Origin of the sequence: Paenibacillus sp. RC73, from assembly GCF_044908085.1 — a bacterium.
Classification (GTDB): Bacteria; Bacillota; Bacilli; order Paenibacillales; family Paenibacillaceae; genus Paenibacillus; species Paenibacillus terrae_A.
Genome location: NZ_JBIYCV010000004.1, coordinates 1 through 115,343, shown reverse-complemented (window position 1 = coordinate 115,343; position 115,343 = coordinate 1). Strand labels below are relative to the sequence as shown.

Below are 115,343 nucleotides of genomic sequence, written 5' to 3'. Positions count from 1 at the left end.
CACGCAGCTTATCATCAAAACCATCTGTTTTAATTGTGTAGTTCTTTTCTCCTTTTTGGATCGTTATTGATGTAATAACGCTTTTTTCAGAGCCTGGTACATTTTTCAGCTCCGTTTTTTTCGCCGTTACCGTAATATTCTTTTCTTTCCAAATCGCTTGGCCTTGGCTCTCGCTCTTTTTAAATTTTGTTATCGACTGATATACTGATGGATTTTGGGTTCCTGCATTAGCCATAGAAAGGCCACTCAAGCTGCCCACAAGCACTATACTCGACAGGAAAGCAGTAGCATATTTTGCTCTTAAATTCTTCATTTGAATAGCTCCTTTATAAAATGTATTGACCTACAGATATTTAGTACCACAATTTTGTTCCAAGCCTTTCCTAAAATGATATCTATATACATAGACGATCAAATCGAAATTTTGTTGCTTTTCTCAAGAATTTTACAGATAAATTTTAGATGAGCATAAAGAAGCGTCCTACCAGAAAGACCGACAGAGCCGACTGCTGTGACAAATTTCTCTGACAAAACCTGTTATTTTTGAAATAGTGTAGATACACGAAACAGCGCAAAGAATGGAGAACCTATGGCAACGACAAGGAAAAACAAGCAATCTTCGCTGGAGCGATCAGCCTCAGTCTGTACCTGCATCAATCTGCGCCGTTCCTCAATGGCTGTTACGGGACTGTATGATCGGTATCTGGCCCCAAGCGGACTCAATATTAGCCAATTCTCACTGCTCAAGCACTTAACTGTGCTGGGACCGGCAAGTGTAAGTGAATTGGCGCTGGAGATGCGGCTCGACCGAACCACGATTGTGCGCAATTTGAAGGCGCTGGAGCATAGCGGATATGTGGAGGATACATCTGCTGAGGGCAGTCGCAACCGCTGCCTTACTCTGACGGAGAGTGGAAGAACGACATACAACGACGCAGCAGAGCTTTGGGAGGAGGCGCAGCGTTTTTTGCAGGAGTCATTGGGAAACGGGGAGCTGCAGATACTGACCGCACTCTTATCCAAAATTGAAGATTTGGGTTTGTGATTAGTCACCTTCTTACATGGGCATGGGGTGATGATCAATTCGTGTATATACACGAAAAAGATTGAAATGTTTATCGCGGTATTAAGGAAAGAATGCTTTGCTGTGAACAATAACCACGGAGAGGGATGTGGATAGGATGGTTGAATCCGTACCGGATATGAGAGAAATCATCGCAGCCGAGATGAAGACCTATGTGAGCGAAGACAAAGGCAATGTTTGTGAAGAACTGCAGAGTCCTTATTACGAGGAGCCGATTATTCAATTTGCCGAGGCCAATGATCCTTTGTTTGAGGAGTACAAAAGAGTGGTGGGACCCGACCACGCCACGCCGCAGGAAGCATTTGAACGTTCCTTTGGAATGGGGAGTTTTGATGGAGGCACCGTTATCAGCGTTGTGCTGCCGATCAGCGAGACGATCCGCAAGGCTAATCGTGCCCAAAAAGATAGAGCCTCCAGGGAATGGGCGCTGCTGCGAACCTTCGGCGATGAATATTTTGTACAGTCTGCAAGGCGGCATTTGACGGGATATTTAACAGGCCTTGGTTACCGTGCGGTTGCGCCGCTGGATGCGGATTGGTACAGCATCCATGGCGCCGCAGGGGGGCCGGTCTCCAACTGGTCGGAGCGCCACATTGCATATGCTGCGGGTCTTGGCACCTTCAGTATCAATGACGGCTTCATCACCGAAAAAGGAATTGCCATCCGCCTGCTGTCCGTGGTGACCAATCTCAAAGTGTCGCCTGATGCCAGAACATCTTCAGCAACAGGCCATACCGGAAACTGCCTGCTGTGCAGCAAGGGCATCTGCGGTGTGTGCATAACCCGCTGCCCTGTGCAGGCCATCAGCAAGGACGGCGGACATGACAAAATTGCCTGCATGGAATTTGTGTACGGTCAGGCATCGCGGGACTTTGCGGTGCTCAACGGCGGCGAGGCCAAAGCGGGTTCCGGCTGCGGACTGTGCCAGACCAAGGTGCCCTGTGAGAGCAGGAATCCGATGCGGACCGCCCGGTGAATATGAAAACCTTGAGAACCGCCATTCTCAAGGTTTTTTTAGTACAAAAGGATCATGCTAGTTTTAACTTTTTAACTTAGTTTTCATTAACCGAGGTTGAGGGGGTCCCTGGCTCTTGCTTCAATTGGGCTTCATGTGGAGTCCCGGACTTACGGTCGAATGTAATCGGGCCTTTACGGTTCACGAGCCGTTTCAGATCCACGGTCATTTCATTTTTCAGCTTATCAATGAGCTGTTCCTCTTTGATACCTTTACTTTTGGCGATATCGACCAACGATTTGCCTTGTCCCAGCTCATTCTCTAACCGGGCAGGAGTGATACCCAGAAGCTTGGCGATCTTCTCGTTCAAATGGTAATTCCAGCCGCCTGGCCCTTTACCATGTCCGTGTCCATGTCTATGAACATGTCCTTGCCCGTGATGATCCTGTGGTGCAACCTTCCACTGATGAGCTTCCCCTTGCGTTGATGCGTTGGGAGCAGGAGCTTGCAATGGGTTGCCCGGTTCGGTACCGGAAGCTCCGGCAGCCCCCGCAGTCCCATACATCATCACCCCTCCATATAGAATAGCAGCGGTCAATTTCCATTGATTTTTCATGATGCAGACCCTTCTTTCGTCCTTTTCATACTATATTTTCTCTTTCTGCTTTTTTTATTCACTCTACAGATTTTCGTAAAATCCTTAATGTAAAAATAACAAAATGTTGAAAATTGCAATCTGTTTTATAATGGCGGGTAACAACTAGATATCGCTATAAAATTATCTATAAGAGATGCAGGTGATAGCGATGGAGTGGTATTTTGCATACAAAGATGAATTGGAAATTGTTTTCCGTCAAGCGGAAGAACGGACAGCCGCGTTTCCTGCTCCATTTCAGAGTCAGGGCTTGGACTATCTGGCCCGTTTTAATCCGTTAAGGGAAGACAGCACGCGAAACTACATATGCTATTTGCTTCCGTTCTGGCTGCAGGAACTCACCGGGCTGGCTCCCGAAATTTGTCGTAAGCTGTCACTCGGCAACGTGTTCGTCATGGCTCATTATTTGATTCAGGACGATGTGATGGATACAGCAGCAGACAACCGCAAAATGCAACTCGCTTTAAGCCAATTGTTCTATACCGAATGTTTGGACCTATACCGGGACCTTTTTCCGGCGTCCTCTCCTTTTTGGACGTATGCCCGAACGTATATCGGTGAATGGGCGGTTAGTGTGACATCTGAGGGAACAAAGGACTTTTTTCAGGGGGAACGACATCAGGTGGCGCTGAAAGCCAGTCCGTTAAAAATGGCTGGCACGGGTGCTTTGCTGCTCTCTGGGCGGGCCGATCTGATCCAGGCCATTACAGACATGACAGATACAGCGCTGGTTGTACTTCAAATGTCGGATGACTGGGCCGACTGGTCGGAGGACTTGGAGGAAAATAGCTACAACTGCCTATTGTCCCACATCAGCGCCGAGCAGAAGACAGCTTATCGCGAAGGACTGGGACCAGAGCAAATTCGGGAGGCGATTTATGTACGCGGGGCGCTTGCCAGTTACGTGAGCATTGCTGATCAAGCGGTCCAGCAGTTGGAAAATCTGGAGCCTGACATCCCTGGACTGCGTATGTTCACACGTTCGATCGCAGAAGAACTGGGTGAAGAGGCGGCAGAAATTGAAACCGGACGTTCACATTTGCGAAGAGGCGGACTGGATTTTTGGCTCTCCAAAAATATGAAATAATGCTAGATTTTTACGAGACTTTCGTGGTATACTCACTAGGTAAATATAACCAATTGAATGAGAGGGTGATTTTTGATGGCTACTGAAGTTCTTCAAACACAAGTCATTCAAAAAGCGTGGGAGGATGCCAGTTTTAGAGAAAAACTGATGACAGATCCCAAGTCTGCAATCCGTGATGTGTTAGGAGTCGTTATCCCCGATCATATCCAAATCAAAACACTAGAGGAAACACCAGATCAATTTTATCTGGTCATCCCTCCAGACCCTTCAGGTGTGCTCGCTTCATCTCAAAAACCACGCTCCATGTGGTAAATTTGTTTTTGTAGCTTACTGGTTTTATAATCCTTAAACACCATGCGGGTGGGTTCAGCAAGCTTCCTTCCGTTTTCCCTAGCACAAAAAGCCGGATATTATCCGGCTACGGGGAAGCGGATGGTCGCTTCTGTTCCCACTCCTTTTGCACTTGTAAAAGATATTTTGCCGTTCATCGTTTCAATAATCCGAAAGGTCACCATCATGCCCAAACCTGTGCCTTTGGTCTTATTGGAAAAGTAAGGCTCACCCAGTCTGGATAAGGTCTGCGCGTCCATTCCTTCTCCATTATCCCGAATATGAATAACAGCTTCCCCGTTCTCCACATAAGCCCATATATGAATATGACCCTGATCTCGCAACGCTTCAATGCTGTTTTTAATAATATTGATGAACGCCTGCTTGAACTTGGAGGAATTCCCACGCACTTTGATTTCCTGGGGAATATCCAAAGAAATTTTGCCGCCTTGCAAATTAGCCATCGGACTGATGATTCCTTCAATATGCTTAAATTCATCCAGGATGGACAACGTTTTGGTCTGCTCAAATTCAGGCTTGGCAAATGTCAGAAAATCGGTGATAATCCCGGAAGCACGATCCAGCTCTTCCAGCGCGATATGCAGATAGTCTTTGTTTTTTCCATCCTCCTGCTTGCTCATCAACTGGAGAAATCCACGGGTAACCTGAAGCGGATTACGTACCTCATGAGCTACAGATGCAGCCAGATCGCTAATAATCTCCATTTTCTCCGAACGCTGAAGCTCATTATTGAACATCTCTAGCTCTCTGGAATATCGAACCACCTGCTTATGCTTTTCTGCCAGCCTTCTGCCCAAAATCGCAATCAGCGCCAGCACAAAACCGAACACGCCCCATTTCCACAGAAACATATTGTAGTGTCCGTCCCTAATAAAGAACCAGGTCAGCTCACCGATGGAAATGACTGCGAAAAAAGCAAATCCTATCGATAAAATGATCGCTTCGTGGTCTCCCTTAAGCGCCATGCGAACCGAAGCAAATACCAGCAACACAAGTAATGCCACGAGTAAAACACACAGGATGATTACACTGAAAAAATAATATATATCGTTTAACCGCTCCTGTACCCCTAAATTCACAATCATCATTGTAAAGCAGAACAAGGAGTAGGCGGTTAGTAATTTTCGAAACTTGCGGATTAGTATGATCGAGTTGATATTTTGTTCAAAAAAGTAAGCTAATGAGGGGAGCAGAATAAACAACCCTACATCAAAAAGCTGTAAATAGAGCTTGCCGTAGCTACGATAGAACGTATACAGGAAGGGTGAATACGTCACGATCATCAGACCAATAGACAGCACGATTGCGCTTAAGGACAGCCACATTGCTATGCTTGGACGGAACAGAAAAAATGAGCAGATCAGCAACACCAGAGCTATAAATATAAAGGTACTGCCCAGTACGATATCCAGAACATCCATTCTGACCAAGGTTCCCAGCAAATCACGATAATCACCAGTCATCACATTTCCGATAATGCCCAGTCTGTTCTTGCTGCTTTCCGTCCATATGTATAATGTTTTACCGCTGTCTTCCGGTTTAAGCGGGATCAGAATACGATTATTTTCATAGTTGTATCCGCGATAGGACTCATAAAAATTGATGCCGTCCTTATACAGCGTAATATGTCTGCCATAAATATTTTCAAAAAGCACCGCTGGCGTTTCATCATTCAGCGTTGGAAGCTGAAGACGAATCCAGGCAGAGCCGGTATTCGCGGGCTGCTTGAACAACTCTGAATCATCATTAATATGCATCCAAACTTTGCTTGGGTCCCGCACCTCATCAAGTGATCCATCCTCCCCTTCCACTCCCCATCTCATATCCCAGGAGGATATCCGGTATTCCATTTCAGGGGTCGTTTTGGCCGCATAGGCGGGTAGGCCTATCGACAACAGTATTACAATGACCGCCAGCAGGGCGGCGACAGCTTTGGGCACAAGCCTCATGTTAAGCACCTCAAAGTTACATAGTAGGATTTACAAAATTGTATACGTTTTATCATTTTTCAACGTCTGGAATAATATTATTCTATACGATGATGTTCATACCTTCTTCATAAGAAGGGTATCATGTTCTTTTTAATCATTTTTTGTCAAATCTTCATATTGATTGATGATGATTTCCTGTCCTCTTTATCATATCACAGCAGTTACCGAAAAAAACGTTCATTGGGAATGGCAACATCCCGATTTCGCATGATTTTAACCTCGTACAGACACACTAACCCAAGGTTTAATCGTTCTGCCGTTTGGGTAAGGTCGGAATAAGCAATAAACTAACAAAGGAGCTGGAGTACGATGGCAAACCGGGATCATATAAATGATGAGCTTCATGACAACGATTTTGAGCCTTCCCTGCAAAATGCAGAAACGAATTGGGAAAACCTGACCGAAGGACCGGATACTCCACTGGAAAACGTTCCTGATGCCGATGATTTATCCCCGGACAGCCCTATTGACCCTTCCGCACCAGCGGAATTTCTACATGGTACGGATTTACTGAATGGTGCCGATGGGAATGAAAATGACGAAAGGAGTTGAGGTCCGTTATGTATAAAGATCCCATGTCTCAGGCGGATATGGCATATAAACGCTACAAAGCCTTGAATCCTGTGGAAGAGGACGACCGCAGATCTGCGGACAAGTCCAATACAGATGATACCGAGCAATATCTTGTCGAAGACATTCCGCGAGGTGTCGCATCGGCAAAGCCCGTGCCCAACGACCAGGCATGATCAGGGAACACATATGGAAGTAAAAAGGGTGTCTCCGCAAGCCACACAGATGATGAATGGCTGGCTTGGGGCACCCTTTTTCTATACGTATTTTTACAAAGGCAGCAGCGCGATCGTTGATTGGGCTTCCAATCCCTCGACCATTTCATTCCATGCCGCAGGCTTGTTCGGCAACACCGTGTAGTAGCGGCGCAGAAAGGCGGCCACTAACGCTGCGCTCACCTCGTTTGCGCTGTTATCCTCGGGCATAAAACCCAAATTCAGCCCTTCTACAGCGACACCATCGTTATTCCAGGATGGATGTACATAGTCCAGATCCAGTCGTTTGTAGCCCAGATGAGACAGTACCTCACGCCGTACATACGGGTCCATCGGCTTGACGCCGCCAAAGGTATGATCATTGCCACGATAAGGATCATAAATTTCCGCAAACATCCCCTGCAACCGCTGTCCGCTGGCCTGAGCAAGCGAATGCAAATCAGCCTGACGACGCTTCCAAAGGAAACGACCAATACCGAGTCCCGGCTGTCCAATGATCGTAAAGTCCGTCATGGCTACATTAAAATCCTCGTAGTAGCGATATTCGGTTGCACCGACCACCTTTTGGTCCTGTACGGCGACAAAGACACGGATGCCCGGGTCTTCCAACGGTTCTTTCCACAGACTATACTCCAGCACTTCCTCCGGTGGGAATACCTCCTGCATTAACTGATGCATGCTCGAAAATAGCGGATCTTCTATATGGGTAATGCGATGATATTCCATATGGGCATACTCCTTTTAATTTAGTGATGTAGTGATTCAGTAATCGGTATGAAACGGATTTCGCCATTCCATCAAGGCCGCATAATTACGCGATTGTTCATCATCCAGATAATCAGGCATGATACCAACAGGCACCCGCCCGCAACGAAGCAGGAACGTTAACACCGGGTCCTTGAGCTCGCCGGATACTACTGCATCTACATACGCTTCTGCGCTTAACTGGTCGGCATGATGCTGATAACCGGGCATACGTCCCGCACCCAGCAAACGATCCACTCCACGTTCAATGACAAGATGATATAAGGAGAAAATCAACCACTTGCCCAGCCCCAGTCTACGATAAGCGGGACGAACGGCCAAGTCGATCACATACAGCGCGTTACCGTCCTCACGATGGGTACGAATATAACCGTCGTCCGCGACTTCCTCCCATGTATGCTGGGGATGCTCGGGATCATAATGCATCAGCAGGCTGGTCACCGAACCCGCCAGTTCCCCCTCAATTTCCACGCACAGCGCTCCGTCTGCAAAATGCTCAACCTGACTGGCAATCTGCTCCCGGCTCCACAATAGCTCCTGCGGATAGGGCGGCGGAAAGCTCTCCTGCTGAATACGCAGCAGCCCCTCATAATCGGCTATGGAATAATTACGGATGACCGCCCGCAGCGGGCGATCTCCGTCAAAGACAAACCATTCTTTGCGATACATGACGACCTTCCTTTCGTTAGCTCCAGTCTGTGTACAAATCCGTACGGCGGTCACGCCATGTGGTCACTGAGCCGCGCTCGCGTACATCATACAATAGCTGCAAATCCAGATCGGCGGTGACGATCATATCGTTGTTTAGTTCACCTTCCACCATAATGCCGCGTGGCGGAAATGGAATATCATTCGGTGTAATGACTGCCGCCTGTCCATAGTTGGCCCGCATAAAATCAACCGTAGGCAAAGCGCCTACCGTGCCTGTCAAAACCACATACACCTGATTTTCAACCGCTCGGGCGTGGCTTGTATACCGTACCCGGTAAAAGCCGTGGCGATCATCCGTACAGGATGGACAGAAAATGATATCTGCTCCCTTCGCCTTCGCCATGCGTACGATTTCGGGAAATTCAATATCATAGCAGGTCAGCATCGCTATTTTCCCCTTGGACGTCTCAAACACATTGAGTCCCTCACCGGGAGCCATATTCCATTCATGCACCTCAGTCGGTGTGATGTGAATTTTGTCCTGTGTGACTACGCGTCCGTCCGGGTAAAACAAGTGCGCCGTATTATATAAACGTTCGTTTCGTTGCACCACATGGGTACCGCCGATGATATGCATCCCGGTCCGGCGGGCGAATGAAGTGAATAATTCAAGATAGCGATCTGTAAAATCCGGCAGGTCGTTAATGGTCAGGGCCTTGCCTTGACTGTCACCAATCGACATGAGCTGGGTCGTAAAAAACTCGGGAAACAGAACAAATTCCGCACCAAATTCCTCGGCTGTTTTGATATAATGCTCCGATTGAAGGGCAAATTCCTCAAACGAATCAATCGTATGCAGATGGTATTGAACCGCCGATACTCTGATTTTGCTCATAATTCCTCCTTGTACATAACGTCTTTTAGATGGCAAGGGATTCCCGTTGCTGTTCACATTATAACCGATTCAAAACCGGGCGAGAACCGAACCTGACAAACAGGTCTTGCCTTCTGCACCTACTTTGTTTAAAATAAGGTCAACTCTTTTGAATCACATGAACAAAGACATGGACGGAGACAAGTAAACGTCTACCCGGATTTCCACAGAAAGGTACGAATTGCTGAGAGCGTACCGAAATCCCGCGTTGAAATTCACTCCCGAGTCGAGCCTTGAACCAGCATAAGGATTCATTTCTTATCTGCACTAGAGGTTTCCGGAAGCCCCCGTTACGGGCATCAAGCTCAGAAGTAGCTACTGTCGGCTGGAATGACGTTGACGACTTGTATGTATACTTCTGTAATTAGGGTGGTACCACGGCATTCGTCCCTTGCGGCGAGGGCCTTTTTGTGTTATTTTCTGAAAAAAGATCTATGGATTGACAGAAAAAACAATTTTTATTCGTGAAAGGATGTTATGTATGTCGACAAATGAAAATTCTTTGGAGCTGCTGCGGGAACAGCTCGATGCTACCAACCTGCAATTGCTGGAGCTGCTGTCGCAGCGTGCTGAACTGGCCGGACAACTTGGTAAATTAAAAGAAGCTCAAGGGGTGCCTGACTTTGATCCGGTGCGCGAGCAACAAATGCTGGACAAACTGATCGCGGCTAACCGCGGACCGTTCGACGACGCTACGATCCGCCAGTTGTTCAAAAATATTTTCAAGGCTTCCCTGAACTATCAAAAAGAAGAACACAAAAAGCATCTGATCGTCAGCCGCAAAAATCAGCCGGATAGCACAGTCATCAAGGTTAAGGACACGCTCGTTGGTGGCAAAGCCTCCGTTATGGTTGCAGGTCCCTGCTCGGTGGAAAGCTACCAGCAAACTCGTGAAGTCGGTGAAGCTCTGAAAGAGGCAGGCGTTCCGATTCTTCGTGGTGGCGCGTTCAAGCCGCGTACGTCTCCGTATGATTTCCAGGGACTGGGCATCGAGGGTCTGCAAATTCTCAAACGCGTAGGCGATGAGCTGGGACTGGCTACAATCAGTGAAATCGTCGACCCAAGACATTTGGAGGAAGCGATCCAATACATCGACATCATTCAAATTGGTGCGCGTAACATGCATAACTTCGAGCTGCTCAAAGCTGCCGGCGAAACAAGAACTCCGATCCTGCTCAAACGCGGACTTGCTGCTACAATGGAAGAATTCCTTCACGCAGCGGAATACATCGTTTCCCGTGGCAATACGCAAGTCATGCTGATTGAACGCGGTATTCGTACGTATGAGAAATGGACTCGCAACACGCTGGACATTTCCGCCGTGCCGATTTTGAAAAAGGAAAGCCATCTGCCTGTTCTGGTCGACGTGACCCACTCCACAGGACGTAAGGACATCCTCGCTCCTTGTGCCAAGGCCGCACTTGCTGCTGGAGCTGACGGTATCATGGTGGAAGTCCATCCGAACCCGGCAGTCGCTTTGTCTGATGCCCAGCAACAGCTGAATATTCCTGAATTCCACAACTTCCTGTCCGAAGTAAAAGAATCGGGTTTGTTCAAAGTGAAATAAAATAAATCGCTTTCATTTTCTCGGATTATGATGTAATATCAAATCAGGATTGTGACTGATTATGCAGGCAAAACCTAGATACATGTATGCTCAATTTCTTTTTGACGCATAATGTATTTAGGTTTTTTTTATACCTAAAACTAGATATAAAACCATCAATGTATATACAGTCTTAATCCTAAAAAAACACCATGTGTACGTTCAGGAAGGGGAAAAGAAAATGAGAGAAAGAAAATGGTTAAACGTTTTTCTATTAGGTATGATATGTATTTTGATTATCAGTGGTTGCAGCGGCGGAAAAGCTCCTGCTGTTGCAAAGGATGAAAAAGCTACTCCAGCAAAAGAACAAGTGGACAATAAAGTAGAAGCTAAAGCGACGAAGGCTAGAACCGTTATTACGACCGATGGAGAAGTCGATGATATGAATTCGGTTATTCGCTTCCTCCTCTATTCTAATGAAATGGACTTGTCCGGTATCGTACTGACCAGTTCCGTGTACCATTATGCAGGTGATGAAAAAACAGGCATAAAGCCATTCAGATGGACTGGAACTCAATGGGTAACAGATATGATCGATGCTTATGGAGAAATTTACCCTAATCTAACTAAACAAGCCGAAGGATATCCAAAGCCTGAATATATTAAAAGCGTTACCAAGATAGGCAATATTTCATACAAAGGTGAGATGGACAAAGAAACAGAAGGATCTAATTTCCTTAAAAATCTCTTCCTGGATGATGACAAAAGAGATTTATATGTACAAACCTGGGGTGGCACAAATACTACAGCCAGAGCTTTAAAATCCATTGAGGACGAATATAAAAATACAGCTCAATGGGCTGACATCCAAAAAAAGGTGAGCGATAAGCTCGTTCTTTATATCATTTTGGATCAGGATGACAGCTACAATAAGTACATCGCAAAAAATTGGCCGGACATCAGAATTATCAATGATCAATCTAACTTCTGGCATTTTGCATACGCTTGGAAAATGCACACAGAAGAAGTCAACAGCAAGTTACACGGGGATTGGAACTTCAAGAATATCCAAAATGGTCACGGCAAATTGCTCGATATGTACGCTTTGATGGGTGATGGAAAAATGATTCCAGGTGAATTGGCTGAAGAACAAAGAGGCAGTGACACTTATTTAAAGAAAAATCCACAATATGATAAATATGATTTTATCTCTGAAGGAGACTCTCCATCATTCTTCTATCTGATTGATAACGGTCTGCGGAGTATGGAAAACCCAACCTATGGTGGCTGGGGAGGTCGTTTCGGTGTGGTTAACGATAAATTATTTAGAAATACTGTGTTAGACTATGATGTGTATACGAAAAAATTTGAAGCGGAATATTCTCTGATGAGATGGTTTGATGATATTCAAAATGACTTTGCAGCTCGTGCAGATTGGGCGATTGCATCCGACTATAAAGATGCCAATCATAATCCAACTTTAAGCATTAAAGAAGGAGTAGATGTAGCAGCTAGTCCCGGAGAGAAAATAACACTGCATGCAGAAGGATCAGACCCGGACGGCGATCAATTAACCTATAAATGGTGGAGATATTTTGAAGCCGATACGTATGAAGATTCTAAAGTAAAACCCGCGGAAGTGAAGCCTGAATTGCTGGGTAACATGCAGCTTGGACTTCATAGAGAAGTCGCCAAGGGCGAGAAATTAAATACGATTGACCTGCAAGGCAACGATACAAATACGGTAAGCTTTACAGTTCCCGCAGATGCCAAGTCTGGAAATACGATTCATATTATCGCAGAAGTACAAGACAATGGAAAGCATCAGCTAAAACATTACCAACGTGTGATTGTAACTGTAAAATAACGGACGGAACGTCCAATGAAAAAGGCTCATGGAATTAACACTCCATGGGCCTTTATTTATGCATTTTGGACCAGCGCATACTCGTCTAAGCCTTCTTTTCAGGTAAAGGGACATAATATCCTTTGCCATTCGGACCCATCGCGAATTTATTGCGAAGATGGATAAGATTAGGGCCGAATTTGGCTTCCAACTCTTCACGAAACTCATACATGATTTCCATAATATAAACATCATGAATAATCACTTCCGTAATCGGCATCACAAGCCCCGGATGCATCGTCCATGCAGCACGGCTATCATCCCCGAGTGAAAGTATACCGGCCACAACCTCCCGGTCATCTACGCTGAGTACAATCCACCGCCCACCAATTTCGGACGTAATCTCTTCACTCATATCATGGTGGTAAATGGTGGCGAATTCAAAGTTAAGATCTCCGTACGCTACAATGAAAATCTCAACTCCTTCCCGCGAAACTTGCTCTAAAGCAGCTCTGAACACCTCGGCATCCTCTTGCCAAATTTCCATCAAGATACGGTGCTTGGCTCCCTTAATTCCTTCACTTATGCGACTTATAATGGCTTCATAACCCGATATATTCCAAATATTCTCTCTGTTTTGGGACGATGCTGTATACTGCTCCAATGTCTCTTGCGCTACATTAAAAATCTGCTCTGCTTTGCGTTTTCTCTGGGCAATCAATTCATGGGGCGGGAGTGGCACATATAGCGGTGTATTATCCTGACTGACCATAATGTCCCCACGGTTAACCATCCCTGATAATACCTCATAAATTTTGGATCTTGGCACTCCGGAATTCAATGACACGGCGTATCCCGAAAGTGGAGAGCTTTCCAACAAGGTTACATAAGCTTTAGCTTCATATTCCGTAAAATTCAAATCCCGCAGAATTTCTAACACATTTGGTTTCATGACGCATTCTCCTCAAATTCATGTTCAACCTTACTATATCACTTCCCCTTGACAAAAACTGATATACGCACTATCTTTTTATGAGTAGTTACTAAAGTAGCTACTCAAGTAACTACTAATATTTCATTTGATATGAGATCATGTCAGGGAGGATTTCACTTGAACAAAGTCATAGCTATCAACAGCAACAGCAACCGTATCTATTATAGTGCTACGATTTTGGCCCTGCTGATTTGGAGCACATCGTTTATCGCCACAAAAGCAGCATACATCACGTTCCCCCCTCTTACGTTGGGATTATCCAGATTTATGATAGCCTCTGTTGTGTTGGGGATTGTTTTGCTTATAAGAAAGGAATTTGTCAAAATTAAGCCAAAGGACTTAGCTATTATTGCATTTAGCGGTGTTTTGGGAATCACTATTTATTTTTCGATGGAGAATATAGGAGTAAGCCTGACTACAGCTTCCAATGCAGCATTGATTGTCGCCTCCTATCCCGCGATCACATCGTTGCTTGAACTCATGATATATAAAGTGAAACTGTCCAAATATAAAATCATCGGCATTGCACTCGCTATGATTGGGGTATATTTTTTAACCTCGGTAGGCGGAAGCTCGAATGGAAAGAATGAACTGATCGGAAATTTAATATTGATTGGAACTGGTTTTGCGTGGGCATTTTATACTTTCATGACGCGCAAGGTTGTGGACAAATACCCGCCCGTGACTTTATCTTTTTATCAAACCGTAGCAGGCAGTATCTTCTTTATACCTCTGGCACTCATTGAAAAAGATAGCTGGCAAGCTCCGACAACGGGATCGTTTATGTTGTTAGTATATCTGGGCGTATTCTGTTCCGTTATCGCATTTTTGCTTTACAATTACGGATTAATCAAGCTGTCACCGAGCAGTTCCGTTTCTTTAATGAATTTGGTACCGATATTCGGGGTATTATTTTCGGTTCTATTGTTGCAGGAAACCATTTCGTGGGGACAAATTATTGGCGGTTTGGTCGTTATCCTAGGTGTCCTACTCAGTGCACATCAACCAAGCAGCAAATAGAACGGAGAAGTATTATTATGTATCATGTGCTACAATAAAGGGGCGAGTGACCTCACCAAAAGTTTCTCGCCCAGTCGGTTGCATTTATGCAGTCGGCTTTTTTTCTTTTACATAAAAAAGGCGGTTATATTGATTAATGAGCTTGTCCAGAATCATAGATTGTCTGAGCACGCTGGCGTGACTGAAACCATGTTTTGCTTGCAAAGCATAAAGCTTTTGTCGAGCTTTCTCCAACCGTTGACGCAAAATGTCGTCCCTTACCATGATATAACCCTCCTTGTTGTATCCTTAGTTTAGAGGGTTATGAATAAGTTTACTAAAAGTAAAGGTTTGGGATAATTATCTATAATCCAACAAAAAAGACCTGCTACGAAAGCGGGTCTACAAGGCTAAAGCTAATTACTATAAGGGTCAAAAAATTTCTGGATTAAATATGCTCTATTATGAATTGGATTAGGCTTAGAGCATATTTTAATATCAAGAATGATCAGAAACCACCATGATGTCCTGTGGGTTCGAAAGTATATCCTTTCTCTTGATATGGGTAAGGAATAATTACTACCATCAATAACGCAAAGCTAGTCACCAATAAGGTTAAAACCATTTTATTCTTCATCTTCGTCCACCTCGTTAATCAAATTACGATAAACTGCCTTTACCTCAGAGGATGCTTTTTCTCTAAAAGACTCAAACAGTCTCATACATTTGATTATATATGCTTTATTATTAATCACAGTAGATTTTTCCAAACAGCTTAACAAAAATGTAAAACCATTCAAAAACATACCTTTACGCAAATAGTAGATGGACAATTCAAATGCAAAATGAGTAAAGCGTTCTGAAATGAATTGTTGATTGTACACGCCTACCCCATTTTGTTGCTCCAGAAGAGATAGAATCTGCACTTCAAATCGCTTGAGCAGATCATCTACGTTCATATTATAACGATTAGCCGCCTCAATGATGTTATCTAATGCGGGGAGAACTTCGTCTTCCTTTGTAGAAAAATAAGCTACATAATCAGAGAGTACGCTTACATCGCCTGACATAAGCCTGTTTACATACGTATTGACCTCCGACCACTCCTTAAACCGATTCTTCCACTTCAGGGTCGTTTCATCCGTTTCCTTTACCCAACTTACATCAGCGTAAGTGTTAATATGTAGGAGTGCCTGCTCATAGTCTTTCCTTGCGTCACAAACTTCTGCACGAAGTAAATATGAAACTCCCCAGTATACAAATAGAGGGTAAAACGGCTTTTTTGTATTTTCTTTCTGTGCATTTTGTTGCTTACGATCCAGCTTATATTGGATTTCAGCTAAATTCCCCAAAATTTTAGCGAATTTGTTTACTTTGTCCCACTTACGCAATGAGCGATATGTATTCACTAAATCTCTTAATGCATCCAGCTGGTCAATTTCATCAAGACGATCAACGTAAGTCTCAAACTGGACAGCAGCCTCATAATTTTTCTCTGAGTCATCCCCTTGCCTCGTTACGAATAAACGGTACTGACAAATAGCCAAACGTTCAGAATACTGCTTTTTCTCAGTTAGGGCCACATTCTCATAAAGTATTGCTGCTGCTTCATTCATGCCTTCCTCGAAAAACTCCTCGGCAAGTTCAAATAAGGGATCGGAATATCCCAACTTATCCAATAACATATCCACAACTTGCTGAATACAGTCCAGCTTGTTCAATTTTGCGCAATTATACAAAAAAGGACTCATTCTACGCCAGTTCGGGTTGGAATCGGCCAAATATTCGTCAATATACCGTTCGTAATAATAGCCGACGGGGTGTCCCATCACTTCTGTTATTCGATCCAACTGGTAGACTGAAAACTTACGGTTTCCATTGACGATACTACTCACTGTGCCGGGATTCATCTTGGATTCTCTGGCTAAATCGCTAATGTTCAAACCATTTTCATTCATGTACTTCATCATCTCTGCGAGTATCGTGGTTGTATTGGACAAAATAAACCACCCCTTTAAAGTTAACTTTTTAGGATATCGAACAATTTAAGTGAAAACTATGACAAACAAATAATAATATAGTTTTCCGCAAGTAATCATACCATCTTCTGGAATGTTTTCATATACCTTCAATAGAGTTGCTTTGCGACCTAAACTATTGAAAAAGGCTCATGGAGGTCAAGCTCCACGGGCCCTTTGTAATGCACATCGAACAGTTAACTATACTCCACCTATCCGGCAGGATGAACATCCCGATCCGTTGCGTTATTTTTGGCAGAGGCATGGAAAATCTCTCTTCCCTTCGCCCATAACAGCAATGCCGCCACCAGCAACATTCCACCGTTCAACACAAAGATCCAGCGGATCGGCATCCAGCTACACCGTAATTAGCGGCTCCAAGATCATGACGGAAAAGGTACTTAATCCTGCCAGTATGAGCAAAAAGTACAACGGCCGATTAGCAATAGCCTCCTTGATATCGTCACGGACATGCGAACGGGTACTGGTTCCCTTGAAGTTATCCTCTCTAGCGGCAAAGGTCGCAATTAGCGCAGAGACCAGCACAAGCCCCGCAGAGAACAGAAAGGCATTCCGGTTGCCGTAATAATGACTTACCACTCCGCCAATCAACGGACCTATGATGCTGCCCGTCGCCCCGGAGGTTGCCATAATGCCGAGTGCATAACCCGTTTTATCCTCAGGCGAACCCGTTCCGACCAATGCGATGGCAGCAGGAATAAACCCGGAGAGCAGACCCTGAAACAGTCGTACCCCTACGAACACATACGGATCAGTTACAAAGGCACATATCAAATACAATACCGCCAGACTAAAGCCTGAACGAATCAGCATCGGCTTCCGTCCGTACTTATCTGCGAGCGAACCCCAAAACGGAGCAATCAGAGCGCTGGCTAAAAAGGTAACCCCAAAGGCAATCCCCGCCCACAGCTCCAGATGATCGGTCACACCCATTTCCGTATTCAAAAAAATAGGTAAAAACGGAATGGAAACGGAATAGGCCATGCTGCAAAAAAATACACCGATCCACAAAACGACCAGGTTTCGCTTCCAATAAAGATGCATGATGCTACACGTCCCTTCTCCTTATTCCATTATTAACCTCTAAATTAGAAAAGTCCACAGCAAACCTCACCCTTCAGCCGTGGAACAACCATGCAGAAGCTGATATAATCGAATGGAATGGAGTTGATGACATGGCTAAAAAAAGAAATTCGTCTTCCCCCGCTCCTGCGGCTCAGGACAAACCTGCAACGTTAAAGGATCTGTTGAGTCAGGACGTGCTGAATAAGCTCAAAGCTCAGGCCAATGAAGCCCAGGCAGAGCAAGATAAACGTAAGGAAGACGAACGGCAGCGTGCCCTCGAAGCAAGAAAAGCAGAACAGAAGAAGCTGGACAACAACTTCGAGCATCTGCTGAATAACAGCAATTTGGACTGGCACAAATATAAATAAGCCAAAACCATCCCGGTTTTGGCTTATCTCCACGCTTGATTATTTTATAGCCAGTCACGGATGTGTTGTACCGAGTACAGCACCCCTACCCAAACCGGCAGACTGAACGCCATCCCCCATATGAGACCTTTAGCCAGCTTTTTGTCTACCTCCACCATGATCCTGCCCCTTTCCTTGGGAATAGCAGCAGTATGGGTCAAGAATACGGTATTCAAACCCGTATTTCCTAATCCCAACAAAAAAAGGTATGATAGAAAACGGAAAAGTGCTCTGCGCTGCCCCAAACTATAATTTAGGATTTTACACATCTAATCTTTCAGGAGGAATACAAATGATCCGAAAAAAGATACGTCCCTGGTATATGCTTTGCCTGCTGGCTACCATGCTCGTGCTGGTTGCCGGATGTGGCACAAAAGCGACAGATGTAGAAGCCGCAAGCCGGACAAGCAGTACAACCCCTGCCGCGACTAAAGACAAAAGTAAACCTGTTTCCCATCCTGTCGTCACGATTGTCATGAACGACGGTAAAAAGATCAAACTTGAGCTGTACCCGGAAGTAGCACCGAACACCGTTAACAATTTCATTTCCCTGGTGCAAAAGGGCGCTTACAACGGTACGATCTTCCATCGTGTCATCCCCGGCTTCATGATTCAGGGCGGTGACCCGCAGGGTAACGGTACAGGCGGCCCCGGCTACAGCATCAAAGGCGAGTTCAAGAGCAACGGTGTCAACAATACGCTCAAGCACACGCGCGGCGTACTATCCATGGCCCGCTCAGCAGATCTGAATTCAGCCGGATCGCAATTTTTCATCATGGTTGCCGATGCGGATTACCTTGACGGTCAATACGCTGCTTTCGGCAAAGTAACGTCTGGATTAGACGTGGTAGATGCCATCGTGAACTCCAAGCGTGACAGCAATGATAAACCCATCAAACCAGCTACGATGAAAAAAGTAACCGTGGACACGCTGGGTAAGAAATATCCGGCTCCAGTCAAAGTGAAGTAAGATTATATCGGCCCTGTGCGTATGCATGGGGTCGTTTTGCATGTTCTACAAAGATGTTTATCGTGTTCCACAGTAATGTTTACTTGGCTGCTGCCTCTGTGATGTAGTAAGAGTATATACACAAAAGGAAGCGTTTTCAATCATTATTTTTAAGGCTTTTTCACCAATAAGGGCCTGTCAGCGTTCGACAAAAAAAGCACTGAAAGAGATACTGTATGAGCAGTATAAGCCGTCTAATTGGGTTTGGTTTCTACCGAACGAATACCTTCCATCTCCTGAAGTAGTGACAGCAGTTCCTCCGTTCCCTCTGACCGAGACAGCTTTAAAACCATATGAATAATCAACTGCTCGCCGTTATTGATACGCTCGGTGTGAAAGCTGTGAATAGTCAGCTTCTTGTGCTCCAGCAGTTCTTTAATCCGATTCAGTACGCCCGGCTCATTTTCGACCTGGACAATCACTTGCCGCGTAGACGGAGTAGCAAGCTGATAGAACCGGCTATGGAACAAGGACTGTGCTGCCAAAATAAAAAGGGTTACCCCTGCGCCAAGCCCGTACATACCAGCACCCACGGCAATACCAATCCCGGCGGTAGTCCAAATGCCTGCGGCAGTGGTCAGTCCTTTGATTCTATTTTTTTGTGTGAAAATCATCCCTGCGCCGATAAATCCGACTCCGCTAATGACCTGTGCTGCTATTCGGGAAGGGTCCAGCGACAGGTTAGACCAAGCTGTTTGATCCTGAAAACCGTATTTGGATACCACCATCATGAGCGACGCGCCGATACCGACAATGAAATGCGTGCGAATGCCCGCCTCCTTCATCCGACTTTTGCGTTCATAGCCGATTAACGCGCCGCACAAGCCGGCGAACATGACCCGAATCAGATAATCCCAATCCCACATACTCTTTTCACTCCACTACATTTTATTTCTCGAACAGATGTCGTACCTTGTTATTACCCCAATTTTAAGGAACTGGCACTTCATGCTCCGGCAGATTGCGGTGTGCCTTCCTTCCCTTGAGCAGCCATAGCTTCGGTGTATCCTGTACCCCTTCAAGTCTCAAACTGAACGCCCTCGGCGGCAAATTACGTATACGTAGCAGCAGACGGTTACCGTCTGCCGCTGCGTCCACAAGCTCTAATGGCCTCAGTGAATCGTTCCTGCCTGTGCGAATCAGATCGCCCGTGGCATCAGCCGCACTCTCCCGGCTCCAGACACGCAGCTCATTCACAGACGGCGTGGCAATCCGCTTGCTGAAAGAAACGACCACCTCATCATCTGCGGTCGATCTTTCCGCACAAAGCGGGATGGGCGGCTCATCGTACATATAGCCGCCCAGATGGTATTCGTAGGCGGTCCAGGCGTCATAACCGCCCTCCAGGGCGGTAGCCCCGAACTGCCGGGTCCATTCGCGGTCCCGAACCATACTCGCGAGTGAACCGATATCCGCCTGCACCCCGAGGGGCAGATTCGGATAAGCGGCGCGTATCCCCTGCGCTATGCGGGCGTAGCCGCCAATATAATGCGGCGGCAGGCGACGACGCATCCAGTCCGGCCAATGGGTCTGGAGCACATGCATATCCGGGGCTACGCACCCGATCATCGCTACTGCGTCCAGCCCCTGCCATTCCCGTAGCTGGCCGGGCACATCGCCGCGCCCGTTCACGGCCAGCGACCACGTCGCTACGCAGATGTCCGGCCGGACATCACGCACGCCGCCTGCGCCGTTCACCAGCTCGCCGATCAGCGCGTTCACGGCGTCCACGCGCAGATCGACCCACTGCGCGTACAGCTCCGGGACCTTCCGGTAGTAATTCCGCGTATGCTTGTCGCGGAAATCCGGAATGTCCTCACCGCTGCGCTCGCGGAAGGCCCGCCGGGCATGCGGGCCAATATCCCCGTACACTCCACTGCGCAGCCCGTTCCATTCGGGAAAATAAGGCTCTGCCACCTCGAACCCGTCAAACGGAATGTCGGTGACCAGCCGGGCAGCGGCTTTCTTTTTCCACTCTACGTATTCCTGTGCAAAATGCGAAAGCCGCTGAAACCCGTCATTCGGTTCGCGCAGCAGTTCCATGCGCCATCCCTTCCACTCTGGCGGCAGCTGTGACACACCGAAGGAACCATTGCCAAGCACCATCGCCCATACCGCGATTTCCCTGCGTTGAAAGGCCGCAACGAGCGCTCCATCTACTTCATTTTCACGCACAACAAAATAATGAACGGTCCGGTAGCCTGCAAGGGCGATTTCATCGGCTATACTGTCCAGCGAACGGTTGGCGTAATAGGGAAACAACGGATCTATTTGAATACTGGGGCCGCTCAGCGCCCATGGCTTTATTTTTCCGGTCAAAGTTATAGATCCTGTTGATTGTGTCCCGTCATTACCGTTATAGCTCAATTGGTTCCACCTCCGTTACCCGTCTCTTCGCTATATGCTCCTGCTGGTTCGCCTATGCTACCATACTTCGCAAATTTGTGAAATGCAGACTTACAGACGGAAATGCAGCACATACTGCTTCACCGTCAGCAATCAGGATATTGGAATAAAGAGTCAGATTAGCTTATGAGCGGATGAGGAGGAAATTACTGATCCCTCAGCGCAGTGTTTTCTCTGTGCTATGGTCTTCCCCAAGACGTTCAGCTCTGTGCACAGCTCCTTTGCGAAAGCGGGCATATAGCCTGCCTCCAGGCAGCACCTCGAACAGTAACATCGTAAGAGAAAAGAATAAGAGCGCAATGACCTCTTCTGCCAAAATATACAGCGGATATGGTCCCAAAACATCCAATATCGACGGTGTTGACGGCTTTCCGGCAAGAAACATATAGTTTGCTCCGAGTACATTATCTACGAGCCAAACGATCAGCGCCAAGCCATTGAGGAAAAGCATTGCTCCCCCAACGCCCTTCCACGTCGGTTTCAGTCCTTCGATCCATGTCATGTACAAGGCAGCCCATATAATGGCACTATGAGCCACAAAAAAATGAATAAAACGATAGTGCGGAAAAACGTATGCCAAATTAGGCGTGAGTACCGCTTGAAGCGCTCCTCCAATTCCGGCAAAAAGTATGATCGGATACAGCCAGCGGCTACGGAAAATCAGCATCAGAATCGACAGCAGCAGCGTCACACTGCACAGCTCCAGCGGCAATGATGTCTGAGCATCCCAAATGTGCTGCGTCACATACCATATATTCAGAGTTACCTCTGACAGAATGAGTATGGTAACCAGGAGCCAGCGAATCCCCTCACTTAACAGCTTATGCGACTGAATCAGGCCCCGAGTCAGCCAAAGCAGTAAAGCACATAAAATAAGCCCTAGTACAGCCAGCCAATGTGACGAAGTAAAAGCCTCGAATCCTTCCGGTGCAGCAGCATCGAACCAGAACCAGGACCATGACCACGGCTTGTCCATCAAAAGCCCCCTTCTATCTTTTTTCTCTTTCTTGCTTGTTCGACACCTTAGCCTTTATGATAAAAGATATCATATTCAAAGGAGACCTCTCATGCCCATTAATCGCCGTTTGATCACAGATCAGGACTTCACCGAGGCGTTGGAACGACATCTTCGTGTCCGCATTTTTCAGAATGACCAGTTGATTGGTTCGGGCGGAGTCATTATCCGTTTTGACGATCAAACTATAGTCGTGCAATCCAGTGTCAGTGATCTGGCCTACCATCCCAGAAAGCAATGTGAGTTTTTTGAAATAAAAAAATAATCGCTACACACCGGAGAACCATCTTGCTTCGTTTTCCGGTATATAGCGGTTACATTTGCATGTTCTGACACGTTACGTTCTACAGCTGCATTCCACGAGTTTTCATCATGAGCTTGTTCGTAAGCACTTTCAAGTCCTCGGAAGAAGACGAAATTTCCTGCATAATAGCTGTTTCCTCATGAGCGGCTGTATAAATCTTGTGCGCACCTTCCGAGAAGGCTCCTGACATTTGCTGAATACGATTGATCTGCTCGAAGGTTTGATCTACCCGATTCGTTTGCTCTGTCACAGCTTCTTCCATTAAGCGAATACCTTCAACAAATTCACGCACAATCGAGTTCAAACGACTCAACGTCTGATCCACCGAGCTTGTCCGTTCCGCTTCAGCACTGACCAGTGATGTTTGCTGGTGCATTAATTGTACCGTTTCCACAATTTGCGACTGCACACGGCTAACGATGGCATTGATTTGCTGCACCGATTCCGTGCTTTGTGAAGCCAACGCGCGAATCTGGTGAGCGACTACGGCAAACCCGTTACCTTCTTCTCCGGCACGTGCGGCTTCAATGGAGGCGTTCAGCGCCAGCAAATGAGTTTGTTCCGCGATATCCTTGACGGTGCTTGTAATCGCTTCAATTTGTGAAGCTTCCTTTTCCAGTCGTGCAATGACCTGCTGCGAACGACTATGCGAAGCAGTCAGCTCCCCCATTCCCTCCATCAGGGATGAAAAAACCGTCTGCGTCGAATCGACCGAATGCTCCATGTGGCCTGACAGTTCCAGCATATGGCCCGATTTGCTGCGCATCATTTTAAAATCGCCCAACATTCGATCCGCTGTTTCAATAGATTGGACAGACGCATCCTTTTGCTGCTCTACGCCTTCCAATATATCCTCCACCACCGAAGTCATGGATTCAATCTGTGCCGTAGCCTGTACAATAGCCGAACTAAGGTTTTCCGCATTTTGTGAAGTCGCTCTTGAGCTATACGATATCTCGTTAAACATATCCTTGATGTTTAGCATCATACGCCGGAATGCATCATAGAGCACCTTGATTTCATCATCTGAACGACGCTCAGGAATGACTACGGACAGATTCCCTGTCGAGGCTTCCTCTGCCGCCTTTGCCAGTCTAACAATCGGACGTGTGAGGAGTTTGGAGATCAACCACCCCAAAATGCCACTCCACAGAACGCCCATTAACAGAATGATTGAGATATACAACCATTCCTGCGTACCTTGAGCAAGCCAGTCCTTGAGTACAAAAATAAAAAAAGCGCTTGTTCCATAGGTGATTGCAGAAATAGCGACAAATGCAGCAACCATTTTCGTACCTAGTGACATTTTCATGTAATGTAGCCCACCCCAAAAAACTCAAATTTGATTCCATTTTACCATATAATTGCTACATTTCTAGTGGTGTTTTTCACAGACAACCTTATTTATGAGCATAAAGATAGAGAGACTTTAGGCCCTCCACCTTAACAGCCAAAAATAACATGTAACAGGCATCAGCGTACATTAAAAAATGGACGGACCGCACTTCTGCTTGCTTTTCAGGCCATTCGTCACCTATTAAACCATTGATTTCAGGCACTCAACCATTCCACCATTCGGAATTATTGTCATTTTCCTGTTCACCAGCTGTTTTTTTGACTGCTTCAATTGTGTCTATTTGGTGACTGTTTTTTTCCAGTACGGTAAACTCCCATGAGCCTATGGTCATACTCTCTCCCTGTCGGATATCAAAATGCTCTGAAAGCATCCATCCGCCAATCGTATATACGTCTCTGGCCTCAATATCCGTCTCCAAACGCCGATTGACTTCATGAATGAGCGCTTGCGATTTGAGTATGTAACGATGATCGTCTGTTTTTGTAATGAGAGGAGTTAGTGCCGCAGGCGTTTCGGTATCGGTATAGGAAGGAATGTCCCCTACAATCTCCTCCATAATATCCTCCAGTGTGACCAATCCGGATGTGCCGCCATATTCGTCCACCAGCACCGCTACGGGAATACGCCGCTTTTGCATCTGAATCAGCAGGTCCCGGGCCTGAATGGTTTCAATCACCTGAAGCACCGGATGAATATAGGAAGCCATCGTGGTATTCCCTGTGCTGTGCCCTCGGGCCAAATCATGCAGCGCTTCCTTCACTCGGATCATCCCGATAATACGATCCCGATCCCCGTTTTCGGCTACAGGCAGAAAGTTATAGACCTTGTCCTCAATCAGCTCCATAAACTCTGCTACCGTTGCCAGATGAGAAATGGAGCGGATGTGAATACGTGGTACCATAATCTCTTGCGCCGCGCGGTCGTCAAAATCAAATACATTGTTCAGGTAGCGATATTCTGTCGGAGTAATTTCACCACTGCGGTATCCTTCGGATAATGCCAAACGCAGCTCTGCCTCACTGAGAGCCGCATCTTCCTCGGAAACCTTTTTCAGCCCGAACAGTCCCGTAATAACACGCGAGGAACGGCTGAGTACCCAGTTCAGCGGATACGTCATTTTATAGAAGATCGTAATGGGACGGGCAAAAAACAAAGCCATCGGCTCCGCAATCTGTATAGCGAATGTTTTGGGCACCAGTTCCCCGATAACCACCTCGAAATACGTCAAAATCAGAAAAGCCAGCAAAAAGGATAATACTCCCGTGAGTCCGGCAGGAATATGTGCCAGCACAAACAGCGGATGCAGCAGCTTTTCAACCGTAGATTCCCCGAGCCAGCCTAACGCCATCGAGGTTAACGTGGTCCCTAGCTGACAAGCAGATAAATACTCGTCCAGCCGGGACAAAATATTTTTGACAGCTTTGGCATTTTTATTCCCTTCGGATGCAAGCTGATTGATACGGGATACCCGTACGCGAATAATGGAATACTCGGATGCAACGAAAAAAGCAGTTAACGTAATCAGTAAAATGACCAGGATAATATTCACAGTTTCCACAGCCCTCTCTTGCCCCGCCATACGAAGCAAGAAGCCCCCTTATGGCGTTCATTTTTGGATGGACAGATCCTTATAAGTCATTATGTCCATAATCGTGTATTACCCAAAAATGATAAGGAGTAGACTATGGTTGACCAAGTTAGCGAATCGCCAGCGGACTCTTTTGTACGATATCTATCCATTGATCAGCTATCAACTGGTGCCCAACCGCTGTCGGATGAACTCCGTCATGCAGCCAATAGGAGGCGTCCGCCTTGGTAGCTGCCTCGTTCAGCACGCTTTGGAGCGGCACAAATACGGCCCCAAATTCGTCCGCAAGCTGACGCACAAGACGCTGGTAGCCCGTTATTTTTTCCTGCCAAATGTCCCATCGTGCCTCGGTAGCTCCTGTTTTCAAAATAAACGGCTCACACAGCACCAGCCCGGTATCAGGCAGTACTTCACGCGTTTCCTCCAAAATGTGGCGATAGGCTCGCTCAAATCGGTCCGTCACCCCGGACGGCTCCTGCTCCACGATCCGCCAGGCATCGTTCACTCCGATCAGAATACTGAGCAGGTCCGGCTTCAGGCTAAACGTGTCCTCATTCCAGCGTGCATACAAATCCGAAACCCGATCCCCCGAAATCCCCCGGTTCACAAATTCTGGCTGCGTAGCAGTCAAACGGCTCCCCAGTGCACCTGCGATCAGATACACATAGCTCTGACCCAGCCAATGGTTCGCGTCCTCATTCCGTCCTCTTCCTCCATCTGTTATGGAATCACCCTGAAAAAGAATACGTGTGCGTCCTGTATTAGTGCTGCTAGTCATATTCCACATTCCCTCCTTAACCTTTTCCAATAATATCCTTATCATACCTCGTATTCCCCAAATTAGAAAGCGGTTTCAAAACTTGAGAGAATTGTAGATTTGCCATACACTCTTAGGCTGGCTTGTCGTAATGATACGGGCTAGATTGTATAAGCGTACCTATATGTTTTGGAGCCGATGATTAATCAGAAGCAGTAGCCACTCTTGCTCACCAGGAATCCCCTCTCGTAACCTGGCAGCCGCTACAGGTAATATCCAGCTATTCATGCTATCAGCTTTTATATTGGAGCTTCTGCAATATTCATTCAGGTAAGCTCTGTTTAGTATTCTTTTAAATAGACACAATAAAGGCTCCATCGTTCTTGGTGTCCCTGGTGGATTAAACGGAGAAAGCAACATTAATGAGGTTCTTGCTACATCGCACATCGGGTCTCCTATACTTGCGTTTGTCCAATCAATTGCGATTGATTGATGATTCGTCATTAAGATATTGTCGGGGTGAAAATCACCATGACAAACCCAATTACCAGTTGGTAAAGTGTCCATAAATTCACAAATCAGCTTTGTTTTCTCTCCCAATAATTCTTTGGAGTCATTTATTGCTTGCTCCAATCTGTCTTTTTGGCGAGGAAGCTTGGTCGTTGAACAGCGATGAATGCTCCAATGAAGCCAAGCCATTTCTCTTGCATATCTCAAAATTCTATACGGAGAGCTTTGTATCATAGCAAGCATAGATACTCCCGGAATTCGTTCGTAAAGCAGTCCATGTCGCCCCCCTTCTTCCAACATCTCGTAGACACTTGGCGCAGGTACCCCGGCTTCCTTTACGGCTGCGCTAATCTCGGCTTCAAATCGTACCCATTCAGGTTGATAGTTATCGTAATAGAGCTTTAAAACCTGCTGATCGCCCCATTCATAAACCTCAGCACTCATGCCTTTTCCTATCATGGCGCCTTTGTTCAATGTGATCCCTCCATCCGCATTGGTTGCACCTGTCACAATCCCATCCTATACCGCGCGGTACTTGCACACCTCCCGAAAATTACAGCCTCCACACGCTCTGCGGGATGGCATCGGCGTGAAGAAGGACTCGGGCTTCGGCCGATTATAATAATCATCATCGAGACAGGACTTCATTTCCTCGATGTATCGCCCGACATTGCCAACCACCTTGTCGATATCCTCCTGCGCAGGATGGTACACTTCATGCTCTCCGGTCATCAAATATTCCACACGTACCTCGATCTTCTCCAAGGGAAGCTGGTAATGCTCCTGAACATAGGAAGCATACAAAAATAACTGGTCGGAGAAGTCGCCTTCCTTGCCTGTCTTCCAATCTACGATAACCATGTCTCCATTACCTCTGCGGTAGAGCAAATCCATTTTGACATACACCTTGGTCTCATGAAGCAACATCGTATCCCACTTTTCCACCTCGACGATTCGCGCCTCACCCTGCTGCAATTCACGCCAAACCGCAGTCCGGTACAGATTGTGTACCACCGCATGCTGTCGCTCCTTAATCCGGGCAATTCGTTCCGGCAGCACTTCGTCATCATAATAAATTTCAGCGAGCATGATGCGATTTTTGGGGTCTTGCAGCCATAGCTCACGTTGTTGCAGCGATTCCTTGTAACTGTCATTCAGCATGTTCTTCATCGTTGTCTCCAGATACGCCGGACGTGGAACAGCGCCTTTTTCCACCCAACCACGTATGACCGATTCACACATTTGATGCGTAATATTCCCAAATAAAATATATAAGTTGCTCAGCTGCTTGAGCCGATACAACGTAACCTGCTCTTCACTGCCCTGTGCAGGGTTCCAGCCGTTATGCGAGCCGTAATAATGGTAATAGTATTTGCGTAGGCATTCATCGAACGTTTGGGCCCTCGATTGCGAATAGGACCAGGACGGGTACATAGCCATGAATAGGCCCTCCTTCGTTAAAACTTCCATGCTCTATTATACCGCAAGCCTGGACTGCATCGTCCAAAAAGAACGAAGACTTTAACCCAGAGGTTAAAGCCTTCAACGGTCTAGTATAGTCAATTCGCAATAACTCCTGAGATCCGTCCAACTCTGGCTTCATTTTCAATCCTTCGTTGCCGCATGAATCAAATCACTTACATTAACGGCACCCTGCTCACGGACGTTGACAACGAGTACCGGAGTTCCCAGCATTCCGCTGATCCACGTCTTATAATCGTCAACACAATCATTGGGAAGAATCGTCAAGATGACTCCAGCAAATCCACCACCATGTACCCTGCATGCGCTGTCATCTATTGATTGCAAAAACATTTCCGTTAATGCAAGCGCGACAGATACGTCCTGTTCCCGGTCAATCCCACTTCTATATACGTTTTGAAGCCATTTCCATGAAGAATTACCGGATTCGGTGACGAGCCTCAAGAAATCAGAAAAACGTCCCTCCTCCAGCGATTTCACCTGTTCATCGACACGTCTATTTTCTTCAAAAAAATGCAACGCACGCAGCACTGCACGATCTCCTGCTTTTTCCCTGACCATTTTGAGGTTGGCATACAGATCCTCCGGCGATAAGTCACGGCAAACAGAAGCACCTAAGGACTGAGCCACTGCACGCATTTCGTTGGGCACCGCCGCGTAATCGTCCGTTAAATCAGCATGATCTCCGCCTGTATTGACGATAACCAGGGAATATCCGTTTTCTTGAAAATTCCAATGAACTGGATTTATGATCGGTTCCTTGGGGTTTACAAAATCAATGGCAACCAATCCTCCATATGCGCAAGCCATTTGGTCAAGCAGTCCCGACGGCTTGTTCCAGTAGCCATTTTCGGCGTACTGGCCGATTTTGGATTTGGCGACAGCATCCAACGCTCCCTCATTATAAAAATGACTGATTATCGTACATATCAACATTTCAAATGAAGCAGAAGAGCTTAGTCCTGAAGCAGAGAACACATTGCTTGATATATAAGCCCGGAATCCTCCGATGCGATAGCCGAATTTGAGCAAGCCGGCCGCAATACCGCGGACCAGAAGCATCGTACCGTCATCCTCTGGTCGTGGTGACAAGTCATTTAAATCAATGACATATTTCGTTTTGTAGCCTTCGGAAAAGAACGTAATTACAGACTCCTCCACTTTAGCAGCTACAGCGATGGTATCAAGTGTAATACTGCCTGCCAGCACCTTCCCGTGATTGTGGTCTGTATGATTCCCCCCAATTTCGCATCTTCCCGGAGCACTAAACCATTCAATATCCCCGACGCCAAAGTGCTCCCGGTACGCCTGTAGAAGTGATTGATATCGCGTCGTTTGCTCTGCAACCTGCTGTTGACCGTACATTCGAGCAAGTACAATTTGTCCCTCACTAGAATTCAACAGTTCCATATCTTTCATCGTTATTTCCCCCTAGTAGGTAATTTCCACCGTGGCGCCTGGCCGCAAATATATATATGGCGCAACAACAATATAATTATCTCAATTTTCCCTGTGCAAAAATAGGGTACTATTTTAATCTGTAATCGCTTATTTAAATCGTTTCTGTGAGAATGCTTCCTTATTTTACGATAGATTAGATTCGTAAGGATATGCAAAAAAAAGAACCGACCCTTGAACGGGCCGGTTCCTGTGTCTATACCTGCATATTCCATGCACCAGCGGTGCAGTTGGACACAGATATGTAGAATGTCTTTTTAGTCACGTTTCAATACATACTCACCATTACTGTTACGGGTTACTGTAGCACCCAATGCTTCGGCAACCGATTTGAAAGGAACATACAGCGTACCATATTCATCCGTATATGGAGCTTGTGGCAGCGTTAATGTGCTTCCTTCCAGTTCAGCCTGTTTGGAGCCGCTTTTCAGCTTGATGGTCTTACCTGTAATATCATCCACAACTGTAATTTGCTTGGCAGCTGCATCCCATTTTAATTCGGAACCCAGTTCGTACGTCAGCTCACGCAGTGGAATGAAGGCCGTACCTTTACGATTCACCAGCACATAGTAATCGTCTTTAGGATCGAAAGTGGTTTCAACTTTTGTAATTTCCAAATCATTTTTTAAAATATTGTAGATCGGAGAGTTCGCATCAAAATTGCGAAGTGTCGCTCCTGGTGTTAATTCAGCTTGTTTATTCAGGTCGATTACACCATTGGAGATATCTACCTTGTCGGCTGTTACACTACCGTTTACGTTCCAGGATTGAGTTTCCGTAACAATCGAGAAGGACTTCACTGGAAGACTATCTACTTCTGGCAAAGCAACCGTCAGGTCTGACACTGATTTGCGAACATTTCCTTTTTCATCAAAATACATATCGGTTTTCAGAACCGAATTGGAACTCAGAACCGTTTTAATTTCAGGAGACTGTGCATATAAAGTGCTTACGCCTACATCATATTGAGCAACGGCCAGATCCAAATACTTTTTAACCTCGGTATAAGCCTCATTGACCAGTTTTTCCTTGTTCGTGTTCAGTTGGCTTGTGACTTGATCAGCACCATCAACATTCATGCTGGAAGCGATATTTTTAGTAAAATCAATCGCTTGCCCGATCAGTTCTTTCAAGCCTGCCTCGTCCTTGGCCAGATTGGTCAGGAACGGTTTTACCAATGTTACCAGCTCATCCCCACGAAGCTCCGCATGCAAGCGGGTCAGCTTCACTTTATCCTTCTCACCGTATACTTCCTCGGTTACAGACGTTGCAGAGATGGTCGAAGGGTTAGGAGCATGCTTGAGTACAAGTGCTGCGGCTGTTTTCGTCAGATCTCTTACATCTTTGGAGTATACATAAGGATCAAATCCGGCAGGCAGACCGCTCAAACTCTCCTGTGAGTTCAAAGATATGTAATAAGGTTTTTTGGCACCTTCCAGTTGAATAGCCACACCTTGACGGTCCAAAGCAATTTCAAACGGCAAATTATACTTGTCGATGTGCAATGTGCCCTTGGCGGAAGCGAGTTCCTCCGATTGTACCTTGGCCTCATCCACTGTTACGGAAATGGAATTGATTAAATCAACAATTTCCTGATCTCCTTGTGTAATGCCTGCTTTTGGAGTCAATTTAAGAGATATCTTCTCCGTTGACTGCTGGGATTTCACATCAAGTGTGCCCAAAAGATTTTTACTTACATCAAATCCGCCTACTGCCTGGCAACCCGTCAAAGCTACCATTAGCAGAATAAGAGGGACGGCAATCCATTTTTTTATATTCATATTAATCCCCTTTCAAAGATATTTCCGTTATCTCTTCTATTATCTCAGTGTTGACACGCATTGTAAATGAGTAGATTGAAAAATAGAAGTAGTCATTTAGGATCATTTTTCGGCCTGTAGCATCCGGTGAGCCAGCAATGCCATCTCCAGACAACGACGTTTATCCGGGTCTGCCAGATTTCCTCCTATGATCTCGTTAATTTTGTCCAGCCGATTGTAGAGAGTTTGCCTGTGAATGTACAGGATTCCGGCAGTATCGCGCTTGGAGCCATAGCATCGAAAATAAGCATCCAGCGTATCCAGAAGCTGCATATGGTGCTCACGGTCATGCGAAATCAGCCCGCCCAAATGATCCTGTACAAACTCTTGTAAAAAAGGAGTGCGGGGCACGGCCTTCAACAACTGATAGATTCCGATACTGTCGTAAAAAAATCGATCTCTCATGGCCGGAACGCTTCGCGCCACTTCAATAACCTGATAAGCCTCTTCAAAGCTACGGCCTGCTCCGGTCATCTGGTACCTCACTTTGCCGAAACCTGCATGAATGCGCACCTTGTCAAGCTGCCCAGCAGCATAGTTCTGAATATATTGCACGGTATGGGCAAGCACTTTCTTCATTTGTGCCCCGGAACGCAGAGTCAATTCCTCCTTGGCGCAAAGAATGTAGCACTGGTTACCCTTCATCATGAGCAGATTGTGCAGCGTCTCCTTTTTCAGCAAAGAACGGAGCAATACCAATATATCCTGGTTAATGGACTCCTTGCGCACCTGACTGGCTTCCTTATCCTGATGCTCCACCTCAATAACCCCGGCCCAAAATAAATACTGTCCCTTGGACAGCAGACGCAGCCCCATCCGGGTCTGAGCCTGTTCCTCGCTGGGAAGCTGTCCGTTCAGCACATCCTGAATCAGTTCATTCTGGTTGCGTAGCAAGCGGTCTTCGAGGAACTGGGTTCTCAGCACCAGCGTAGCGGCTGCCTTGGCTGTGTAGTCAAGCAGCAGTGACAGTTCTTCCGTCGGCGTTTCGCCATGCAGCACCAGACCTACTGCGGAAAACACCTGCCCGAAGCAGACAACCGGCTGAAACAAGACGGCGGTGGATTCATTGAGATGAAACAGCAAGTGACCCTCCCGGTCAGACGTCATGCTGGATTCTACCTCATTGGCATAGAAATTCGCAATGCGGTCAGCCACATCAGGCTGGATAGAAGGCACGAACCGATTGGTATCAATGGAAGACATGTAGATGACCTGTCGGGCGGCATAATCATGAAGTACCCGTAAAAGGGCACTCATATCCGTGCTGCGCAGCGTCTCCTGCTGAAGCTGGCGCGAGAAGCGCTCCAGATCTTTCAGCAGTTCATGGTGGCGGTTAATAAGCAGGGAATGAATATCTTGCGTGATTTCAACAAAGCGTACCGGCTGTTCAAATACGATGACCGGAAAATGATGCCGTTCCGCCAGCTCCAGGATTTCCGGCGGAATCTCATGGATGCTCGTACCCAGCTCCACGCACAGTCCTGCGGCTTCGGAACGGATCAGCTGCTCCATATACTCAGCGCGTTCCTCCCCTTCCCGGGTCAGCCACAGGCCAGTCGTCAAAATCAGGTCATGACGGCTCACAAAGGGGGTTACGTTTGTGATTTCCAGCACATGGACCCAGCCGACCCGGTGACTCGTGCCCTGCTCCCCGGCCGCCAGCTTGGCCCGCCGGAATACCGGACGTTCCAGCACATCCGCAATGGTAAAGGTTTTTTTACCGTTCATCGGGATTCTCCTTATGTATATGTCTTTATGTCATTTTATATGACACCTATTCATCAAAAAGTCGAGCCTTGAAGTCAGATAATCCGACAAAATGTATGATGTCAAGGAGCTTTCCCACTTGTAAACTGTACCTAATCTAACATGAATTGCATTTGTCGGCTTGAGTCCATTTAACTAATTGGCAGGCTGCACAAAAATGATAATGCAATTTTTGAATCCGTTTGGTGCAGAAACATTGCAACACAGAAACACAGCAGCACTGCAACAAAGCAGCGCAGCTGCCCTGAAGAACAATTATTTGCCGTTGGATAACAATTATTTTCAGGAGAGGTGAACAAAGTGAACATTGGAATTCCGAAAGAGATTAAAAACAATGAAAATCGTGTCTCCTTGACACCTGCTGGTGCAGCTCAGATGATCCAGCACGGACATCACGTGTTTGTGGAAAGTCATGCAGGGGTTGAAAGTGGCTTTACAGATGGAGATTATGCCACGGCGGGTGCAACGATTGTACAGCACGCAGCGGATGTGTGGTCTCAGGCGGATCTGATTATCAAGGTGAAGGAGCCGTTGTCCTCAGAATACGGATATTTCCGAAAAGGGCTGATTTTGTTCACCTATCTTCATCTGGCTGCTGAGCCGGCACTGGCCCGGGCGCTGACGGACAATGGCGTAACTGCTATCTCCTATGAAACATTAGATGTCGGGGGAAGCCTTCCACTGCTCACCCCCATGAGCGAGGTCGCAGGCCGAATGGCTGTGCAAATCGGGGCACAATTGCTGGAAAAACCGAAGGGCGGCAAAGGCATTCTGCTGGCAGGCGTGCCGGGAGTCAAGCGCGGCAAAGTGACTATTATTGGCGGCGGGGTCGTCGGCACGAACGCTGCGAAGGTCGCCATCGGCCTCGGCGCGGACGTGACGCTGATCGATCTGAGCCTGCATCGGCTGCGCCAGCTGGACGATATTTTCGGCAACCAGCTTCATACGCTGGTGTCCACACCATCCAACATTGCCGAAGCCGTAGCGCAGAGCGATTTGCTGATCGGTGCTGTCCTGATCACTGGAGCCAAAGCCCCTCGTCTCGTAACGGAGGCTATGGTGCAGACGATGCAGCCCGGTTCTGTGATTGTGGATGTCGCTATCGACCAGGGAGGTATTGTCGAGACGATTGACCACATCACGACACATGATCAGCCAACCTATGTGAAGCATGGCGTCATTCACTATGCCGTAGCGAACATGCCGGGCGCAGTGCCGCAAACCTCGACGCTTGCTTTGACGAATGCGACGCTTCCCTTCGCCCTCCAGCTTGCAGATCAGGGGGTTCAGGAAGCCCTTCGCAGAAGCAAGCCATTGCTCAGCGGCACGAATGTCCTGAACGGTCATATCACCTACGAGGCGGTAGCCCGTGATCTGGGTTATCCTTACGTTCCGGTGGATCAGGCGTGGCAGACAAAAGCCTTAAAATAGAGTCGCGGTAGCTCAAAGAACCACACGTTCTTCCCCTCGGGGCATGACCATGTGGTTCTTTTTCTTCTAGCTGAATCCATTATTCTCGCTGCATATCAGACGATTTCTGCTGTCAGAAACGTCTGGAGACGGCGGTAAATATCTGTGATCTCTTCCAGTGACATGCGAACCAGTCCGCTGGACGAAGGGGCTACAAACTCATACATCTCGGGGATCAGCGGCTCGGGCTGGAATCCCCAATCTGCTTTGGATTTTTTACTGTATTCGGTATATACACCTTTGCCAACAAAGCAGGCAATCTTGGGACGGTATTCCTTTAGCTTGGCATACAGCTTCAGACGTCCTTCGGCGTATTCCTCGCGTGCAATGTCCTCCACTCCCCTCGTGGGCCTGGAAACAATGTTCGTAAACCCGTAGCCAAGCTTGAGCAGCTCCCGATCCTCTGATGGATCGTACAGGCGAGGGGTCAAACCCGCTCCCTCCAGTATGCGCCAAAAACGGTTGCGCGGGTTCGCATAATGATGCCCCACTTCTCCTGACTTCAAGCTGGGATTGAAGCCGATGAATACGACAGATAATCCGTAATCCAAATGATCATCTACCTCATGCAGCTCTGTCTTGGTTCCTGTTTCTCTCTCTTCCATGGCGCCCCTCCCTCAAACGATATCCAGCGGCTGCTTCTGCGTAGGCGGCGGAAAAGCTTCATCTATTTGTTGCAGTTGTTCAGGAGTGAGCCGGATATTCGCTGCCGCTGCATTTTCCCGTACATGTGATTCCTGTACCGCCTTCGGGATTGCCCAGATATCGCCATCTCGTATGACCCATGCGAGTGCAATCTGGGATGGCGTTACCCGGTGACTGGCAGCGATGTCCTCCATGACGGGATGTTCCAACAGCCCCCGCCGTAGACGTCCGCCTTGTGCAATCGGGCAATACGCCATCACAGGCACACCATGTGTACGGCTCCAAGGAAGCAGATCATATTCAATCCCCCGCGAAGCCGCATGATATAGCACTTGGTTAACCGCGCAGGTATCGCCTCCAGTCAGGCTCCACAGCTCCTCCATGTCGGACTTGTCCAGATTGGACACGCCCCAGTTGCGGATTTTGCCCTGCTCACGCAGTTTTTCCATGCCTTGTATCGTCTCTTCCAGCGGGATATTCCCTCGCCAATGCAACAAATACATGTCCATGTACTCCATTCCCATGCGGGTCAGGCTCGCTTCGCACGCTTGAGCCAGCCCTTGGCGGTCTGCATGATGAGGGTAAGCCTTGCTGACGAGATACACCTCGTCCCGACGGCCCCGAATGGCCTCCCCGACGATCTCTTCTGCACCGCCCTCAGCATACATTTCAGCCGTATCGACCAACGTCATGCCCAGATCCAAGCCAAGTTGAAGCGCACGCACTTCCTCTTGCCGAAACGAAGCTTTTTCACCCATATGCCATGTACCCTGTCCGATCAGTGGCACCTCACGGCCATCAGCCCATGTGATTGCACTTTTCTTCTGTTGGCTCATGTGTTCTCCCTCCTTACTATATCTGCTCAGGACTTATCTGCTAAGGACTACATCTGCTCAGGAACCTGATGCCGCAGGCTTGTCAAAGACATGGCTCTGGGTCCAATGCTGTCCACCATCCGAGGTGGTATACATAACCGGAGCCTTCTCTGAATCCGAGAAAATAGCCCAGCCCTCCTTGGCATTGGCCATTCCGATTTGCTGGCTACCATAGCCGTCAAAGCTTTGTTTGCCATTGTTCCACGTCTTGCCTCCGTCATTCGTCCAGCCGATGGTATTAGGCTTGTCGCACGGTGCGCAGTAGCCACCCATCAACGCGGTACTGCTGTTTACCGCATAGAGCATCCCCGGTGCCGCCCCTTCGTTCTTGGGAACCTGATGGTCTTGCTGGCTAATGCCGGGCGCCGGACCGCCGCCAGCGGTCGCATTGGCCAGCACAGCACGCCAGCTTTGGCCACTATCGGCGGTATGCCAAAGCGAATATGAGGTCTGATTCATACCCGTATCCCCAACCAGCTCAATCCAAGCGTTTCCGCGTTCTACCGAACGAATGATTACACCGTTCAGAGGCGCTTCGGTTGTCCGAGACAGAACGGTGGTCCACTTCTGACCGCCATTCATTGTATGTAAGATACGGAACGAGCCCTCTTTGCTTTGCGTTACTGCCCAACCGTTTTGCTGATCATGATAGTATGGTTCCCCAACGGTATGATCAGGTACGGGAAGCGCGGACCAGGTTTGACCACCGTCCTTCGTATATTGATTTCCGCTGAATCCTTCCTTGGACGATACAAAGTGCAAAAAGCCCGCTTGTCCTTGCTTCGGCACCGTCCCGGTACTTTCCCAGCGTTGGCCTCCATCCTGAGTCGCCAGCAGCGTACCGCTGTCTGCCACGACGGCCCATGCCTGCTGCCCATTCAAGGCAAAAATTTGCTGCACTGTCCCTTGGCCCTGATATTGTACATCCCATGCCGCTCCGGCTGAACCGGATGTACCTGCGTCTGTCCGGGCAATCCAGCCCTTCCCGCCGATCCAGCCGGATTTACCGTCGATCAGGCGCAGCGCGGTAACATCGTCCATGCGAACCTTCGCCGCATTCGCATCTGTGGATGCTTGTCCACCTGCCCCCGAAGCACCCGGTTGCGCGGAAGCAGAGCCCTTTTGCCCATCCTGAACGGTTTGACCGTTCTGCTCTTGCTGTCCGGTTTGTCCTGCTTGTGTTGCACCTGCTCCACAACCTGCTGTCATGATGGATACGGCGAGCAAAAGCGCCCAGGCCGGTAATTTTTTCTTCATTTTCATTCATCCCCTTACTGTGTTAGTACAATGCTGCTTGGGTATGTAATCGCAGCAAGGTATATCCTATGTATTACCCTGCTGTCTTCGTTTCACTCTTGACGGATGAAAACCCAAAATCGACTGTAAGGAAAACCTCGTCTACGGATTTACAGGAACAAAACCGCCTTGTTCAATGATCCGTTTGCCATCTTCGCTTTGCAGCCACTGGAGCAGCCGTTGAACCGAAGGGCTGTACTTCTCTCCTTCCCGTGTGACCACGAACAATTGAGCGGTGAACGGATATTGTTGCGAACGGATATGCTCCTTGTTTGGCACTACTCCGTCAATGGACAAAAATCTAACTTCTTGCCGCTTATGCATCACATTGGCAAAATAATAAAACGAATACCCGAGCGCATTGTGATCCTTGTTATAATCGGCAACTGCATTAATCATACCACCCATGATGCCAATCGTGCGCTCCCGGGGCGGCTCGGCCATCTCATGGTCTGCCATCACTTTCTTTTGCATATACGTCTGACTTCCCGAATTTTCTTCCCGCTGATAGGCTACAATCGGCTGGTCCTTGCCTCCCACTTCACTCCAATTATGAATGGAGCCTTCATAAATGCGACGAATCTGCTTTGAGGACAAATTATGAACCGGATTATCAAAGTGAACGAGAAAAATAAACGCATCCCGCCCAATTGGAGTAAGCTTTATTTTCACTCCCTGACTTTTCGCAAGTTGCAGCTCTCCATTGGATGGTCCTGCCACCAGAATGAGATCCGCTTTCTTGTCGATCAGATTTACATACGCCTGATGCGTTGTGTTGAATCTCAATTCGTGCGCCGCGCGCGCCTTGCTCATTCCGGTCAGCTCATGCAGCATATCCTGTGCGAACGGAATCGCCGCTGTAGCCCCATCGACCACTGGAAAATCCCGTTCTGCGATCAACGGACGATGAGGCAGCATCAGTGCAATGGTCAGCACAATAACGAGCGCGGCAGACATGGCGGCAACGACCCATTGCCATCTACGATCTACCTTTCCGTTCTTTCCTGTCACCGCCGGATAACGATCCACCCCAACACCCACTACCATTCCGGCGATCGGCAGCAGTGCAGTCAGCAGAAACCAGATTTCACCATGCTGTGTATACGGCTCCAATACCTCCAGTACAGGCTCCGCCCACGCGTGATAGATTGAAAACAGTTGCCACGAGTCGCCCCACACTTCGGATGGTTGGCCGCCAGAGCCTTGTAACCCCACAATCCATAAACCCAGGCCACATAATAATGATAACAGCCCTGTCAGCATGAGCGGAAGTTTTCGCAGACTGAAAATACGCGCACTCCAGACACCGTAAGCCGCAAAAATCAGACCGATGATCCAGGCGTATAATATCATCATCACAATGACCGCAGTATCCGTCACACCTTCGCGCCTCAGCAGAAGCTGTACATTAGACGCCACAGCCATACTCCAAAATACATTAAACATGACTGAAAACAATCCAAACATAAATGTACCGCCCAGCCACGGCCAAAACCATGCTAGTCGCATGGAGGCGCCTGTTTCCCGCTCGGTTATAATTCCCTTTGGATCAGACATGTACATCCCCCTATATCTTTTAAATAAAATGAGTCTTTAAGCCACTGCTCTTTCATTGTACAATTATGGTAAAGATTAGTATACGAGGAGATGGTAAAAATGTCCTTACGGTATTTCACTGCCAACCGCCGCGTGGCTTTTGATTTTGTTTTTACCATAAAGGAGTACACCCAAAAAGGACAAAAAGAAGCCTCCTTTAGAGGAAGGCCTTCTCGGTATTATTCGGTATTATAATGTAACAATTCTATACTGCTCTAGCATGGATCAAAAAACGGTGCTGTTTCACGTCCCAATACCCATCACGTTGAATGTCCAGATGTAGGCCATACAGCTGTTCTATATATCTCTCTGGTTGAAAATCAGCAATCTGCCATTCAATCGCCTTTAAGTAGTAGACAAGCGCTCCAATATCGAAAAACCGCTGTATCGGAAACTGTTCCCGCTGCTCCACGATTTCGAAGCCGTTGCTTTTCAGACCGGTAATCGCTTGAGAAAGGGACCAGTCCGCATACTCGCTATAAGGCGCTCCCAAACGGTCGTTAATGCCCACACAATCCAGGCCCCCCACCTGTTGGGTCAAGAACATCCCGCCCGAACGCAAAATACGCCGCACTTCCGCTGGAGAAAATGCCTCATGCTTGTTCAGCACGAGATCGAACCCGTTATCATCCAATGGAAGTGAGTCGTCGTCATCTATAGCCATCACGCGTACGCCAAGCGGCTCCAATCGTTCCTTGGCAACAGGAATATTCGGTGCATATGCTTCTGTCGCGCATACGATCTCTGGAAAAGGACGCAGCCGTGACAAAAGTTCGCCTCCGCCTGTTCCCATATCCAGCATCGCCGTGGAAGAATGGATGAGCGTCATAGCCTTGCTGGCATAAGACCAGTCCAAGGGCTCGCTCGCTACGCGTCCTGTATCCGAGATGAATGAAAAATCCCATCCGGCAAAGGATTGCTTATAGTGATCCAACAACTGTATAAACTCACGATCTTCTGTATATCTCATATTGTACTGCTCCTTCCTGAATTGGGCTGGCATCATTTACCGAACATTATACTCTTTACGTTCTGCGTTCTATCTCTATATACCTCTACATCTGCCCAAATCAGGAGGAATTTCTTATCTGCCGTTCGGTGCCGTTTTAAGGAGTGGCGGGTAGAGCCTTTGCAAGCTCAGGTGTCATGTCTTTTGGAGTTAATAAATAATAGCCTGTGTGAGCATTTAAACCATATAAAGGTTTGATTTTGATCTGTATCAGGTAAGTGCCCTTCTCCATATCCGGAGTATAGTTATAGGATCTGCGGTTTTCCAAAATAGCTTTCCAGAGCTTCATATCTTCAATGACGATTGCTTTATGCTTCTGTTGTATATCTCTGAATAAATTGACGTCTTCGATATACTGACCAGATTGATAAGGTTTCATCTCCTGAGAAACAATTGGAACAGCACGCACAGAAAGTATATCCTTCGACGTGACAATTACCCTGTCGGCATATCCCTTCTGTTTCAGCCAACCCTCCAGTTTGTGAAAGGATAAACGCCAGTTATATGCAATATTACGAGCCCATTCCGGCTCATATTTGGAAATAGAGGAGGCCTTATGCAGAATCTCGATATTCCCCAGCGGATAACTTCCAGACTGCATTTCGCTATAGCTCATATCCAAAATTTCTTCTTTCAGCACAGCTTCAAATTCGCGAATTTCTTTCGGATCGGTCAGTATCACCCTCCGTTCCTCATCATCCCCTGATTTAATGCTGATCGTTTCGGCTGCACCATATAGCTTATCCAACGAGTATGCTACTGTTTTGTACGGCTCAGACATCATGACCTTTGCCAGTTCTGCCCGGAAAGGCTGCTCGGGAAATGTATAGCTTCGGGTCATAATTGAACCATCGTCAAGATGATAGGCAATGGCTATCATTTGAAGAGGTTCATCTTTGGTCATGGGCGTCTGTCCTGATGAATGTGCCCGCACGAGTTCACGCTGTAAATTCAGCACAGAAGCGATATAAGCCTTATCCTGCGAAAAATAAAGATCTTTTCGTGTAATGCCCCCATCCAAATACAAACTTGGTCCGGCATAAACTTGCTCCACGGAATGCGCAGTCGGAATTCGATCTTCGTAACCTACCCAACTTGAAGTCGGAATGTACATTGCCAGACCTAACACTGCGGTGTAAGCAACCAATTCCAGCAAAGCACGTACACGTACAATTTGCCACGTCTTGCGAATCACCATCTCCACAGCGATATAGCCCAAAATAGCTCCAAGTATATAGCCGAAGATAGACCAGTCTTTACCTTGTCCGCCTACGCCATTAAAATAGTCCCCTACTAGCAGCATAGCGCACAGCATCACACCTGCTTTAAATAAGGGCTGGAAGAAGGTAAATGCCATTGCTTGCGTTGCCTTCTCTACCAGCCGTTTGCGATACAACACATAGCTCAAGATCACAAACAGCAGAGAAACACCAATATAAACAAGCAGTTCAATATATGAAAATGGAGTTCTCAGCAATTCCGTAAAGCGAACAAACGGCGATAAAGAATGCCAAATATTATTGTTACTACGTAACTCCATGCCATCACTATAACGAACTATTGTTCCACTGGCCTGATAGTAACCGTACAAATGATGCCCCAGAAAGCGACTAATCATGGATGACAGAAAGAAGGGAAGCACCATCAAAACGTACACTACAGCAATTTGCAGCAGCGATTGCCCTACGCAAATACCTACAAACACAGTAAAGGCGAAAAGAAAAATGCTAATGACCGAGACGACCAATGCCCATGATCCAACATCATTCATGTGAAAAATATAAGGCAGATCATTCGTGGCGTTAACCCAAGCCGTCACTCCCGCCGTGAGCCACACGGGTACGAGCAAGAGGATAAGACCACTGATCAAATGTGCCGTTAGCAGATGTTCCCTGCGTAATGGCAGACTGTGATACAAATCAGATGGCCCCTGCCGCTGAATAAAACGAAGCATTATCACACCGGCCAGCACCGGTACGGTCAGCAGTATCGGAGTGTGTAAGTCGTTGTACTTGCTTGTATAATCGAACAGACTTCCCAAAACCGTGGGCATCCGTTCGTCTCCGATGCTCATAAATAACGGCAGCGGCACTGTAAACAATAATCCCGCCAAGTACAACAGACCGATCCAGCCATGCTGTCTCAGGCTTTGACGAATCACGCCGCCGCTACAGAAGAATCGGTTGGATGTCATAACCTGCGTCCTCCATTTCATAAATGAAAATTTCCTCCAGCGTCAACGGCAGTAAATCGAACACATGCGGCTCATACGCCTGAATCGTTTCTGTAATCTGCTCTCGTTCCCCCCGGATAATAAGCAGCAGAACACTGCCTCTGCGCTCCTTATGTACAATCGGAAGTTGTCCACAGACGGCTTCCTCATGCGTGCTGTCACGAAAGGCAACCTGCACCTTATGTGTATCAGACTTGAGATCGTCAACCTCTTTTTCCAACAACATACGTCCCTGATGCATAATGCCGACATGATCACACATGTCTTCTATTTCACGCAAATTATGGGATGAAATCACGACGGTCATCTCACGTGCGGCGGTTTCTTGGAACAGCAAATTTTTGATCATTCGTCGCATTACCGGGTCCAGTCCGTCAATCGGTTCATCCAAAATCAGCAGCTCAGGCATGCAGCTCAAGGCAAGCAAAAAAGCGGCCTGACGCTTCATCCCCTTGGAAAAACGGTGAAGTTTACGCTTCGGGTCAAGCTTGAAAATGTCGGTAAGCTGTATGTAGCGTTCCTCACTCCAGCTCGGATAAATGGAGCGGTAAAACCGGGCCATCTGGCGAATCGTCGCTTGCGGGAAAAAATAAGGGGTATCCGGCATAAACAGAATGCGCTGCTTGACTTCTGGCTGCTCATACACGGGCTGTCCACCGATTAGCACCTTCCCAGTATCCGGTCTGTAAATCCCGGCGATGATTTTGAGCAGCGTCGTTTTACCTGCTCCGTTAGAGCCCAAAAGTCCAAAAATAGAGCCTTTCTTCACCGTAAGGGCGAGCTGATCGACAGCCTTTTCTTCTGTAAATGTCTTTGTGACTTCCCTTAACTCAATCAAGGGACATCCCCCTTTCCTTCAATTGCGTAGCTTCCACGTATAAGGCGTCCACTTCCTGATGCGTAAAACCGAAATGGACAGCTTCGATCATCTGCTTCAACAGCGCCGCCCGAATCTCATCCCGCTTCATTTGCTGCGGCTGATGCTCGGCAGGGGTGACAAAGCTGCCCTTGCCTTGGATGGAATAAATGTATCCTTCGCGTTCCAGCTCTCGATACGCCTTCTGAATCGTGTTGGGGTTTACCGTAAGCTGAGCGGATAAAACCCGTACCGAAGGCAATTGCTCATCCGGCTGAAGCGATCCGTATACAATCATTTCCTTTACCTTGTCCGTTAGCTGTTCGTAAATCGGCTTGCGGCTGCGGATATCCAGCTCGAACATGGACTTCCTCCTTTCAAGACTTGATCAGTTTCATCTGCATCCTCTTTACTGTTCTAACTGTACTATTATTAATAATACAGTTAGAACAGTTTGTCAATCATTTCTTTGGGGATTTCTTGCAGAAAAAAAGACCAACTCAGAAAGCTGGTCTTGAAATCAACGTTAACCTGTAATGATTTCGGCAAAAGTTTGTTACATATTTTTTGACTTCGTATGTATCCCAAAAAATATAGATTTCACGATAATACATACAAGAGACAATACAACAAAAAGTAGGCCACTCCAAACAACATCTCCTGTTCCTAATTGAGAAATAAACCAGCCTCCCATCGCTGTCCCTATGGTGACACCCAAATTTGAAAAAGAAACATACAGACTATTCGCAAATTCCGGGGCTTCTGGAGCCTCCGAGGTAAGCCAAATTTGACTTACAATCAATCCACTCGTATGAACAGCTCCCCAGACAATAATAATCCCACTTGTGAGAAGAAGAGTTGCACCCACATATTGAAGCAGTAAATAACAAACCCCTAAAGCAACAGGATAAAGCAACACCGTTTTCAACATATGATGGTTTAACATCTTTCCCGAGTACCAGTTACCAGCCACACCACTAATCCCGAAAAGCACAAGCATCGTGCTAATCCATTCTCCACTCATATGCGTTTTCTCTCCTAGATACTCCGCAAAATAACTATATACAGAAAACATCGCAGCAAATATGAAGCATACACTACCGATATTCAACCACAATGTGGGTTTCCTCAATATTTTAAGCTGGTTCCTGATAGGTACTTCCTTCTGCTCCAATCTGGAAGGAACCATGAGCCCTATTCCAACACACGCAATAATATTTACAACAGCAGAGAACAGAAATGAAGTGCCAAGAGAGAATTGATCAGCAATATAAGAAGTAAGCGGAACCCCCAATACCATCCCCACACTAACTCCAAGAAATACCTTTGCACTTGCTTTAGCAGCCTCTTCTTTCTTCGATAATGCAACAGCTAGTACGAAGGCAATGGAGAAATACACCGGATGAAAAAAGGCAGGGATTATTCGGAATACGACAAGTGTATAAAAGTTCGGTGCAAAAGCTGATATCACATTCGAGATGGAAAAAATAATCATGATGCTCATCAGTAACCATTTACGATTCCATTTTGAAAATAGCAGAGTTACCCATGGCCCAAAAATGGCAATAGTGAGTGCAAAAAGACTGACCAGTATTCCAGCTTGTGGTGCAGTAACGTTATACTTATCCATGACCATTGGCAAAATCCCAACGACTCCAAGCTCCGTATTTATAATGCCAAATATACCTAATGCAATAAAAAATAATGGACTGTTTTTGTTCACGATTTCCATCTCCTTGACCTCATAATTCATATATTCGAAAATCTATATTTATAGATATAATATACACAAAAAAGTAGGTAACCTTGTTCATTATTTTGTGGCTACCTACATTTCATTCTTGATATATTCAGCGAATTTGCAAATATTCTCTTCATTTCTTCGGTAATAGGTCCACTGTCCAAATCGCCTGGATTCCAAAAGCCCAGCCTTCTTCATGAGCGTTAAGTAACTGGAAATAACAGATTGTGCTAATCCTGTTTTTTCCTGAATGCTACCTACACAAATCCCTCCTTTAAAGTTAGCATCCGTTGGTAAAAACAATTGCGGTCCGAAATTTTCATCTGAATTTTTTAACCAATCCAAAATTTGCAGGCGTGTATCATTCGACAAAGCTTTAAAAATCATTAGAGTATCCATAAACCTCATTATATCTCTTTTTTTAGATATGTAAATATCTATTTCAATAATATAGCATCGACTGTTGTGTGTTGTGCCATTCTTTCATACACTCCACTTGAACATAAAAATAGCCGTGATGCGTTAAGCACCACGGCTGGCTATTTCTTTTAGCATTCCGTTGATTCGTAAGGCTCGTCACGGCTTATATTCGCAAGCGCTTCCCCTTCTGGCAGCATAAGATCTAGCTGAAACCGGAACGTGGCTCCTCTGGCCTCGTCACTATCCACATCAATGGAGCCGCCCATCAGACTGACCAGGTTTTTGCAGATGGACAGTCCCAAGCCTGTTCCTCCATATTTCCGGTTCAGTGCCGGATGAAGCTGGGAAAAGGGCTGAAACAATAGATGCTGGCGATCTGCGGGAATACCGATGCCAGTATCGGTTACACTGAACTCAATCAAGCATTTCTTTTTACGGCTGCTGTAAGCCTTGCTCTCGGCAAAGATGTTTACACGCCCTCGCTCCGTAAATTTGATTGCATTGCTCACCAAATTCACCAGCACCTGCCGGATACGCACATGGTCACCGACAAGGACCCCCGGCAATTCCTGATCCACATGCCACTCCAGCTCAATGTCTTTTTCCATAGCTTGCTTGAGAAATAGATCCGCCACACTGCCCATCATATCCTCAAGTTCAAAAGGTTCGTGCAGCAACGCCATTTTTCCAGCCTCAATTTTGCTCAAATCCAGTATTTCATTCAATATTTGCATTAAAGCACTACTGCTATTGGTAATAATATCGATATAGCTTCGCTGTTCCTCATCCAATTCAGTGTCCGCGAGCAGTCCAGCCATTCCGATAATTCCGTTCATAGGTGTACGAAGCTCATGACTCATCACAGAAAGAAATTCTGACTTGGCCCGGTCGGCCCGCTCGGCGGATTCCTTGGCCCGGATGATTTCCTTTTCATTCGTTATATCTACAAAAACCATTACGGCCCCTTTACGCTCCCCATTATCCATCAGGGGACTGATCCGGTATGAGACGAGGAAGCTGGATCCGTCTTTTTTCCAAAATACGGCTTCCTCAGCCTGATAAGAAGCACCACTGCGGATCGCCTGAAGAATGGATGGCTGCTCATCCGGGTAATGTCTGCTTATCTCATCGACATGGCGGATCATATCCGTGCATGTCCCGTTCAGTGAATTTTCGGCCCCCACTCCAAACATTTCGACCGCCGCCGGATTCATAAAACGGACATGCCCCTCGGTGCTCAAGCCCACAATGCCTTCGGATACGGCGTTCAGAATGAGTGAATGCTCGTTGCTGAGCTTTTCGATTTGGGCGATGTAGCTTTTGAGCGGAGTAACATTTTCAAAGATGCCGTAGCAGCCAACAATTTGCTCATACACAAAAATCGGGATATTGGTTACCTTGATAAACAAGCGCTCCCCATCCTTATGTATGAACTCTGATTCATAGGTTTGCGTTTCTCCCTGCTTGGCCAGCTCCATATGATGCCTAATCTTGTCCTGTTCCTCGGAAGAAGCCATCACAAGAACTCCAGTCCCAAGCAGTTCCTTCCTTGTATAACCAATAAGTTCCTCCAGACTGGGGTTCACGCTCAGGATTTGACCTTCCATATTCATGGCGCATATGCCGAGCGGGTTATGCTGAAACAGCGATTTATAACGGTTTTCACTTTCACGAAGGCGTTGCTCCATTTTTTGGTGCTCCGTGACATCCTGTACCATACCGACAATTTGAATTGGCTGTTCTCCGCGCTCGTCCATTTCCGCTTCCCAGGTCGAACGCAGCACTTTCTGTTCACCATTAGGCAGTACAATCCGATAAAAGGTTTCTTTATGAATACCTTTTAAAATGACGTTCGTAATGATCTCGATCATTCGCTCTTTATCCTCTGGATGAATAGCATCCAGAAAAGAATCAATACTTGTCTCGACCGGCTTTACGCTAAAGCCGAAAATGCTGCGAAATTCCATGGAAAAATGCAAAACGTCGTTAACCAAATCCCAGTCCCATGAACCAAACATCGCCAGTTGCTGGGCTTTTGCAAGATTATCCTCGCTCTTCTGGCGCTCCGTGATGTTGCGGCCGATAGACAGAACTCGCTTGATTTTGCCTTCCTCATCCCGAATGATGCGGTATGACACTTCCAGCCACAAATAATGTCCGTCCTTGTGACGGACACGCCGCTTCATAATACCTGTTTCCTGGAAGATTCCATGTACGCGCATATAATCGGCATCTTCTGCATGATAAAATTCGAGCCGTTTTTTGCCGAGCATTTCCTGCCTGGTGTAGCCAAGGAGCTTTTCTACCGAAGGAGAAACATATTGAAGGTTGCCGTCCGGCGTGCTGAACGAGATCACATCTGGCGTATTTTCTGTAATCAGCATGTACAAGTCCTCATTATCCGAGAGTACCTGCTGCATGTCTTTTTTCTCTGTGATGTCCATCGCGTAGGCAATCAGATACGTTTGACCCGTAGCCGGGTCATCAAATATCGTTAATTCCAGCGATAACCAGACGGATGTTCCCCGCTGATGTCTTAAACGAAGCTCTGCCTTGTACACTTGATCCGTAGCTTTCAGCCAGCCCGTATAGGCGTCCCGCAACGCTTGTCGATCTTTATCTCCTTTATACAACAAATGATAATACCGGGTTTTCAGCAATTCCTCCTGCTTGTATCCGACCATGCGACAAAGGGAGGGATTGACGTACAGACATTTTCCGTCCCTCGAAAAAATGGCTATCCCTGTCGGGGCATGATTGTACATGTGTTCCAGCAAAGGCAGTCGTTGAGCAGCAGAAAACACAATAAATCTCCTCCTTTGTGGTTTATGAGGACGCGCCTACATGTATACACAAAATTGCCGATGCAGAGCCATCGGCAATCTTTTGAATTATTTTTTATACCACCCGACTCAGAAAATGGCGCAAAAACCGATCCGCATCCACTTCAAGTGCCACGTCAATACTTGTCTGTAAATGAGCTTGATCCTCGCCCGGTACTTCACGGGTACGACCAACCTCGGCGGAATCCCCCACCTCGACGGCAATGTGCATCGGGCGCGTCTCCACAAAGCTGGAATCAATCGCCAGCCCTACGGCCAACGGATCATGCAAAGCACAGCCTGCAATACCGGGTCTAAAATTACGATAGGCTTCCATATAGAAGTCCGTCATATCTGCCATAAAGGTGCCTAGCTCGGTCCCTTGCTCATGCCATTTGTCCACTTCATGCTGAGGAAGCAGCGTCTGCATGGTCACATCCAGCCCAACCAGCGTGAGCGGGAAACCCGCCCCCAACACATAGGCTGCGGCTTCAGGATCGGCATATATATTCGCTTCAGCCGTTGGGGTTACATTGCCTTTTACCGTGACTGCACCGCCCATAATGATCAGACGGTCAAGCAAGTGCGGCAGTTCGGGGCAACGATCCAGTGCAATCGCAAGGTTGGTCAGCGGTCCCACCGCTACAAGGGTAAGCTTGCCTTCATAGCGACGAGCCTGTCCGATGATAAAATCGGCCGCATCACCAGATGCTGCCTGTCGGGAAGGCGAACCCTTCAACTGGTTGCCAATGCCGTCTTCACCATGAATATGGCGGGAATACGGCTTGAACAGCTCGCGGGCATACGGCTTGTGAGCGCCGGACACGACCGGGGCCTCTACACCCAGCTTTTCCAGCAGGATCAGTGAGTTGCGTGTTGCCTCCTCCACCGATATATTTCCAAAGGTGGTTGTAATGCCAAGCAGTTCCAATTCCGGTGAATGGACCGCGTACGCAATGGCAAGTGCGTCGTCGATACCCGTATCTACATCTAAAATTAACTTTTTACTCATGATGACCTCCACAGTAGAACAGCATTCTTTTTCATTATACACAATTTGAATGCTTATTCTCTTGGTCATGAGGCTCTTTATCTGAACACGATCAAAAAAAAGCTACGGCAGTTGTGCCGTAGCTTTTCCTTCGGGGCTCTTCCATTGCTTAAGCGCACATCTTCTGTCCCAATCCTAAGGCTCGATTCCCCACACCAGCTTATCGTTATGGAATAATGTTACCTTATTCCATTCTGTATAAGAGGTTTTGGTTGGATCGAAGGAGTAGTCATTGGATTCGTCCAGGTTAGACCAGTCGCTATTGTTGATGCGGATCTGAATATCACCTGTTTGCGCTCCAGCAGCAAGCGTGCCAGCAGCAGCATTGAAACCAATTTCAATATACTTGTCTGTAAAGGTACGCAGCACATTATCATTGCCTACTTGCGCATAGTCTACTGCGGATTGCAGCTCCTGGCTGCCATCTTTCGTGAAATAATACCGGACTTTCAGCTCACTCAGCTTCACTGGTGTTGTACCTTTATTTTTCAGATTTAAGAAAGGCTTGACTGCGTTATTAGCTGGATCGGTGTCCCCGGCCCGGTACATTACAACCAGATCACCCGCTGGTTCTGTAGGATCTGTAGGGTCCGTTGGATCTGTCGGTGTACCTTTTGGCTCAGCGCTTACCGCAGTGGAATCCTTGCTTGTTCCTTTCGTATTCGTAGCACTTACAACATAGAAATAAGTTGTTCCGTTGGTCAGCCCCTTATCTGTGTACTCTTTCTCAGTAACAAGAGGCGCAACGGCTGTAAAAGGACCTGCTTCGCTGGTTGCACGTTTTACCGTGTAGCTGTCGGCCCCAGTGGACGCATTCCAGGTCAGCTTCACTTCCGCATTACCCGCTGTCGCCTTTAAGCCCGCTGGTACTGCCGGAGCGGCTGGTGTAGGAGTTGTTCCGCCACCGGATGAAGGGACAATCGCTGGATATGCATTTTGCACAAGCATAACAAACTGATCATGGAACCAAGCTCCTGAAATAGGTGCATTCGGTAAAGCATCTGTTAATGTGCCATCCTTGGTTGTATAGGTAGGATCACAGTATCGGTCAAAGCCTTTACCCTCATCGTTCGGAATGAGCGAGCTGGAACCATCGGAATCACCCGGAGGTTTCGCCCATACATAAGCATCAACATGGGAAGCTGGAGCTGTTTGCGGCGGAGTTCCCATACCTGCTCCGCTGTTATTACACCAGTTACCACGATGCGAGCGTTTGTCTACACGGCCTGAGTTCACATAGGAGTTAATATCACTGCCGACAGCGGCAGTCGGGCGGTTAGGTCCTCCCCAACCGTTACGGCCCGTATCAATTAACATACCGAGTGAGCTCGGCCAGCCTGCACTCACAAAGTCTCTATGCAATGCCTCTGCGAAATCAGATTCATCGAAATTAGGATTCCATTCGTAGTATTTGGAAGATTTGATCGGCTGTCCGCCGATATTCAGGTTTGGATCAGGCAGATTAGGCTCTGTCAGCGGTGAAGTATTGGCTGTATTCGTGATAAAGCCATCCACACTGGACAGTCCTTTGCTCGTGTCTCTGAAAACATTCGTGAACAACGATACGGTTGCTGTGCGATTGTTATCCCAACCCAGCCAGCCGGAGTGACCGATATCTACATATTTGTAGACATTAGGAATCTCGTTCAGCTTATTAATTGTATACTTAATGCCGGCTTCATAAATTCCTGTAGATTTAGCTTCCGCGCATTTGGGGTCATTCAGATTGGTCACGAGGTTTGGCAAACTGTCTGGTTCAATGATCGCTACGATGCGAATATCCTGATACTTCGGATTGGCAAAAATAGCAGCAATTTTATCGACATAGTCCTTTTTGTACGTTTCCAGACCCGCTTGGGTCAGCGGCAGCTCACCGTTGGAGGCCAAGGCATGGCAATCCCGTCCGGGCAGATCATATACAATAAACTCTGCCGTAATTGGTGTGTTGCCTTTCTTTTGCGCCAACACTTGATCCAAATGCGCTTCCAGGCCAAGCTTGCCTCCACCGCCGTTAATGGCAGCGATGCGATCGAGCCATACAGCTGTCGGGAACGTTTTGATGGTTTGCATTTTCGCTTTCAGATTGGCATCAGTAATCTTGGCAATCGATGTGTCGACACTAGCCGCATAATCAGGACTAACGTATTTTGTCGCCCCTTGATAAGGATTGTCCACATGGGATTCTGCATGTATTTTATCCGTAAATCCTGCACCTGGTAGAAAGCTGCTTGCGACGAGTGATAGCGCAAAAGCATACTTCATGCCTTTACGAAGCACTTGCTTGGTTTTCAATTGCTTCACCTATCTTTCCGTAGATTTTGTTGAATCTTCCTATGGCGGCACCTGATTGTTACATGATTATGTGTGAGTTACGCCATCTTTCTCCAAAAAAAGCGGCGTTCATAGCTGCCTAAGGTAAGCGCTTTCTATTTTTCCACGCGCTTACTTTCTCCCCTTTTTGTCACCTCCTATGTTAGATTATAATGAGCTGGAAAACTGCTGTAAATTGAATAAATTAAGGATTAAATTATTAATTAGGCACATGAATTGCCACAGTACCCGTTTTTGCTGTCTCCCCATTTCCAAGGGCCGAGTCCTTCATATGATGAACTATGCCTGCTGTGACAAGCTCTCCCGACCTTCGGGATCGACACCAAAAAAGCGGATTTAGAAAAAATAAGGGGATTTTCTTTAATTTCCGCCAGCTCAAATCGACAATGATAAAATCCAAACTCCGGTCTATGCCAAATCGTTAAATCTATCGACACCAAAAGGGCATTTTCAGGCTCTCATCGCCATGAAAATACCCTATTGATCGTAGTACAGCCTCACGGCCATTCATCATGCATGTACATGCAGTGAGCGCTCATACAATTGTACCAAGCTGCTAGTCCTTGCTAGGCTACACCTTTTCACGTTCCTTGCCTTTGTCGGATTCGCCCGCATTTTTGTTGGCCGCCTCCCGATCCAGCTGCATTTCCTCAATCGTCTTGACCTTAAGCCTTGCCGCTCCCTCATACGCACGAGTTGGGATCAGATCGCCCGCAGCTAAACGTTGACGCGCCTCGGCAATTGCCGCTCCGTATTGTGGAAGCCACTCTTCCTGCGCTACCAGCATTTCATCGACCATTTGCCAGATTTCCTTCGGATTACATACCGCACCCACCAGTGGGTCCATCATGAACGCCTGCCGCAACAGCTTGTCGTCCCCATGTACGGCAGCTTCAACCGCCAAACGCTGCACTGAAATGCTAACATTGCAGACAGCCGCAGGGCCGAGCGGCAGTTCACCCACATGAGGCATGGAAATGCCGTTACGATCCACATATCCGGGCGCCTCAATAATCGCATCATCCGGCAGATTGGAAATCACTCCGTTGTTGACGACATTAAAATGCCCCCGGTATACACGTCCTGTTTCCAGTCCTTCGATAATGTAGGAGCCATGCTCCTCACCACGATTCTCTGCCTTATACACCAATGGGTCTTCCTTCATCCAGTTTGGAAAATCTGTTTCAAACCAGTTGCGTCCTTCCGTACATACACGCAGATAGCCTCCCGTTTCTCCATTAATCCAGCTTCCCAGATCAATCCAGTCGAGAATTTCATCCGGACGCTTCCGGTACCAGGGAACATACTCACTTAAATGACCGTTCGATTCGGTGCTGTAATAGCCAAAGCGACGAAGCATGTCGATCCGTACCTTTTCGGTGCGGCTATATTCGGGATGCTTTTCAAAAGCCTCCAGCAGTCCAGCTGTCAGATCCTTGCCTTCATGTGACGCCTGAATGTACCACGTCTGGTGATTGATTCCGGCACACACAATGTCCACATCCTGCTTCTCCAAGCCATATACTTCAGCAATTTGGTGATGTCCATGCTGTACACCGTGACACAACCCAATCGTACGTACACCGCTGTACTTGTTGCAGGCCCAGGTAATCATCGCCATCGGGTTCGAGTAGTTCAGCAGCAGCACATCTGGTGCGCTTAGCTCGCGGATATCCTTGCAGATCTCCAGCATTTCCGCAATACCACGCTGCCCATACATAATACCTCCTGCACACAGCGTATCGCCCACGCATTGATCCACGCCATATTTCAGCGGAATGTCTACATCGGTCGCAAACCCTTCCAGCCCGCCAACCCGGATCGTACAAATCACATATTTGGCATCCTTCAAAGCCACTTTCCGGTCCGTAGAGGACTGTATTTGAATAGACAAACCGTTCTCCCGAATATCCCGCTGGCACAGCTCAGTGACCATATCCAGATTGTGCTGATTAATGTCCGTAAAAGCCACTTCAATCTCGTTAAATTCCGGCACCGTCAACAGATCTCGCAAAATTCCACGGGTAAAACCGATGCTCCCCGCTCCAATAAAAGCTACTTTAAATGACACGGCATTCAACCTCCAGCGTTAGATGTGTAGTATACCGTCATTGTAGCAATTTGCCAGAGGGGAGCGTTATCAAAATCATGACCAGATTCGCGTATAGGTGTCAAAAATTCTAACTTAACTTGCCACCTCATCCCTCTTCATCCTCCGCATAGTTCCACACATAGCGTTCCACGGCAGAGCGGTATTCGACAGGTGTCTTGCCTGTGTGCTTTTTGAAGAGCATATGGAAATATTGCCTGCTGCCCACGCCTACATAATCGGCAATTTCGTGAATGGGAATGTCCGTTTGCTGGAGCAGCATTCGGGCCTTGTCCATTCGCAGCATGGTCAAATAAGCGGTGAGTGTTTGTCCGGTATGTTTTTTGAAAATGCGATGCAAATACCCTGGATGCAGATTCACCGCCGCTGCCATATCCTTAACCAGAATATCCTGGTCATAGTTGAGATGAAGAAATTCGATACATCGTTTAATGTAGACATCCGTTTGCTGCGTGTCACTACGTTCCGTTTCCTCACGCAAACGCGCAATTCGCACGAGCAATTGCATAAACAGCAGTTCAGCCATTGCGCCTGGATGTTCTTTTCGTTGATCCAGCTCCAGCACGAGGCTTTTCAGCGTATAATACACCTCTTCCGGGTCAGACAGTACCAGATAAGGGAATGGACGCGACATGAAGGCTGTGACCTCGTGCTCTTCCCCTGCCAGTTGTCGGATAGACGGACCTACTCGCACCCCTTCCGTAAAACCGAACTCCACATTCAGCATCCGGCACGGCTGCTCTCCTTCTACGACCAGTCGGTGCGACACATCCGCGTCCAGCATAATAAACTCCCCTTTACGCAGCGTGATGCTTTCTCCCGCTTTCTCTCCTGTCTTTACATCCACCCGGCACAGGCCGGAGATCATGTACATAATTTCGGTAGAATGATGATCGTGATACGGCATGGTGTAATCGTGCCACTGCTTGTAGTAGTAAGCAAAAAAACGGGGAATATAATCCCCGTCACACAGCCGTGGCTCAAACAGACTTCCGTTCATCCCCGCACCTCCGCAAAATAGATCAGGCTAACACGGCAACGTATCTGCAACCGCCTATTTTCACAGTTTAACAGACGATGCTATGTAATTCTATTTCGCTCTAGCGGACTATCTGAAATCCGGTGGAATACGCCGAGCCGTTCCCGTCAGAATAGCCGCTTCAATTACGGCCTTCCTCACCTGGGTAACGACCTGTTCGTTGAAGATGCTTGGAATAATGTATTGCTCGTTTAACTCCCGTTCACTTACGACAGAAGCAATCGCGCGGGCGGCGGCCAATTTCATCGGCTCGTTGATGTGACGCGCCCGGCAATCGAGCGCTCCCCTGAAGATGCCCGGAAACACAAGCACATTGTTAATCTGGTTGGGATAGTCGCTGCGACCCGTGGCAAATACACGAACATGCGGGATAGCTTGCTCAGGCGCAATCTCCGGCTCTGGATTAGCCATGGCAAAAACAATACTGTCCACCGCCATCCCCTGTACATCTGAGGCATTCAGCAGATTGCCACGTGACACACCAATGAACACATCCGCATCCCGAATGACCTCCTTTAAGGTGCCTGACTCGGGCTCTACTTGCGGCTGATCCGCTAGCCATTGCCACATAGGATAGGGATAGGTGCCGCCTTGTACGATGGCTCCATCCCGATCTACCGGAACCAGTCGGCTCACCCCTGCGGCCAGCAGCATTTTGCATATCGACACGCCTGCAGCCCCTATTCCGTTCACAACGACCCGAACATTTTCGATCCGCTTCCCAACGACCTTCAATGCATTCAGCAGGCCTGCAATCACCACAACCGCCGTGCCGTGCTGGTCATCGTGAAAGACGGGAATATCCAATTCTTCTGCCAGGCGGGCTTCGATCTCGAAACAGCGTGGAGAACTGATATCCTCTAAATTAATTCCCCCGAAAATCGGGCTGATCGCCTTAATCGTACGAATGATTTCCTCCGTATCCTTCGTGTCCAGACAAATGGGGAATGCATCGACTCCGGCAAGCTGTTTGAATAGCATCGCCTTGCCCTCCATCACAGGTGCAGCCGCATGTGGGCCGATGTCACCAAGCCCCAGAACTGCAGTACCATCGGTTACAACCACGACGGTGTTTCGTTTGATGGTCAGGGAGTACGCTTTTTTCGGATTTTCATGAATGGACGTACAGACCCGGGCCACTCCCGGCGTATATACCCGTGACAGATCATCCCGATTTTTGATCGGCAAATTGGGTTGGACTGATATTTTACCCCCCAGGTGCGCGAGAAACGTGCGGTCAGAAACGTTAATGAGTTGAATGCCTGCTAACGACTTGAGTGATTCGATGAGCGCAGTCTCCGCTATTTCAGCAACGTGGACAGTGATGTCGCGAACAGAAGAATCCTGTCCGGGGCGAATAACATCAATGGAAGTAATGTCTCCTCCAGCACGGCTGATCGTTGATGCGACCTCACCGAAGTTTATTTTGGAATGAATGAGCTCCAATCGAAGAATCAGACTATTAAAGGCCACGGTACATCCGCTCCTATTCTATTCATAGCATGTGTGAGACACAAAAGGCAGACACGTGTATTGTTTGTGTCCAGGTTCCCCTGCCTTTACATGTTACCGCTTTCATAAAAGCGTTGGGAAGTTTTTGTCCATAATGTTACTTATGGTCATTTTGGTCACACAGCAGCTCATACCGATTAACGGGACGACCGACCCCGCCATAATGCACAACCAGGCGCACAATCCCCCTTTTCTCCAGATAATCCAGGTATCTTCTTGCCGTTACACGGGCAATCCCTACTCCCTCAGCGGTTTCTTCAGCAGACAGCTTGCCGCCATGCTGCTCCATGACCGCAAGCACCTGCTTCAGGGTGGCAGCATTCAAGCCCTTTGGCAGCTCATCGTAGGACATCGCCCATTCCTCGTATACTGAAGCAGAGACTACCGCTTTCTTAGCCGCTTCTCCATTTTGCATAATAATGAGGTCCAGCTCTTCCTGGGTTCCTACTTCTTCCGCCCATAATCCAGCCTGCTGCACCCGGTAACGCTCCAGCGTATGGTGGATACGCTCTACCTTAAAAGGTTTAATAATATAATCGAACGCTCCGTTTCGCATCATTTCACGAATCGTCTCCGTATCCTTTGCGGCGGTTACGACAACTACATCTACAGGCAATGCCATAGAACGGATGCGCTGCAAGGTCGCTATCCCGTCCAGCGACGGCATGAACACGTCAAGAAAAATCAGATCAGGCTTTAGCTCCTCAATCAGCTCCAATCCCCGAAGCCCGTTGGAGGCCAGACCTACGACCTGAAACCCGTCAACCTGTTCGATAAACAGTCGATTCACCTCTTGTACCATCGGATCATCCTCGACCAGCAGCACATGAAACAGTGATTTAATAGGTTTACTCATCGTCGCTCCCTCTCTCCCTCAACGGAAATAGAATCTCTATCGAAGTTCCCAAGCCAAGTGAAGACTCGCATGTCAGGCGGCCGTTCCCCTTGGTGACAATCCCGCTTAGTAAATGCAGCCCCATGCCGCGGCTTTCTCCCTTCTTGGTCGTAAATCCGCGTTCGAGCATTCGTTGCTTCGTTGTCTCCGACATTCCACAGCCATTATCCTCGACCAATATGGACATATATTCGTCATCCTGCTGGATGCTGACATAAATCTCCTTGGAGCCGACTTCTGTATCCGCCAGTGCATCAAAGGCATTCTCAATTAAATTTCCGAGTAACAGAACGAAATCATGGCGGTCAATCAGCCGGGGAAACTGATTCATTCTGCTGTCAGGATCAATCCTAATATCAATGCCGAGCTCTTTACCACGGCTAATTTTACCCAATAGCAGTCCTGCAACTCCGTCATCATCGAAATGCCGTTGAAGGAAGCGCGTGATCTCCTCCTGTTGCTCGGTCACCTCAAACAGATAGCTCAACGCCTCGTTCTGCTGCCCAAGCTGGAGCAAGCCGGCGACGGTATGCATTTTGTTCATATGCTCATGATTTTGTGCACGAAGCGCATGAACAAACTCTTTGACACCTGTGAGCTCCTCGGCCATTCTCGTCACCTCGGTCTTGTCCTGAAATATGGAGATTGCCCCCATCGTAACTCCCTGTTCGCGAATGGGAATTCGGTTACTCCAAATAATGGTTCCGCCAATTTTCAGCTCCTGGCTCAGAATTGCGACTCCCGAATCCAGCACTTCCGGCAACCGGGTATCCGGGAGGACCTCGCGGATCGGCAAGCCCGCTACATCACGGTGCACATCGAAGATTTGCTTGGCTCGTTCGTTAAAAATCGTAATGATGCAATTGCGGTCAATCGCAATAACCCCCTCATGCATCGCTTGAAAGGCTGCGCTTCGCTCACGAAACATTCTCGCAATCTCCTGCGGCTCCAGGTTGAACATCTGGAGCTTAATATGACGGGCCAGCAATGCGGAGCCAATCACACCAAACATCAGCGACAGCAACGAAGTGATGATGATGGATTGCTTCTCCTGACGGATAATCTCCGTCACGCTTGGCAGCAGGCCGCCCGCCACAACGACGCCCACCTGCTCCGAGGAAGCATTCATAATCGGCACAAAGGAACGCAAGCCGATGCCCGCTTCGCTGCGTACTTTGGAGACATACGTATGTTCAGCAAATGCGGCATCATCATCCCGAGCCTGAAACGTTCCGCCGATTCGCTCCGAAAGCGGATGAGACAACCGTTTGCGGTTCATATCGAGCACGACGATATAAGCCGCATCGTTTAATATCCGAATTTTGTCCGCCATTGGTGCAATCACGGCAGAAGCATTCGGGTCATCAATTCTTTCCACTACATCCGGCAGGTTCGCAACCGTCTGGGCTGTAATCGTAAGCCGCTGCTTGAGTTCTTCTTCCTTGAGCCGGGTGGCGCTACCAAACAGAAAAAGGCCGCCGATCAAAAGAGAAAAAAGAACGACTCCAAATGAAAGTATCATGATTTTCCAATATATGCGAAGTCTGTTCATCCTCTTCTCCTTCCCTTTAAAGCGTTTACCTTTGAATATCATTGTGGAATAATGGGTCTAAAATAGCAACAGATGGGAGGTTACTTTGTGAAAAGAGCTGCTGGATTTGGTGTTTTGCTCGTACTGGGTATCCTAACGGCTTATGTGATCGGTTTTCAAAGGAATTTTGGTGAAAAACTCCCTTATGATAATGAATTTTCGGGCCTTAAAGATCGGATTGTGATCAAATTTAGCCATGTCGTTGCCGAAAACTCTCCCAAAGGACTGGCAGCCGCTCATTTTGCACAACGGGTTAAAGAAAAATCCAACGATCGGATTGAGATTCAAGTGTTCCCCAATGGAATGCGCTATTCAGAAACCACGGAAGTGGCTGCACTTCAACGGGGAGAAATCCAGATGATAGCTCCTTCGTTTTCCAATTTGAATGCGATTGATCCAGCCTGGCTGGTGATGGATCTTCCGTTTGCCTTCGAGAATCAGGCTCAGGTCGATCAGGCACTGAACGGAGAATTGGGCAAGCGGTTATCGCAAACACTTGAGCCCTATGGCATGAAAGGCGTCGCCTTCTGGTCGAACGGCTTTCGACAGATCACTAACAACGCCCATCCCATTAGACAACCCGCAGACTTTACAGGCTTGAAATTCCGTATCCAGCCAAGCCAGGTGTTGGACCGTCAGTTTGAAGCGCTGGGAGCATCGACCATCAGCACTCCTTTTAATGAAATATATCACAGCCTGGAGACGGGCACGGCAGACGGACAGGAGAACACGATATCCAATATTCTTACCAAACGGTTTTACCAAGTGCAACGTTATATGACCATCAGCAACCACAGCTATCTGGGTTATGCCGTCGTATTTAACAAATCCTATTGGGATAGCCTCCCAAGTGACGCCAAGCGGGTGCTGCAGGAGGCACTTGAGGAAACGACGCGTTGGAACAAACGGGAAACAGCTGAAAATGCCAATCGGCTTAGCCAGCTGCAACAGACCGGAGACATTAAAATTATCCATCTGTCCGAGGGGGAGCGTAAGCTTTGGAGAGAACGTCTGCGCGTGCTCTATCCGGAGTTCACTCCTATCATCGGTATGGAGCTAATGGATATGATTCAAGGACCTTAAAGACCAAAAAGAACGTTATGACCGTATTCTTGTTTGCCAAGAACGTAGCTTTTACACTGGGGATACAAAAATAAAGCGTTTTCAAAAATTAAAAGAAAGCGAGAGCGTATCCCTATGAAACTGAGAATTAATTTTAAAAACTTGACGGTTCAGGTCGTTATCGCTATTGTGCTGGGTATTCTTTTAGGTCACTTTTTTCCTGCAACAGGCGAAAAACTCAAAGTGCTTGGAGACGCCTTTATCAAGCTCATTAAGATGGTCATCGCCCCCATTGTATTTTTTACGGTTGTACACGGGATTGCCAGCATGGGGGACATGAAAAAGGTCGGTCGTATCGGTGGAAAGGCTCTTCTCTATTTTGAAATCGTTACCACGATTGCGCTGGCGATTGGTCTGATCGTGGTCAATCTGGTAAGACCGGGGGCTGGCATTGATGTGAGCAAAGCAACCGGGGACGTATCTCAATATGCTCAAAAAGCAGCGGAAACAAGTCACGGGGTAGTTGATTTCATCGTGGGTATTATTCCTGAAAATGTAGTAAGCGCTATGGCAGGTGGAGAATTGCTGCCTATCCTGTTTTTTGCCATCCTCTTCGGACTGTCACTGACGGCCATGGGGGAGCAAGCCAAACCCGTCATTGTCCTGTTCGACAAACTGTCGCACGCCTTCTTTGGCATCGTCAATATGGTCATGAAATTGTCCCCAATCGCCGCATTTGGTGCCATGTCATACACCATTGGTAAATTCGGCATTGGGTCGTTAACCTCTCTGGGTAAGCTGATGGGTTCCGTTTACCTGACTATGGCCTTATTCGTTATCATTGTGCTCGGTCTGATTGCTCGCATGTACGGGTTCAGCATTTTCAAGTTTATCGCTTATATCAAAGAAGAAATTTTACTTGTACTCGGTACTTCATCCTCCGAGTCTGCCCTGCCACGTATGATGGACAAAATGGAGAAATACGGCTGTTCCAAATCGGTGGTTGGCCTGGTCATTCCAACGGGCTACTCGTTTAACCTGGATGGTACGGCGATTTATCTGTCCATGGCCGCCATATTTGTGGCTCAGGCCTCCGGCGTCGACATGACCATATGGCAGCAGTTGACACTGCTCGGTATTCTCATGCTGACCTCGAAGGGAGCCGCGGGCGTCACTGGTTCCGGTTTTATTACACTGGCAGCCACGTTGGCGGCATTCCCTTCGATCCCGCTGGCCGGGATGGCGCTGCTGCTTGGCGTTGACCGCTTTATGTCAGAAGCACGCGCCATCACCAATCTGATCGGTAACGGGGTCGCTACTGTCATCGTCGCCAAATCGGAAAAGGAATTTCATCCCGACAGACAGACGGAGATGGCTTCAGCATCGGCTGAGCTTGAAACTAGCCCTTTACACAGCCCGATTACTAAATCCGTATAATAATGCATGCTTTATGTAGAGCCGGTTTACGGCTCTTTTTTGCGTTTCAATGGACAAGGTTCCATTTACGCATTTTCTTTATTAAATGTACAGTCAGATATCCTATTGCTAATAATCCTGTGCTTATAAACCAACTAATAATTTCGAAATTAATAGTTCCCCCTAAGAAAAATGAATGTATACAAAAAGAATATATATGGTGATTTACACATTGGGCTCCCGTTTTGCAAACTCTTGTAACATACCTCTTATTTGTTCTACTAATAAAGCAGGCGCTTTCTTTGGTGAGCCCGTGTCAAACGGAGGCTGAGGATCGTATTCCAAAATCAATTGGACTCCTTTACTCATATCTTCTCCCAATTCCCATGCTATTAGTTGGAGGGCCATATCAATACCAGAGGAGACACCGGCTGCTGTAACGATTTTGCCCTGACGAACTACTCTCTCATCTGTTGGAATGGTTCCAAGAGATTGGAGCAGGTCTAAGGATCCCCAATGACTGGTGGCTACGGTTCCATTTAACAAGCCTGCAGCGCTCAAAATCAGAGAGCCGTTACAAACCGACGTGGTCCATTTCGTAGTTTCATGTATTTGGCGAATCCAATTTAACGTTTCTTTGTCATTCATTGGAGTTTTATAATTTGGCGGGCTGCAACCTGGAACAACAAGAATATCAGCTGAAGTAACTTCAGAAAAACTGTAATCGGCATGCAAATAACCCATATTTGAGTCCAGTTTGATTAACCCATTTTTCTTAGCGACAAACTTCACTTCACATTTCAGTGTAGCAGCAAATACATCGTATGGACCAATTGCATCTAATGCAGTGATTCCATCGAAAAGCATGATTGCGATTTTCATGATGATCTCTCCTTTGAAGTGGGATTCTATTCTTACACACCAATACTAACATACCCATACGGGGTATAGGTATATCAAATGTTGTGAAAACACTGCTCGGCTTTCTGGTCATGGACGATATCGCCCACAACCAGAACAATGACCTTTTGAAGTAATAATACGCCTTATCAGTGTATAACCCTCTGCCCTCGACCGAGGTACCTTAATTTCAAACACTCTTGTCACAAATATGGATTGACAAATGCCCATGCAAACCTTTAATAGTACGTACCTGTAAAAGAGGCTTACTTAAAAAGGGCTACCCCCAGAGTAGCCCTTTTTATCATCATAAAGCTTCAACATCACGCCTGCAAATCTGTTTATCCAGCTTTCTCAACTGCCCATAAAATAAATCACTGTAAAAGCCTCTATGAGCCAGCAGTTCATCATGCGAGCCTTGCTCCTCCAGACGACCATCCTTCAAGACCAGAATCCGATCAGCCTGACGAATGGTATTCAACCGATGCGCGATGACAAAGCTTGTTCGCCCCTGCATAAGCCGTTCCAGTCCTTCTTGTATCTTCATCTCGGTAATCGTGTCAATGCTGCTGGTTGCCTCGTCGAGTACGAGGATCGAAGGGTTGGCCAAAATAGCGCGAGCGATAGCCAGCAACTGCTTTTGCCCTTGACTAATGCCGCTGCCATTAGCCTCCAGCACCTTCTCGTATCCGTCCTTCATCCGCATGATAAAGGAGTGGGCGTTCGCCAGCTTCGATGCTTCCTCTATCTCTTCATCGGTGGCATCCAGTCTGCCGAAGCGGATATTTTCGCGGATTGTTCCTTGGAACAGAAAGGAATCCTGTAGCACAAACGCCATGCGGGAGCGCAAGCTTTCACGCTGTATGGTGGTAATGTCTCGTCCATCTAACGTGATCATTCCCTCGTCGGGACTGTAAAAACGGGATATCAACTGGATCAGCGTTGTTTTTCCAGCCCCGGTCGGACCAACCAGTGCGATCATCTCACCCGGCTTGGCTTCAAAAGAGATGCCTTTCAGCGTAGCACTCTCCTCATCATAGCCGAAGGAAACATCGGTAAACCGCACAGCCCCCTCGACATGCTTCAGCTCTACCGCGCCGTGCTCGTCCTTGGACTCTTCATCCTCATCCAATATTTCGAATACACGCTCAGCTCCGGCAATAGCGGACAGCAGTGTGTTCCACTGGTTAGCCAGATCGTTCAGCGGTCTGGTGAACTGGCGGGCATACTCTACGAATACGATAATCGTACCTATGGTAATCGAGCCGTGAATCGCCAAAATTCCGCCGATCCCCGCTACCATGGCAAAGCTGAGATTATTCAGCCCGTTCATCAGCTTTGGAATAAAACCGGAAATCGTTTGTGCCCAGAAGCCCGACAGACGGATACGGTCATTACGTTCGCCAAAGCCTCGAATAACCCTCTTTTCCTGCGAAAATGCTTTGATAATCTGCTGCCCGGATAACGTTTCCTCGATGTATCCGTTCAGTTCGCCCAAGTTCTTCTGCCGTTCCTTGTATAATGGACCCGTGCGGCGCGTAATCCAGCGCATCCCGACTGCCATCAGCGGCACCACGATAAAGGTCAGCAGTGTCATCAGCGGGCTTAACCACAGCATGACTGCGAGTGTACCCACCAGCGTCAATATGCTCGAAAAAATCTGAATGGCCGAGCTATTCAGTGTAGAGCTGACATTTTCGATATCATTCGTCAGTCGACTCATGATCTCTCCCTGCTGACGTTTGCCGTAGAAAGGAATTGGTAGCCGATGCAAATGTGAAAACAGGTCGAAACGCATCCGGTACACGGTCTCTTGGGCGATTTCGATCATCCAGATATTTTGCAGCCAGGAGGTCAGCGAATTAAGCAAGTACACAGCCCCCAGCCCAATGAGAAAATAAATCCACGTGCGTCCGCCCGGACCTTCCAGAAAATCGTCCACTGCAACGCCGACCAAATACGGACCCAGCAGAGCCAGTCCTGAACTGAGCAGTACCATGAACAGCACCAGCATCAGCTTGGCCTTGCGGCGGGCCAAATACTCCCATATCCTACCCAGCGTGCCGGACCAGTTCTTGGCCTTGGCCTTGCGGCGTCCCTCTGCTCCTGCCGGGTTCCTCAGCACACCGGACGGCGGTGTAGGCTGACGGAACGGATCAATGAGTTCCTTGAACATGCGACTCCTCCTCACCGTGTTGTGATTCATAGATGCGTCGATACAGCTCCGAACTGTCCATTAAATGCTCATGACTTCCACTCGCGATCAGACGGCCTTCATCCAGCAGTAAAATCTGATTTGCCGATGCGGTCGAGCTGATCTTCTGCGTAATGAGAAATGTCGTGCAGGACAAGCCTTCCAGCGCCTCCAACAAAGCCGCCTCTGTCCGCACATCCAGCGCACTGGTGCTGTCGTCCAAAATAAGCACCGCCGGATGGCGCACCAGCGCGCGGGCAATAGATACCCGTTGCTTCTGTCCACCGGACAGATTCACACCGCGCTGTCCCAGCATGGTGTCATAGCCTTGCGGCAAGCGCTCAATCATATCGTGAATTTGCGCCATACGAGCTGCTTCCTGAATCTGCTCCAGACTGGCATCCTCCAGCCCCCAAGCGATATTTTCCCGAATTGAGCCAGTGAAAAGAAGCACCTCCTGTGGCACGTAGCCAATGGCCTCACGCAGTATGGAAGCGTCCAGTTCCCGCGCGTCCTTGCCGTCAAAGCGCACACGGCCCTCATCTTCTTCATACAAACGCGTAATGAGCTGCACAAGTGAGGATTTACCCGACCCAGTGGCCCCCATAATAGCGATGCGCTCACCCGGTCGAGCCATAAAGGAAATATCCTTTAGCACCGCGAGATCGCTGCCCGGATAATGAAAGCTCACCCGATCCAGTTCCACCTGCCCCTCTATTCGCGTGTTATGTGTTGGAATAGGCTCCCGTTCCCCATAGTCTTCATGATGTGTCTCCAGTACCTCACGAATCCTCGCCGTGGAAGCGGTCGCCCGGGAAAACACGACAACAATCCCCGACAAGGCAGACAAGGCTCCAATCGTCCGCAGTGAATAATTGACGACAGCGACCACCTGTCCCACACTGGCATCTCCTGTTGCAATTTGCCCCCGTCCGAACCAAAGCACGGCGATAATTCCCGCATTCATCGTAAACAAAATGAACGGCATCGTCGTTTCTGTCCAGCGCAAAGCGGAAACCGTCCCTTTCATCAATTCGCCCCCATAATGGGCAAAACGCTCGATTTCATGCCGCATCCGCACAAAAACCCGAATGAGCCGCATACCTGTCAGATTCTCCTGAATCACCCCGTTAACGTCATCCAAACGACGCTGGACGCCTTTAAACAAAGTGACGGTTCGCCGCATCATCACCAAAACAAACACGAACAGCACCGGGGCCATAACCGCCAGCAACAGTCCAAGTCTGAAATGCACAACCAGCGCCATCACGATGCTGCCAATCACCACCAGCGGCACCCGTGTCATAAACCGCAAGCTCATAAACACCGTATCCTGCACCTGTGTCACGTCCCCCGTCAAACGCGTAATCAGCGATGAGGTAGCAAGACGTTTAAACACCGGATAGGAAAAGGATTGCACCTTATGATACAGCCTTTCCCGCAAATCATACCCAAAGCCCTGACTGGCATGAGAGGCAAAAAAGGAACTGGAAATTCCCGCTATAAAAGCAATAACGGCGCTTCCTACCAGAACACCGCCCCATAACCAGACGACGGGCAAATCCTGCTGCCGGATGCCCTCATCAATAATTTTGGAGATCAGATACGGTTGCGACAATTCCACCGTCAGCTCCAGCAGCATCATCACGAGGGCCGCGATGGCCGGAACCCGGTATTTTTTCAGAAAAGAGAACATCATCCCCACAAGCATTCCTCCAATTGCTCGACAGCCGTCCTTCCAGATCAGCGTGTGATCGTCATATGAATCGAACCTGCCATATTACAATATATACACACTTTATACAGCACTATATTTTATTATACCCTTCTGAACGCCCTCCTTCTAACTAATAAATTAAAGATTTCTGCTGACACATTTAAAAATATGCATTAAAAAGAGAGCACGTAAATACGGCTCTCCTTCTGAAAAAAATTCAAATTTACTCGACCCTTACATTTTGGTAAAAAGCCTGCCCTCCAAATACATTCACGCCAAAATGCCCTTCTGCAAACGTACCGTCCTCCAGGTCGATCACCTGTAAATTCAGGTAATAGCCATTCGATCGGTCAGCATTGGCGCGAAAGAGCATGGAACCAGCACTTCCATTTCCATACAGATGCCTCCCTATGCGGCTTTGTAATACATTTGAGATATTAATAGCGTCGCTGCACTTCTTGTCCTATCCTGAAATTCCTTTTTTTCGAGGCTAACACAGAATAGCTCTTATTCTTCAATTTCAACGATGACGTTAACGACAGATGCATCGTGGTCTTTAATGCGAAGTGGTGCTGTGAAGGCAGAAATGAGCTTTTTGCCAACCAATGGCGCTGGATTAATGTCTTCATAAATGAGCATTGTCGGCTCTTCATACTTTTCATGGTCTAAAAAGGCATGGTGGACAAAATAGCCGTTTCCTTTTGCTTCTGTCAAATTTTCAATGCTCAAGGTATCTATGGCCACCGCTTTGCAGTTTGGCAACTTCGTTCGGATGTATTCGGCGGCTTCCGGAGAGACAGCCGGGAAATTATTGGCGTATTTCTCGAAATCCGTATCCCGGTGTTTCCAATGGCTCGTGTTGAAGATTAGAATATCCGCCTCATTCAGTTCTTCATATTCCTCTAGCTTTTCGAAGGTGATAAAGCCGTTCGGGCCAAGCGGGCAATCGATTAATAGCGGCTTTCTGTAGATGAAGTCTTCAATCGGAACAGCATCTATTCCCTTACCGTTATTCTTATGATGCCACGGGGCATCGACATGGGTACCGGCATGAAGATACATGCTTAACACGCTTCCGTTCCAGTCATCCCCTTTGTCCAAACGCTCTCTAGGCTCTAATTTCACTTCCGGCAATCCTGGATAAACAGGCATTCCTTCATAAATTGGGTAACCAATTTCGACGTATTTTGACATACTAACACGCTCCTGTAGAATATAAGATTCCATACTTAATGCTGTAACATTTAGTTTTTGCCAATTGAAAAGGTCCTCTCTGAGTAAAACTACAAACATAGTTTTAAAAACATCCTTAATTTAAATGTGACATATATTCAAATGCTGTTGTTCCATATACGTTTTTAAATTGTTTATTTAAATGAGTTAAATCAAGTTCTTACATATATCGTCAAGTTTAAGTACATTTTCTAAGTTAGTATGATGAATTATATCTTTTGCTTTCCTGATTAGAGCGTTATCTCTCTTATAGTCTGAAGAAAGATTAGTTTGCATAAGGCTTTCCGTTAGGGATAAGAATAAATCACAGCACAAAGCCTCATCTTTTTCGTTTAATATTGCATTAAAAAGACTTAATATTCTTTGTTTAAGTCTATAATCATACACGATAGGGGTTGAAAAACGTACGATATCCTTTTTCTCAATAACATCTAAAAGCAATTGTGGCTCAATATATAGCATAATATAATTAAGCCCTGCCTTATCATGTGCCCTCCCGTCATGTATCTGACCTGGATTAAAAAGCATAACACCATTTTGATATGATAATTGTAAACTGCCATCCAAGTTATACTGTTGAATACCACGCAATGTTACGCCTATTGCATACTCCTGGTGAGAGTGCTTTTTATACGTAAAATCAGTAATACATGCTGACAACGCAGTAATACCTGCCGATTTTTTATAGATAAATTTGTCCATTTAATTCTCCTCTTTATTAGCTTACCTACATCCATATCATTACTGCGGCATAAACTAAAAATAATGCCATGATTACATTAACAGTCTTTTGATGCCTTTGTAAAAACTCCTTGAAGATTGTACCGAAAAGAACCCACGTAGCAAATGCTAAAAATCCAACAAGAGTTATAACCATAACACTTATGGTTACTGCAGGTATTGTATTATAGTAGGGCATAATAAAGGTAGGAATTATAGTCAATGTAAATATTATCACCTTTGGATTTAAAAACTGCATAAGGAAGCCTGACATAAAGGTAGCAGTTTGGTTTACAGTTGGTTTTGATATATCCATTTTGTAAATTTGATAAGCGAGATAGAACATATAAAAGCTTCCGATTATCTGCATAACAACTAAAATTCTTGGTATAATCGTTATAAGCGTAGTGTTCAACACAGCAGAAAAAACAAGTAATAAACCAAAAGCAATAGTTGCTCCATACGTATATTTCATTGCCTTGTTTGTCCCAAAATTATGCACTGTGGATAATATTACGATATTAGTAGGTCCTGGTGTAAAAGTAACAATAAAACAGTATAACAAAAAAGATGCAATATTCATGAGAAAAGCTCCCTTCAAGGTATTCTTATGAATATTACATCTTAAGATTAAATGGTATGTAGTATATTATTGCATGGATTATAATAAAGCTTCTGTAAAGTATCTCCTTTACCTCACTAATTGTTTAATTTCATTAGATATCTATCTAAGCGGCTATGAACACAAGTTCTTGTCCTTTACTTTATGTCAAACACCTTGGCCATTTCATTGGAAGATGTCATTATTGATGAGCCAAGGAAGAAATGATATGTGCAATAGTTTGCGGGCTTTCCCCACTATTTGACTCAAGCCATTGATTAATGACTCCAATGGAACCATGAACCATGTAAGTGAAAGAATAGTCCATTGAAAATGGCTCCTTCCTGTTTTGTTTGTCTCCATTTCTTTGCAGATAATCTTCAAGCAAGACTTGTGATAGAAAGTTGTTTTTTCCTCTCTCCGAAATTAAGATTTTATAAATCGTTTTCCTATCTTGAATTATGCTCAATAGGTTGATCAAGGATTCTTCAGTTGTGCAGGGACTTTCTCCTTTTTGTAACGTTTCCATTATTTCTTGATTAAATTCATTCTGCATGACCTCAAATAATTCATAAGGGTCTTTATAGTGCAGATAAAAGGTGCCACGGTTAATATCTGCTTGTTTACATATTTCAGTTACCGTTATTTGAGGCATTTTTTTCGTTTCTAAAAGAGTAAGAAAACTCAATTTAATGGTGTCTGTCGTATAATTACAGGAAATACTGAAACGTCTTAAAGAGCACGAAGTGGGAAATCCATCAACTGTTAGTTAAACAAAAATTCTTGCATTCTTGCATTTCCGGGATCAGTTTTGCTGTTTGTAAAAGGTCAACATGTTCGTTCTAAGTGCTTGAGACTTTCTCTTCCTCAATAACGAATGAGTCCAACGATATCAGTTATTGTCCTCAGCTCGGAACAATATAACTGATATCGTTAAAAATAAAGCCGTCATTATGGCGACTTCATAAGCGTTTATGTTCTTGCCTTTGACCCCCATCGTGAACGATTCAATGCTACGTTTCAATTGAGCATATGGATTAGAGACTTTCTCAGAGAATTCTACAATTGTTGCTGTACGCATAATATCTCATTTAGTAAATTTGGGATATGGATAGGTTACTCCCTCTTGAAGGGAGTTCATGTCTGCTTCCTGAGCGATATCCTAGAGTTATTTTATTTATTAATGAGAACAGATAACTCCCCTTCGAAAACTTTCACATCTTTATTGTTATATGTTGACAACAAAACTGTAACTATTCCTGTTCCATTATTCTTCTCATTTACTGCAATAACCTCGACTACTGTATACAATTCGTCACCTGGATAAACTGGCTTTAAGAATTTAAGATTATTCATAGCTGTTCCAGCGATTACATCATCACCATAACTCCCAGTTTCAACCCACAATTTGAATGAAACAGCAATTGTTTGTATTCCTGAAGCAATTATTCCATTGAATCTACCTTGTTTTGCTTTCTCCTCATCCAAGTGCATATATTGTGGGTCAAACTCTGCCGCAAATTTAGTGATATTTTCTTTAGTTATTTTTATGGACTTCGTTTTAAAAATTTGGCCAACGTAAAATTCATTGAATTTCATTATTTTCACCTCATCGTTAATTTGCATTTTTTAATATTAAATCAAGGTTGTAAGGCTAATCAAGTTATGACTCTTTTGGTATGTGCCTGTCTGTACTCTTCAACTTTATTGAAGTGTGAGTATGCCTATTTTTAATTTCATGAAAATGACAGTTAATTAATATTAGACAATCACCTAATCGGATATGGATACAAGTATCAAAATTCAGAATGATCAGTTAAGCCCTAATCAACTAAAGGGAGTTTTGTTGAACAAGGAATTAACGTTGTAACACAGAAGGTTTAAAGTAAAAAAACAGAATGTATAGAGAAGGTTTTCTATTGGAATAATTAGTTATTTTATTTTTATTTGCTATTACACTACATAATCTAGAAGAAGCATTATGGTTGCCAGCATGGTCGAATCAAGCTTCAAAATTCCAGAAGCCTGTGGGGAAAAGCGAATTTTATTTGGCAGTAATTTTATTACTTCGTTGGCTTACCTTTCAACTTTTTATTATTTAAAGAGGTGAAATATGTAATTAGAAGGCTTTGTTAGAAACTATAAAGTCGGTTTGTCAATTTTTTTTATTATAATAATAGATACTTCTAAATATAATAAGGAACTCCGTTAGAAGTTCCTTATTATTTTAGAAAATTAACATGGAAAACGGAGTAGGCGGAATGGTGCTGTACAAGCGGAGCGGTCGCCTTTGCCCCCGGATTTCAAACATTGTGCGTTCATTCAGGAAATCCGGGGGCAACAGCGATGGGAAGCACCATCCGCCTGCGTAGTGGCGCCTCATGTACATTTCCAGTTCAACTTATATATTAATACAGGGAAAGCCTAGTCTATTCTTTTATAAATCCTTTGTTGATTCCGCCGACTCTGCCTCTATTTCCTTCGCATTTGTCTCCGAGGTCTCTGCCTCATCCACCTCATCGCTACTCTCTTCCTGAATTACGGCTCTTGGGGTGTAGAGCTTGGGAATCGGCACATTCGCCCAATCCATATCGGATGCGAAGTAAAAGCTTGTATAGGATGGCTGGTTATAGCCCGTATTTTGGCGGGCCACATCCGCCCGATATTGCGGATCATGCATCAGTGTGTACAATTTATGCGTCGTAGGCTCAGTGCTCAAATAGATACGGATCGCCGAGCTATCCGCTGTGCGGACGAGCATTTCTTCCCGCCAATCTCCGAAAATATCGGCTACCAGTGATGGCGTTCCTTTTGTATAGTTGTTCGTCTTCGTTCCTGTTGCGGTCAGCAATGTACCCCGTTTCCAGTCCTCAATGGTTGGAGTTACGTCAATTGCCCCGTTTACGATTTGAGTGGTCATGTCCGCCGCCCATTTGATACTCATATTAGTGCCAGGCATCTTGGTATCAAGCTGCTTGCCGGCAGCGGTCCATAAGCCCATAGCCCAGGTTTCCAGCCCTCGCTGTTCAGGGTCTATGTCCCCGATCATCCCCCGGCCTGTATCCTTGCCGGAATATCCACCGTAGATGACTTTACCCGTTTTGGCATCCCGCAGCGAATAGCCATAAGGAGCATAGGTGCCGCCCTCATGCACCATAAAGATTTCTTTCCCTGGCCGATCAGGGTCAATATCCGTCACATGCAGCGCATCGCCGTGACCCAAACGGGCTGTTTCGCCGGGAATCGCACTTTCCGATGGCATGACATCGAACGAGCTGTACAGCAGGCTACCGTCATGGTCGATGGTGGCAGAGCCGTATACGATTTCGTCCTTGCCGTCACCATCCACATCCGCCACGCTCAGCGAATGGGCTCCCTGTGTGGTCAAGGTTCCGAATTTCGGGTCCGTTCCATCACGCCCGTGCGGGCTATCGTTAAATGGATTCGTCATTGGCGCCCAGCCGCTGTCCACCATCCAGTTCTTTTGGAGATGGCGACCGTCCCATGTGTAGGTGACCAGCGTGGAACGCGTATAGTACCCGCGTGCAAATACAGCGTACGGTTTGCGTCCGTCCAAGTAAGCCACGCCTGCCAGGAAACGATCCACCCGGTTGGCGGGTTCAATCCGGGCCATGGCGTAATCGCCCCACATGAGGCCATCGTCATGACGCTCCGGCTCATAGCGGACAGTGTCCAGCTCTGCTCCCGTTTTTCCTTTGAAAATGGTTAAATATTCCGGTCCATCCACAATGAAGCCTTCGAACTCTCTCAGTTTGTTTTTGTCGCTCCGCGCAGGCGCGTATACATCCATAAAATAGTCGGTCAAACTTTCCGCATCTTTACGGGATAACGGATAGCTATACTTTGGAGCGATACCAAAGCATTCCTCCAGCGTAGCAGGCCATTTCCCTTTGACCACTTCTTCATGCTTCGTCCAGTTCATGAACATGTTCACCACATGCTCGTAATAATCCGTGCGGCTTAAACGGTAATCGTCCTTATGCGTAATCCCTGCTTTGCGATCCTCACGGGGCAGGGTAATATATGTTTCTTTTTTTGGCTTGCCCTTCTTGTCAAAAGTAATCGTTTTGGTACCCGGAGCCGTTTTGAACATCAGCTCGGCTTTGCCGTCGCCATCAAAATCGTACACCATCATCTGTGTATAATGTGCACCTGACCGAATATTCACACCCAGGTCGATCCGATATAACAGCTTGCCCTCAACCGTATATGCATCGACATACGTATTTCCGGTATAGCCCTTCTGAGAAACGTCCTTGGAGTTCGACGGGTCCCATTTTACAAAAAATTCATATTGTCCGTCTCCGTCCACATCCCCCACACTCATATCATTTGCAGAGTAGGCATAGGACTCACCTGCGGGTGTTACTCCATCGGCGGGCTTTTGAAGAGGCAGCTCGTAGTAACCTTGCTGCCACGGCGTCACTTTGGCGCTGCGATCCTTTTCCCGTCCATTAACGACTGAAGCCACCCTGTAGACTGCATTTCCGCTTCCTTCTTTATCCACATAGTTGGTGCTGTCGGTCACCGTCGCGATCTTTTTACCGTCACGGTATACATTAAAATTCGCGCCTGTCAGCCCCGTTGGGCCGTAACCATTCACTTCCTGCGCCAGCAGCCGCCAGCTTAGAAATACACCCTCCGGCGTCACCGCAGCCACCAGTCCCCGATCCAGCTTTTCCAGTTGGATGCTGCCACTTCGGTTCTGTTCGACGGCAACAGCCGATGCTGCCTGAAGCTCCGGTTCAGATGGAGCTTCTGCCGCCATCCCCACAGTTGTACCCGTCATCGCCAGCATCGTTGCCAACGCGGCGGTCAAGGTTCCCTTTCGCCATGCGCCTTTCCTTTGAGCCATCCAAGTCGTCCTCCTCAATTGTGTTGTGATGACAAGCAAATACCCAAAATGATTGCGCTTACATAATTTAAATTCCTTATTATTATAGTTTTGCCGTTCTTCCAAAAGCGTTTAAATATCCGGGGATTTCTCTTCACAAATCCGTGTTGTTTGCCGTTTCACATAAAACAGCCCCCACCAAGCCTATACGAACACGGCAAGATGAGGGCTGAAAAGTATTTACAGAGTTATAGTTTAGTGATATCCGATAATTTGGGCGACAACTACGAATACTGCACCCAGTACGAACCAGACAGCCAGTAGCGGCCAAAAGAAGCGAACCCATTTCTGATACGGAATGCCCGATACAGCCAAGCTTCCCATTAAGGCTGAGGAAGTAGGCAAAATCATGTTCGAAAATCCGTCTCCCAATTGGAAGGCAAGCACCGTCGTCTGCCGTGTAATGCCGAGCAGATCGGACAGCGGCACCATAATCGGCATCGTCGTTGCGGCCATTCCCGAACCGGAGGTGATGAATACGTTCATAATGTTTTGGAACACATACATGCCCAGCACTTGTACCGATTCAGGCAAATGTCCCACCATGATAGCAAGGCTGTTAACGATGGAATCAATCACATTGCCGTGATCCAGTACAACCACGATGGAACGTGCAAAACCGATAATCAGCGCACCATAGGTGATATCCTTGGCCCCTTTGGCAAACTCTGTCGCAATGCGACTTGGCCCGTAGCCTGCGCAAAAGCCGGAAATGACTCCCATCGAAAGAAACAGGGCAGCCAGTTCTTCCATCCACCAATCCTTTTTGGACACTCCCCAGATCAACATCGCGAAGCTTACTACAACGGTCAAAATGATCAGGATATGCTTAAGCTGTATGGAAGGCAGATTGGATAGATCCACTGGCTTGTCTTCAGCGCTCTTTTCCAATTCGTAAACAAGGCTGATTTCCGGGCTTTTCTTCACTTTACTGGCATAACGCATAATATATAAGCTCGTAATGACGATCAGGATGACCAACAGGATGGCACGAAGCCACAGCCCTGAAAAAATAGGAATTTGCGCAATCGCCTGTGCCAAGCCGACATTAAACGGATTCAGCAGCCCGGCAGTAAATCCACAGGAAGCCCCCAGTGAAATCATGGCCGTACCCGTCATCGCATCAAATTTCAACGCCCGGGCGATAGCAATACCAATCGGCACGAATACCATAACCTCGGTGGACATGCCCATCGTAAAACCGCCCACGGAAAACAGGGTAATAAATACCGGAATCACCCATATACCTTTGTTGGAAAAAGATCTTGCGACTCTTCCCGTGACCGCCTCAATCGTTCCCGAGGACGTAATAATCTGAAAAACACCGCCGATGATCAGAATGAAAAAGACCACATCGGCAGAATCGACCAGACCGGATACGATGGATTTTGGAATATCCCACAGCGTAACCGGATTCGGATCGACATGAGCGTACGAACCGGGAACGAGAAGCGTTTTGCCGGTTGTTTCATTTTTAACCCGTTCAAACTCTCCGGCGGGGACGACATAGGTCAATATCCCGGCCACTAAGGTCAGAAAAATAAGAATGACAAAGGTATGCGGCATTTTCAGCCATTTTTTCGGGCCGCTCGGTACGGCCGTGTTGCTACTCATTCGGATGCTCCCCCGTTTCTCTGCGCTTGCCACTGTTCAAATTCAGTCCGTACCTCTCTCAAAGCCACCGGATCGGTCACGAGATCATAAGCCGTTAATGCCAGCGCTTTGGCGGCATAATTCATTTCAATCATGCCTTCCTCCGCTCCCGCAAGCTGGGCAAATTCCGGCGTATGCGTGGATGCGTCACCCAATCGGATGTAAGGATGAATCGCTGCGGTAATCTGACTGACATTGCCGATATCCGACGAACCGATCCCCCCTTGCGCAGGCGGCTCGTGTACCTCCAGACCGAGCTGCTCCAGATTGTTCTGGAACAAAGCGGCCAGCTTCTTGTTCGTATTGCGCTCCGCATAAATAAGTCCCTCGGCAATGTCCACGGTGGCGCCCATGCCTTCTGCCGCCGCACGAACAGCGCGATACACCTTGCTCCGCACTTCTGCCAGGCCGACAACGGTTTGCGCCCGCAAAATAAATACGGCCTCGCACAGCTCCGGCACAACATTCGGGGCATCTCCGCCCTTTGTAATAATGCCGTGGATACGCACGTCGCTGGTGACGAACTGGCGAACTGAATTAATCGCCACAAAGGCATTAATCATGGCATCCAGTGCGCTGATGCCCTTCTCTGGGGAGGAAGCGGCATGGGCCTGCTTGCCATGAAACGTAAACGTGGCATCCACGCAAGCCAATCCACCGCGCAAAACCATCGTTTTGCTCTGCGGATGCACCATCATTACGGCGTCAATGCCGTCGAACACGCCATGCTCGCACATGATGATTTTGCCGCCGCCTTCCTCCTCGGCTGGTGTGCCTAACACCACGATGCGTCCGGGAAGATCCGGCATCGCTTCCTTCAGAGCTATAGCGGCCCCCACTGATGCGGTACAAATCAGGTTGTGTCCGCAGGCATGTCCGATGGCTGGAAGTGCATCATATTCAGCCAGCAGAGCGATTGTGGGTCCGCCGGATTTCCCTTCCCATACCGCACGGAAGGAGGTTTCCAGTCCGGCAATGCCTTTTTCCACAGCAAAACCAGCCTGTTCCAGTGTATTGGTGAGCCAGCCCTGTGCCTGATATTCATGAAAGCTTAGCTCAGGATGTTTATGTATCGTTCGGGCAAGCTCCCGTAATTCGTGATCCTTCGCATCTACAGCCTTCATAATCTCTTCATGGAATGGCGTTTTGCCATTATGTCCGTTCGTTGTTGAGTTCATCAATGGAATGCCGCCTTTCATTCGTCATAACGAATAAATATACAATCAATATTCAACATTGTATAAGCGAATGCCAGTGAAGTAAATTTAATATTTTTTGGGTTTATCCTTAAAATTATTTTATATATGACATGACATCTCTTGAAATACGCCATTTTTAACCAAAAATTACGTATATTAGCTGCCTTCATCACGTCAAGACTGGAGCATCCATTCTATAAATCTCTCCACTGCCATAAGGTGGCTAGATTTATTTTTATACAACATCCATGTTCGACGCAGGACAGGCTCCCCGTTCTTACGAACTAAGTTAAATGCATATAATTCATCCTTTGGAGAGACAAATATTTCGGGTACGATGGAATATCCCAGTCCGTGTCGGACCATTTCCTTGCAGGTTTCGTAGCTGTCCACCTCCATGGAAACCCGTGGCGGCCTGCCCAACATTTCACTCCACCACGCCTGCACCGATTCGTTAAACGAGGAATACATGTGGCCGGAAAGCTGCGGTTTGCCCGGGTCCTTATAACGAATCAGCGGAAGCTCCGGCAATTGCTCAAGCTCTACAGCTTCTTTGGAGATCACGCAAATATGCTCCTCATGAAGAAGATGCTTTCCCTCAGACCAAGGGTAATCATTGCGAATGACACCCAGATGAATTTCATCTCCGCGAAGCATTTCATAAATTTCTGCGCTGAGTCCGCAGGTAACGGAAAATTGCACATCAGGATAAATATCCTTGAAGCTCTTTAAGATCGGCGGAAGCCGATAATGCCCGTAGTAGCTTGAAATCCCTAACCGGAGTGTCCCTTTTACCTCGCCTCTCAGGTGAATAACGGCTTCTTTTAATTCGGTCAATTCTCTCAAATTTCGTTTGGCATACTCAGCCAATCTTTCCCCTTCCATGGTCAGCTTCGTTCCTCTGTTCCCGCGTACGATAATCGGCACCCCGAACTCCTTTTCCAATTGGTTCAGACGGTAGGTCAAGGCGGGTTGTGTAATATACAAACGCTCGGCGGCACGTTTCAGACTATGTTCTTCTGCAATGTAGCACAACATCAGGCAATCCTTTTCATCCATCATCGTCACTCCTTTCGTTATATTGTTCCCTTGTTCATCCGTTCCCAAATTCTCCGCAGGAAAAAAGCCCACAGACGTATCGGTCTATTATACCGCACGAAGGGCTTGGGCAAAGACCCGGTTAAACGATAGAACTAACATCATTAAAACAATTTGTGTAAAAAAATTTATTAATAAGGAGATTTGTTATATATGAAAGACAGGATTTCCAATCCAAATTGGAGGTGCTGTGCGTGATCTCACATGTATTACACTTTGTGACTCCGCCGATCCCTTATTTTGTTGACTGCGGTCGTGCCACTTATCCTGTTGGTGAATCTCATATTAGTCGAAGTAATATCGGGGCGTTTGATCTGATCGTCGTCGTTGAGGGAAATCTGTCTATCGGTGAAAACGACAGGGAATGGACACTGACCGCAGGCGATGCTCTCACTCTCAGGCCGGATGCCGATCATTATGGTGCAGCCTCTTGCCCGGTACATACGGAAATTTTTTGGATTCATTTTCAGACCTACGACAGTTGGAGAGAATGTGCGAATATGGACGAATGTCTGGACAGTGAGACACATCTACTTCAAAAACATACTAAAAGCATGCTCAAGGTATATGGTATGACCCCGATGGAATTTTTGCTGCAAACCCCATGGTCCATTGCCCGCATTTCAGAAGAAATCGGTTTTCATCATGCATCGCATTTTCGTCCTGTTTTTCCAGAAGAGAGGGCATTTCCCCTTCCCTGTTCCGCAAAAAGTTTGCCTATTCACGCTCGTAGTTTACCAATATGACGTATGTGCTCGCTATGAATGTATCGTATTTTACAGATAAATATATTAAAAAAAGCTCACTGATGGATAGAAGGAATCTCTCATCGAGTAAGCTTTTTTAGGCTAGCATTTTGCATAATTCGATTCCCAATGCTTCATGCAAAATGCTCAGGTTTGAAAAAATCATTCCTCCAGCTCTGCACCAGAGGCAAGACTCAAGGATACCTTCTCATTTAACTGAAAGGACAAGGGCGATATGACCTCCCAATGTCGCGTACCGCTACGAATATTATAATGAAATTCTTTACCCTGAAACTGTACATTGGCAATTTCCGCCGGGATTCCCTGTTCACCCTCTCTTGCAAGAGAGAACTGATCAGGCCGCACAGGATACAGTCCATGTGTTTTAAAATACGTGCTAATCGGCAATCCCGACCATGCTGTATTCACGCTGCCTTCCGGTATAAAACGGTTATTGATCCACTGGCCTTCGACAAGGTTGGCTTTGGACACAAACTTGGCGACAAATTCGGTCTGCGGGCGCAAATAAATATCCTGTGGAGTACCTACTTGTTCAATACGTCCTTCCTTCATCACAACAATGCGGTCCGCCATAGCCAATGCCTCTCCCTGATCATGTGTTACATAAACAATTGCAGAGCCAGTTCTGCGGTGAACATCCTGTATTTCACGTCGCATATCCATACGAAGCATAGCATCCAGGCTGCTCAACGGCTCATCCATCAGCAACAGCGATGGCTCGGAGGCAATCGCACGCGCAATCGCCACCCGCTGTTTCTGACCGCCCGACAGCTCATGCGGCATACGGGAGGCCAAATGCGAAAGACCCGCAAGCTCCAGCACCTGCTCTACCCGCTCCTGCTCATGTTGCTTAATATGCGCAGGCGTTTCTTTGTGCGTACGGATTGGAAAACGAACATGCTCTGCCACATTCATATGTGGCCACAAGGCGAAGGACTGGAAAACCATGCCGATACGCCTTTTTTCCGGCGGTAACTGAATACCATTTCCGGCTACGATATTACCATTCATGCTGATGTGCCCGGAGCTAGGCTGCTCGAATCCGGCAAGGATACGCAGAAGTGTTGTTTTCCCGCACCCGGATGGTCCCAAAATCGCCACAAACTCGCCATCCTCAATGGTTAAATCAATCACATGAAGCGCCTGAGCGCTGGCAAAGGATTTGCTGATTTGTTTTATTTCAATACTCATGATCGCACTCCCTTACGTGTCGCCCATTTCTGAACAAGCAGCACAATGGCTCCCCCGGCCGCGATGAGAACGACGATCAGACTAGACAATGCAGTAGAATAAAGGGTCTCCCCGGCCTGCTCAAAACTGAATATGGTGACTCCTATCGTCTGTGAACCGGATGAATAAAGTAATGCTGACACAGTCAGCTCCGTCAATGCCGTCAGAAATACCAGTAGCCCTCCGGTCAAAATCCCCGGCAGCACCAGCGGAAGAAGAACCGCCGTCCACTTGCGCCAGAAGCCAGCTCCCGATATGCGTGCTGCCTCCTCCATAGAAGCATCCACCTGCATAAAAGCTGTAATACCGGAGCGAATCTGTAAAATCATAAAGCGGCATATATAGGCTATGAACAGAATACCCATGGTTCCATAAATTCCTGGATTCCAACCAGGAACGGGTTCCATCCAGACCAGTATCATGGATAAAGCAAAAACAATGCCTGGCAACGTATATGGAACGGCAGTGGCAAGCTCAGCTATCTTATTCAGGCGTGAAGGCTTGCGCACACGCATATAAGCGAAGCAGGAACCGATCAGCAGACAGACCAGCATCGTAATCAGTGATAGCGTCAGGCTATTCTGAATCGCTTGCCAAACTCTCGGATTTTCAAACAAAATGTAGCGATAATTGCCTAACGTCATATTGGACGCTGTCAGACCGAGTCCGTAGGCTTTTTTCAAAGACATCGACAGCATGGAAGACAGAGGCACTACCGTAACCAGCAGCAGAAAAGCCCATACTAATACAGATACCCCCTTGCTGGATTTACCCAGCGTATATCGAGGTGTATGATCCGGCTGGATGGTGTCCGAAGCGTGGCTTTTACGGAGCAGCAGCCATTGCAACAGGCTCCCCAGCACCGCCGCGAGTCCCAGTAACACAGACAGTGAAGCTCCACGCGCAAAGGCCGATGGACCGAACCCGATAATCTCCTCGTAGATCAATGTACTAAGTACCGATATGTTTACGGGTGTTCCCAAGAAAGCCGGGATGCCGAAATTGTCCATAGAAGCCAGAAATACCAGTAACCCCCCAGCCGTCAATCCAGGCAGAGACAATGGGAGTGTAATTCGGCGAAACGTTTCTATTTTACTAGCTCCCCCCGTTCTTGCTGCCCATTCCAGATCGCGGGGAATTTTTCTGAATACATCCAGCGTGAACATATACACTAATGGAAAATGATGAATCCCCATGACAAAGATAATACCGCCCATACTGTACATGCTCCAGGGCGTTAATCCAGGATCAAACCACTGTAATAGCTTGGCTACCCAGCCTTGCGTACCCATAAAGGAAGACCATGATAAGGTGAGTACGTAGGATGGTAAAATAAAGCACATTAAAATTGCCAAATGGAGTAGCCTCTTGCGAGGAATATCCGTATAAGCGATCAGCCAGGCGGACATGGCCCCGAGCGCGAGCGACAATACAGTAGAACCCGCCACGATCATTACTGTGCTACGTACTGTGTTCCAGAAGCGTTCCTGTTTCAGCAATCCTGAATAGTTCGCAAGCGACAAACCCTGTTCTCCCTGAAAACTGAGCAAGATCAGCTTCAGAATCGGAAGTACAAAAAATAGGAATACCGCTATAGCACCAAGCCCTGTGATCATTCCTTTTTTCCAAACTAACCGGGAGAGCACGGACAAAGGTTGTCGCCCTTGTCCGTATTTCAGTTGAGACTGCTCGTACGGTTTTGCTTTTTCTATCTTGACTCGTCCCATGCGTTATTGGCCAAACACTTTAATAAATTGCTGCTTGTCTGCTTCACGCTCGTCCGTCAGCTTCACAAGATCAGACGAGAGCACCTTCAAGTCCGATATCCCCTTCAAGCCTGCTGGAGCCGCAACACCTTTACGAATAGGCGCATAGCCAATTTCCGCAGCCAGCTTCTGCCCATCCTCCGACAACACAAAGTCCACAAAAGCCTGAGCTGCCGCCGTATTGTGCGCATCTTTCATAATTGCAATCGGCTCTGTGATGATTGGCACACCCTCTTCCGGATAGCTCAGCTCCACAGGTGACCCCTTGGCCTTTTCCCGTGCAACCAGATAATCCACGACCATTCCGTAGGATTTCTCGCCGCTGGCTACCGCCTTCATGACAGCCCCGTTTCCTTTGATTACAGACATACCGTTATCCTTCATACTCTGGAGAAAATCCCAGCCAAAGCCTTCCGTACGGCTAAATACGCCCACATTATACGCTGCCGCACCTGAATAGAGCGGACTTGGCATAATGCTTGCATTCTTGCTATCCGCAGATGTAAGTATCTTCCAAGAGGTTGGAGCTGCGGTTACCTTTTGGGTATTGCTTGCCAGCACAGTTGCCAAGACTTTGGTCCCGGTATACATACCATCAGGGTCTGCAAGCTCTGTAGGAATGTTCGCCAGTTCAGGTGATTTGTAGGCTTGCAAAAGGTTCTCCTTTTTGAGACTTTCAAAGGTTACAGCATCAGCGAGCAGCAATATATCTGCCTGAGTCTGACCCGCTTGGCGTTCAGCCTGAATTTTGCTAGTGACCTCCTCTGTTCCAGAACGGAAAATGTTCACTTTAACATCTGGATACTTCTGATTGAATGCTGCTGTCAGCTTGGTTGCATCCTCTTCCGGCTGTGAGGTGTAGAAGGAAAGACTGCCTGAAATCCCCGTCGACGTTGCTGTGCTCTCACCGCTGCCCTCTGTAGACGTCTGTTGTCCCTGTGCCGAGCATCCACTAAATACGAGCAGTGCCGCCAAAGCGGGCCATACCAAGCTTTTTTTAATATTAATCACAGATGATCGCTCCCTTTGTGTATAAAATCTGATCGTTAATGTCGTGATGAACTTATAATTATGATCTGTTGAGCAAGTAACGGTGAATCGCCTCAGCCACTCCATCTTCGCTGTTGCTGCCTGTCACAACCCTGGCAATCGCCTTCACCTGCTCGTTAGCGTTGCCCATAGCGATACCAAGTCCTGCCCAACGCAGCATCTCGATATCATTATCATAATCACCTGCTGCTGCCACCTCGGAAGGAACAATGTCCTGCTCCCTGCACAGCTGTTCCAGTGCAACTCGCTTGCTGATTCCCGCTGCATTCACATCAAATCGACGACTGCCGGTTCGTGTCAGCTGGAATACACCCCAACTATGCAATTCAACATATAGCCGTTTCAGCACATCCCTGTCATCACATATGACAGCAGCCTTGTACAAAGGCTCGTCTGTGGATTCAATGAAATATTGCATGCTCTTTTCAATCGGCTCTACCCGAATTAGTGCAGTTTGATCCTTGTAATTTTCCTTAGTTAAAGCTTTATCCGGCTGAACTACCACGTTGGCGAGAGGCCAGCGGGTATTCATATCGTTAAGCTCCTGAACAAAAAGTTTATTGTAGCCGTAAAAATGTACGTACGCCCCGGCCCCATGTACAGCCTGCACCAGTTGGAATGCATCTGCTCTATGCAAAGGACTTCCAGCAAAAATATTTCCGGTTTCAGCGTCCAGCGTAACCGCGCCGTTCAGGGCAATCAGCGGGAAATTCATCCCTGCTGCTCTTGCATGCAGCCATACGGATGCCGGAAATCGTCCGGATGCGATAGTTACTTTTACACCAGCCTGCATGAGTGCTTGTATGGAATGCCTTGTTTCCGTCGTAATCATCTTGTCTGGATTGAGCAAGGTTCCGTCCATGTCAAGGGCGAGAAGTTTATACATGTAGCCGTTCCTCCATTTTCACAATTAGACCCAATACAGACGGGAGGGTTCAGGTAAATCGACAGGGCCACCAAAGGCTTGGCTCGCTTCCTGTCGCATCAGCTCCAGGTTACCGTCACCCGGCAGATGCACCAGGACGAGTTTTTTGACATTGGCCTGCCCGGCAATCATTCCAGCCTGAATCGCATCCATGTGGCCCGCCCCCGTAGTGTGTACACTGCCTTTACAGATGGTGGCCTCACATAAAAAGATGTCAGCATCCTTCGCCAGCTGGATTAAAGCATCACAATAAGATGTGTCACCGGAATATACGAGTACTTTGCCACGGTATGTGATCTTGACCGCATAGCAAGGTATCGTATGCTCTACAGGTACAAACTCTATTTCCGCCCCAGCCATATACAACTTCTTTTTCGGATCAATAACATGGATATCCGTATGCGTTTCATACAAGGAGCTCAGCTTGTCAGCAGGTTCAGCCGGGGCATACAAAGCCAACCGGTGAGGCATACGTCCATTTCGGATTGCCCCTGCCGCTGCATATTGGAGAATCCCCATATCCGCCATGTGATCATGGTGCAAATGAGACAAAATAACCCCCGATAATTCCTCCACTCTCGTCTCAAAAGAAAAACGGCTCATCACTCCGCTACCGCAATCGAGCAAAATTTGCCCTTCTGCCGTGGTTACCAGATAACCTGCCGTTGCCCCACCAGCCGTGGGATATCCCCCCCAGTAGCCTAGTATTTTCACATTCATGTGTGCACCTCGACCCAGTTCTTGTTTCAGCTTTCCGCAATGTTTATTTAGGGGGTTGCCGATCCTTGGTTACAAATGTTACGAACAGTTACAATTGTAATCAGCCTCTATTTGGGCAGTGTTAAGCAAATGTCAAATCTAAGTAAAGCAAAAATAAGGTATTTTCACGTCGCTTGACTCTCTGCCAGATTCCAATTTATAGTGGGTGTGTGCGGCATTATTACGATAAAGGCGGACTATATGTGAACATAGAAGAACGCAAAATGTTGGTGAAGGTTTGCAAAATGTACTATTACGAATCATGGACGCAGGAAAAAATTGCAGAGAAGATCGGCGTATCAAGACCCATGATTTCCAAGATGCTGCATCGGGCACGCGAAGAGGGAATTATTGAAATCGTCATTCATGATGACGATCATGAAATCTCCACATTGGAGAAGGAAATCGAGCAGCTATTTAAGCTAAAGCAAGTGTTGGTCGTACCTACTAAAGATTTGAATAAAGAGATGCTTTCAAGTGCTGTCGGGAAGGCCGCAGCCCAATTTGTTCTCAAGTTGATCAAGAATGGCGATCGCATCGGGGTTTCTTGGGGAAATACGTTATATCATATGGTCAGAGAGTTTCCAATAGAGAAAAAAGAGAACGTCAAAATCATTCCTCTGGTTGGCGGAACAGGCAATCATCGGAATGAGATGCATTCCAATCAGATCGCTTATGAGCTATCTAAAAAGCTCGGGGTCACATGCGACACACTGTATGCACCCGCCGTCGTAGAAACGGAAGAATTAAAGAACCAAATCATTCAACTTCCCAATATTGCTGAGGTTTTGAAGGAAGGAGAACAAATTGATCTGGCGCTGGTTGGCATCGGCAATCCGTTCTCCATGTCCACCATGGAAAGATCCGGTTATTTAAATGAGCAGGTACTCACCGAATTGAAAGCGATGCACATTGTCGCCGATATCAATTCCCGGTTCATTAACCGGGATGGTAAGGTCAATGAGCATCCAATTAATAATAAAGTCATCGGGTTGGGACTGGATCAATTGAAAAAGACAAAAACCGTCGTGGGTATGGCCTTTGGCCTGCACAAAATTGATTGCATCCTGGCTGCTTTAAGAGGTCGATTCATCAATATGCTCATTACAGATGAAGCAAGCGCGAAAATCATCGTGCAAGCTCAAAAAAGGATGTAAAAAACGGACAGTGGAATGATTTCCATTGTCCGTTTTTCGCAAAGAACCAATCAACTGTATTCCCCAGTTCTAATGTGGAACGAAGGAGCTGAAATCATCCCGGCTCGATTGATCCGCATGATAAAACACCACATCCCCATCCTGCAAATGAAAGGGTTGCCCGTACGGGTCTTTTACTTCTCTTCGGTAGCCTTCCATTTGCCACTGGTTCAGCAACGGGCCGTTAATATACTGCAAATGTGGATGCTCGGTATCCCCCTGACGGAGCGACTCCAAGTTGAATCGAACCACGATATAGCCCGTTTTCTTGAATATGCTCGCATGTTCGTTTAGCTCTCTGTGACGGCCTTCTTCACGTAAATCCGCCCCTTTAGGGACTGCGTACACATCAGCAGGCAGGCTGTATTCGCCGTACCAGCGCTGAATCGACGCATTGGCACGGTCAACATCGACCCCATCCGGCAGGTCCATCTTCGGACCGATCAAGGTACGGACCGCCGCAGGCAGCACCAGCCAATCATAGCGGCCGATCCATGTCTTGCTGCGCGTGATACGCTGGGCATAGAGGGAAACATAGCGTTCCAGCGTCGACTGGCTCCGCTGTGCTTCACTCAGCTCATGCTTGTATTGGTAGGCTGCTGTATCCTGCATTTCCTCCGTCGGTACATTGCGCAGCCGCTCATTCAAAATGACATATCGCTTCTCCCGATCCTCCGCCGATCCCAAGCGGATGAACTTGCGGCTTCCCGCATGTGTATACAGCTCCACCTCTTCTCGCTGACGACCATCTTTGCTCACCCAATAGAATGATGGCGTGATGCGGATACCATCCTTGGCGCTGAACATATTCCCTTTCGTTTTGAGGTCAAACTTGAAGTGGTAGCCTGTCTTGATCGCCACATTTTGGTAGCCTTCATGCGGATGACTGCCAGGGCGGACAGGCAAGGTAAACGGCTCCTGATTCCCCCTTGGCAGTCCGTCGATGTTCCCTAGTCCCGTCCAATAGGACAGACCACTATGCACCGGGCTTCCTTTGTGCTGTCGGAAAACCCGCTCCCAATGGTAGTCGGCAATATCCGTGATATGAAAATCATACATCCGTCCGATGACCTCGATCTCTACCCCATCATTCGCAACATGATGGGCAAGGTCCGTATTCGCATGGCGCTGTTCGGTGAACCCGTCCGGTGCGTTTTCCGCAATAGTTCGAAACTCGACGGCATAATTCCCTTCATCCACCCATACGGGCAAATAGAAGTCTGTGTCCAGTTGCCTTACCGGAATGTCGATCCAGGTTCCACGCGGATAGAACTGAGTTTTCCCCTTGTCGTACACATCGAACGGAAATCGCACCTGCTTGGTTCGCACATATTTGGCATACTCCCGATCACCATAGCCGGGAATATTCAGATGCGGGCCCGCCGTTGAAATCGTCACGCGGAAAGGACGTTCCAGAATGAGCGCCGATCGACCTTTCGTCGGTTGGGTTTTCTGGTTGTGGGCCGTATCGTCTGACACACTTGAAAGATTCACCACGGGCGTATGGACGGTCACGGTATTGATCCCTTGGATCGGCAAAATCTTATCTGCACCGCCATTGATATTTCCTTTGAGAATGGTATAGGTGATATCACCGCTACTAGGCGTATTGGGCTTATTTGTCTTGTGCTTTTCAATCACATGGCCCGGGCTGTACAGGGTATCCGGCCCGATTTTTACGGGTTCAGGGATTTTGCCAGGAGTAGGGCCCTTTTCCTTGACACGCTGGTGGTCCATGATCGTTTGACCGTTGAATTTCACGGTATCGTTCTCCACCTCTACGTCTGGTGTAGCCTTCTGGGCCACAGGCTCCAGTGACCTTTGTTCATTGGGCACCTTCGGCATACTCTTGCCGCCATAAATATAAAGTGAACCGCCGTCGATAATCCCCGGCGAAGGGGCCGGATAGTATTTCCCATTGGTCGCAGATTCCAGCGCTGGCGGCGTATAGTTACGCGGTGGAATCGTAATGCTTCCTCCCGGCAGAGCATAGTTGCGGAGCTGCGCGTTCTTGATGCCGTACACTTCGAGGTTGCCGATCGTCCAGTAAGAGTACGGTTTTACAATTTCGTATTTGTAATACTCCACGACCTTCATATGCCTGGTGTCGTTGATATCTTCCCATTCCAGATCATAAGTGCGCTTCAGCTTGACGTTGTAGGTACATTCGCCCTTGAGCTGCTGAAAGGTATTCTGGAACAGATAATTACGGGCCAGCACGTTTCCGTACAGGCTTTCGGAGGTTGGAATACCCTTGGCTACATCAAACCGTGACGCGCCTCGCTGATCGGCTTTAATAACACCTGAAGCCATTGGGTCGAGGTATTTATCCGACTGGCTACCGCTAGGCGTAGGTCGAGTGCAGGTGACTCCTGTTGGGGGCTGCTCTATCGTCTCTATCTCCTTATAATATAAGTAAGCTGTAAACTGCTTGAAAGAGCCGTTATAGGTAAATCCGGGTACATTTCCCGGCAAAATGTCTCCGATGGGCGGTTTACCCGTAGTGCTTTTTTTGTAGCCAACATACTCATATCTGGGATCGGTTGGTGGGGTGAAATCATACGATTGATCAGGTTTTAGCTCATCTTCGATTGGTGTAAATACGTTGTTAAGAGATTTTCCATCAGTAGTAAAATGCTTGACGATGAGTCCACTGTCCAGTTCGATCTTGAAGAGGATGGGCTGGTAGATACGCCAGGCTTCAACTTCTTTTGCGCAGGTGGGGCATGACTCTTCCTTGATGTTTTCAGCTCGTACTTCTGGATTCAACCTTATGTTTACTGTAATCGGAATAATCGTGGTATCCGTACCAATCCCTTTTTTCTGGAAAGTGCGAACATCTTTGTCATAATCTGTGCCTTTACTCATCGAGTAGGCATATTGTTCGTAGTTATCAGAACGAGATTCTCTAAAATATTCCGGGTGATTCTCATTGTCATTTTTCGTATACAGGCTTGCTGTCACTGCCTTGATTTTACGACCCGGAAAACTAAATTTATAGGTGAATGTAGCTTCACCCTGCATGTTCTTATAAGGTTCCTTGCCGCCGTCTGTAACCCATTTCCCCGCAGTATTCTTCCACATGTCGAAGTACATCATGCCGACAAAGTAGCGGTCATTCTTATCTGCATAATAAGACAGCGGCGTAATTTCCGTGTCAGCTGTCGCCTTGTCCATAGGAAATGAAAAAGGTGGGAGCTGCAACAGTAGCAGTACCCCCACCAGCAATACGGCCAGAATGCGTTGTACCTTCTTCATACGCTTAATTACCTTTCCATGGGTTGACCATCATCGGAATATACTCCCTTGACGCTAATCCGAATGCAATATATTCAATGTCTTGGAGTTTAAAAGATTTGTAATTTTTTATGCTTTGAAAGAGTTCGTCTCCAGACGAATAAATTGGGTAATAGATCATCTTTGTACCATCCTCATTGTCTTTTGTCATTGCTCTAAAAGGAGCGCGAAGACGGGTATCATTGTATTTGGTAATGAAAAAAATGCTGCCTGCTGTAGACTTCGTTTTTACCCTTATTTGTAGATATGGTACGCCGCTAGGAGCCGTGTAAGGTTCAACAGAATAAATATCGTTCAGTAGCTTAATAGGCAAATCAGATTGCTTGAAGATCACTACTTTGTCGTACGGCTTACCTGCAACATCATCGATGAGGTTCGGTATCGAGTTAATCGCCTTCTTGTAAGGCTCAATGCTCACCGCCTGATGCCCCGTATCCTCCAGCGCGGCAATCTCCTTCTTCCCAATCCACACCCAGCGGCTGACCTTATCCCATTCCACCGTTTGCCCCAAGCCTTCACTTACTAGCCGTAATGGTACAAAAGTACGGTTCTGCTTCAAAATAATCTTCGTCTCATATGTTTTAGTCTGTCCATCCACGGTAGCCGTGTTCTGTCCAACCGTCATGTTGACCGCATGTGCGTCATTCTTAATCGACACAGCCAACTGGCCACCATTTTTCTCCCAGCCTACCTTAGCCCCCAGCGCTTCGGATACAAAACGAATCGGAACCATCACATAATCGTTCTCATCCTGAAAAGGCTTAGCATCCGGGAACTGTATTTTTTTCGCATTCAATAAGACTTCAATCGGTTTGGAACTGCTTGCTGCTTCCATCGTTGGAATTGTACTTGTTGCTCCCCAAAGCAACGTGACTGTGGTCAAACTCAACACCCATTTTTTCATACTCATCTCTCTATCCCCTTTGTCTGCTTAAACTATGAACTATGTATATCAGCCCAAAGACCACGAATTTATCGCATCCCCACTTTCGGAAAATACTGGATACAACTTATATATTATATGGTTTCCCTATCACAAAATCTATAAGAAAAACTTCTAATATAAAGCCTTCTAAAAAAGCCAGACTACATTGACCAAAGTTTTATTCCCCTAATATCAGAAGACTAACTCCTTCAAGTAGTTACATTTCCCAAAAATCTCAACAAAAAAGGGCTGCCTCTCCCCTGTAAGGAAGAAACAGCCCGTGTGCTTCACGCGCAAAAAACGATGAATATATAAGTTCAAATCATAATGATTGTTCCAGCATCATCCAATATTTCTTTCATCATAAATCATAATCGACTAAAAATCAAACGTTACTTTTTCTCACAAAACATCTCAAATATCATTCATGCACACCTGAACTACCTGCTTGATATAGCTGCTCATACACATCTTTATTAACCATTCTCAGGCCAAACAATCTGCGAATACGCTGTCCCGGCTTGGCTTTGAAGGTTACTGTCGCTTTATCCTTGCCCTCCAGATATGCTGCCGGAATGGCGGCATTTACGTTGTAAAACTTGTCGGCCTCATCAAAGCCTTCACTAAAATGCTCAAGCGGATGACTGTTAATCAAAATATCAAAACCGCAGTTTGGCATTTCCAGCGTAGCTGTATAGGTGATGACCAACAGCATCAGAGCAGCCGGATCTGTATTCAGATCAAAAGAAAACCAGCCGTCAATGCCCGCATTTCGGTAAGGTCGGTTGTTTACATATCCGGTGCGAGTCGAAGCATCTCCCTGAAAGTTATGATCCCGCTCCGGCTGCATTTCTCCGGGTTGGGCGAAGTCAATCGTGCACTGCTCTAGAACAGCCAGCTTTTCACGTGCCGCTGTGTATTCCTTTTCTGCCTCCTGCCACGCTTCCGGTGTAAAGATGTCCCAATATACGGAATAGGTGCGGTCATGTATTTTATACAAAGGAGACAATTCCACATCCCGGGGGTGGCCTGCATCCAAAGTGCGAAATGTGTTCGTTTTGCCCTCCACGGGTTGGATCCAGGCATCCAGCTTATCCGTTTCGGGAATGAATACGGGTGTGTACAGGAAATCCCTGGCCTTGGGATCAGCTATGGGACCGAGGTCCCCTGCCAGTACCAGCGGTCCATACATGACAGCCGCCCGGTCAGGGTTATCCGGCATCTGCTCCAGTCTCAGCGACATCGGAATCGTCACCTCTACAACATCGCCGTCAATCCACGTTCTGGCGATAGTGACGAAGCTGCCCGGTTCCGATACGACCGCTTGTTCCTTGCCATTTACGCGGATGGTGATCCCTTTTTCAGCCCAATAAGGATAGCGGACGAGCAGCATAAATTCGGCAGGTTGATCACATTGAATTTCCAGCGTCGTATGATCGGTATCTGGATAGGACGTGCTTTGTTTTAGCGTAACGCCTGTATCCTTCCATTCCAGCGTGGAAGCAATGAACTGATTGACATACAGCTTATCGTGATCGTGAAAATAAATGCCGCTGCCGTAGCTCGCATGGTTTTCCATCCCTGTCCCAACGCAGCATGTAAAATCATCAAACTTGCTTTCAAAATGCTTGTGTCCACCCATCGCCAGCGACAGAAAATACGTTACACCCCCCTGAACCGGGTCCTGAGAGGCCAAAATATGATTAAACAAACCCCGCTCATAAAAATCTGCCTCCTTAGCGGATACATTCCACTGAAACAGATGGTTGGTCAGCTTGAGCATATTATAGGTGTTGCACGTCTCCGTCGTATGCGGCCCGATGCGATCATTTAAACCACCCGGCGCTCCAAAATATTCTCCAAAGCTATTGCCGCCAATGACATACGAATGATGATCCACCACCCGATCCCAAAAAAACTCCACCGTCGCCCGGCGCTTCGTATCATTCGTCAGCTCATATTCCTTGGCAAGCCCGATCAGCTTCGGAATTTGCGTGTTGGCGTGAATCCCCTGTAAACAATCCTCCTGTGAGCTAAGCGGGTCCAGCACCAGCTTGTGCCAGAAGCACTCAGCCAGCCGCAAGTAGCTCTCTTCTCCAGTATCCGCGTACAAATCTGCTAATACTTCATTCATGCCTCCATATTCACAAAACATCATCTGCTGCATCTGTTCATCACTCATCGGCTTCAAAATACCCCCGAGCCAGTCCGCCAGCTTGCACTCTACTGCCAATGCCTTGTCACAGCCTGTTAAATGGTACGCATCACGCAGACCGGCGAACAACTTGTGCAATGTATACAGGGGAGCCCAGGCACCATTCAGGTCAAAGCCCTTCGAACGAATATTTCCGGCAGACACCTCTTCAAAAAGTTCTTTTCCCCCCGGAATGCCGGAAACATACCCGTCACCATGCGCTTCTTGACAAACGTCCAGCTCATCCGTAATGTAATGTACAATTTCTTTAAAACGGTCGTCGCCCGTCGAAGCATACATCATGGAGCAAGCGGACAAATAGTGTCCCAGTGTATGACCGGAAATAGACATGGCTTCCCAGCCTTCATATTGAGGCGCTTTGGGCGCAAGTCCGGCATATTCCCGAAAACGCGCCAGCAGACGGTCGGGTTGAAGCTCCAACAGATAGGATCGGTTCAGCTCCATCGCCTGCTTGAAGGGACCTTCAGCCAACACCACCTCGTTCAGTGCGAACGGTCTTGCTTTCATATGGGCTTTTGCTTGGAGTGTCATCTTCCGTTCCTCCTTTAAGGCGAATTTAGGATGTAAAAAGAAAGCGCATATCCAGTACAACCAGCCATTACACGCCGCTGCCAGTGGTTTGCCCCCACTGCTGGTACAGCTGCGTTCTTGCCTCTGTAATGCCGGGATGAAACTGGATCAGCGCGTTTTTCCTTGTAAAATGAACCTCACGGATCGCCTCCTGTACCCGCTGTTCCCCGTCGGCTCCGCTGAGGCCAGCGGCTTGAATCATGGAGGCGGCGGCTAATCGCCCTTGGGCCATGGCGACCAGCCCGCTTTCGATGCCGGTAATATTTCCGGCAACATACAGCCCCTTGAGCGAGGTTTCCATTCGCTCACCATGCAGTGGAACATGCCCGCCCAGCTCGGGGCTGTACACGAATTTGCACCCGGCTACTGCCGCCAGCTCGGCGAGCGGATACAATCCGCCGCTCAGTGCCACGAAGTCGGCGGGTTCGACGCGCTCGCTGCCGGGAATAGGCGAGCCGTCCGGTTTAACGTGGACCAGGGTCACAGATTCGACCCGGTCCTGCCCGTTGACGGACAGCACTGCCGTCCGCAAACGGATCGGGATATCCCACAGACGGAAACCTCTGTGGGGATAGCAGCGCGCGATGAGACCCTCCATCCGCATCGCTGCTGCCAGCCTGCCGCCTGCACGCATCCAGGCGGCGGGAGCCAACCCCGACAGCTGTAGCAGCAGCTTGGCGGAGGCTGTCGGATCTGCCGCCGTACCAGCCAGCGGATTGGCGCACGGCAGTGTAATCGCCGCCACCTTCACCCCGGCGACGGACAGCTCTCGGGCAATTGCCATGGACAGTACGTTCATGCCTACAATGATGCCACGTTCTCCCGGCTTGACGTAATGAACGTTGGTCATCACCTGCGCGGCTCCGATGGACATTACGCCCGGCAGCGTCCAGCCGTCTAGCGGAACGGGAATTTCGGCAGCCCCGGTCGCCAGCAATACATAATCGGCAGTGAACAATCCACGGGAGGTGGAAATTTCCCACGTTTTGGTATACTCCATGCCATGCACAGATACGCCGCAGCGGATGTCCACCCCAAGCTCCACGCAACGGGTAATCAGCTCATCCGATACGTGTTTTCCGACCCACCAGCCTTTGCTGCCTTCCTCATGATATTGTCCGGGCATACGTCCACCCGGCTCCGTAAATTCATCCAGCACAGTGACGGGCAACCCTTGCTCAGCGGCCGATGCCGCTGCGGACAATCCGGCGGGTCCCCCGCCAATGACGATGAGATGCGCCATTTTATTCATGTCACAATTCTCCCTGTGATTTCATTGGAAAGCTGACGCCCGGTTTCCACCACCATACCTTCCTCCAGCTTGGTCAGACAGGAACGGACGGTACCGAGCGGATGAACCGTCAGGCGGCATTCGTTACAGTGCCCAATGGCGCAATATATACCTCTGGCTGTGCCGGATTCCTCATGCCTTCTCAGCAAACGTACACCGCTTGCCAGCAGCGCAGCCGCGAGTGGCTCTCCGGCCAAGCCCTGCATGGGGCGGCCGTCGAAAACGAAAGGCACCTGTCGCCGCTCCGGCTTCGTCCCCAGAATAGGATGATTCACAATACGCGCACGATTCATAGGGAACCTCCCTCTGCCAACTGACCGAACGTTACGGGACGCACCGGGGGCCTTTGTGATAACAGCTCCGCCTCCCGGCGGGCAGCGGGATACTGACTGTAAAACCACGACTCCACCAATTGTCGGCATACCCTGCCCTGACACGCCCCCATCGTGACTCGCGTAGCCATTTTAAGCTGGCGCACCGTATCCACTCCCATGCGGCAGGCCTGCTCCAACTGCGCCATACTCACTTCTTCGCAGCGACATACGAGCAAATGACCTGACGCCCCAACCGTCTCGCTCTGCCCCGCCGCCCGCTTATTCATAGCTGATCGCGCAGGTTTTAATGGCTGAATAAAAATCCAGCGCCGCCTGCCCCTGTTCCCGGGTATGTGAGCTGGATCGCTTCAAACCGCCGAACGGGGCCTGATATTCGACACCAGCCGTTTCCTGATTAACCCGTACCATTCCGGCGTCCGCTTCATCCAGAAACCGATGAGCGAGCCGCAAATCGCGGGTGAACAGCGAGGCGCTCAACCCGTAAATAGAGTCATTGCACAGTCGAATCGCATCCTCGAAGTCGTCCGCCTGCACGACACCGATCACGGGGCCAAAAATCTCCTCCTGAATCAACGGATGTGACGAATCCAGCCCGGCTGCCACCAGCGGACGCACATAATATCCGTTATCCGTCCCGGCGGCGGCTCCGCCCTCAGCTAAAATATCTGCTTCCCGATGGGCCAGCGCGACATAGGACATGACCTTCTCGTACTGACCTGCGGATGCCACAGGTCCGAGATACGCGCCGGGGTCCAACGCCGGGGCTATCTGAATTTTTTCCACCGCTTGGCGCAATGCTTCCGTAAACGTTTCATAGACAGACCGTTCCACGATCACCCGGCTGGTTGCCGTACATTTTTGCCCGGCTGATCGGAAAGCTCCGCTGGCAATCATCGCCACCGCCTTCGCTATATCTGCATCCTTTAGCACAATAGCGGCATTTTTACCGCCCATCTCGGTCTGGTACTTGATGTTACGACGCGCGCATCGCTCGGCAATACCCAAACCTGTAGCAGTAGAACCCGTGAAGCTGACTGCATCCAATGCCGGATGCTCCAGCAGGACATCACCTATGCGGCTGCCCTGCCCGACGACAAGGTTCAGTACACCAGGTGGAAGCTGTACAGCTTCGAACAGCTCCGTGACCCGTACTGCAGTTAATGACGCATGTTCGGCAGGCTTCCAGATGACCGTGTTTCCACACAAGAGTGCAGGAGCGATTTTCCAGAGCGGAATGGCAACCGGAAAATTCCACGGCGTAATGACAGCCGTTACGCCCAGCGGAATGCGCTTCGTGTACTGGAGCACTCCCGGCTCATTCGAAGGAATAACCGTACCGATGGAACGTACGCCCTCTGCCGCATAGTATCGGAGCAGATGGACGCCTCGCATGACCTCTCCGCGCATCTCTGTAATCGGCTTGCCCATCTCACGGCTGGCCAGCTCAGCCAATTCGGACACGCTCGCCTCCAGCAACCCGGCTGCTTTGAACAAATAAGCACCCCGCGCTGCCGGACTCAATGCCGACCATCCCGCCTGTGCAAGCCGTGCAGCCTCCGCAGCCTGTGTAATATCGCCCGTATCTGAAAAATGGACGACACCCACCTCCTCTTTCAGCACGGAAGGATTGCGAACGACCATTTCTTCGCCTGAAGGACTCAGCCACTCACCGCCAATCCAGTTTCGGCTCTCCATCGTCTTCACCTCCATTCAGGATGAAACCCCGCTCGGACGAACCGCCACCTCAAAAGCTTCGCCAATGCGGTCATAATCCGCCTGCGGCAGCGCAAGTCTCGGCGGACGTGTCGGGCCGACCGGAAAACCAGCCAGCTCCATCATGTATTTAATGGACTGTACGAGTTGCGGGCTGGCATCATAGCGGAACAACGGTAGCAGCCTGCGATACAAAGCGGAAGCTTCCGCCATATTTCCTGCCTGTGCAAGCTGGAACAACTCTACCCCTTCCTTGGGCAACGCATTAGGTACCCCCGAAATCCAGCCTGTCGCGCCGAATAACGCCCCCTCCATAGCCAGATTATCCACTCCGACCATGACCTCCAGCTCGGTCTGGTCCAAAATAGCGTGAATACGTCGTACATCACCTGAGAATTCCTTAACCGCTACGATATTTTCAATGCGTGACAAGTCCGCAAGGATATCCGGGGTCATATCGACCTTGTAATCATGGGGATTATTGTATGCGATGATGGGCAAGCCTACCTCCGACAATGCTTCATAGTGGGCCGTTACCTCATGAGGCAGCGGATTGTAATTAATGGGCGGCAGCGCCATGACACCAGCTGCTCCGGCATCCTTTGCATGCTGTACCCAATGCACCGCCTGCCTGGTGGATGGAGCCGCCGAGCCGACAACGACCGGGACTCGCCCCGCCGCAGCGTCAATTACCGTATGCACAACCTGTGACCGTTCCTCCGCGGACAAAGCTGCATATTCTCCCAGTGATCCCGTAGGAACCAGTCCACTAATGCCGTTCGCAATCAGATGCTCGCACAGCTCGGTCAGACGTTTGTAATCGACCTCCAGCTCTGCCGTGAACGGTGTAACCAACGCCACATATACACCTTCAAAACGTGCCATATGCTCACCAACCCTTTCCCATCTTTATTTTGATATTCAGCATTTTGTATCATTCGATTCCAGTCGCTCGCGGGTACAATATATAGACGGATAGAATCATTCCGATCTATGTACTGCTGATGAAAAGCCGCTCTTTGGATTGATGCAAAATACTCACATAAGCAAAAATCCTTCTCTAAGCGGGTCCTCGGGATCCAGCACAAATTGATGATGTCCCGTCACCCAAGCCGATCCGGTAATTTGCGGAACCACTGCCGGATAAGGGCCTACCTGTGTCTCACACACAATTTCAGCCCGGAACATGGAGCCAGTGATGCTTTCATGCACAAACTCCTCATGCAAACCCAGCTTTCCCTTGGCATGCAGCACCGCTACCTTGGCCGAGGTTCCTGTGCCACAAGGCGAACGGTCGATGCCCCCAGGTGGAATGACGACCACATTACGGCAATCGGCCTGCGAAGCCACAGGTTCCCCGTAAAATTCAATATGCGTCAGTCCCTGGATGACTGGATTTTCAGGATGCACCACCTCAATCACAGCATTCACTGCCTCCCGAATCCGCACCGCCGTCCGTACAATCTCTGCCCCATTGCTCTGCTCCAGCGCAAGACCGATGGAAGCCGCCTCGATAATGCCATAAAAGTTACCTCCATACGCAATATCCAACGTTACTTGACCGATGCCGTCTACATCCACCTCTACCTCCCGACGGTAAACAAAAGAAGGAATGTTCGTGAATGTCACCTGTTGTACTTTTCCCTCATCTACATCCAACAGCACTTGAACCGGGCCTGCCGGGGTATCCAGCAAAATCGATTTTTTGTCCGCAGCAATCAATCCGCCTTCCATCAGCGCCGTGCATACGCCAATCGTATCGTGGCCGCACATCGGCAAGTAGCCGCCTGTCTCCACGAAGACCACACCGATATCGGCATCCGGATGACAGGGTTCTGTTAAAATGCAGCCCGACATGACCTCATGTCCACGCGGCTCGAACATCAGCAGACGACGAAAATCATCATGATGCTCTGCCATATACGTCATCTTTTCCAGCATCGTATGTCCCACCAGCTTGGGCGCGCCGTGAATGACCGTTCGCGTCGGATTGCCTCCCGTGTGGGTATCAATCGTAGTGATTTTGCCTGGTATGCTCATCCGGTTACCTCCCCGTGAACCTGACTGCTGCTAAAAGCCTCCCCAAATCGGTCATATCGCAGTGGTTCCACCGGAATGCAAGTCGATTCGCCGCGCACCATTTCGGTCACCAGCTTCCCCGTAACCGCTGCGAGGCTAATACCGTCTCCTTCGTGGCCCGAGGCGATAAACAGCCCCGGTATTTCGTCCACCGCCGATACAATCGGCAAGTGATCAGGCGTCCATGGACGCAATCCGGTATACGCCCTCATCAGCGGCACGTTTGCCAAGTCTGGAAAAAAGCGAATCGCTCTGCGGGCGATTAACCGGATCACCTGCTGATCCACACCTGTATCCATGCCAGCAAACTGGCGGCTGCTGCCGATCAGGATATTTTGTGATGCTGTCGGCTCGAATACCAGTGCTACACCGTATTTTTCATACACCTCATCCACACTCCGTTGCCCGCCAAACTTGCTCATCAGATACCCGAACTCCATCACCTTGCGGTTCCCGATCGAGGGCATCCGGGCAGACACCAGAATATGTCCTTTGCGCGGCTTAATCGGAAGGTGGAGACCGAGTGATTGACCGATGCTGCGTGTCCATACGCCTGCCGCCAGCACCACCGCTCCAGCATGGATAACGCCATGGGGCGTCTCCACACCCCGGACGTTCCCCCCTTCGTCCTTGAGGACGGAATGTATCGGCGTACGCGGCAGTAATCTGGCTCCCATCCGACGTGCGGCCCCTGCCAGTGCATACGTCATCAGCACCGGATTCACGGTTGAATCTGTCGCACATTCCAGCCCGCCCGGCAAATCTTTAGCCAAATGAGGCCATTCCTCCTGCAGATCCTGCTGATCCAGCATGCGAAACGGAAGTCCCTCCTGCTGCTGACGGGCCACCCACTGCTCTGCCGCCTGCATCTCCTGATCATTTTCACAGACCAAAATACTGCCCGGCGCACGGTACTCGAACTCATCCTCCAGTTCTCTGGCCAGCTCAGCCACCAGCTCCTGCGATACCAGCGACATTCGGCTGTCAAATCCCGGCTCCTTATCGATCGCTAAAATATTTCCATCACAACGGGACGAAGTGCCCCCAGCAATCTCCCCCCGCTCAGCCAGCACGACCTTCAAACCGGATTTTGCTGCATAATAAGCGGTCGCTGCTCCGATGATCCCGCCACCTACAACGACCAGATCTGCCGCATCGTGTTTCATTCGTTTCCCCTCCCTCCGACCACTCCAGCCCGAGTACATCATAATCATACGCATCTAATCAAGCCGACTTTGCCCCCGAATGGATTATTTTCAGTTACAGCTTGAGCTTAAAGCTTTGGGTCACAGGCTTGCTCAGCTCGTCATAATCCCGTAGCTGTACAGTGAACGTATACGTCTTGTTCTCTGCTCCGCTGTCTGCTGTGCCGCTGATCGTTCCTGTGAAGCGATCCAGCTTCAAACCTGCGGGCAGTTCGCCGCCTGTCACAGTCCAATCGTAAAACGGTACACCCCCCTTGGCCTCCAGCTTGGCGATGTAGGCCTTTCCTTTGACGGGTTCAGGCAGTTCCTTCGTAACGATTTCCGGCGCAAGGAAAGGAGTCAGATCCTTACGCAGCGGCCAGCCTGCTTTTTCCGCTACCAGCAACGAAAGCTTCGTGTTCATCCAGCGTCGGGTCGGGAACATATGACGCCAGCCACCATTTTGTCCGCTCAGTCTATCGACCTCTGCAATATCCCCGGAGAGATGATAGCTGTCGTCCAACGCAGCCGCTCTGTGTTGATAGGCCATAATGTCCGGGTCATTGCCTGCGGCCTCCTTCAGCGCCTTGACGCCCGGGAACGTGTCGCTGAACACAATCGCGTGGCCGAATTCATGCATAATCAGTCCGTGTACATCTGTCACCTTGGACAGATCGGATTGATACCATTCCTCATCGTCCACCGATGTGAATGGAATTGCATCATCATAGAAATCCAAAATCAAACTGTAGGAACGGTTTAAGTTCCCCGGCACGGTCACCCCGTTGCGTGTATGATAATTGCCGTTATCGGCCGGAAAGCCTGTAGAATAAGGTCCATTCAAACCTCTCATAAACACCCACATGCCCTTATAGGGCTTATCATTCGTCACCTGTATCTCATTTTGCCAATCGTCTCCCGGCAGATGGTTTACCTCTGCATTGGCAGGAACCTCGTCGAAGGAATCCAGATCAAAGAAATAGAACCAGTCCTTCACCGCCAGCTCTGCGGCCTTTCTGGTAGAAGCGTCATTGAAATAGGGCATAATCGTATCGAAGCGGTAGTCAAAATGAATGGGTACTTTCGGATCTTCATTATCGTCCTGATCCAACACCCGAATCGGAATAGATTGCATGGTCGTCTGCCCATCATTCCCGGCAACGGACATAGACAACGTGTAATGTTCTATTTCGCCGTTTCCTCCGATCCGGTCGGGATGAATGGCTAGTCGGAATTCTTTTTCCTCCTGCGCGTTGTCAAAGGTCAAGGTTTTGCTCGCGCCTTGCGCCGACAACGTACTTGGCAAATCCATCATCAGCCGGGATGTGCCCTGCGCATTCAGCGTAACCGTCACTGGAAAAGCGGCGTCCGCAGGTGGCTTTACTTTTAGTTTCACATACGGGTTCGCAAGATAGCCTTGCCAATCGACCAGATCTATACCGATATCGTTCACCGTCCGGCTAAAGATGTCGATTACTTTTGCATCCGATTCCGCCTCGGCATATGCCTGTTGACCCGGAATGGCTGGGGTCAAAGCAATGATGAGAAAAGCCGCCAGTGCGGTCAGCCATATTTTCGTGCGTCTTCTTTGCATGTTCATACGATCCCTCCATATCGTTTTTGGATGACTGGAAGACCAGACATGTTCTTACAGCATTTTGCATCATTCGATTCCCAGCGCTCTTGGGATGTATGCAAAATGCTCACAATAAAAGCAGCTCTTTTGGCGAAGAGGTCAGTACCTTTACACCGTCTTCTGTGATCAGTACATCATCCTCAATACGAACCCCGCCGAAGCCGGGGATATAAATGCCTGGTTCCACGGTAATGACATGGCCCGGTACGAGCACCGACTTACTTTCGCGGGACAGGCGTACCTGCTCATGAATTTCCAGACCAAAGCCGTGGCCCAATCCGTGACCAAAATGTTCCCCATAGCCGTACGAGGCAATTACATCCCGTCCCAGACTGTCTCCCTCCCGGCCGCTTAATCCAGGGCGAAGTCCTGCAATCGTCTTCATATTCGCTTCCAGCACAATGGCATATAGTTCCTCATGGCGTTCTGACGGTTTACCGACGAATACCGTGCGCGTGATATCGGACAGATAGCCGCGCACATTTGCACCAAAATCCATCGTGACGAACTCGTTCAGACCAATTTCCTTGTCACTGGCCAGTCCGTGCGGCAGTGCCGAACGCTCCCCCGAAGCAACAATGAACGCAAAACCGCCCGATTCCGCGCCCGCCAGCCGCAGCCGATATTCCAGCTCCGCCGCAATCCGCCGCTCTGTAACCCCAGGCTGAATGTAGTTCAACACCTCCGTAAAGGCGGTATCAGTGATACGCGCCGCTTCGCTGATCGTGCGAATTTCCTCATCGTCCTTCACATCACGCAGCTGTTCAATCACATCCTCCGTTTGCACATATTCCAGCGAACCCAGCACGGCTTGAAGCTGACTCGATTGCTGGAGTGAGACATGGCGGCTCTCCAATCCCAGTCTGTGAACGCCCAGTTTGTCTGTCAGATCAGCCACCGTCTGGAAAATTTGTGCCTCATGCCGAATGACCGAATATTCCAGTGCCTGATCGGTTGCCTGCATCATATAGCGGAAATCCGTCACCAGAAAAGCATTTTCCTCTGTAATGAGCACAATCCCAGCCGATCCTGTAAACCCCGTCATATAACGCCGATTGGGTCCATGTGTAATGAGCAGCGCATCTATACCCAGCGCCGAAAACTCCGACCGTAATCGGGCTAATCTGCCCGGAACACCCTGTACCAGCTTTGTCGAACGAATTTGCTTTTCCAAAGCCACTGCCACCTCCTGAATTGTAGTTTCAATTCCTACTAGCCTTTGATGCCTGTCAACGTGATGCCTTCAATAAAATAGCGTTGTCCGATAAAGAAAATCAGGACAATGGGAGCCAAAATCGTACTGGAAGCCGCCATCAGATAAGGCCAATTTGTATTGTTCAGCCCTCGGAAAGTCGCCAAGCCCAGCGCCAATGTAAAATGCTTTTCATCACTCAAATAAATAATCGGGCCTAGGAAATCATTCCACACATCAATAAAAGTAAATATCCCGATCACGATCAACGCGGGTGAAGACAATGGAATAATGACGCGCCATAGTACGGTCAGAGGTGTGCCCCCGTCCATATAAGCCGCTTCGTCCAGATCGCGTGGAATGGTCAGCATGAATTGTCTCATTAAAAAGATGTTAAACGCTCCGCCGCCAAACCATGCGGGAACAATCAGCGGCAGGAACGTATTCAGCCCACCCAACTCACGCCACATAACGAAGGTCGGAATGAGTGTCACCGCGTAAGGCAGCATCATCGACCCGATCAGCAGCGAAAAAATCAGATTACGTCCGGGCCAGCGCAGGCGGGCAAAGGTAAACGCCGATACAATTGAAGTCATCATCACTCCTGCCAGCACACATACCTCAATGATGAACGTATTCATAAAATACCTGCCGAACGGCACAGAGGTCAGCGCTTCCGGGTAATTGCTCCATTGAAAAGGAGACGGTATCCACTCTGGCGGGAACACGAAAATTTGCGATGTGCCCATTAGAGAGCTGCGAATGAGCCATACAAATGGCAACAGCATTAAAATACTGCCCATCATTAAAACAACGTACAGCAGAACACGACTGATTTTAAGAGGCTTGGCACGGGTAGTGGTAGCAGGACTGCGGGAGCGTTCAGGCTGTGGAGGCGGATGCTTTGGTGTTGGTGAATCGTTGACAGAAGAAGCGACTTGATTCATGAACGTCCCCTCCCTTCATAGTGAACCCACTTTTTGGACGTGGAGAAAATCAGGACGGTCAGCACCATAATGACGAAAAATAAGATCCAGGCCAGCGCCGACGCATAGCCGATTTTTGTCTCCGTAAAGGCCGTGCGCCACAAGTAGAATACATAAAACAGGGTCGAATTGTTAGGGCCCCCGTTCGTCATGACATACGCCTGATTGAATGCCTGAAAGGTACTGATTAAGGACATGACCAGATTGAAGAAAATCGTCGGTGTCATCGAAGGAATCGTAATATGAATAAATTTGTGCCACATATGGCCCCCATCCACCTCAGCCGCTTCATACAAATGGGTGGGAACCGACTGAAGCCCTGCCAAAAAGATAATGACCGTGTTCCCGATTCCCCAGGTGCTCATCATGATCAGGGAGGGGATCGCCGTGCTTTCGTCGTAAATCCATTTGCTTCCCGGCAATCCGGCGTGTTCCAGCAATGAATTCAGCAAGCCAAAATCGGGATTAAACATCCACAGCCACAGCATCGTATTGGCGATACTTGGCACAATCGTGGGCAGATAATAAATCGTGCGGAACACGGACAGGCCCTTCACCTTTTGGTTTAATAAGAGCGCAATGATAAACGCCGCCACCAACCCGAGAGGCACGCTACCCAGCGCGTAATACGTGGTCACGAACATGGATTGGGAAAAGGTGGAGTCCTCGGTCAGAATCGTCCGGTAATTGTCCAGTCCAATAAAGTTCATCTGTCCGCCAATGGTCCAGTCGGTCAGACTGAATACGAACGAGGCCGTGATTGGTCCAATCGTAAATATCATTAAGCCCAGGATGGCAGGAAGCGCGAATAGCAGACCCCAGTTGCGTTCCATGCGCATCATCCCTGATTTTTGTCGCTTCATGGGCCGATCTCCTTTCGCTGCTGTCCTGCCAGATTATTCATCCGGGTATACTCCTTGAAGCAATGGCTGAATGATGGGCTCCAGCTCATCCAGCGCCCGCTGCGGCGTCTTCTTGTTCGTCCAGATCAGGTCCAGCCCCGGGGTCAACCTGGAACCGATATCAGGCCAGTTGCGGAGAGTCGAGGTGGACGGCTTGATTGCATAATCTCTGGCATACTCGATGCCTGCCTCCTGAAATTCCGGCGGATGAGCAGCATTATTCGTCCATGATTGGATGGCCTGCTCATCTGTATAATATTTTTCCTCGATAGGCATCCACAGACCGGACTTGAACAAGTCCACCTTTTCCGGATTATTATGATACAAATAAAACTCGAGTGCCTCCTTCGGATGCTTGGTGCTCTGGAAAATAACAGTGGCCCCCGCAACGATCATCGTTTTGGGCTCCTTGAGCTTCGGCAGAACGCCGATACTCCATTGCAGCTGCTTGTTGTTCGAAAAATCGAGTAGCGACCAGGTTCCGTCCACCACCATGGCGACCTTTCTCGTCTGAAGCCGAATCGTATTGGATGGCATGTCCTGCTGCTGGATCAAATCGGGAGATACATGCTCTTTGAAAACCAGATCCTGCAGCTTCTGAAATACCTCTACTGACTCGGGACTGTTCAGTGTATACTTCTTGCCCGTTTGGTCGGTCAAAGCTCCGCCGTTGCTCGCCAGAAGCGGTCCCCATGAGCTGCGGTCGTTGCCGAAGGCAAAGCCGTATTGCACAATATTTTTCGGATCAAAGCTACTGTCACCGGGATGCCTGCCGTTCTGATCCTTGGTCAGCTTTTTGGCAATTGCCAGAAATTCATCCCATGTCCAGGCCTTTTTAGGATCAGCCGGGGGAACGGGTACGCCTGCTTCTGCAAACAGCTCTTTGTTGTAAAATAACTGCATCACTTCCATGGCGGTGTAGTTGCCGATAGACTTGCCGGGCTCGCTGTAGAGATAGGAGGATTTAAGCTTGTTTTTTAATTCGGGATATTCATCATAATAGGAGGATAAATCCAGAAGTCTGCCTTCACTTGCCCACTTCATCGTGAGCGAATCGCCCAGGTAGGCGATATCAGGAAGCTGATTGGCGGCCATTAACGTGTTAATCTTTGTCGTGTAATCACCCGGGACATGCTCGCCCTTCACTCGAATATCCGGGTGGGATGCATTAAAGCTTTGGATCATTTTTTCCATTGCCTGTTTCTCGTCATTGCTCCCCCAGTACATGAACTTGAGTTCGACCGCATTGGGGTTCGGTTCACCAGCGTTACCGCTGCAAGCCGTCAACCCTGTCAACATCGCCGTCATCACGAGAGCCATCCATGTCCGTAACCTTCGTTTCAGCAAATCAATCGGCCCCTTCCTGAACTGGATTCTCCTTACAAGCCTATTATGCGCCGAGAGCCCGGAGCCGACTACCCAACGACTCCAGACTCTCTTTGTTTTGGTATGATTTTTTTAACAGCGCGTTTACAAAAATGTTTTACGAAACTCCGTCGGGGTCAGTCCGGTATGCTTTTTGAAGGCAATGCTGAAATAGTTCGTATCCGCAAAGCCCACAAGCTCCGCCACATCAGCAACCTTCCGATTCGGGTCCAGCAGCAGCTCGCGGGCACGTTCGAAGCGGACACGCGTCTGGTAGTCGGCAAAGCTTTCTCCCGTAACCTGTTTGAAACGGGCGCTCAAATATTTGGGACTCATATTCATGTAAGCCGCAAGGCTGTTCAGCCCGCCATCCTCCTGAAGATGCTCCCGAATCCATTCCTTGGCCCGTTGGAATTTGCGGGGAATGCCCTTCTCGCGTGATTCTCGGACATGGCGACCCACCCGGACAAAATAGCGCGATACATAATCAATCATCTCGGGCCCATGCCGTAATCGGGACAGCTCCAACAACGGGTCCTGCTCCTGCATGGACGTTTGTCCTACAGATGCATCACTCTGAACGATCCGCATGACGAACAGCACGAGCTGGGTGACGATCATTTTTACCTGCTTGACAGGCAAACCCGCCAATTGTCCCGACCATTCCTGTAAAATCGCATGTACGGCGGCATCATTTCCGGCCCGAATTTCCGTAATCATCAGCAGCTCCTTCTCCATCAAATGACTGCTATTCGGCTCAGCCGCCTGAATGCTCTCATAGGGGATGATCTGGCTGTAGCCGACCCAGCCCCGATGCTCCGCTGCCCGGACAGCTTCCTCATATGCTTCGGGGAGCTGCTCCATCCGCCCTACAGGCCGGCTAATTCCGATGGACACCGCACGGTTCAGCCGCTCCTGTACCGCCTGCCGGATATGCTGTGCCGTCCGCTCCGCCGCCCTGCAAGATGCTGCCGCCAGCAGCACGACACGCCGATCCCGGGAAACCGCCGCTCCGTGTGCCTTCGCCCCGGCGGCGGCGGCGGCTTCCCAAGCCAGCCCGGCGAATTCGCTGCTGCTTCCCTCCTTACTGCCGTGCAGCTCGCCCGTGGCGGCTGCTTCCTGCTGCGGCGTCTCTTCCAGCTCGCAGCAGAGTACGGTGTAGGGCGGCCCGGAAGTCTCGCCGGAAAGCTCCAGCCCGTCCATCTCCCGAATAACCTCGGCTGCGGGACGCCGCTGCTGTAACAGATCCAGCAGTAAATGCTCCCTGTACAGCGGCTCCGACAAACGATGACGGTGAATGGCCTCTTCCTCGCTTCTTCTCAACTGCACAATCCGGTCTTCGGCCCGCCGCAGGGCCGCTTCAAAATCCCCGCTGGTCACAGGCTTGAGCAGATAATCGACCGCTTGAAGTGAAACCGCCTGACGAATGTACGTCATAGATTCGTACCCTGTCAGGAATAGCAAAGGTGTCTGCTGATCCTTTTCCCGAATGATTTTTGCAATATCCAGTCCGCTCATATCCGGTAAATTAATATCCAGTAAAATCATGTCCGGTCGCTGCTCCGCATATAAACGCAATGCCGTTTCGCCGTCACCCGCCACATCACTGACTTGCACAGGCAGGCCGCTTTCCGCCACCATCAGCTTCAGTCCTTCCCGAATATGATATTCGTCGTCCACAATCAGCAGCCGGTACATGCCATCCTCTCCCTTCCTTATTCGGTTCGAATCGGTGCCCACAAGGTAACCGAGGTGTATGTTCCCGGCTCGCTTGTCACGGACAGTCCATATTGCGGGCCATAATGGCGAAGACGCTCATGTACATTACGCAGTCCAAAACCAATGGCACTTCCCCGCTCAGCGTCCAGTGACTTCCGAATATCGTCCAGCCGCTCGGCTCCGATACCGCCTCCATCGTCACTGACCGTTAATCGCAGCGCATCGCCTTCCCTTGTACCGGACAGCATGATGTAGCCACGGTCGGTACGCCCTTTTAAGCCATGGTAAATGGCATTTTCAACGAGCGGCTGGAGTATAAGCTTGGGTACGTAAAACCCGCAAATATCTTCCTCCACCTCGCAAATCCACTCGAACGAATTCCGAAATCTGAACTGCTGTACCTTCACATAGGCGCTCACATGCTCGACTTCCTGTCCCAAGCTAATCTGCTCCCGGCCATAGCTTAGCGAGATGCGAAAGCATTTACCAAAAGCACCGATCACCTCCGCCATATCCCGTTGCCCGTTGGCCAGCGCCATTCCCTTGAGCGACTCCAGCGTGTTGTACAGAAAATGAGGATTAATCTGCGCCTGAAGCGCACGAAACTCCGCCTGCTTGCGCGACAGCAATGCTTCATAGACCTGCCCGTATAGCTCATGATTTTTTTGCATCATATGAAGAAAACGCTCCCCGATCTGCCCCACCTCATCCTTGGGATTAAAAATAACAGGTGCAGGATCGTCGGAAACTTTGGCTGAGCTTGTGGCGCTCGTACTGCCGTCCACCGCCATTAATCGGCTCAACTGAAGCAACGGACGACGAATCGTATCACTCAGCCGATAAGACAGCATCCAGCCCGACACCAGTGCAATTAAAAAAGTCCAGATGGTCCAGGCACCAATCTGCCGCGCATCCTCGAACAGCACGGACTGATCGACTTTTTGCAGCAGTGTCCATTGTCCTTCATTCAACGGGCCGTAGGAAATCATGGTCTGACAACCGTTCCATGTTCTCCAGTCCTTCGTAAGCATGGGTTTGTCCACAGCGGATTTGGCAATCTGCCGCAGCAGCGACTTGTCCGCAACGGCCTGCTCCGGCAAACGGTATACAGGCTCGCCCTTTTGATCCAGCACCCACATCTGGGTATTGCCGTCCGTTTCATGAAAGGCAAGCCCCCGGAACAGGCTGGCCTTGTCAATTTCCAGCAGCAAAAATCCAAGCGGTGCATAGTCGCCGGTCGTTTTTCGAAGCAGCTTCCCGACGTATAAACGATCATCCGCCATCCCTCGTCCCGATTCGAACGATGAATGGGCCATCCACATCATGGGCTGATCCGCGAGCAAGCGACGATAGTAAACACGTGCTTCCTCTAATGTAGGAAGGCCGCCAAAGCGGACCGAAACATTCCCTTGATACAGCGAATGCTTGGGCCCGCCATTGGCGGCATATATAAGAGAGGACGTGATATACGGCTTGGTCTGGGTTTGCGCCCGAACGACCATGCTGAGTGTTTCATCGTTCCGTAAGTATTCATAATCGTCTTCCGGCTTGTTCTCCAGCGTGGCCTGCACGTCGGGATTGCCGAGAATGGCATTGGTCAGATCGTTCAAATCGGAAAGCGTCGCATTGACGTAATTTTCACTCATTTGCCGGGACTGCATAGCCAACGCTTCCGACTTCTCACCAAGTGAATGGGCCGCGATCCGGTAAAAGGTAAAGGTCAGCACCACCATCGGAATGACCGTGAGCACCAGTGTCAGTACGATAAATTTCCCACGAATTGTAGGAATCCCGGTAAACTTTTGACGACCACGGCCTCCCATTCAACTGCCTCCCTTACACATAGGCTGGAAGCCACTCTCCGTGCGCCGCAATCAGGTCATCGCACAGAGAAACAATCTCATCCATGGACAGCTCGGCTGACGTGTGCGGGTCCAGCAGTGCGGCATGATAAATATGCTCTTTTTTCCCGGTGACAGCAGCTTCAATCGTCAATAGCTGTGTATTAATGTTCGTCCGGTTGAGCGCAGCGCATTGGGGCGGCAAATCTCCGACATAGGTCGGCGTAACTCCGTTGCGATTCACCAGACAAGGCACCTCTACACAGGCTTCTTTTGGCAGATTGGTAATTAAACCTGTATTCATTACGTTGCCGCCAATGGTAAAAGGCCGATCCGTTTCGATAGCCTCCAAAATATACGAAGCATATTCATTCGACCTTTCATGGCGAAGATCCTGATTGCTCAAAAGCTCCCCGCGCATCGTTTCCCATCGTTCAATCTGGCTCACGCAGCGACGCGGATACTCATCCAAGGGAATATTGAACCGTTCGATTAGCTCGGGATATGCCCGTTTGATAAAATACGGATGATATTCCGCATTATGCTCGGACGATTCCGTAATGTAATATCCGAATTTCAGCATCATCTCAAAGCGTACCATGTCGTTATGCTTTTCCTGCTGCTTGGCGGCAGCCCGTTTTTTAATCTCGGGATATAAATCCTCACCGTCCTTGCTCACTTCGAGCAGCCACGCCATATGATTGATGCCTGCGATTTTCGCCTTCACGCCTTCCTGCTCCAGCCCGAGGCTTTTGAACAGCTCCGGTATACACGCCTGCACGCTATGACACAGCCCCACCGTACGGACGCCGCCGTGTACGTTCATCACATTCGTCAGTACAGCCATCGGGTTGGTGTAGTTGAGAAACCATGCATCCGGGCATACCTCACGCACATCTGCAGCAAAATCGAGCATCACCGGAATCGTCCGTAAGTTGCGGAAAATACCACCTATCCCGACCGTATCGGCAATCGTTTGGCGCAGACCGTAGGTTTTGGGAATTTCAAAATCCGTAATCGTACACGGATCATAGCCGCCAACCTGAATAGCATTTACCACATAGGCAGCTCCACGCAGCGCTTCCTTGCGGTCTGTGTAGGAGCGGATCACACAGGTACTCCCCGTTGTTTTTTTCAAATTGGATAAAATATGTTCCGAATCCTTCAGCCTTCCGGGGTTAATATCGAACAACGCCAGCTCAAAGCCCTGCAAAGCAGGTGTCAGCATACAATCGCCAAGCACATTTTTAGCAAATACCGTACTGCCTGCACCCAGAAATGTAATCTTGCTCATGCCTTTCCCCCATTCACATTCTTATTCGCAGCTTTGTACTCCAAATGCAAGGATACCCACCGCCACTCTCCCCTTTGCAGGAAGAAAGTGACAGTGGGAAAGGTTATTTAACAAGAGCTATTCAATGTTTCCTCCAGATCGTAATCCCCCTGCTGATTTAGCAGAGCTGACAGGAGCAGGTGTTTCAGGTGTTACTGAGTTAACCGGATTTGTCGGCGTTTCCGGAGTACCGGAGTTGACAGGGGCCCCCGCCTCGATCACGGTCACCTTGGCAATCGCCTTCAATTCTGTTCCTTCTACATTGCCCTTCAATTCAAATGAACCCAGAGAAGCATATTGTGCAGGGGCTATATCCTCCCATTCCACAGCCACCCATTTGGTGGAGCCTTCTCCATACGTAGCTTCCACCACGCTCGGCAATTCGGGTTTTTCACCCGCACGTGTCGTCACGTTTACTTCTTTTATAGCCGTGATTTTCTCGGCTCCCGTCAGGCTCTGTGCTGTACCGGAGGCCAGACCTGCCACCTCGGAAGCATTCAGAGCCCGGCTGTAGATGCGGAATTCATCCACCAGACCGTCGAAGTATGGGTCAGGGTACTGAGACTTACCGATAAAATTGTTTTTGGTTTGACCCAGACTGGTAGGATTCAACGTCAGACTGGTATTGCGTCCCACTTCTTTTCCATCCACGTATAAAATACCTGTGGAGCCTGAGAGAGTGACCGCAACGTGTTTCCACACCCCTGTCGGCAGCACAGGAGCCTCAATCGTCTGTTCCTGTCCCTGCCCGTTGCCTTGGTTGGTAATCGCAAACAGCATCGTATTTCCGGCTTTAGGGGTCAGGAACATATATTCATTCGTCCCGGAGCCGAAGTCAAAAATCCGTACATAATCGCTCAGGCTGTTCGCTTTGACCCAACCGGATACGGTCAATTGCTGTGCCCGGCTTACAATGCCCGCTGGAAGCTGCACATAGCTGTCCTTGCCATTCAGGCTGACAGCATTGCCTGTTTTCCCAGCAGCCCATGCAGCCGTGCCCTTCACGGCAGCATCATTGTGACTGTCCGATGAATCCACAGCAACAGAACCGCTGGTTTCATCAAACTTATACAACGCAAGCTGTTCAAGTAACGGAGCTGCCGGTTCTACGATCACGCTCACTCTGGCCTCCGCAGACAACAGCGAATCACTGGCTGTCAGCTTGAATATATACGTTCCCGGCTCGGAAACGTCCACCTTCGTACGCAGCGATGTTTTACTGCTGAATGTGACCTTGGCATTCTGTGGCCCTTCAACCAGACTCCACTCGCTTGTAACCTTTCCTTGCGGAAGTCCATCATCCTCAGCCGTACCTTTCAAAATGATTGGATCCGGCAGCTTCACCTTGGACGCTTTACCCGCATCTACGACAGGCGCCTTGTTCGGATCAGGCGTCGTAGGTGTCAGCTCCACGGTATAGGAGGATGCTGTGCCCATGTCCAATTTCAGCTTGTTGGTAGGTGCATACGCATTAAATTTACCTTGCGATTGACCACCTACTTTAACCAAATACGTTCCCTTCTTCAAGCCATCGAACGTAACGTATGTGGAATGTGCTTGACCAGGTGTCTGATTTTTCAGCTGGAGCCATACATAATCCTTGGATGTTGCCAGCTTGGCTTCTGTATATTGGTCCCTGTCCAGCTCGATATACAGCTTTTCCGTGATCAGGTTGACCCGCTTAAACAGGCCATCCAGCGGCTTAATGGTATACACGTTGCCGCTTTTGCTCACCTCCGCACCGTAGCCTGTCAATCCGAAGATCGGATCTACTGCAATGTCGGCACTTAGCGTTTTGAGTGCACCGAACAGTCCAAGATCGGCCTCGCCGCTCATACCGCGCCAGCCGTTAAAGAGCGGAACATTTTTACCGCCTCCGGTGCCGTTCGTTCCGTTATTGCCTTTTTCCGCTTGATACGTCCATGCGACCGCCCCGATGTTCTCAGGGTCCGAGCTGATTTGCCCGGAGTTAATCGCTCCGACATTGGCAATTTTAGCTGCATAGGACAACCGTTGTTGTTCCTCACGGTGATTGTCCTCATGATGGCGAATCCAGTCATCCATCGCATATCCAGCAAGCGAAGTCGTGTACTGGAAGTTAAACCAGTTCTCCCCGGTAATCGTCACCGGATCGGTGTAGTAGTACCATACTGGCATATGTCCGCGTGCTGCACGGGTTTTGGCATTGATTTTACTCATCATTTCCAGGGCTTTATTTTGCTCGCCCTCTGTATCTATATTCTGCTTGGCTAACGTATATACGGCCTCTTCCCCAGTGTTATCGTAGCTGTATTCGGAGCCGTAAGGATATTTTGTATTTTTAAAATTGTTATATTTGCGATCCATTTTTTCCTTGAGATCATTCGCTTCATCATCATAGCCTTCATCATGAAGTGCCTGAATAATATCCGGTGTAGTCAGTTCGCCCATCAAGCCCGTTTCCCAGTTGTAAGCAACCGGCCCTTCGTACAATGCTTTGAAAATGTTATACGCCCGCAGCAAATACGTTTCCTTCGGCTGCTTGTAAGTGACAAGATCCGGGTATTCCTTCGCAATCTTGTACATGCTGAAATACGTGTTGTATACGTGCGGGTAAGCGTACCCCCGATAGGTTGGTGTATCGTTCGGCTCTGGCATCAGGAAATCATGAATCAAATAATCCTCATGATGCCCGTTCATCAGATTCGTCCAGATGGCCGTCTCCAAATAATCGTCTACCGCCCGTACCTCTTTGGCAACCGGAGACAGTGTGTTTTTCTCAGCCAGGAACTGTCCGTGGGTCAGACCCCAATCATCCCCCCAGCCCCAGTATCCGTTGAAAATGTTACGCTTGGATTTGGTATGCATCATCCAATCGTCAAAGACTTTATCGCGCAGATCACCCGGTACATTCCACTGGGTTTTATCTACCATAAACGTAGCGTGCCGTTGCAGCGCCAAATCAATCGGCTCGATGGCATAAAACTGTAAAACAGTCTTGTTGCCGTTTCCATACTCCACTGTGATGAAGTTTGGACCCAGCTTGGTGAATTTCAGTTCATAGATGTGGTGCCCTCCAGTCTTGCTGTCCGTCTGCGGAATGACGGTTCCATCTGGATAGGTTACCTTGCTGATCGCCTGCTTGGTACGCAGATCCACTTTCGCCTTCTGATTCGTAGGCACGATCATCCCCGGTACAACCGTTGTATCCACCAGGTTTTCTTGATACAACGTATCTTTCACATCATGCTCATCCTTCACTGCCAGAAACTTGAAGCCATAGTTGCGGCTTTGGCCGGGGTTCAGGATCAGACTTGTGTTGGGCAAATATCCACGGTTGGTGGACTTAATCACATTGGAGTGAATATAAAATACATTCAGTCCCTCCAGCCATTTGCCTTCATTCGCCGGATTCCAGGCCCATTTGCTGCCCGGATGCTCCTCATCCCGCCAGTGATCCTGATACTCAAAGCCCGCACCCGTTGAGGAATCAGGAATCAGCAGCAGCGAAGAACCAATGCCGCTGGGACGTCCAGCCGTAATATAGGAGCTGTTGTTGCCGACAAAGGAATGCGTTACGACTCTGGTCTCGTAAATCGCATCACCGTTCGTCCACTGCTCATTGAATGGCAAAGGCAGGCCAAAATCGCCAATCTCCAACTTTTTGCCACTTGTGTTCTGTACCTGTATATTCCACAACACCGAACCGTTCGACTCCGCTGAATACGTTTCGATGACTTTAAAATTGCGAATGCCTTCTGCGTTGCTTGAGTTTTCATACGTGACGGTGACGCGGTTGCCACTGGTCGTGATTTTGCGTGCATCTGCCGACTTGTTCGTCCAAGCCTTCGTCCAGCTGCCTTCGTCCAGTCGGTACGTGAACATCAGCTCACCCAGCCACTGATGATCCGCGGTATTCTGTTCGGGTGTTACCGTTGCGTTCATCACGTACTCTGTCGGGAAAGCATCTCCCTTGATACGGATGGATGAAATTTCGCCATGCTCGCCTGTCTGAATCGTCAGCTTGTCATTGGATAGTTCATAGGCCTCCGCCGTATGCGTCCCAAATAGTACAGACGCCGCGGTTAAAAACAAAAATGCTGCCAATATTCCTTTAAATTTCATCAATACGGCCTCCTTTTGGATCTTGGGGTCCTGATTTGCTTGCCAATCGCCTGAACTCTCTTCATTTCGCCGCAACCTCCTTGGAAATGTAAGCGTTACAACTCCATTGTACAAATACTTGTCCATTGGTAAAATCAACATTTTCAACCGATTTATATATAATTTCAACCTATAGTGGGATGAGTTACGACGGTGAGTTGCGAGCGCTGCGCGTGCAGATTGTTCTTCCGATCGCTGTTGTAACGGGATTTTTTTATTTATATAACACCTGTTAAGGTTAAAATCCCGTTACAAAGGCGAACGCTTCGCTTCTTCAGAACAATTCTGCCCGCTCCGCTGACCGACCACCGTAAAGTCATCGCCCTTTTTAGGAAATTGGGGCGGCAGGGGGACTACAAGTGCCGAGCGGCAAGAAGGCTTGCAGCCTTCTAGATTTGTAAAGAAAAAGGAGCAAAAAGGTTGCCCCTCCTGCTCCTTTTTTCATTATAAAAGTATACTAAAGAATAGAACAAGTTGGACACATCAACTCAAAAGGAATGGAGTAAATCATGGTCATAAACAAGTGAGAATTTTATGTGAATGGTCTGCATTATACCGTTAGGTCGGCAATCAACAAAGCTACGACAGATTGATCTGAATTAAGATTACAGATGATGGAGAGACAGGAATTTAGATAGAGAGCAAGGGGAGGCATTTTTAGATATGCCAGGGTTTGAACAGATTATACAAACGGACACCGTGAAACCGAGAAATTTTTTTTAGTTGCTGTAGTGGGTGATCGAATCATGGGGTTTTCAAGAGGCGAAGGTATTTATTAAGATAGATTCGCTCATAAAGTAGAATTTGGAGTCTGCGCATGTAAAGAATTTTTGGATTAGAGTATGGGGAAAAATCTGCTGAAAGAATCTATCAGCTGGGCTTATTCCAATGGCATGCTTTGTATGGTCAAGCCCCATTTTGTAGACAATGAAAAAAGCCCTATTAACTGTAACTGAACTTCGAAAATTTCCAGACCACCACTTTATCATTGAACTATCGTGTCCCGTTAGAATTCCTGTAAAACAAATAATTTGCTCTTTGCATAAAAACGAGCGCCTCGGTACGATGGGGTTGCGCACGAGGTCATAGCCTCAAAA

Annotated in this window: 95 protein-coding genes, 2 pseudogenes and 1 other annotated feature (1 of these 98 running past the window's edge); of the genes and pseudogenes, 18 read left to right on the top strand and 79 right to left on the bottom strand. The window is 48.3% G+C overall.

Going from position 1 to position 115,343, the window contains the following annotated elements; all coding sequences use genetic code 11:
• Window positions 1-313, bottom strand: the 5' end (the start) of a protein-coding gene (locus ABH897_RS10445) for a hypothetical protein (protein ID WP_283654886.1). The gene continues 476 nt to the left of window position 1, outside the view; the window shows 313 of its 789 coding nt (coding positions 1-313); the start codon lies at window positions 311-313; the stop codon falls past the left edge of the window.
• 276 nt (window positions 314-589) lie between these two features.
• On the opposite strand from ABH897_RS10445, the gene ABH897_RS10440 reads away from it, so the two are divergent.
• A complete protein-coding gene (locus ABH897_RS10440; protein ID WP_283654885.1) occupies window positions 590-1,045 on the top strand; it encodes a MarR family winged helix-turn-helix transcriptional regulator in 456 nt (151 codons plus the stop codon).
• 136 nt (window positions 1,046-1,181) lie between these two features.
• Window positions 1,182-2,060 carry a (Fe-S)-binding protein gene (locus ABH897_RS10435; protein ID WP_404520371.1) on the top strand — a complete coding sequence of 293 codons (879 nt, stop codon included), beginning with the start codon at window positions 1,182-1,184 and terminating at the stop codon, window positions 2,058-2,060.
• A gap of 76 nt (window positions 2,061-2,136) precedes the next feature.
• Here the strand turns inward: ABH897_RS10435 and ABH897_RS10430 are convergent, their stop codons facing one another.
• Entirely contained in the window at window positions 2,137-2,655 is a 519-nt protein-coding gene (locus ABH897_RS10430) for a hypothetical protein (protein ID WP_283657658.1), read from the bottom strand.
• Window positions 2,656-2,845: 190 nt separating this feature from the next.
• Between ABH897_RS10430 and ABH897_RS10425 the strand changes: the two genes are divergently transcribed.
• Together ABH897_RS10425 and ABH897_RS10420 are read left to right on the top strand one after the other, a co-directional pair.
• Window positions 2,846-3,781: a hypothetical protein gene (locus ABH897_RS10425; RefSeq protein ID WP_283654883.1), complete on the top strand. Its 936-nt coding sequence runs from the start codon at window positions 2,846-2,848 to the stop codon at window positions 3,779-3,781.
• Window positions 3,782-3,856: 75 nt separating this feature from the next.
• Window positions 3,857-4,093 (top strand): NHLP leader peptide family RiPP precursor, encoded by a 237-nt coding sequence (locus ABH897_RS10420; RefSeq protein ID WP_014280157.1) that lies wholly within the window; start codon window positions 3,857-3,859, stop codon window positions 4,091-4,093.
• A gap of 98 nt (window positions 4,094-4,191) precedes the next feature.
• Here ABH897_RS10420 and ABH897_RS10415 read toward each other — a convergent pair whose 3' ends face one another.
• Window positions 4,192-6,081, bottom strand: a complete 1,890-nt coding sequence (locus ABH897_RS10415; protein ID WP_283654882.1) for a sensor histidine kinase — start codon at window positions 6,079-6,081, stop codon at window positions 4,192-4,194.
• Window positions 6,082-6,432: 351 nt separating this feature from the next.
• On the opposite strand from ABH897_RS10415, the gene ABH897_RS10410 reads away from it, so the two are divergent.
• The gene (locus tag ABH897_RS10410) at window positions 6,433-6,675 is read left to right on the top strand and encodes a hypothetical protein (protein WP_283654881.1); all 243 of its coding nucleotides are present in this window, start codon (window positions 6,433-6,435) and stop codon (window positions 6,673-6,675) included.
• An 8-nt stretch (window positions 6,676-6,683) separates the two neighbouring features.
• Window positions 6,684-6,869, top strand: coding sequence for a hypothetical protein (locus ABH897_RS10405; protein ID WP_044648047.1), 186 nt, complete (start codon window positions 6,684-6,686; stop codon window positions 6,867-6,869).
• Window positions 6,870-6,962: 93 nt separating this feature from the next.
• On the opposite strand, the gene ABH897_RS10400 is transcribed toward ABH897_RS10405, so the two are convergent.
• Genes ABH897_RS10400 through ABH897_RS10390 form a run of 3 tightly spaced genes read right to left on the bottom strand, consistent with a single transcriptional unit; the run spans window position 6,963 to window position 9,219 of the window.
• A complete protein-coding gene (locus ABH897_RS10400) occupies window positions 6,963-7,634 on the bottom strand; it encodes a GNAT family N-acetyltransferase (RefSeq protein WP_404591851.1) in 672 nt (223 codons plus the stop codon).
• Window positions 7,635-7,670: 36 nt separating this feature from the next.
• Window positions 7,671-8,342 (bottom strand): GNAT family N-acetyltransferase, encoded by a 672-nt coding sequence (locus ABH897_RS10395; RefSeq protein ID WP_283654880.1) that lies wholly within the window; start codon window positions 8,340-8,342, stop codon window positions 7,671-7,673.
• A gap of 16 nt (window positions 8,343-8,358) precedes the next feature.
• A complete protein-coding gene (locus ABH897_RS10390) occupies window positions 8,359-9,219 on the bottom strand; it encodes a carbon-nitrogen hydrolase family protein (protein WP_283654879.1) in 861 nt (286 codons plus the stop codon).
• Window positions 9,220-9,380: 161 nt separating this feature from the next.
• Window positions 9,381-9,653: a binding site (T-box leader), on the top strand.
• Window positions 9,654-9,739: 86 nt separating this feature from the next.
• On the opposite strand from ABH897_RS10390, the gene ABH897_RS10385 reads away from it, so the two are divergent.
• The gene (locus ABH897_RS10385; protein ID WP_044648050.1) at window positions 9,740-10,825 is read left to right on the top strand and encodes a bifunctional 3-deoxy-7-phosphoheptulonate synthase/chorismate mutase; all 1,086 of its coding nucleotides are present in this window, start codon (window positions 9,740-9,742) and stop codon (window positions 10,823-10,825) included.
• Window positions 10,826-11,045: 220 nt separating this feature from the next.
• Window positions 11,046-12,671, top strand: coding sequence for a DUF1593 domain-containing protein (locus ABH897_RS10380; protein WP_404591849.1), 1,626 nt, complete (start codon window positions 11,046-11,048; stop codon window positions 12,669-12,671).
• Window positions 12,672-12,756: 85 nt separating this feature from the next.
• Here ABH897_RS10380 and ABH897_RS10375 read toward each other — a convergent pair whose 3' ends face one another.
• Complete coding sequence (locus tag ABH897_RS10375; RefSeq protein WP_283654877.1) at window positions 12,757-13,602, bottom strand: TrmB family transcriptional regulator; 846 nt, start codon at window positions 13,600-13,602, stop codon at window positions 12,757-12,759.
• A gap of 159 nt (window positions 13,603-13,761) precedes the next feature.
• On the opposite strand from ABH897_RS10375, the gene ABH897_RS10370 reads away from it, so the two are divergent.
• On the top strand, window positions 13,762-14,664 hold the full coding sequence (locus tag ABH897_RS10370) for a DMT family transporter (RefSeq protein ID WP_283654876.1): 903 nt from the start codon (window positions 13,762-13,764) through the stop codon (window positions 14,662-14,664).
• Window positions 14,665-14,748: 84 nt separating this feature from the next.
• Here the strand turns inward: ABH897_RS10370 and ABH897_RS10365 are convergent, their stop codons facing one another.
• The 5 genes and pseudogenes from ABH897_RS10365 to ABH897_RS10345 form a co-directional block, all read right to left on the bottom strand.
• Window positions 14,749-14,928, bottom strand: coding sequence for an aspartyl-phosphate phosphatase Spo0E family protein (locus ABH897_RS10365; protein WP_283654875.1), 180 nt, complete (start codon window positions 14,926-14,928; stop codon window positions 14,749-14,751).
• A 223-nt stretch (window positions 14,929-15,151) separates the two neighbouring features.
• Window positions 15,152-15,280 carry a hypothetical protein gene (locus ABH897_RS10360; protein ID WP_283654874.1) on the bottom strand — a complete coding sequence of 43 codons (129 nt, stop codon included), beginning with the start codon at window positions 15,278-15,280 and terminating at the stop codon, window positions 15,152-15,154.
• Window positions 15,270-16,643, bottom strand: coding sequence for a helix-turn-helix domain-containing protein (locus ABH897_RS10355; RefSeq protein WP_404520381.1), 1,374 nt, complete (start codon window positions 16,641-16,643; stop codon window positions 15,270-15,272). The genes ABH897_RS10360 and ABH897_RS10355 overlap by 11 nt, the downstream gene beginning before the upstream one ends.
• A gap of 230 nt (window positions 16,644-16,873) precedes the next feature.
• Complete coding sequence (locus ABH897_RS10350; RefSeq protein ID WP_404520383.1) at window positions 16,874-17,014, bottom strand: hypothetical protein; 141 nt, start codon at window positions 17,012-17,014, stop codon at window positions 16,874-16,876.
• Window positions 17,015-17,021: 7 nt separating this feature from the next.
• Window positions 17,022-17,726: pseudogene (locus ABH897_RS10345) on the bottom strand (MFS transporter); the annotation flags it as partial.
• Between the two features lie 131 nt (window positions 17,727-17,857).
• Between ABH897_RS10345 and ABH897_RS10340 the strand changes: the two are divergent.
• The gene (locus ABH897_RS10340) at window positions 17,858-18,115 is read left to right on the top strand and encodes a YqkE family protein (protein WP_014280142.1); all 258 of its coding nucleotides are present in this window, start codon (window positions 17,858-17,860) and stop codon (window positions 18,113-18,115) included.
• 44 nt (window positions 18,116-18,159) lie between these two features.
• Here the strand turns inward: ABH897_RS10340 and ABH897_RS10335 are convergent, their stop codons facing one another.
• Entirely contained in the window at window positions 18,160-18,330 is a 171-nt protein-coding gene (locus tag ABH897_RS10335) for a hypothetical protein (RefSeq protein ID WP_200893490.1), read from the bottom strand.
• 116 nt (window positions 18,331-18,446) lie between these two features.
• Here ABH897_RS10335 and ABH897_RS10330 point away from each other — a divergent pair, with 116 nt between their 5' ends.
• Complete coding sequence (locus tag ABH897_RS10330; protein WP_404520384.1) at window positions 18,447-19,124, top strand: peptidylprolyl isomerase; 678 nt, start codon at window positions 18,447-18,449, stop codon at window positions 19,122-19,124.
• 233 nt (window positions 19,125-19,357) lie between these two features.
• Here the strand turns inward: ABH897_RS10330 and ABH897_RS10325 are convergent, their stop codons facing one another.
• The 3 genes from ABH897_RS10325 to ABH897_RS10315 form a co-directional block, all read right to left on the bottom strand.
• Window positions 19,358-20,029: an MgtC/SapB family protein gene (locus tag ABH897_RS10325; RefSeq protein ID WP_404591847.1), complete on the bottom strand. Its 672-nt coding sequence runs from the start codon at window positions 20,027-20,029 to the stop codon at window positions 19,358-19,360.
• Between the two features lie 64 nt (window positions 20,030-20,093).
• On the bottom strand, window positions 20,094-21,530 hold the full coding sequence (locus ABH897_RS10320; RefSeq protein ID WP_404591845.1) for an N-acyl-D-glucosamine 2-epimerase: 1,437 nt from the start codon (window positions 21,528-21,530) through the stop codon (window positions 20,094-20,096).
• A gap of 196 nt (window positions 21,531-21,726) precedes the next feature.
• Window positions 21,727-22,545: a YwaF family protein gene (locus ABH897_RS10315; RefSeq protein ID WP_404580719.1), complete on the bottom strand. Its 819-nt coding sequence runs from the start codon at window positions 22,543-22,545 to the stop codon at window positions 21,727-21,729.
• Window positions 22,546-22,636: 91 nt separating this feature from the next.
• Between ABH897_RS10315 and ABH897_RS10310 the strand changes: the two genes are divergently transcribed.
• The gene (locus ABH897_RS10310; RefSeq protein WP_283654860.1) at window positions 22,637-22,849 is read left to right on the top strand and encodes a hypothetical protein; all 213 of its coding nucleotides are present in this window, start codon (window positions 22,637-22,639) and stop codon (window positions 22,847-22,849) included.
• Between the two features lie 79 nt (window positions 22,850-22,928).
• Here the strand turns inward: ABH897_RS10310 and ABH897_RS10305 are convergent, their stop codons facing one another.
• The 8 genes from ABH897_RS10305 to ABH897_RS10270 form a co-directional block, all read right to left on the bottom strand.
• Window positions 22,929-24,200 (bottom strand): methyl-accepting chemotaxis protein, encoded by a 1,272-nt coding sequence (locus ABH897_RS10305; protein ID WP_283654859.1) that lies wholly within the window; start codon window positions 24,198-24,200, stop codon window positions 22,929-22,931.
• A gap of 247 nt (window positions 24,201-24,447) precedes the next feature.
• On the bottom strand, window positions 24,448-25,803 hold the full coding sequence (locus ABH897_RS10300; RefSeq protein WP_283656207.1) for a hemolysin family protein: 1,356 nt from the start codon (window positions 25,801-25,803) through the stop codon (window positions 24,448-24,450).
• Window positions 25,804-25,942: 139 nt separating this feature from the next.
• Window positions 25,943-26,656 carry an SGNH/GDSL hydrolase family protein gene (locus ABH897_RS10295; protein WP_283654858.1) on the bottom strand — a complete coding sequence of 238 codons (714 nt, stop codon included), beginning with the start codon at window positions 26,654-26,656 and terminating at the stop codon, window positions 25,943-25,945.
• 114 nt (window positions 26,657-26,770) lie between these two features.
• On the bottom strand, window positions 26,771-27,574 hold the full coding sequence (locus tag ABH897_RS10290) for a phosphotransferase family protein (protein WP_283654857.1): 804 nt from the start codon (window positions 27,572-27,574) through the stop codon (window positions 26,771-26,773).
• A gap of 45 nt (window positions 27,575-27,619) precedes the next feature.
• Complete coding sequence (locus ABH897_RS10285) at window positions 27,620-28,540, bottom strand: PD-(D/E)XK nuclease family protein (RefSeq protein ID WP_283654856.1); 921 nt, start codon at window positions 28,538-28,540, stop codon at window positions 27,620-27,622.
• Between the two features lie 165 nt (window positions 28,541-28,705).
• Window positions 28,706-30,001, bottom strand: a complete 1,296-nt coding sequence (locus tag ABH897_RS10280) for a galactokinase (protein WP_404591843.1) — start codon at window positions 29,999-30,001, stop codon at window positions 28,706-28,708.
• A gap of 296 nt (window positions 30,002-30,297) precedes the next feature.
• Window positions 30,298-31,821, bottom strand: a complete 1,524-nt coding sequence (locus ABH897_RS10275; protein WP_404591841.1) for a copper amine oxidase N-terminal domain-containing protein — start codon at window positions 31,819-31,821, stop codon at window positions 30,298-30,300.
• A 102-nt stretch (window positions 31,822-31,923) separates the two neighbouring features.
• Complete coding sequence (locus tag ABH897_RS10270) at window positions 31,924-33,588, bottom strand: PucR family transcriptional regulator (RefSeq protein WP_404591839.1); 1,665 nt, start codon at window positions 33,586-33,588, stop codon at window positions 31,924-31,926.
• 339 nt (window positions 33,589-33,927) lie between these two features.
• On the opposite strand from ABH897_RS10270, the gene ald reads away from it, so the two are divergent.
• On the top strand, window positions 33,928-35,058 hold the full coding sequence (gene ald, locus ABH897_RS10265; RefSeq protein WP_283654852.1) for an alanine dehydrogenase: 1,131 nt from the start codon (window positions 33,928-33,930) through the stop codon (window positions 35,056-35,058).
• 95 nt (window positions 35,059-35,153) lie between these two features.
• Here ald and ABH897_RS10260 read toward each other — a convergent pair whose 3' ends face one another.
• The 18 genes from ABH897_RS10260 to ABH897_RS10175 form a co-directional block, all read right to left on the bottom strand.
• Window positions 35,154-35,702 carry a mismatch-specific DNA-glycosylase gene (locus tag ABH897_RS10260; RefSeq protein ID WP_283654851.1) on the bottom strand — a complete coding sequence of 183 codons (549 nt, stop codon included), beginning with the start codon at window positions 35,700-35,702 and terminating at the stop codon, window positions 35,154-35,156.
• Window positions 35,703-35,714: 12 nt separating this feature from the next.
• Complete coding sequence (locus ABH897_RS10255) at window positions 35,715-36,578, bottom strand: aldo/keto reductase (RefSeq protein ID WP_283654850.1); 864 nt, start codon at window positions 36,576-36,578, stop codon at window positions 35,715-35,717.
• 57 nt (window positions 36,579-36,635) lie between these two features.
• Window positions 36,636-37,874: a beta propeller repeat protein gene (locus ABH897_RS10250; RefSeq protein ID WP_404520409.1), complete on the bottom strand. Its 1,239-nt coding sequence runs from the start codon at window positions 37,872-37,874 to the stop codon at window positions 36,636-36,638.
• Window positions 37,875-38,015: 141 nt separating this feature from the next.
• Window positions 38,016-39,470, bottom strand: coding sequence for a PstS family phosphate ABC transporter substrate-binding protein (locus ABH897_RS10245; RefSeq protein WP_404520410.1), 1,455 nt, complete (start codon window positions 39,468-39,470; stop codon window positions 38,016-38,018).
• Window positions 39,471-39,714: 244 nt separating this feature from the next.
• A complete protein-coding gene (locus ABH897_RS10240) occupies window positions 39,715-40,479 on the bottom strand; it encodes a class I SAM-dependent methyltransferase (protein WP_404520412.1) in 765 nt (254 codons plus the stop codon).
• Between the two features lie 136 nt (window positions 40,480-40,615).
• Complete coding sequence (locus tag ABH897_RS10235) at window positions 40,616-42,712, bottom strand: ABC transporter permease subunit (protein ID WP_283654846.1); 2,097 nt, start codon at window positions 42,710-42,712, stop codon at window positions 40,616-40,618.
• Window positions 42,687-43,589, bottom strand: a complete 903-nt coding sequence (locus tag ABH897_RS10230; protein ID WP_404591837.1) for an ABC transporter ATP-binding protein — start codon at window positions 43,587-43,589, stop codon at window positions 42,687-42,689. The genes ABH897_RS10235 and ABH897_RS10230 overlap by 26 nt, the downstream gene beginning before the upstream one ends.
• Window positions 43,582-43,971: a GntR family transcriptional regulator gene (locus ABH897_RS10225; RefSeq protein WP_283654844.1), complete on the bottom strand. Its 390-nt coding sequence runs from the start codon at window positions 43,969-43,971 to the stop codon at window positions 43,582-43,584. Before ABH897_RS10225 ends, ABH897_RS10230 begins: the two co-directional genes overlap by 8 nt.
• A 192-nt stretch (window positions 43,972-44,163) precedes the next feature.
• The gene (locus ABH897_RS10220; protein WP_404520415.1) at window positions 44,164-45,330 is read right to left on the bottom strand and encodes an MFS transporter; all 1,167 of its coding nucleotides are present in this window, start codon (window positions 45,328-45,330) and stop codon (window positions 44,164-44,166) included.
• Window positions 45,331-45,435: 105 nt separating this feature from the next.
• Entirely contained in the window at window positions 45,436-45,747 is a 312-nt protein-coding gene (locus ABH897_RS10215; RefSeq protein WP_149096077.1) for an ArsR/SmtB family transcription factor, read from the bottom strand.
• Window positions 45,748-45,896: 149 nt separating this feature from the next.
• The gene (locus tag ABH897_RS10210) at window positions 45,897-48,572 is read right to left on the bottom strand and encodes a PAS domain S-box protein (RefSeq protein ID WP_283654843.1); all 2,676 of its coding nucleotides are present in this window, start codon (window positions 48,570-48,572) and stop codon (window positions 45,897-45,899) included.
• A 94-nt stretch (window positions 48,573-48,666) separates the two neighbouring features.
• Window positions 48,667-49,602, bottom strand: coding sequence for a nucleoside hydrolase (locus tag ABH897_RS10205; RefSeq protein ID WP_404591835.1), 936 nt, complete (start codon window positions 49,600-49,602; stop codon window positions 48,667-48,669).
• Between the two features lie 174 nt (window positions 49,603-49,776).
• On the bottom strand, window positions 49,777-51,942 hold the full coding sequence (locus tag ABH897_RS10200; RefSeq protein ID WP_404591833.1) for a glycoside hydrolase family 6 protein: 2,166 nt from the start codon (window positions 51,940-51,942) through the stop codon (window positions 49,777-49,779).
• Window positions 51,943-52,543: 601 nt separating this feature from the next.
• Window positions 52,544-54,043, bottom strand: coding sequence for an alpha-glucosidase/alpha-galactosidase (melA, locus tag ABH897_RS10195; RefSeq protein ID WP_404580715.1), 1,500 nt, complete (start codon window positions 54,041-54,043; stop codon window positions 52,544-52,546).
• Window positions 54,044-54,170: 127 nt separating this feature from the next.
• Window positions 54,171-55,082: a helix-turn-helix domain-containing protein gene (locus ABH897_RS10190; RefSeq protein ID WP_404591831.1), complete on the bottom strand. Its 912-nt coding sequence runs from the start codon at window positions 55,080-55,082 to the stop codon at window positions 54,171-54,173.
• A 108-nt stretch (window positions 55,083-55,190) separates the two neighbouring features.
• Complete coding sequence (locus tag ABH897_RS10185; protein WP_404580713.1) at window positions 55,191-56,594, bottom strand: NAD-dependent malic enzyme; 1,404 nt, start codon at window positions 56,592-56,594, stop codon at window positions 55,191-55,193.
• Window positions 56,595-56,730: 136 nt separating this feature from the next.
• Window positions 56,731-57,489, bottom strand: a complete 759-nt coding sequence (locus ABH897_RS10180; RefSeq protein WP_404591829.1) for a response regulator — start codon at window positions 57,487-57,489, stop codon at window positions 56,731-56,733.
• On the bottom strand, window positions 57,482-59,080 hold the full coding sequence (locus ABH897_RS10175; RefSeq protein ID WP_404591827.1) for an ATP-binding protein: 1,599 nt from the start codon (window positions 59,078-59,080) through the stop codon (window positions 57,482-57,484). Before ABH897_RS10175 ends, ABH897_RS10180 begins: the two co-directional genes overlap by 8 nt.
• A gap of 87 nt (window positions 59,081-59,167) precedes the next feature.
• On the opposite strand from ABH897_RS10175, the gene ABH897_RS10170 reads away from it, so the two are divergent.
• Both ABH897_RS10170 and ABH897_RS10165 read left to right on the top strand, forming a co-directional pair.
• Window positions 59,168-60,202 carry a DctP family TRAP transporter solute-binding subunit gene (locus ABH897_RS10170; RefSeq protein ID WP_404591825.1) on the top strand — a complete coding sequence of 345 codons (1,035 nt, stop codon included), beginning with the start codon at window positions 59,168-59,170 and terminating at the stop codon, window positions 60,200-60,202.
• Window positions 60,203-60,316: 114 nt separating this feature from the next.
• Window positions 60,317-61,618, top strand: a complete 1,302-nt coding sequence (locus ABH897_RS10165) for a dicarboxylate/amino acid:cation symporter (RefSeq protein WP_404591822.1) — start codon at window positions 60,317-60,319, stop codon at window positions 61,616-61,618.
• Between the two features lie 204 nt (window positions 61,619-61,822).
• Here ABH897_RS10165 and ABH897_RS10160 read toward each other — a convergent pair whose 3' ends face one another.
• The 9 genes and pseudogenes from ABH897_RS10160 to ABH897_RS10120 form a co-directional block, all read right to left on the bottom strand.
• Window positions 61,823-62,479 carry a DJ-1/PfpI family protein gene (locus tag ABH897_RS10160; protein WP_283654833.1) on the bottom strand — a complete coding sequence of 219 codons (657 nt, stop codon included), beginning with the start codon at window positions 62,477-62,479 and terminating at the stop codon, window positions 61,823-61,825.
• 325 nt (window positions 62,480-62,804) lie between these two features.
• Window positions 62,805-64,673 carry an ABC transporter ATP-binding protein gene (locus ABH897_RS10155; protein WP_404591820.1) on the bottom strand — a complete coding sequence of 623 codons (1,869 nt, stop codon included), beginning with the start codon at window positions 64,671-64,673 and terminating at the stop codon, window positions 62,805-62,807.
• Window positions 64,654-66,390 carry an ABC transporter ATP-binding protein gene (locus ABH897_RS10150; RefSeq protein WP_404592128.1) on the bottom strand — a complete coding sequence of 579 codons (1,737 nt, stop codon included), beginning with the start codon at window positions 66,388-66,390 and terminating at the stop codon, window positions 64,654-64,656. The genes ABH897_RS10155 and ABH897_RS10150 overlap by 20 nt, the downstream gene beginning before the upstream one ends.
• A gap of 241 nt (window positions 66,391-66,631) precedes the next feature.
• On the bottom strand, window positions 66,632-66,781 hold the full coding sequence (locus tag ABH897_RS10145) for a hypothetical protein (RefSeq protein WP_283654831.1): 150 nt from the start codon (window positions 66,779-66,781) through the stop codon (window positions 66,632-66,634).
• Between the two features lie 134 nt (window positions 66,782-66,915).
• Window positions 66,916-67,602, bottom strand: coding sequence for a cyclase family protein (locus ABH897_RS10140; RefSeq protein WP_404591818.1), 687 nt, complete (start codon window positions 67,600-67,602; stop codon window positions 66,916-66,918).
• A 115-nt stretch (window positions 67,603-67,717) separates the two neighbouring features.
• Window positions 67,718-68,343: pseudogene (locus tag ABH897_RS10135) on the bottom strand (AraC family ligand binding domain-containing protein).
• 25 nt (window positions 68,344-68,368) lie between these two features.
• Window positions 68,369-68,944 carry a LysE family translocator gene (locus tag ABH897_RS10130; RefSeq protein WP_404520422.1) on the bottom strand — a complete coding sequence of 192 codons (576 nt, stop codon included), beginning with the start codon at window positions 68,942-68,944 and terminating at the stop codon, window positions 68,369-68,371.
• A 220-nt stretch (window positions 68,945-69,164) separates the two neighbouring features.
• On the bottom strand, window positions 69,165-69,650 hold the full coding sequence (locus tag ABH897_RS10125; RefSeq protein WP_404591816.1) for a TetR/AcrR family transcriptional regulator: 486 nt from the start codon (window positions 69,648-69,650) through the stop codon (window positions 69,165-69,167).
• A 485-nt stretch (window positions 69,651-70,135) separates the two neighbouring features.
• Window positions 70,136-70,561 (bottom strand): MaoC family dehydratase, encoded by a 426-nt coding sequence (locus tag ABH897_RS10120; protein ID WP_283657637.1) that lies wholly within the window; start codon window positions 70,559-70,561, stop codon window positions 70,136-70,138.
• 386 nt (window positions 70,562-70,947) lie between these two features.
• Between ABH897_RS10120 and ABH897_RS10115 the strand changes: the two genes are divergently transcribed.
• Window positions 70,948-71,064: a hypothetical protein gene (locus tag ABH897_RS10115; protein ID WP_404520424.1), complete on the top strand. Its 117-nt coding sequence runs from the start codon at window positions 70,948-70,950 to the stop codon at window positions 71,062-71,064.
• 335 nt (window positions 71,065-71,399) lie between these two features.
• Here ABH897_RS10115 and ABH897_RS10110 read toward each other — a convergent pair whose 3' ends face one another.
• The 4 genes from ABH897_RS10110 to ABH897_RS10095 all read right to left on the bottom strand — a co-directional run bounded on the left by ABH897_RS10110 (window position 71,400) and on the right by ABH897_RS10095 (window position 77,860).
• On the bottom strand, window positions 71,400-73,838 hold the full coding sequence (locus ABH897_RS10110) for a rhamnogalacturonan lyase (RefSeq protein ID WP_404591814.1): 2,439 nt from the start codon (window positions 73,836-73,838) through the stop codon (window positions 71,400-71,402).
• 234 nt (window positions 73,839-74,072) lie between these two features.
• Window positions 74,073-75,491: a YfcC family protein gene (locus tag ABH897_RS10105; protein ID WP_283654827.1), complete on the bottom strand. Its 1,419-nt coding sequence runs from the start codon at window positions 75,489-75,491 to the stop codon at window positions 74,073-74,075.
• Entirely contained in the window at window positions 75,488-76,708 is a 1,221-nt protein-coding gene (locus ABH897_RS10100; RefSeq protein WP_283654826.1) for a M20 family metallopeptidase, read from the bottom strand. Before ABH897_RS10100 ends, ABH897_RS10105 begins: the two co-directional genes overlap by 4 nt.
• 195 nt (window positions 76,709-76,903) lie before the next feature.
• On the bottom strand, window positions 76,904-77,860 hold the full coding sequence (locus tag ABH897_RS10095; protein ID WP_404559606.1) for a LysR family transcriptional regulator: 957 nt from the start codon (window positions 77,858-77,860) through the stop codon (window positions 76,904-76,906).
• A gap of 161 nt (window positions 77,861-78,021) precedes the next feature.
• Between ABH897_RS10095 and ABH897_RS10090 the strand changes: the two genes are divergently transcribed.
• A complete protein-coding gene (locus tag ABH897_RS10090) occupies window positions 78,022-78,573 on the top strand; it encodes an AraC family ligand binding domain-containing protein (RefSeq protein ID WP_283654824.1) in 552 nt (183 codons plus the stop codon).
• Window positions 78,574-78,735: 162 nt separating this feature from the next.
• On the opposite strand, the gene ABH897_RS10085 is transcribed toward ABH897_RS10090, so the two are convergent.
• The 5 genes from ABH897_RS10085 to ABH897_RS10065 are packed head-to-tail and all read right to left on the bottom strand — an operon-like array spanning window position 78,736 to window position 84,285.
• Window positions 78,736-79,785, bottom strand: a complete 1,050-nt coding sequence (locus tag ABH897_RS10085; protein WP_283654823.1) for an ABC transporter ATP-binding protein — start codon at window positions 79,783-79,785, stop codon at window positions 78,736-78,738.
• The gene (locus ABH897_RS10080) at window positions 79,782-81,551 is read right to left on the bottom strand and encodes an ABC transporter permease (protein ID WP_404520428.1); all 1,770 of its coding nucleotides are present in this window, start codon (window positions 81,549-81,551) and stop codon (window positions 79,782-79,784) included. The genes ABH897_RS10085 and ABH897_RS10080 overlap by 4 nt, the downstream gene beginning before the upstream one ends.
• A gap of 3 nt (window positions 81,552-81,554) precedes the next feature.
• A complete protein-coding gene (locus ABH897_RS10075) occupies window positions 81,555-82,601 on the bottom strand; it encodes an ABC transporter substrate-binding protein (RefSeq protein WP_283654821.1) in 1,047 nt (348 codons plus the stop codon).
• A gap of 58 nt (window positions 82,602-82,659) precedes the next feature.
• Complete coding sequence (locus tag ABH897_RS10070) at window positions 82,660-83,526, bottom strand: Cof-type HAD-IIB family hydrolase (RefSeq protein ID WP_283654820.1); 867 nt, start codon at window positions 83,524-83,526, stop codon at window positions 82,660-82,662.
• Between the two features lie 24 nt (window positions 83,527-83,550).
• The gene (locus ABH897_RS10065) at window positions 83,551-84,285 is read right to left on the bottom strand and encodes an MBL fold metallo-hydrolase (protein ID WP_283654819.1); all 735 of its coding nucleotides are present in this window, start codon (window positions 84,283-84,285) and stop codon (window positions 83,551-83,553) included.
• Window positions 84,286-84,527: 242 nt separating this feature from the next.
• Here ABH897_RS10065 and ABH897_RS10060 point away from each other — a divergent pair, with 242 nt between their 5' ends.
• On the top strand, window positions 84,528-85,481 hold the full coding sequence (locus ABH897_RS10060; RefSeq protein WP_283654818.1) for a sugar-binding transcriptional regulator: 954 nt from the start codon (window positions 84,528-84,530) through the stop codon (window positions 85,479-85,481).
• 69 nt (window positions 85,482-85,550) lie between these two features.
• Here ABH897_RS10060 and ABH897_RS10055 read toward each other — a convergent pair whose 3' ends face one another.
• From ABH897_RS10055 to ABH897_RS09965, 19 genes are all read right to left on the bottom strand, one after another.
• The gene (locus ABH897_RS10055; protein ID WP_404591812.1) at window positions 85,551-88,778 is read right to left on the bottom strand and encodes a DUF5704 domain-containing protein; all 3,228 of its coding nucleotides are present in this window, start codon (window positions 88,776-88,778) and stop codon (window positions 85,551-85,553) included.
• A 4-nt stretch (window positions 88,779-88,782) separates the two neighbouring features.
• Window positions 88,783-89,727, bottom strand: coding sequence for a copper amine oxidase N-terminal domain-containing protein (locus ABH897_RS10050; RefSeq protein WP_404591809.1), 945 nt, complete (start codon window positions 89,725-89,727; stop codon window positions 88,783-88,785).
• 436 nt (window positions 89,728-90,163) lie between these two features.
• The gene (locus ABH897_RS10045) at window positions 90,164-92,488 is read right to left on the bottom strand and encodes a glycoside hydrolase family 127 protein (RefSeq protein ID WP_404591807.1); all 2,325 of its coding nucleotides are present in this window, start codon (window positions 92,486-92,488) and stop codon (window positions 90,164-90,166) included.
• Between the two features lie 67 nt (window positions 92,489-92,555).
• Window positions 92,556-93,779 (bottom strand): NAD(P)/FAD-dependent oxidoreductase, encoded by a 1,224-nt coding sequence (locus ABH897_RS10040; RefSeq protein ID WP_404591805.1) that lies wholly within the window; start codon window positions 93,777-93,779, stop codon window positions 92,556-92,558.
• On the bottom strand, window positions 93,776-94,111 hold the full coding sequence (locus ABH897_RS10035; protein ID WP_283654813.1) for a (2Fe-2S)-binding protein: 336 nt from the start codon (window positions 94,109-94,111) through the stop codon (window positions 93,776-93,778). Before ABH897_RS10035 ends, ABH897_RS10040 begins: the two co-directional genes overlap by 4 nt.
• Window positions 94,108-94,419 (bottom strand): (2Fe-2S)-binding protein, encoded by a 312-nt coding sequence (locus ABH897_RS10030; RefSeq protein WP_404520434.1) that lies wholly within the window; start codon window positions 94,417-94,419, stop codon window positions 94,108-94,110. Before ABH897_RS10030 ends, ABH897_RS10035 begins: the two co-directional genes overlap by 4 nt.
• Window positions 94,412-95,848, bottom strand: a complete 1,437-nt coding sequence (locus ABH897_RS10025) for an aldehyde dehydrogenase family protein (protein WP_404591803.1) — start codon at window positions 95,846-95,848, stop codon at window positions 94,412-94,414. The genes ABH897_RS10030 and ABH897_RS10025 overlap by 8 nt, the downstream gene beginning before the upstream one ends.
• Window positions 95,849-95,863: 15 nt before the next feature.
• Complete coding sequence (locus ABH897_RS10020; RefSeq protein WP_404591801.1) at window positions 95,864-96,751, bottom strand: dihydrodipicolinate synthase family protein; 888 nt, start codon at window positions 96,749-96,751, stop codon at window positions 95,864-95,866.
• A 153-nt stretch (window positions 96,752-96,904) separates the two neighbouring features.
• Window positions 96,905-97,906, bottom strand: a complete 1,002-nt coding sequence (locus tag ABH897_RS10015) for a proline racemase family protein (RefSeq protein ID WP_404591799.1) — start codon at window positions 97,904-97,906, stop codon at window positions 96,905-96,907.
• Complete coding sequence (locus ABH897_RS10010) at window positions 97,903-99,111, bottom strand: NAD(P)/FAD-dependent oxidoreductase (protein WP_404591797.1); 1,209 nt, start codon at window positions 99,109-99,111, stop codon at window positions 97,903-97,905. The genes ABH897_RS10015 and ABH897_RS10010 overlap by 4 nt, the downstream gene beginning before the upstream one ends.
• 94 nt (window positions 99,112-99,205) lie before the next feature.
• The gene (locus ABH897_RS10005) at window positions 99,206-100,729 is read right to left on the bottom strand and encodes an Ig domain-containing protein (protein ID WP_404591795.1); all 1,524 of its coding nucleotides are present in this window, start codon (window positions 100,727-100,729) and stop codon (window positions 99,206-99,208) included.
• A 103-nt stretch (window positions 100,730-100,832) separates the two neighbouring features.
• Complete coding sequence (locus ABH897_RS10000; protein ID WP_283654806.1) at window positions 100,833-101,939, bottom strand: M24 family metallopeptidase; 1,107 nt, start codon at window positions 101,937-101,939, stop codon at window positions 100,833-100,835.
• A gap of 38 nt (window positions 101,940-101,977) precedes the next feature.
• Window positions 101,978-102,904 carry a carbohydrate ABC transporter permease gene (locus tag ABH897_RS09995; RefSeq protein WP_404520439.1) on the bottom strand — a complete coding sequence of 309 codons (927 nt, stop codon included), beginning with the start codon at window positions 102,902-102,904 and terminating at the stop codon, window positions 101,978-101,980.
• Window positions 102,901-103,806, bottom strand: coding sequence for a carbohydrate ABC transporter permease (locus tag ABH897_RS09990; protein ID WP_404520440.1), 906 nt, complete (start codon window positions 103,804-103,806; stop codon window positions 102,901-102,903). The genes ABH897_RS09995 and ABH897_RS09990 overlap by 4 nt, the downstream gene beginning before the upstream one ends.
• A gap of 33 nt (window positions 103,807-103,839) precedes the next feature.
• Window positions 103,840-105,192, bottom strand: coding sequence for an ABC transporter substrate-binding protein (locus ABH897_RS09985; RefSeq protein ID WP_404591793.1), 1,353 nt, complete (start codon window positions 105,190-105,192; stop codon window positions 103,840-103,842).
• A 123-nt stretch (window positions 105,193-105,315) separates the two neighbouring features.
• Window positions 105,316-106,908, bottom strand: a complete 1,593-nt coding sequence (locus ABH897_RS09980) for a response regulator (protein ID WP_404591791.1) — start codon at window positions 106,906-106,908, stop codon at window positions 105,316-105,318.
• Window positions 106,909-106,925: 17 nt separating this feature from the next.
• The gene (locus tag ABH897_RS09975) at window positions 106,926-108,752 is read right to left on the bottom strand and encodes a cache domain-containing sensor histidine kinase (RefSeq protein WP_404591789.1); all 1,827 of its coding nucleotides are present in this window, start codon (window positions 108,750-108,752) and stop codon (window positions 106,926-106,928) included.
• Window positions 108,753-108,765: 13 nt separating this feature from the next.
• On the bottom strand, window positions 108,766-110,064 hold the full coding sequence (melA, locus tag ABH897_RS09970; RefSeq protein ID WP_404580697.1) for an alpha-glucosidase/alpha-galactosidase: 1,299 nt from the start codon (window positions 110,062-110,064) through the stop codon (window positions 108,766-108,768).
• 117 nt (window positions 110,065-110,181) lie between these two features.
• Window positions 110,182-114,207, bottom strand: coding sequence for a DUF5695 domain-containing protein (locus ABH897_RS09965; protein ID WP_404591787.1), 4,026 nt, complete (start codon window positions 114,205-114,207; stop codon window positions 110,182-110,184).
• Between the last annotated feature and the right edge of the window lie 1,136 nt (window positions 114,208-115,343).

Bases quoted from the DNA above. Each gene is read 5' to 3' on its own strand.
- ABH897_RS10440 (WP_283654885.1), top strand. From the start codon at position 590: ATGGCAACGACAAGGAAAAACAAGCAATCTTCGCTGGAGCGATCAGCC.
- ABH897_RS10435 (WP_404520371.1), top strand. From the start codon at position 1,182: ATGGTTGAATCCGTACCGGATATGAGAGAAATCATCGCAGCCGAGATG.
- ABH897_RS10430 (WP_283657658.1), bottom strand. From the start codon at position 2,655: ATGAAAAATCAATGGAAATTGACCGCTGCTATTCTATATGGAGGGGTG.
- ABH897_RS10425 (WP_283654883.1), top strand. From the start codon at position 2,846: ATGGAGTGGTATTTTGCATACAAAGATGAATTGGAAATTGTTTTCCGT.
- ABH897_RS10420 (WP_014280157.1), top strand. From the start codon at position 3,857: ATGGCTACTGAAGTTCTTCAAACACAAGTCATTCAAAAAGCGTGGGAG.
- ABH897_RS10415 (WP_283654882.1), bottom strand. From the start codon at position 6,081: ATGAGGCTTGTGCCCAAAGCTGTCGCCGCCCTGCTGGCGGTCATTGTA.
- ABH897_RS10410 (WP_283654881.1), top strand. From the start codon at position 6,433: ATGGCAAACCGGGATCATATAAATGATGAGCTTCATGACAACGATTTT.
- ABH897_RS10405 (WP_044648047.1), top strand. From the start codon at position 6,684: ATGTATAAAGATCCCATGTCTCAGGCGGATATGGCATATAAACGCTAC.
- ABH897_RS10400 (WP_404591851.1), bottom strand. From the start codon at position 7,634: ATGGAATATCATCGCATTACCCATATAGAAGATCCGCTATTTTCGAGC.
- ABH897_RS10395 (WP_283654880.1), bottom strand. From the start codon at position 8,342: ATGTATCGCAAAGAATGGTTTGTCTTTGACGGAGATCGCCCGCTGCGG.
- ABH897_RS10390 (WP_283654879.1), bottom strand. From the start codon at position 9,219: ATGAGCAAAATCAGAGTATCGGCGGTTCAATACCATCTGCATACGATT.
- ABH897_RS10385 (WP_044648050.1), top strand. From the start codon at position 9,740: ATGTCGACAAATGAAAATTCTTTGGAGCTGCTGCGGGAACAGCTCGAT.
- ABH897_RS10380 (WP_404591849.1), top strand. From the start codon at position 11,046: ATGAGAGAAAGAAAATGGTTAAACGTTTTTCTATTAGGTATGATATGT.
- ABH897_RS10375 (WP_283654877.1), bottom strand. From the start codon at position 13,602: ATGAAACCAAATGTGTTAGAAATTCTGCGGGATTTGAATTTTACGGAA.
- ABH897_RS10365 (WP_283654875.1), bottom strand. From the start codon at position 14,928: ATGGTAAGGGACGACATTTTGCGTCAACGGTTGGAGAAAGCTCGACAA.
- ABH897_RS10360 (WP_283654874.1), bottom strand. From the start codon at position 15,280: ATGAAGAATAAAATGGTTTTAACCTTATTGGTGACTAGCTTTGCGTTA.
- ABH897_RS10350 (WP_404520383.1), bottom strand. From the start codon at position 17,014: ATGCCGATCCGCTGGATCTTTGTGTTGAACGGTGGAATGTTGCTGGTG.
- ABH897_RS10340 (WP_014280142.1), top strand. From the start codon at position 17,858: ATGGCTAAAAAAAGAAATTCGTCTTCCCCCGCTCCTGCGGCTCAGGAC.
- ABH897_RS10330 (WP_404520384.1), top strand. From the start codon at position 18,447: ATGATCCGAAAAAAGATACGTCCCTGGTATATGCTTTGCCTGCTGGCT.
- ABH897_RS10325 (WP_404591847.1), bottom strand. From the start codon at position 20,029: ATGTGGGATTGGGATTATCTGATTCGGGTCATGTTCGCCGGCTTGTGC.
- ABH897_RS10315 (WP_404580719.1), bottom strand. From the start codon at position 22,545: ATGGACAAGCCGTGGTCATGGTCCTGGTTCTGGTTCGATGCTGCTGCA.
- ABH897_RS10310 (WP_283654860.1), top strand. From the start codon at position 22,637: ATGCCCATTAATCGCCGTTTGATCACAGATCAGGACTTCACCGAGGCG.
- ABH897_RS10305 (WP_283654859.1), bottom strand. From the start codon at position 24,200: ATGAAAATGTCACTAGGTACGAAAATGGTTGCTGCATTTGTCGCTATT.
- ABH897_RS10295 (WP_283654858.1), bottom strand. From the start codon at position 26,656: ATGATAAGGATATTATTGGAAAAGGTTAAGGAGGGAATGTGGAATATG.
- ABH897_RS10285 (WP_283654856.1), bottom strand. From the start codon at position 28,540: ATGGCTATGTACCCGTCCTGGTCCTATTCGCAATCGAGGGCCCAAACG.
- ABH897_RS10280 (WP_404591843.1), bottom strand. From the start codon at position 30,001: ATGAAAGATATGGAACTGTTGAATTCTAGTGAGGGACAAATTGTACTT.
- ABH897_RS10275 (WP_404591841.1), bottom strand. From the start codon at position 31,821: ATGAATATAAAAAAATGGATTGCCGTCCCTCTTATTCTGCTAATGGTA.
- ABH897_RS10270 (WP_404591839.1), bottom strand. From the start codon at position 33,588: ATGAACGGTAAAAAAACCTTTACCATTGCGGATGTGCTGGAACGTCCG.
- ABH897_RS10260 (WP_283654851.1), bottom strand. From the start codon at position 35,702: ATGGAAGAGAGAGAAACAGGAACCAAGACAGAGCTGCATGAGGTAGAT.
- ABH897_RS10255 (WP_283654850.1), bottom strand. From the start codon at position 36,578: ATGAGCCAACAGAAGAAAAGTGCAATCACATGGGCTGATGGCCGTGAG.
- ABH897_RS10250 (WP_404520409.1), bottom strand. From the start codon at position 37,874: ATGAAGAAAAAATTACCGGCCTGGGCGCTTTTGCTCGCCGTATCCATC.
- ABH897_RS10245 (WP_404520410.1), bottom strand. From the start codon at position 39,470: ATGTCTGATCCAAAGGGAATTATAACCGAGCGGGAAACAGGCGCCTCC.
- ABH897_RS10240 (WP_404520412.1), bottom strand. From the start codon at position 40,479: ATGAGATATACAGAAGATCGTGAGTTTATACAGTTGTTGGATCACTAT.
- ABH897_RS10235 (WP_283654846.1), bottom strand. From the start codon at position 42,712: ATGACATCCAACCGATTCTTCTGTAGCGGCGGCGTGATTCGTCAAAGC.
- ABH897_RS10225 (WP_283654844.1), bottom strand. From the start codon at position 43,971: ATGTTCGAGCTGGATATCCGCAGCCGCAAGCCGATTTACGAACAGCTA.
- ABH897_RS10215 (WP_149096077.1), bottom strand. From the start codon at position 45,747: ATGGATACTCTAATGATTTTTAAAGCTTTGTCGAATGATACACGCCTG.
- ABH897_RS10205 (WP_404591835.1), bottom strand. From the start codon at position 49,602: ATGAGTAAAAAGTTAATTTTAGATGTAGATACGGGTATCGACGACGCA.
- ABH897_RS10190 (WP_404591831.1), bottom strand. From the start codon at position 55,082: ATGAACGGAAGTCTGTTTGAGCCACGGCTGTGTGACGGGGATTATATT.
- ABH897_RS10180 (WP_404591829.1), bottom strand. From the start codon at position 57,489: ATGAGTAAACCTATTAAATCACTGTTTCATGTGCTGCTGGTCGAGGAT.
- ABH897_RS10175 (WP_404591827.1), bottom strand. From the start codon at position 59,080: ATGAACAGACTTCGCATATATTGGAAAATCATGATACTTTCATTTGGA.
- ABH897_RS10165 (WP_404591822.1), top strand. From the start codon at position 60,317: ATGAAACTGAGAATTAATTTTAAAAACTTGACGGTTCAGGTCGTTATC.
- ABH897_RS10160 (WP_283654833.1), bottom strand. From the start codon at position 62,479: ATGAAAATCGCAATCATGCTTTTCGATGGAATCACTGCATTAGATGCA.
- ABH897_RS10155 (WP_404591820.1), bottom strand. From the start codon at position 64,673: ATGTTCAAGGAACTCATTGATCCGTTCCGTCAGCCTACACCGCCGTCC.
- ABH897_RS10150 (WP_404592128.1), bottom strand. From the start codon at position 66,390: ATGATGTTCTCTTTTCTGAAAAAATACCGGGTTCCGGCCATCGCGGCC.
- ABH897_RS10145 (WP_283654831.1), bottom strand. From the start codon at position 66,781: ATGCTCTTTCGCGCCAATGCTGACCGATCGAATGGCTATTACCTGAAT.
- ABH897_RS10140 (WP_404591818.1), bottom strand. From the start codon at position 67,602: ATGTCAAAATACGTCGAAATTGGTTACCCAATTTATGAAGGAATGCCT.
- ABH897_RS10130 (WP_404520422.1), bottom strand. From the start codon at position 68,944: ATGAATATTGCATCTTTTTTGTTATACTGTTTTATTGTTACTTTTACA.
- ABH897_RS10120 (WP_283657637.1), bottom strand. From the start codon at position 70,561: ATGAAATTCAATGAATTTTACGTTGGCCAAATTTTTAAAACGAAGTCC.
- ABH897_RS10110 (WP_404591814.1), bottom strand. From the start codon at position 73,838: ATGGCTCAAAGGAAAGGCGCATGGCGAAAGGGAACCTTGACCGCCGCG.
- ABH897_RS10105 (WP_283654827.1), bottom strand. From the start codon at position 75,491: ATGAGTAGCAACACGGCCGTACCGAGCGGCCCGAAAAAATGGCTGAAA.
- ABH897_RS10100 (WP_283654826.1), bottom strand. From the start codon at position 76,708: ATGAACTCAACAACGAACGGACATAATGGCAAAACGCCATTCCATGAA.
- ABH897_RS10085 (WP_283654823.1), bottom strand. From the start codon at position 79,785: ATGAGTATTGAAATAAAACAAATCAGCAAATCCTTTGCCAGCGCTCAG.
- ABH897_RS10080 (WP_404520428.1), bottom strand. From the start codon at position 81,551: ATGGGACGAGTCAAGATAGAAAAAGCAAAACCGTACGAGCAGTCTCAA.
- ABH897_RS10070 (WP_283654820.1), bottom strand. From the start codon at position 83,526: ATGTATAAACTTCTCGCCCTTGACATGGACGGAACCTTGCTCAATCCA.
- ABH897_RS10065 (WP_283654819.1), bottom strand. From the start codon at position 84,285: ATGAATGTGAAAATACTAGGCTACTGGGGGGGATATCCCACGGCTGGT.
- ABH897_RS10055 (WP_404591812.1), bottom strand. From the start codon at position 88,778: ATGAAGAAGGTACAACGCATTCTGGCCGTATTGCTGGTGGGGGTACTG.
- ABH897_RS10050 (WP_404591809.1), bottom strand. From the start codon at position 89,727: ATGAGTATGAAAAAATGGGTGTTGAGTTTGACCACAGTCACGTTGCTT.
- ABH897_RS10045 (WP_404591807.1), bottom strand. From the start codon at position 92,488: ATGACACTCCAAGCAAAAGCCCATATGAAAGCAAGACCGTTCGCACTG.
- ABH897_RS10040 (WP_404591805.1), bottom strand. From the start codon at position 93,779: ATGAATAAAATGGCGCATCTCATCGTCATTGGCGGGGGACCCGCCGGA.
- ABH897_RS10035 (WP_283654813.1), bottom strand. From the start codon at position 94,111: ATGAATCGTGCGCGTATTGTGAATCATCCTATTCTGGGGACGAAGCCG.
- ABH897_RS10030 (WP_404520434.1), bottom strand. From the start codon at position 94,419: ATGAATAAGCGGGCGGCGGGGCAGAGCGAGACGGTTGGGGCGTCAGGT.
- ABH897_RS10025 (WP_404591803.1), bottom strand. From the start codon at position 95,848: ATGGAGAGCCGAAACTGGATTGGCGGTGAGTGGCTGAGTCCTTCAGGC.
- ABH897_RS10020 (WP_404591801.1), bottom strand. From the start codon at position 96,751: ATGGCACGTTTTGAAGGTGTATATGTGGCGTTGGTTACACCGTTCACG.
- ABH897_RS10015 (WP_404591799.1), bottom strand. From the start codon at position 97,906: ATGAGCATACCAGGCAAAATCACTACGATTGATACCCACACGGGAGGC.
- ABH897_RS10010 (WP_404591797.1), bottom strand. From the start codon at position 99,111: ATGAAACACGATGCGGCAGATCTGGTCGTTGTAGGTGGCGGGATCATC.
- ABH897_RS10005 (WP_404591795.1), bottom strand. From the start codon at position 100,729: ATGAACATGCAAAGAAGACGCACGAAAATATGGCTGACCGCACTGGCG.
- ABH897_RS09995 (WP_404520439.1), bottom strand. From the start codon at position 102,904: ATGAATCAAGTCGCTTCTTCTGTCAACGATTCACCAACACCAAAGCAT.
- ABH897_RS09990 (WP_404520440.1), bottom strand. From the start codon at position 103,806: ATGAAGCGACAAAAATCAGGGATGATGCGCATGGAACGCAACTGGGGT.
- ABH897_RS09980 (WP_404591791.1), bottom strand. From the start codon at position 106,908: ATGTACCGGCTGCTGATTGTGGACGACGAATATCATATTCGGGAAGGA.
- ABH897_RS09975 (WP_404591789.1), bottom strand. From the start codon at position 108,752: ATGGGAGGCCGTGGTCGTCAAAAGTTTACCGGGATTCCTACAATTCGT.
- melA (WP_404580697.1), bottom strand. From the start codon at position 110,064: ATGAGCAAGATTACATTTCTGGGTGCAGGCAGTACGGTATTTGCTAAA.
- ABH897_RS09965 (WP_404591787.1), bottom strand. From the start codon at position 114,207: ATGAAATTTAAAGGAATATTGGCAGCATTTTTGTTTTTAACCGCGGCG.